Below are 115,343 nucleotides of genomic sequence, written 5' to 3'. Positions count from 1 at the left end.
AAATGGTATCCAAAATATTAGTTTAGGAGGATAACCATTCGTATGAAAAAGTTATCTAATATCAAAATCGCGGGGCTTTCTCTTCCGCTTTATACGGCTCTGGTTATTATTTTAGCTGTTGTTATTGCAATGGGGAAACTACCGCTTAACATGGTTGGAATTACTTTCATGTTGGTCGTTTTAGGACATTTTTTCTACTTCCTTGGTGAACGATTACCATTTTGGAATACTTACCTTGGTGGTGGGTCAGTCTTTACCTTGCTGTTAGCCGCAATCTTAGCTTCAACAGGGTTGATTCCAAAATCAGTTGTCTCAGCCACTTCTAGTTTTATGAGTGATTGGGGCTTTCTAGATTTTTATATTGCAGCGCTTATTTGTGGCTCAATTCTAGGAATGAACCGCAAACTTTTGGTGAAAGCCTCTGCTAAATTCATTCCTGTCGCTCTTTTATCAATGGTTATCGGTTTCTTTGCCACTGGTGCTGTTGGAGCTTGGCTTGGTCAAGGCTTTGGACATTCTGTCATGTACATTTCATTTGCCCAAATGGCAGGAGGGATGGGTGCAGGAATCGTGCCATTATCTAAAATCTATGCGGCTGGATTGCACACAGATGCCTCATCAATCTTGTCACAATTAGCCCCAGCAACCACGCTAGGAAATATCTTTGCCATTATCGGTGCCATTGTGTTGGCGCGTGGATTTGCTAACACCAAATTCAATGGGAATGGTGTGCTCATTCCTGTTGATAAAGACGATTTGAAAAAATCTGAAGCTCCGCTTGACCCTACAAAAATCGGTGTCGGAATGATGCTTGCCTTTGCCCTTTTCCTTATCGGCGTTATCTTAAATGCCTTTATTCCAAAAGTGCATAGCTATGCCTTTATGATTATTATTGTCTTCGTTCTCAAAGCGCTTGATATTGTACCAAAACCATTAGAAGAAGCAGTGGTCATGTTTAATCGTGTGATTATGACTAACTTGACACACGCTGTTTTGGCAGGTATCGGGCTTTCAATGATCGATTTGAGTTCCTTAGCGCAAGCCATGACATGGCAATTTGTCCTTATCAGTTTAACATCTGTTGTGTCAATGGGACTTGCTAGCTGGATTTTGGGACAAGTTCTCGGTATGTATCCAGTCGAAACAGCTATCGGTGCTGGGATGATTAACAATTCCATGGGCGGTACAGGAAATATCGCTGTGCTTTCTGCGGCGGACCGCATGGAAATGATTGCCTTTGCCCAAATGGCAAATCGTCTAGGTGGTGCAATTGTCCTCATTTTAGGAGGAATCCTCATCCAATTTTTACATTAATTCAACAACTTCTGGAAAAATATTCATCCTTGTTCTTTGGCAAGATTGAATATTTTTTAGATGATATAAGAACCATGTAAGCTATCTGTAGTGAGTTGAAAAATGACTAGAAAGTTCTAGTCATTTTTTTAAGCTCTAAATTTTGATCAACTTATTTTTAAATAATACTTGACACCGTAATTTAATTAAGTTATATTAAATATAAAATTAAGCACACTTAATTTTTGTGAATATAAATATTTTAAGGGGAGTTCTATAATGAAAAAGATAACATCACTCATATGTTTATTACTAATAATATGTATTTTGGGAGCATGTGCTACTACAAAGACATCAGAAAAGAGTAAGTTAAATGTTGTTGTGACTAATTCTATATTAGCTGATATTACTCAAAACATTGGTAAGGATAAAATAAACCTACACAGTATTGTTCCTATCGGTCAGGATCCACATGAATATGAGCCACTTCCTGAAGATGTTAAAAAAACAACAAATTCAGATATTATTTTTTATAACGGTATCAATTTAGAGACTGGTGGAAATGCATGGTTCACCAAATTAGTTAAAAATGCTCATAAAGAGGCTAATAAAGACTATTTTGCGGTAAGCGATGGTATTGATGTCATATATCTTGAGGGAAAGAATGACTTAGGAAAAGAAGATCCACATGCATGGTTAAACTTAGAAAACGGTATTATTTATGCAAAAAATATTGCGAAACAGTTGATAGCTAAAGATCCTAAAAATAAAGAATTTTATACCAAAAATCTTACTAGCTATATTAATAAACTTGATAAATTAGATCAGGAAGCTAAGCAAAAATTTTCAAAAATCCCAGAAAATAAAAAATTAATTGTTACAAGTGAAGGATGTTTTAAATATTTTTCTAAAGCGTATGGCGTGCCATCAGCCTATATTTGGGAAATTAATACTGAGGAAGAAGGAACACCTGAGCAGACTACTAGCTTAGTTAGGAAATTAAAAGAGGGACCAACGCCGTCAGCATTATTTGTGGAGTCAAGTGTTGATGACCGTCCAATGAAAACAATTTCTAAAGAAACAGGAATTAGTATCTATTCAAAAATTTTTACGGATTCTATTGCTAATAAAGGTGAAGAAGGGGACAGCTATTATAGTATGATGAAGTGGAATTTAGATAAAATAGCCGAAGGATTATCTCAGTGATGATATGTATGATAAAGTTGGTGAAACTATGAAAGGAAATAAATGATAGAGATACAAGGATTAAATGTTATTTATAATAATGATTATCAAGCCTTAGCTAATGTGTCAATTACTTTAGAAGAAGGAAATATTATTGGTGTTATTGGACCAAATGGTGCAGGGAAATCAACTTTTATGAAGGCACTATTAGGGTTGGTTTCTTGTACAGGAATGATTACTATTTCACACGAAAGAGTTAATAGTTTACGTGGGAAAGTGGCTTATGTTGAGCAAAAAAGTCATGTTGACTATCATTTTCCTATTACTGTTAAGGAGTGCGTATCCCTTGGTACTTATCAACGAGTTGGACTTTTTCGACATTTAAGCAAAAAAGAGTGGGGAAAGGTTGAGAATGTTTTAAGGCAAGTAAAGTTAGAAGAATTTAGTAATCACCCTATTTCCACTTTATCCGGAGGACAATTTCAACGAATGTTAATTGCTCGATGTTTGATTCAAGAGCAAGATATTCTTTTTCTAGATGAACCATTTGTTGGGATAGACCTAGTGAGTGAACAAATTATTATGAATTTATTGCAATCACTAAGAAGAGAGGGAAAGACAATTGTGATTGTTCATCATGATTTAAGTAAGGTAGTGGATTACTTTGATAAAGTAGTCATTTTGAATAAAAAGTTGGTAGGCTATGGGAACGTAGCTACTACTTTTACTCCTGATGCTTTAAAAAAAGCTTATGGGGATTCGATTGTTATATTATAAGAGGGTATTTATGGAATTTATTAACGATTTAATGACCTATCATTTTTTACAAAATGCTTTGGTAACGGCTGTTGTTATTGGAATTGTTTCAGGAGCTATTGGCTGTTTTATTATTTTACGTTCAATGTCACTGATGGGAGATGCAATCTCACATGCAGTATTACCCGGAGTAGCTATATCTTTTATTTTAGGAATTAACTTTTTTATTGGAGCAGTTATTTTCGGTATGTTAGCTTCTTTCATCATAACTTTTATTAAAGAAAATAGTGTTATTAAAGGGGATACAGCTATTGGTATTACGTTTTCTTCTTTTCTAGCGTTGGGTGTTATTCTGATAGGAGTAGCCAATAGTTCAACAGACCTCTTTCATATTCTATTTGGAAATCTTTTAGCCGTACAAGATAGTGATAAATGGGTTACCATAGTTATTTCAGGAATTGTAATAGGGCTTCTTATTATTTTTTTCAAAGAATTGTTAGTAACCTCTTTTGATCCAATTTTAGCGGAATCAATGGGGATGAATGTCAAATTTTTTCACTATCTTTTGATGGTACTATTAACTTTAGTTTCTGTAACAGCGATGCAGAGCGTAGGGACTATTTTAATTGTAGCAATGCTGATTACCCCCGCAGCAACAGCCTATCTTTATGTGAATAGTCTTAAGGTGATGGTACTCCTATCATCAGGAATTGGAGCGATTACTTCGATTGTAGGGTTATTTTTAGGCTACACGTTTAATATAGCAGTAGGCTCTAGTATCGTTTTAACCTCAGCCTTTATCTTCTTAGTTAGCTTTTTCATATCTCCAAAACAATCTCTTATGAAGTGACATTAGATAAACAATGCATCCTAATAGAAATTAAAACCTATTTTATTGTAAAAGTCTAAACGCTTAAGTATCTGGAATATGAAGAAATACGTTTGTATGTGCTAATAATAAAGATATTAATTACTATCAGTTCAGAAATACCTTATTTTTAGAATTACCAAGTACTGTCAGCTAGTTGATAACCATAGTTGTAGTGCAGAGCGTAGGCAAACTCTCTCAGCAGTATAAATATTGTAAATTTAGAGTGTGTCTACCGATTTGAACAAACTCTTAAAAATGCTGATATAACGGCGTTTCTAAGAGTTTTTATTTTTTAACAAAAAGAAAAAAGATTGAAGAAAAATATCCAAAATGGACTTTTCTTCAATCTGACAGTTACTAATAAGTACCTGTTTTGTACGGTATAAAAGCTGTATTTTCTACTAGCTTTCCTCGTAAAATAGATTCTATATCTCGATAATTTGGTCAAATAGTGCTCTATTTTCGTCATAGAGATGATGAGTAATCATGATAACTGTTAGTTCTTTGGTCTGAAGCAGACGTCGTTCAATATTAATAGCGGTCGTTTTGTCTAGGTTTGAAACACCCTCGTCCATGATGAGTATTGGTTTGTTACCAATTAATTCACGGGCAATAGAGATTCTTGCTCTTTGTCCACCAGACAAGTCATCGTTGTAGATTTGATTCAAACGTCCCTCAATAAAGTTGTCCACATGTGACAGTGATAAAGTTTTTTCAAACTGCTCTTTATCCACAGAACGACCAAGTGTCAGATTATCAAGTAAAGATTCTTTAAAAATATGTGGTTTTTGAGGAATCAAGGCAAAAATAGTTTGTAAACTTTCTAGCAGCGTATCTTTGTAATGATGATTATCAATCACAATGTCACCATCATAGCGGGTCAACTCTCCTGTTAATACTCGGATTAATGTTGATTTTCCACTGCCCGATCCGCCAACAATAGCAACCTTTTCTCCTTTCTTAATCGTAATATTAGGATAGGTGATGCTATTGCCATTTTCAAAAGTGACACACAAATCGTGAATAACCAATTCTTGATTAAAGTTAGTTACAGTATCGAGATTCTCAATACTTACTTTTTTAGGATATTTCTCTAGCAATTTAAAGGTCGCTTTAAAGGTAACAATGTTATAAGCAGCTCCTCTGGTGTAGTTGAATAGGCAACTGGTTAGATTGGCAATTGAGAAAATAACCCCCGTAGTGATTTCCCCCTTAATGACTAGATAACCAGTAACCATAAAAATAATTACTTGTGCCACAACACTTGACATCAATGAAAGAGAATTAGCCGTACTAGAGCTTCTTGCCAACTTAACCTTGGATTTTATCACTGTGGAAAAGTCTGCTAAAATGCGATTTTTAAAGTAAGCAGTTTGATTATTGTGGAAAAAAATGTCAAAACCACTTAAATAATCACTTGTACGATTTAAAGCAACAGTCAAATCAGATGAGACAACCTCCGTTTCTTGTGCAATATTATTTTCAAAAATTTTAGGAAGAAAGTAAACTAAAGCAGTCATTAAAATACTAACCGCAAGTAGTAGCCAATGAAAATAAATGATAGCAAAAGCGTTAAATAGCACAGTTATAATACTTTCAATGGTGTTGTATAACTGATTAAAACCGTTATCTTTTAATAAATTCATGTCATTAATTAACCATGAATTGTATTCGTCCTTGCTATGATGAGAGTTACCTGCATATGAATGACTAATTAAAGAATCTAATAAATCATTACGAATAAGATTGACTTCTTCCTGACACAGCTTTTCTTTCAAGGAATCTTTCAAAATCTGAAAAATACTGTATCCTCCCCAACAAAGAATATCAATCACACTCCAAAAAACAAAGCTATCCCATCTACTTTTTATCAATGAATCCAACATCCATGTCAAGGATAGCGAACTCATGACATTAGTAATAACCCAGAAAATGATGATAGCAAGCAAAAGTAGATTTTCTTTTTTAAATTTCCATAGATATGTCAACATAGGCATCCAGCTCTTCTTTTTTTTAATGTTTTGTTTATATTTATTATACAAAATAAACGCTATCAAGCAAGCGGTTGCATAAAAGGAGGGGAAGAGAGAAAGAGTTAAAGGTAAGAGATAAAGTAACTAAAGAACCATTTTTGAATTTTATTATCATATTTATCTTTGATATTTCACCATTTTCTTCGCACTTGGTTTTGGTCTCTCTTGTGGTCTGTGTTATAATAAAATCATGGAAATATTTGACACACATACGCATTTAAACGCCGATGATTTTGCTGGGCGTGAAGCAGAAGAATTGGCACTTGCTAAAGAAATGGGCGTCACTCGACATAACGTTGTTGGGTTTGACGCACCAACTATTAAACGTGCTATTGAGTTAGCTGAAAAATACCCTGAAATCTACGCCACGATTGGGTGGCACCCAACGGAAGCAGGTTCATATACTCAAGAAATTGAGGATATGATTGTTGCCCATCTATCACACCCCAAAGTGATTGGTCTTGGTGAGATTGGACTAGATTATCATTGGATGGAAGACCCAAAAGACGTCCAAATTGAGGTTTTTAAACGTCAGATTCAGCTTTCAAAAGATCACAACCTCCCTTTTATTGTCCACACTCGTGATGCGCTTGAAGATACTTACGCTGTCATCAAAGAAGCAGGCGTTGGACCTCGCGGCGGGATTATTCATTCATTTTCAGGCTCTTTGGAAATGGCAGAGCGTTTTATCGAGCTTGGCATGATGATTTCATTTTCAGGGGTTGTTACCTTTAAAAAAGCACTTGATGTTCAAGAAGCTGCGCAGAAATTGCCGCTTGATAAGATTTTAGTTGAAACGGATGCGCCTTACCTTGCTCCCGTTCCAAAACGTGGTCGTGAAAACCGCACCGCTTATACTCGCTATGTTGTAGATAAAATTGCAGAGCTCCGTGGTTTGACCAGTGAAGAAGTGGCAAAAGCGACATCAGATAATGCAAAGAGGTTGTTTAACTGTGACTGAAAAAATCAAAATTCAAGAAGTGCTTGTTGTTGAGGGGAAAGACGATACCGAAAATTTGCGCCGTTTTTATGATGTAGATACCTATGAAACCCGCGGGTCAGCTATCAATGATGACGACCTTGAACGTATCGAAAAATTAAATGACCTTCGTGGGGTCATTGTCTTTACGGACCCAGATTATAACGGAGAACGCATTCGCAAAATCATCATGAATGCTATCCCAAATGTTAAACACGCTTTTTTAAATCGTGATGAAGCTGCGCCAAAATCAAAAAGTAAAGGGCGTTCACTCGGCGTTGAGCACGCAAGTTTCGAAGATTTGCAAAAAGCCCTTTCTGGCGTATTAGGAAATTTTGATGATGATAATCAATTCGACATCACAAGAGCTGACCTAATGCGTATGGGGCTTTTAATGGGAAATGATAGCCGCAGGCGCCGTGAATATTTGGGCGAAAAGCTCCGCATTGGTTACAGCAACGGCAAACAACTTCTCAAACGCCTAGAACTCTTTGGTATCACTTTAGCCGAAGTAGAAGAAGCTATGGAGAGATATGAGGGATGAAAAAAGTTGCGCTTTTACGGGGAGTTACGCCAGTTGGGCAGAATTGTATTCCTAAAATGGCTTATCTGGCAGAGATTTTAACAGAAGCAGGTCTTGAAAATGTTAAGACATATATTCAAAGTGGCAATATTGTTTTTGAGACAACCTTGTCTGACGATGACGTTTATGCATTGATTCATGACACGATTCAGGCAAAAATCGGTGCTGATTTATCGGTTATCCTCAAAACGCAAGCCCAGTTTACGACGGCTCTTGCTGAAAGTCCCTTTGATGAAAGCTACGATGCCTCACGTGTTCACTTGGTATTTACCAATGACCAGCTTAACCAAGAGATATTAAATGAACTACTAGAGACGGATTTTGGTGCTGAAATTTTGAAAGCTGGTAGTGAGTGCCTGTACCTCTATTTACCAAGAGAAGCAAAGAAAAAGCGACTGAATACCAATTACCTTGAAAAACAGTTACATATCACAGCAACCATGCGAAAACGTCGCAGTATTTTGCGATTGAGCCAGATGTGATACAATAGTAACTTGCATTGATAGAAATGAAAGGAAAGACATCCCTTAACTAATGACATTATCGGTTGGGATTATTAATTATGAGAATTGCAGATTACAGCGTGACGCGTGCTGTCCTTGAGCGTCATGGATTTACGTTTAAAAAATCATTTGGACAGAACTTTTTGACAGATACAAACATTCTTCAAAAGATTGTGGATACTGCTGAAATTGACAAGAACGTCAATGTTATCGAAATCGGTCCTGGTATCGGTGCTTTGACAGAATTTTTGGCTGAAAATGCTGCCGAAGTCATGGCATTTGAAATTGACGACCGTTTAATTCCGATTTTAGCTGATACGCTCCGCGATTTTGATAATGTAAAAGTTATCAACGAGGATATTTTGAAATCAGACCTACAAAGTCGTATCAAAGAATTTGCTAACCCAGGCCTTCCAATTAAGGTCGTGGCAAATCTTCCTTACTACATCACAACACCAATCTTGATGCACTTGATTGAATCAAAAATCCCATTTGCGGAATTTGTCGTGATGATGCAAAAAGAAGTGGCAGATCGTATTTCGGCAGAACCAAACACCAAAGCTTACGGCTCGTTATCAATTGCGGTGCAATATTACATGACCGCTAAAGTTGCTTTTGTTGTACCGCGTACAGTCTTTGTACCAGCACCAAATGTGGATTCAGCGATTTTAAAAATGACTCGCCGTGAACAACCACTCGTTCAAGTCAAAGACGAAGATTTCTTCTTCCGTGTTTCAAAAATTAGCTTTATTCACCGCCGCAAAACCCTTTGGAACAACCTAACAAGCCATTTTGGAAAAGCAGACGAAACCAAAGCCAAACTCGAACAAGCGCTGGAAATCGCAGAAATCAAACCATCCATTCGTGGAGAAGCCCTCTCAATTTCCAAATTTGCCAAACTAGCAGACGCCTTAAAAGAAGTCGGATTATAAAAATGAACCCCAGTCATTATTATGGCTGGGGTTAAATAATCTACTATTTATTTGATATAAAAATCCATTTTTTATTACTATGAATTTTAAGAGAATTTATTTATAGTAATTATGAGCTATTCTTATCAAAATATCAAAAATCTTTTAATAGCTTGTCTTTGTAATAATTAAAGAAAGTTTTTTTGCCGATAGTGCTGATTGTTTTGCCTTGTAAACCATATTTTAGTTTGGAGCTATCTTGTTTATCAACGGTGGCTAGTGCTGTCACCTCAAAGATATTTCCTTCTTTGGTTTGTGTGGCAGAACTTGCAATTTTACTGATTTTGCCAGTGATAACAATGGCGTGATTGCTAATTTTTTCAAGGGTTAGGCGAACAGTCTGTCCTTTTTTCAATTGACTAACATGAGTGGAGTCAACGTAATAGCGGATAGCGACTTGCTGTGTTTTGGCAATATCTGGGTAAATCTCTGCAATCTGACTGCCTTGCGGCAAGAGCGTTTGCCCTTCAAATTCATCAGAAACATGTAAAATGCCACTTTGACTAGCTTTTAAAACGGTGTCAGCTTTGGAGAGATTTGTCTGGTCAAGCTGCGCTTGCAAATTTTCTTTTTCTTGAGTAATTTGCGTAAGTTGTGTTTCAGCTTGTGTCAATTCCTGCTGACGCAAGCTTTCAAAATTTCTTCTTGCGTGATATTGTCAGGTGCTCCCAAGGTTAAATTTTCTAAAATCGTCCCTGAAAAGACGTAAGACTGTTGTGGTAGGTAATTAATGTATTGGCGAATGGCTTTTTTAGCAATGGTTTTTAAATCGTAGCCACCAAGGGTAATCTGTCCATGGTTAGGTGTGTAAAAATTGACAATCATTTTAGCTAAGGTTGTCTTACCAGAACCGCTGATACCAACTAGGCTAATTTTTTCACCCTTCTTAATGTGTAAATTCACATGACTCAGCGTGTCACGACCAAAACCATATTTATAAGAAACATCATCAAAAACAATATCTCCTTGTAGAAAATGGCTGTCATTTAAGAGTTGTTTGCCATCAAATTCAGATGACACTAAGTAAACTTCGTTGAGACGATTGTTAGCTACTTTGGCAGATTGTAGTTTGGTTTGCAGATTAATAATATTTTCCATTGGCGTTGTAAAGTATGACAGAAGCGTATTGTAAGTAATCAATTGTCCTACTGAAATGTTCCCAGCCATGACTAAATGTGAACCATACCAGAGAATGACGACGTTTAAAATCAGCTGTGCTCCCTGTTTTAACGACGTTTGCACAGCTTCATACTTACTAAGCGTAAAACTTTTATCCAAATAATCCACAAATTCACGGTCAATATTTTGATAACGGACTTCCTCACTAGTCAAAGATTTAATCGTTTCAATACCATTGATATCTTCGATAATCGCAGAGCTAACCATAGAATTGGCTTGCATGACATCGTGATTCATTCGCTCAAAAGGCTTCATAAAAGCCAAAATAATAATAGCATAGATAGGCAATGCTATTAAGGTGATGAAAAAAAGATTGGCATTTTGCAGAATTAAGACACTTCCGACAACAAACAAAATACTCACATCTAAAAATAAAGAGAGAATCGTTGATGCCAGTGCATCAATAATCGAGTTAGCATCGGTGAAACGTGAAATAACTTCACCTGTCCGCCTTGTGGCAAAAAAGGACATGGGCAATTCAAAAATGTGACGAATATAAGACAAAATCACGTCAATCGTTAACCGTTGGCTCAGCACAACAAGTAAATAATTTTGTGAAAAGCTCATAATTTGTTGCATTATATAGGTTACAATCAACCCAACCGAGACAATGCCAAGAGTGGATTGCAAATGATTAGGAATATAATCGTCTAAGATTCCTTGCAAATAGTAAGAACCAACAATATTAATCAAGGTCACAAGCAAACTTGCCAGAATGATATAAGTTAGCAGTACCTTTTGTTTGAAAATAATTGGTAAAAAGCTTGTTAAGCCATTTTTCTTATCTTTATGCGGTTGATAATGCGGAGCAGGCGCTAAAAAGATAGCAACCCCAGTCCATTCTTTGGCAAAATGCGCTTTGGACATTTTAGTGACCCCAACGCTCGAATCAGGGGCACCGATAATAAGATAATCTTTTTTGGCTTTGTAGATAACATAGTAATGCGGGAGTTTGCCTTCTTTATTAACATGAACAATAAAAGGATAGGGAATATCAGCCATATCAAACAGTTCCATATTAGCCTGAATGGCGCGTGTTTCAAAGCCGATTGCTTTAGCTGCCTCAACTATCCCTAATGCTGTTGTCCCTTCCTTAGTTGTTTTGGCTAATTCTCTCAAATGAGCCAACGAGAAATCTGATCCATAATGTTTGGCAACTGATGCCAAAGCTGCCACACCACAGTCTCGCAAATCAATCTGACTAACATATTTATATCTTCTCATAACCTTTCCCTTTTAAAAATGAAACTAGAACTATTGTGCCATAAAACAAGATTAAAAAACGCCCAAGTCGTAAAAAGTCAAAAATGGGTCGCAAACGGTCAAAAAATCATGAAAATACAAAAAATTTTACCATTTACGACCTAAAAATGACAAATTACGACTTGGACGTTTATTTTTTCGAAAAAGTATTATACTAAGATTGTAAAGGTTACAACCCTAAAAAATAATTTAAGGAGGTATTCAAATGAATATAAAAACTTTTGAACAATTTGATGTAATGACAGACGCAGAACTTGCTAAAGTTGAAGGTGGAGGCATGGAATGGATTGGAGATGTATTGGGTGCTATAGGTAATGCTGCGCATCCTGTTAACCCTCGTCAAGTGGTAGATCAATTAAATGGAAAGTATCCACGTCGTGGTTCTGTTCGTTCTTGCCCTCCTGGAGGAACTGGAGGAACACCTAATGCTTGTTGATAATTTGTCTGTAGAAATTTCTAAATAATGTTATTTTAAAGATAATTTAGAAGTTTTTTTAGTAAAAAAGAAATACGGTATGTAAATTATGAAAGCATTATATAATGGTCGTCTGTCTGATGTATGGGAAATAAGTAAGACGAATGTTCAACCAGTATGGGTTCAGCAAGCCTTTAAACAAAATTATCTGAAATGGAACGATAATAAATTAATAATTTCTATGAGCGGAATAAATCCGTCTATGAAATTTAATTTGAAAATTAGCTTATTGAGTTATCCTGGTTACGCCTCTTATCCTGTGGGGTATATCGGAGATTTTTTAGATATTACTAACCATCGTGTTGTTTCAAAAAAACAATTTCATAAACATTATCAAATTATTGAGGAGGATCCTCTATAATTCTCATTTATATCTAAAACTACAGTTTAAAGCAGCATAATAGAGATGCCATTCATATTACCCCATTCCCTTATATTTGCAGAGAAAATCGCGGTAAAAAATAATAATTTATTCTGGAAGAAGTTAAGCTACCTTACTTGGCTTCTTTCTTTTTTTAAAAGGAGTATCTATGATAGAAAAACTAAAAACCAAGCTCGTGCCAAAATTGTTAGCTTTATTTTTTATCGTTTTCGAACTATTTGGTGTTGCTGAAATAATGAGTATTATTTTTTGGCAATTTGATTTATCAACAACAGATTATTTTTATCTTGTTCTTAATAGTTTAACCATTCTTTTTGTTGTAGTATAGTCATTTACCTAAAACGAATAAGACCAGAAATGTTTCAAATAACGTCGCTAAAACCTTTGGATTATTTACTAACTCTGCTTGCTTTTTGGTTGATATACGCCTACTATGGCAAACTTTTATTTGTTGGGGCTAATCCTGATTTTGATTTGGTGTTTTTCCGTCACTCACCTCAGGAGTTTTTGGTGGCTTTACAACCCTTGGTTGTTGATCCAATCTTAGAAGAATTACTTTACCGTGGCGTTTTAATGACTAGCTTTTTTGAAAAATCAAAGTATTTCCTCGATTGCTTGTTATCTGCTATTTTATTTTCATTTGCACATTTGCTTTCCTATGGTTTTAGACTGGATTTATTTGAGAAATATGTTGTTTCGGCTTGATTTTAGCCCTTCTTTTCAGAAAAACACGGTCAATTTCCCCATCAATTCTTGTTCATATGGCATGGAATATTTATCTGAGCTGGCACCTTATTACCTTTGTTTTCTTTGGTCAATAAAAATAGTCACATAGTATGAATATAAAACGTTAAAAATAGGTCGCAAACGGTCAAAAAATCATGAAAATATGAAAAAATTACCATTTACGACATAAAAACAACAAATTACGACTTGGACATGCATTAACCGCACAATCTGTTAAACTAAAATCTGTCAGTTGCGATGACAAAAATTATTGGGAGGTATTCAAATGAATACAAAAACTTTTGACCAATTTGATGTAATGACGGATGCAGAACTTTCTACTGTGGAAGGTGGGAAGACAATTTATTATGGTAATGGATTATACTGTAATGCAAATAAATGTTGGGTGAATTGGTCACAAACAGCTACAACGATTGCAAATAATTCAGTAATGAATGGCCTAACAGGCGGAAATGCTGGATGGCATTCAGGAGGAAGAGCTTAATGGCGGGCTTAAGGTGGTTTTCGGGTGGAAAAGAAAGAAAAAATGAAGCAGTAATTATTATTGATGAATTATTAGTATCTTTGAGTGAGGATTCAAAATATATACCGCTTAAAGAATTTTTCCTTTTTTATCGTAAGGAATTAGAGTCAAGTGGAACTTCTACGCCATTGGTATTAAGTAGGATGAATGTAGAGTTATCTAACATTCTGATAGAAAATAAACTTCAATTATCTGATAAACAGTCAGAACAATTAAAGAGACTAAGAAGTTTATCAAATATTAGATATGGTTATTAGATAAAACATTTATTTTCAAGCTGATAGATTGCCTATCAGCTTTTGTTTTAATCAAATTTTACCGTTTATGACCTAAAAATGACAAATTACGACTTGGACGTTTATTTCCAAGAGAATTTGTTAAACTGAACTGGTCAATCGCGGTGACAATCTTAATTAAAAGGAGATTTTATGAAAAAGAATGTTTTAAAATCAACAATTTTATTATTTGCAACTGTTTTATCAATGGTTACCGTTTCTGTCTTTGCTGATGATGAGCTTGTGCCTACAACTGAAACGACAGAAGTTGTGGATAATGGGGATAATGTTACAGAGAATCTAGCAACAGATATTATTGAGCCATCAAATGATATTTCAGAAAGTCAATCCGAAAAAACTGAGGAGGTATTATCAATTGAAACGGCTGATAATTCATCAGTTATAATGGAATCAACCATAGCATCAGACACATCAGATGAGCCAGAAGAAGCTGAAGTCACCATTCCCCAATATGAAGAAAATGTCGCAGACTTTAATCACGTTCCAATGACAGATGTTTATGCTATGTTTACAGAGGACGGAAAAGAGCACGTGATTTATGTTGGACGTCCGACTTGTTACTATTGTCGTCAGTTTTCCCCAGCTTTAAAAGAGTTCAACACTTATAAGTTACTTACTGACACTAAAGTAGATGGCAATGAAAACACATCGCAGTTTCTGTTGGCTAGTTTATGGAGCGGCGGCCTATCTGGGATTATTCTTTTTGTTCTTGGATTAGGTTTGTTACTCAATGTCTTTTAATCACTTCTCTAATATGGAAAAACAAAAATTATTCACTAGTTGTTAGTGTACTTAATTTTTGTTTTTTTAGTATATCAGAATATTATTTTACTATGTTACAATAAAAAGTGACCGTTCGTGACCTTATTTTGTCTGTTTATGACTTGGAGATTTTTTTATCAATATTTCCTTTATAATGTTATTGGAGGGAATAATGATTTATGAAATATTTTAAATTTACAATTAACAGGAGAGATTATAAATTGGCTATTGACGATATCCTTTTTATTCAAGTCTCTAAAGAAAAAATTCATATGGTCAAGGTGGTAACCACCGATAAGGAATATCACATTTATCATCAATTAAAAGATATTGAAAGAGAATATCATCAGTTCCTTAGGTGTCACCGTGATACTTTGGTAAATAGGGATACAATACGGATAATGGATAGAGAGCAGCGACTTTTATATGTTGGAGATGAAAAACGACCTGTACATTATGCACGAAGTAAAGGAAGTCAACTAAAAGAAATCATTTCAAATGACTGATTTTTAGAGGAGATTTATGTTAGATATTTATGTACTAGAGGATAATATCATACAGCAATTTCGTATGGAACGCGAGATTGCGACCATTATGGCAAAAAATAATTGGGACTATCAGAGAATAGAGGTGTTTAGTTCCGCAAATGAGATTATAGCTAAGGCAACTGAAAAAGGAGAGCATCAAATTTTCTTTCTTGATTTAGAAATCAGAGACGACGAAAAACAAGGAATTGATGTCGCTAAAGCCATTCGTGAACAAGATGCAACGGCTATCATTGTTTTTGTAACAACCCATTCAGAATTTATGCTGCTGACTTACCAAGCGTTAGTAGGGGCGATTGATTTTATTGATAAGAACCTGAATGACCAAGCATTTAGTGAACGCATAGAGTTGTGCCTAAAGGAAGCCATGAAACATCAAAATGATAATTTCGGCGAAAATTCCTTTTTGTTTGAAACTCCTAAAGCACGTGTGCGCGTTCTATATAGTGACATTCTTTATTTCGAAACATCTCCTGCCGTGCACCGTGTGATTTTGCATACGAGAAATGAAAGAGTGGAATTTTATGCGACGATTGCAGAGATTGCTAAATCAGATAAACGTCTTTTCAAGTGTCACCGTTCTTTTATCATTAATGTGGATAATGTGGTCAGATTTGATAAAGCGATACGAAGTGTTTATTTCGAAACTGGGGACTCTTGCTTAGTTTCGAGGGATAAAATAAAACCTCTATTGAATGAGATGAGGTGAGAAGCTAATGAGTGATTATCTAAGTGAACTAGCTTACTATCCTGTGATTATGTTGATTTACTCTAATGTTAGAGGAGAAAAACTGAAATTGTGGGAAATAGTAACGATAGCTGTTGCTTTCTTCGTCATTGATTTTACATGGTTTTATACTATTATCGGTCGTATTTTAATATTGATGTTTCTATCTTATTTGAGAGATAAAACCTTGCCCTTTTCTCTATACGTATTTTATGGGAGTATTCCATGGGTTATAGAGAGTGCTTTTAAAAGAATTATTAGTTTCTTCATTATTCCATTTTTTAATTTTAGTTATACCGATTTAGATAAAAATAATTTATTATTTGTCATTGTAGAATTTTCAATAATTCTGATGTATTTTATGATGGTGCAGTTGTTTAAAATTAACTTTCAAACTTTTATTGCACTAAGTGAGATAAAAAATCTACGAAAGAAACTAATATTTACAGATTTAACAATGATGTTTTACTATGTCATGATTGAATTTTTAACAGGTATGGAAGTTTATGGTGGTGTCCCAAACTTGGTTTATCGCCAATGGTTGGTGGTTCTCTATTTCACTTTCTTCACTTTAATGTTGTTTTATATGAATCGCTCTTATCAAAATTGGCTGGAGAAAGAAGTATCGTTAGCGCGGGAGCAAGAACTGCATTCTTTGTCGGTATATAGCAAGCAAATCGAAGGCTTATATGAGGAACTAAGAGCTTTTCGTCATGATTATGCTAATATCTTAGCGAGTTTAAAAGAGGGAATCGACCAAAATGATATGAGTATGGTGAGGAATATTTATAATGCCGTTTTAGAGGATTCTGGAAAGTTTATTCAGCATAGTCGCTTCAATATTGGACGATTGACTAATATTGATAATGATGCGATAAAAAGCCTTTTATCAGCTGAATTTTTAGAAGCGGAATCTCATCATATTGAGGTAGAATTAGAAGTTAAAGATAAAATTGGAACTCCAGATATTCCTTTGTTAGATTATGTGCGGCTCGTCTCCATTTTATGTGACAATGCGATTGAAGCGGCTATTGAAGCTGAAAAGCCTGCCATGATTATTGCTTGTTTCTATCAAGGGGATGACTATTTACTAATTATAGATAACACCACAAAAGAAGAGCGAGTTCCTGTGGAATTGATTTACCAGAAGAATTATTCAAGTAAGGGCTTTGGACGAGGTGTTGGTCTTAAAACGGTTAACCAGATGTTGAAAAAGTATCCAAATATGTCGGTACAAACATCAAGCAAGAATTATCATTTCAGACAAACAATACGAATCAAAAAATCATTCGACTGAAATAGTCGAATGATTTTTGGTTTAAGCGTGTTTAGTAGGCTTATGATTTTTCTTTAACCAATCAAAAGGTCCAACAATTAAGAAATCCTTATTCTTTCCACCAATCGTTTTCTCTAATTCAGATTGATCTAACTCTTTAAACATTTTTTCTGTCATCATTTTTATAAACCTCCTTAGTAATTAATTGTAGCAGAAAAGTTCTTAAAAGCTTTTTCTAAGTCATAAAACGTCGTTTTTAGGTCGTAAACGGTATTAAAAAAGTCCAAATCATCATTTTTATGTCATTTTAAAATCACAAGATGTCAAAGTCAGTCGTGAACGGCAAGTATTAAAAAATAACCATTCGCGACTGAAAAACAACGTTTTGCGACTTGAGTGTTCGTTATGAATTGAAAAGGAGTATAATGTAGGCGTATTATAGGAAATATAAGTGAAAGTAGGTGATTGTCATGTCAGTGGCATCAGTAAAATAATGAATTAAAAAGATTATTTTTTCAATCTATACACATGAAAAAATCTATGTTATCGACCAGACAAATCTGACAGAAGAGTTGCAGTTTTCGACGACGTTGAAATTTTTGGGGAAATGGTACATCACAACTGGAAATCATTAGCTTTGTCATTCTGAGTTGGCGTTGGATGACTTTCAAAAAAATTCATTCAACAAGCTCAAGTCTCTACTGACGAAGCTCAAAAGTTAGAATTTACGACGGATTACCTGCCATTTTCTGAAATATTGGGGTTATAGGGAGTATTTATGATAAAAACATTATTTTCACAGTATAAAACAGCGGTTTTGGTTATTGGCATCATTTGTTATTAACCGTTTATTCGCAGATTTAAAAATGATTTACATGTTTGGACGCGATTTTGGTCGTAGTCTTGTCAATGCTTTATTGCCTTAGAAGGAGACATTATGACAAAATTAGTAAAAGAAAAGTTGTTAAATGAGATTTATGACCTTGTCTTGTCTGTTGACATCAAAGATGAAGAACGTCAAGCATTACTAACTTTCAAAAATGCGGTAGAAGCAGGTCAGGATTTTGATAGAGCTGTGATGTCTTTGGCATCTGATTTACGTCGAATCGGTGTTGCAAATATTGCCAAGAAAACAAAAATGAGCGCATCGGTGAACACTTTTTATCAAAAAATCGCGACATATGGAGAATTTGAAAAAAATCTCGGACGTGGTCTTATGGCTATGGGTGTCGTGGGCGGTGGTCATTGATAACTTTAGTATAAAAAAATAATAGAAAACATCGTCACGACACTTGGGAAAACTTGTCAATACAGCAATTATCAAATGATGATTGTAAGTATTTATTTTCAAAATTGTTACTGCTGTGCCAAAAAGACAGGCAAGTCATAAGAAAACTCTTAATTGATAATTTTGACCTTTCACGACTATTTTTGGTCATTTCATGACATTAAATGAAATTATCACTCAAAAAGGATTATAGTAATTAGTGGTTATTAAATAACTTTCTGATGTGAGGGAATCGTGGAGAGATGTGAAAAATTTTTCTTGGACAGTTTGCCAAGTGTTCTTGATGATTTAGACTTTCAGGGAGAAAAGATGAAAAAAATAGTTAAAAATCCAATATTAAATAGCTTGATAATAGGAATGGGAGCTGGTGTTGTAGCGGCTTTGCTCGGTACTCGCTTTCTGCCATATTACGTAGTCGCTTTACTCATTGTCACCTTTATTCGTAGCGTTTCTTTTGACTAACTAATATTGCCTAACAACGAGCTAATAAGCAGGTATTTGGAGGGAGATTTATGCCGAATTTAAAGTGGTTTTCTGAGGAAAAAGAAAGAAGAGACGAAGCATTAATCATCATTGATGAGTTGCTAGCAACTCTTGATAATAATGTGAAAATCAACCCGTTACGACAATTATTGCAATCTTATCATGAAGAATTAAAAAATAGAGGGACGTCAACGCCCTATATTTTAAGTCGTTTAAATGTTGATTTATCAACTGTTTTGGTGGAAAATGCTATTCACCCAACAAGGGAACAATCGGCGAAACTAAAAGAGTTAAGAGCACTTCAAAACATCAGAATACCGTTTGAAGATATTCTTTATTTTGAAACGGTGCAAGCACTATTTCATGTTGGTGACATGGACAGGACAGCGTAATTTTTACGGAACAATCAGAGAAGTTAAAAATGCAAATCATAAGCTATTTCAATGCCAAAAATCCTATCTGATTAATCCTGATAATGGCGTCAGTTTGGATAAAAAAGAAGGGATTGTTTATTGTGTAGGTGGAAAATCTTGTTACGTTTCCAAAAAATCCATGAAAGAATTGAAAATTAAACTAGAAAGTTAGAGTGGAGAAGTTTTGGACTTAAGGAGTTTAATTGCGTTTTTAGAAACCTTTGTCACGTTTTTAGGGTATGCTATCCTGTCTAAGAGCATCACCAAGCACCGACCTTGCCGTTTGGGAATGGCTAGTATCTGTTTTGGTGTTGCCAATTCTTGCATTAGGCTTTACGGTTGTCATGCTTTTGTGCTTTTCGGATATGGACAGTTTCAAAATTGTCATGATTAAAAATATTGTGGTGTTGTTGTGGTTTATCACTTTATCTTACCGTCATGATAGGTTCTTGCTACCAAGGTATCATATTTTTATGGTTTTTTTCCAGTTGCAGTAGGGGATATTTTGCTTAGGACGGTGTCTTATTCATTAGTAGCGCTATTTTCCACAAAAATCAATGCTATCGGACAGTTATGGATTGTTTCGAAATTCCACGTATTACCTACATTCATAACCTTGCTATTCTGTTTGATAATAGGATTGAAGCCGCAGTATTATCAGATGTTCCTAAAATATCCGTAGCGAATTTTTATCAAGATGATAACTTTGTTTTTATGATTGAAAATTCAACCAAAGAAGATAGTATTCCGATTGATACCGTTTATCAAAAAGGCTATTCAAGCAAAGGTGATAATCGTAGTATTGGCTTAGCAACAGTTATTGAATTTCATCAAGAATATGGCAAGCTACCCATTGAAACAAGCAGCTCAAATCACCTCTTTAGATAAATTTTGAAAATTGATGCATTAGAAACACTATGTTTTTTCTGATAATTTAACAAAAAACTTGCATCATCTTTTAAGGTATATACTTTATTTGAATACACGATAAACAAATTCCGAATGAAAAGAGGTATTTTATGTTGGAAGTTTTAGCTGGTATTGCTTGTTTATTGTTAGCTGGTTATCAATTATTTACAGCTTACAAATTGTTTGACAACAGAAAAAAACATGGTAACAAAAATACGTCACCATTTCTTTTGGATAGTTTATGGAGTGGAGCTCTTATAAGTATTATCCTATCATCAGTAGCTGCTGATCTTATTGTGAATATTTTTAAAAAACTTGTGTTATTCAATGCTCAATAGGGCATTTTTAAAACCTTAACGTTTAAAAACGTACTCTTTAAAAATGAGAAAGTCAACTTCTGTTGAAGTTGGCTTTATTTGTTATTGTAAGGAAAGGACGGGATTTGAACCCGCGTGTGAATAACATCCACTTGCCAGATTTCGAGTCTGGTGCCGTACCAAGCTGAGCCACCTTTCCAAATGTCGTATTTAAGCGTTGTTTGATGTCAAATGATAATGTTGCTCAAAATACCATGCGGAAAAAGGGAGTTGAATCCTCACGCCCATACTGGGCACATGCGCCTGAAGCATGCGTGTCTGCCGTTCCACCATTTCCGCAAAAGACAAAGTCATTATACGACTTTTAATCAAAAAAGACAAACATAAGAAATCTTTTGAGCTAGGTACTGAATAAAAGGGCATTTTTTGCTATAATGAGACTATCAATTATAAAAAGGAAGTACATTTGCAAGGTAGAATTATCAAGTCTCTAGCAGGTTTTTACTATGTTGAATCTGACGGAGTCATTTATCAGACACGTGCGCGTGGCAATTTTAGAAAAAAAGGTCAAACACCTTATGTTGGCGATTTTGTTGAATTTTCAGCAGATGACCATTCAGAGGGCTACATTTTAGCGATTCATGACCGAAAGAATAGTTTGGTTCGACCACCGATTGTCAACATTGACCAAGCGGTTGTCATCATGTCAGCCAAAGAACCAGACTTTAATGCCAATTTGTTGGATCGTTTTTTGGTCTTATTAGAGCATAAGGCGATAGAACCGATTGTTTATATTTCAAAAATGGATTTAGTGACAACTCCTGATGAGATAAGGACAATTCAAAGACAATATCAAGAAATCGGTTATCAATTTTGCACGTCTTTGGAAGAATTGTTTCCGCTATTGACCGACAAAGTGACTGTTTTCATGGGGCAAACAGGTGTTGGTAAATCAACATTGTTAAATAAAATTGCTCCAGAACTCAAGTTAGAAACAGGTGAAATTTCGGATAGTCTTGGACGTGGTCGCCATACCACTCGTGCAGTTAGTTTTTACAATGTTAATGGTGGGAAAATAGCAGATACGCCAGGATTTTCATCGCTTGATTATGAAATTACGAATGCCGAAGATCTCAACGAATCTTTTCCAGAGCTAAGGCACTTTAGTCATTACTGCAAATTCCGTTCCTGTACGCATACGCATGAGCCATCATGTGCGGTTAAGGAAGCCTTGGAATCAGGCGACCTTTGGCAGTCACGGTATGATAATTATCTCCAATTTCTCAGTGAAATTGAAAACCGTCGTGAAACGTATAAGAAAGTTATAAAAAGAAAGTAGGTACTTATGTCAAACAATAAAATCGCACCATCAATTTTAGCAGCTGATTATGCAAATTTCGCTTCAGAATTAAAACGTATCGAAGAAACAAGTGCAGAATATGTTCATATCGACATTATGGATGGGCAGTTTGTACCAAATATCAGTTTTGGTGCAGATGTCGTGGCTAGCATGCGTAAACACAGCAAACTCGTTTTTGATTGTCACCTTATGGTGGTTAATCCAGAACGTTATGTTGACGCATTTGCGCAAGCTGGTGCAGATATTATGACAATTCATGCGGAGTCAACTCTTCATATTCATGGTGCTTTGCAAAAAATTAAAGCTGCAGGCATGAAAGCAGGTGTTGTTATCAACCCAGGAACACCAGTTTCAGCTATTGAATCTGTCTTGAGTTTGGTTGACCAAGTGCTTATCATGACAGTCAACCCAGGATTTGGTGGACAAGCCTTCATTCCTGAAACGCTTGAAAAAGTGGCAAAAGTTGCTCAACTCCGCGATGAAAAAGGCTATGATTTTGACATCGAAGTTGACGGTGGCGTTGATAATAAGACTATCAAAGCTTGTTATGATGCTGGAGCGAATGTCTTTGTTGCTGGTTCATATCTCTTCAAAGCAAGTGATTTAGCTGCACAAGTAGAAACATTGCGTGTGGCGTTAGATGACTAAGATAGCTGTCTTTACTGGCGGTCGTTTGTCAGGTTTTTCGACTGATTTTGAGCTTTTTGTAGGTGTTGACCGTGGTAGTCTTTTCCTATTAAAAAATCAATTACCTTTAGATTTGGCAGTGGGAGATTTTGATTCTGTCAGCAAAGAAGAATTACAAATGATTCAAGAAAAAGCTGGCGATTTCATCAAGGCTGCTCCAGAAAAAAACGACACGGATACAGAGTTAGCCCTAAAGGCGATTTTCTCAAAATACCCACAAGCACAAGTGACGATTTTCGGCGCTTTTGGCGGTCGTATTGACCACATGATGTCTAATCTTTTTCTACCAAGCGACCCAGAATTAGCACCCTTCATGCGTCAGATAACCCTACGCGATGAGCAAAATACCGTGCAGTTTTATCCTGCAGGTTCTAATCAAGTTTTGCCAGAAAAAGAAATGATTTACGTTTCCTTTATGGCTGATGGTGACGCTGATTTGACCATTAAAGGTGCCAAATACGAGCTTGACGCCAGTAATTTTTTCAAGAAAAAAATCTATTCAAGCAATGAATTTCTTGACCAACCAATTACAGTTAACTTAAAATCAGACTATCTTATCGTTATTCAAAGTAAGGATAGGTAAAATGTTAATTATTACATTATTATTAGGACTTCTTAGTGTCGTTTTGTTAATTTATCTTTTGCTGAAAATGGCAAAGCTGACAGAAGATGTTTCACAAAAAATGGACGACAACGCTGATAATTTATCTGACCAAGTCTCATATCAGCTTGATTTAGCGCAAAAAGACCAAGTTTTAGCGTTGAATAATCAGATAAATCGTTTGCAAAATGATTTATACACACAATTAAATGATCTTCGCGATGTTCTTCATCAAAGTTTGAATGAAAATCGTGACCGTTCTGACCAGCGTTTAGAAATCATCAACCGCAATTTAACAAATTCTGTCAAAGAAATGCAAGAATCAAACGAAAAACGTTTGGAAGAAATGCGTCAAACAGTTGAAGAAAAACTCGAACAAACCTTGCAAAATCGTTTGAAAGCCTCATTTGAGACAGTTTCTAAGCAACTAGAGTCTGTCAATCAAGGCTTGGGTGAGATGAAAAATGTCGCACAAGATGTTGGCACCTTAAACAAAGTGCTTTCAAATACTAAGACACGTGGCATTCTTGGTGAGTTACAACTGGGGCAAATTATCGAAGATATTATGACGCCTAACCAATACGAACGAGAATTTCCGACCATTTCAGGCTCTAGTGAGCGTGTTGAATACGCCATAAAGCTTCCAGGAACAGATGATGATGGCTATGTTTATTTGCCAATTGATTCGAAATTCCCATTGGAAGATTACTATCGCTTGGAAGATGCTTACGAAAGTGGTGACAAAGAACAAGTTGAGCTTTACCGCAAGTCGCTTCTTAACAGCATCAAACGCTTTGCTAAAGATATTAATAAAAAATACCTCAATCCACCTGAGACAACTAATTTTGGAATTATGTTTTTACCAACAGAAGGTTTGTATTCAGAAGTGGTTCGTAATGCTAGTTTCTTTGATAGCTTGCGACGTGATGAAAATATTGTCGTAGCAGGACCGTCAACCTTATCAGCTCTATTAAATTCGCTTGCTGTCGGCTTTAAAACTCTCAATATTCAGAAAAATGCAAACGATATTAGCAAAGTTTTAGGAAATGTTAAGGTAGAATTTGAAAAATTTGGCAATATGTTGGTTAAAGCTCAAAAACAAATCAATACCGCTAATAATACTTTGGATAGTCTCATTTACACAAGGACAAATGCGATTATCCGAGCTTTAAATACTGTTGAATCTTATCAAGACCAAGCAACGGCAAGTTTACTTAACCTCCCACCATTAGAAGATGAGGAAAATCATGAAAATTAATCAAATGAAAAAAGATGAACTCTTTGAAGGGTTCTACTTAATAAAATCCGCAGAGATTCGTAAGACGAGAGCGGGCAAGGATTATATTGCCTTTACTTTCCAAGATGATACTGGTGAAATTTCTGGTAATCTTTGGGATGCTCAACCCTATAATGTTGAAGAATTTGTCGCTGGCAAAGTAGTATACATGAAAGGTCGTCGTGAGGTCTATAATGGAACACCTCAAGTCAATCAAATTACCCTTCGTAATCCACGTGAGGGTGAGCCAAACGACCCAAGTGACTTCCGAGAAAAATCACCAGTCGACGTTGTTGATGTCAAAGATTATCTTGAGCAAATGATGTTCAAAATTGAAAATGCTGTTTGGCAACGTGTTGTTCGTGCGCTTTATCGCAAATACGACAAGGAATTTTTCACTTATCCTGCAGCTAAGACAAATCACCATGCTTTTAAATCTGGATTAGCCTATCATACAGCAACCATGGTGCGTTTAGCGGATGCAATTGGTGATATCTATCCACAACTCAACAAAAGTTTGCTTTACGCTGGTATCATGCTTCATGACTTGGCGAAAGTTATTGAGTTAACTGGTCCAGACAATACCGAATACACTGTACGTGGCAATTTAATCGGTCACATTGCTTTGATTGATGAAGAAATCACAAAAGTTCTCACAGAATTAAACATTGATGACACCAAAGAAGATGTTATCATTTTACGCCATGTTATCCTAAGTCATCATGGCTTGCTTGAATACGGCAGCCCAGTTCGTCCACGTGTGATGGAAGCAGAGATTATTCATATTATTGATAATATCGACGCCGAAATGATGATGATGACAACGGCATTGAGTCGTATTGACGAGGGCGAAATGACAAATCGTATTTTTGCAATGGATAATCGTTCATTCTATAAACCAAAATTATAAGAGGCAATAAGAAGTAGAATATTTTAACATTACTCACTCGAAGACCTCTTTACATTAGGGAAAAGCACAAAAAAATGGACATTTTTTATTAAAATGTTCGTTTTTTTCACCTTCTTATGATATAATGACAAAAAACAGATATGAAAATGGAGAAATTATGAAATTACGACGTAGTGAACGCATGGTTGTCATCTCCAACTATTTGATTAACAACCCCTATAAATTGACAAGTTTAAACACATTTGCTGAAAAATATGAAGCAGCAAAATCTTCAATCTCTGAAGATATCGCCATTATCAAAAAAGCTTTTGAAGAATCAGGAATCGGCGAAATTGAAACAGTTACAGGGGCGAGCGGAGGTGTCATTTTTACACCAGGAATCTCTGATGAAGAAGCTAAAGCAGTCATCGAAGAATTACGTGACCGCCTTTCAGAAAGCAATCGTATTCTTCCTGGAGGTTATATCTACTTATCAGATTTATTAAGTACCCCTAAAATTTTACAAAGTGTTGGACGTATCATTGCTAATGCTTTCAAGGGAAATAAAATTGATGCGGTTATGACAGTAGCAACCAAAGGTGTGCCTTTGGCAAATGCCGTTGCAAATATCTTGAATGTTCCATTTGTCATCGTTCGACGTGACCTTAAAATTACGGAAGGTTCAACCGTTTCTGTCAATTATGCAAGTGGCTCAAGTGACCGTATTGAAAAGATGTTCTTGTCTAAACGCAGCTTGAAACCGAATAGTCGTGTCTTGATTGTTGACGACTTCCTTAAAGGTGGGGGAACGATTTCTGGTATGGTCAGTCTCTTGAAGGAATTCGATAGTACTCTTGTAGGTGTCGCAGTCTTTGCTGAAAATGCCCAAGAAAAACGTGACCGAATGACTTACAAATCACTTCTAAAAGTTTCAGAAATTGATGTTAAAAACAACCATGTCAAAGTAGAAATTGGTAATATTTTCGATTAAGAGAGGGAGTTCCCCTTTTTCTTTAAAAGTTATATTGTTCAAGAACGTTTAATCTTTTTTGGGACTATAACGAATTTAGTAGCTACCAAAAATTTTATAAAAGCTATAAAATACGACTAAATCATTTGACAGACGGTGAAAGTTATGTTATCATAATGAACGGTACTTTTTACTTTTGGTCTCTCCAGAGTGTACAGAGACGTGCTGACAAATGTTGCAAAGTACACATTTTAGATAAGGACTGTCACCAAGTACCTTATCAACCAAAATAAAAAATCTTACAGGAGAAAAGTAGATGCCTACAATCAACCAGTTGGTACGTAAACCACGTAAATCTAAAGTTGAAAAATCTAAATCACCAGCACTTAACGTTGGTTACAACAGCCACAAAAAAGTTCAAACTAACGTATCTTCACCACAAAAACGTGGTGTTGCAACTCGTGTTGGAACAATGACACCTAAAAAACCTAACTCAGCCCTTCGTAAATTTGCTCGTGTACGTTTGAGCAACCTTATTGAAGTTACTGCATACATCCCAGGTATCGGACACAACCTTCAAGAACACAGTGTTGTTCTTATCCGTGGTGGACGTGTAAAAGACCTTCCAGGGGTACGTTACCACATCGTTCGTGGTGCACTTGATACTGCAGGTGTTGCTGATCGTAAACAAAGCCGTTCTAAATACGGTGCTAAACGTCCTAAAGGATAATAGAAGGGGGATAAGAAAAAATGAGTCGTAAAAATAGAGCGCCTAAACGCGAAGTATTGCCAGATCCATTGTACAATTCACAACTTGTAACACGTCTTATCAACCGTGTTATGCTTGATGGTAAACGTGGTACAGCTGCATCAATCGTTTATGATGCATTTGAACAAATCAAAGAAGCTACTGGAAACGATGCACTTGAAGTATTCGAAACAGCTATGGAAAATATCATGCCTGTTCTTGAAGTACGTGCTCGTCGTGTTGGTGGTTCTAACTACCAAGTCCCAGTTGAAGTTCGTCCAGAACGTCGTACAACTCTTGGACTTCGTTGGTTGGTAACTGCATCACGTGCTCGTGGTGAACACACTATGAAAGATCGTCTTGCAAAAGAAATCTTGGATGCTGCTAACAACACTGGTGCTTCAGTTAAAAAACGCGAAGACACACACCGTATGGCAGAAGCAAACCGTGCATTCGCACACTTCCGCTGGTAATCTGCGATATACAGATACAAAGCTTCGAATACAATTAAAGCTTTTTACTACGGGTGTTCAGGCTGTGTTTAGTAAGTGTTTTGCTTACTGACATGTATCAAATTTAATAAAGCATGTTTAGAACGGGTAGGTCCTGCCTATCCGTTCTAAAAATATGCTATAATAGAGTAGTAAATTAAATTTATAATAGGAGAAAAAAATGGCTCGCGAATTTTCACTTGAAAAAACTCGTAACATTGGTATCATGGCTCACGTCGATGCTGGTAAAACAACAACAACTGAGCGTATTCTTTACTATACTGGTAAAATCCATAAAATCGGTGAAACACACGAAGGTGCTTCACAAATGGACTGGATGGAACAAGAGCAAGAACGTGGTATCACAATCACATCTGCCGCTACAACTGCACAATGGAAAGACTACCGTGTAAACATTATCGACACACCAGGGCACGTGGACTTCACAATTGAAGTACAACGTTCTCTTCGTGTTCTTGATGGTGCGGTAACAGTTCTTGACTCACAATCAGGTGTAGAACCTCAAACTGAAACAGTTTGGCGCCAAGCTACTGAATACGGTGTTCCTCGTATCGTATTCTCAAACAAAATGGACAAAATCGGTGCTGATTTCCTTTACTCAGTAAGCACACTTCACGATCGTCTTCAAGCTAACGCTCACCCAATTCAATTGCCAATCGGTTCTGAAGATAGCTTCAACGGCATCATTGACTTGGTTAAAATGAAAGCTGAAATCTATACTAATGACCTTGGTACAGATATTCTTGAAGAAGATATTCCAGCTGAATACGTAGATCAAGCTAACGAATATCGTGAAAAATTGATCGAAGCAGTTGCTGAAACTGATGAAGAATTGATGATGAAATATCTTGAAGGTGAAGAAATCACTGAAGCTGAATTGAAAGCTGCTATCCGTAAAGCAACTATCAACGTTGAATTCTTCCCAGTTCTTTGTGGTTCTGCTTTCAAAAACAAAGGTGTTCAAATGATGCTTGATGCAGTTATTGACTACCTTCCAAGTCCACTTGACATCCCTGCAATCAAGGGTGTTAACCCAGATACAGACGAAGAAGAAGAACGTCCAGCATCAGATGAAGAGCCATTTGCAGCTCTTGCATTCAAGATCATGACTGACCCATTCGTAGGTCGTTTGACATTCTTCCGTGTTTACTCAGGTGTATTGGACAGTGGTTCTTACGTTCTTAATACATCTAAAGGTAAACGTGAACGTATCGGACGTATTCTTCAAATGCACGCCAACCACCGTAACGAAATCGAAACAGTTTACGCTGGTGATATCGCTGCTGCCGTTGGTTTGAAAGACACTACAACTGGGGACTCATTGACAGATGAAAAAGCTAAAGTCATCCTTGAATCAATTGAAGTTCCAGAACCAGTTATCCAATTGATGGTTGAACCTAAATCTAAAGCTGACCAAGATAAAATGGGTATCGCTCTTCAAAAACTTGCTGAAGAAGACCCAACGTTCCGTGTTGAAACTAACGTTGAAACTGGTGAAACAGTTATCTCTGGTATGGGTGAACTTCACCTTGACGTCCTTGTTGACCGTATGAAACGTGAATTCAAAGTTGAAGCAAACGTAGGTGCTCCACAAGTATCGTACCGTGAAACATTCCGTCAAGCTACTCAAGCACGTGGATTCTTCAAACGCCAATCTGGTGGTAAAGGTCAGTTTGGTGATGTTTGGATTGAATTTACGCCAAATGAAGAAGGTAAAGGATTCGAATTTGAAAATGCTATCGTCGGCGGTGTCGTTCCTCGTGAATTTATCCCTGCAGTAGAAAAAGGTCTTCAAGAATCTATGGCTAACGGTGTTCTTGCTGGTTATCCAATGGTTGACGTTAAAGCTAAACTTTACGATGGTTCATACCACGATGTCGATTCATCTGAAACAGCCTTCAAGATTGCTGCATCACTTGCACTTAAAGAAGCTGCTAAAACTGCACATCCAGTTATTCTTGAACCAATGATGCTTGTTACAATCACAGCTCCAGAAGAAAACCTTGGTGACGTTATGGGGCACGTTACAGCTCGTCGTGGACGTGTTGATGGAATGGAAGCTCATGGTAACAGCCAAATCGTTCGTGCCTTTGTTCCACTTGCTGAAATGTTCGGTTATGCAACAATTCTTCGTTCTGCAACTCAAGGACGCGGTACATTTATGATGGTATTTGACCACTATGAAGACGTTCCTAAATCAGTACAAGAAGAAATCATCAAGAAGAATTCTGGTGAATAATTCCTGATAGAAAGGATGCTCAAAAGAGCATCCTTTTTTATTATGAAAACGGTAATAATATTTGCAATTTTGGTGAAATAGTTATATAATACTAACGTTGAAAGGTTGATTTGTGCCTACGTAAGTTAATCTTTTCACAATTGTCTAAAAGGGAAACCTTTTAAAATAAAAATTTTTTTGATTTTCATAAGGAGGAAATCACTAATGGTAGTTAAAGTTGGTATTAACGGTTTCGGTCGTATCGGTCGTCTTGCATTCCGTCGTATCCAAAACGTTGAAGGTGTTGAAGTAGCTCGTATTAACGACCTTACTGACCCAGCTATGCTTGCACACTTGTTGAAATACGATACAACTCAAGGTCGTTTCGACGGTGACGTTGTTGTTAAAGATGGTGGTTTTGAAGTTAACGGTCAATTCGTTAAAGTTTCTGCAGAACGTGACCCAGAACAAATCGACTGGGCTAACGATGGTGTAGAAATCGTTCTTGAAGCAACTGGTTTCTTTGCAACTAAAGCTGCTGCTGAAAAACACTTGCACGAAGGTGGAGCTAAAAAAGTTGTTATCACAGCTCCTGGTGGATCAGATGTTAAAACAATCGTATTTAACACTAACCACGAAATTCTTGATGGTACTGAAACAGTTATCTCAGCTGGTTCATGTACAACAAACTGTCTTGCGCCAATGGCTGATGCTTTGAACAAATCATTCGGTCTTAAAGTTGGTACAATGACTACAGTTCACGGTTACACTGGTGACCAAATGACTCTTGACGCACCACACCGTAAAGGTGACTTCCGCCGCGCACGTGCTGCTGCTGAAAACATCGTTCCTAACTCAACTGGTGCTGCTAAAGCTATCGGTCTTGTTATCCCAGAATTGAACGGTAAACTTCAAGGTCATGCTCAACGTGTACCAGTTCCAACTGGATCACTTACTGAACTTGTTTCAGTTCTTGACAAAAAAGTAACTGCTGAAGAAGTTAACGCTGCTATGCAAGCTGCTGCAACTGAATCATTCGGTTACAATACTGACCCAATCGTTTCACGCGATATCGTAGGTATCTCATTCGGTTCATTGTTTGACGCAACTCAAACAGAAGTAACCGAAGCAACTGACGGTACTCAATTGGTTAAAACTGTTGCATGGTACGACAACGAAATGTCTTACACTTCACAACTTGTTCGTACTCTTGAATACTTCGCAAAAATTGCTAAATAATCAATGAGTTAGCTGAAGAAGAGAGGATTCATTCCTCTCTTTTTTATATATTGTAAAATGATACAGAAATTCACACATTTCCTCGTTTAGTAGTGGCTGGCGTACAAAATGTACTGATTTTGCTATCTCTTTTACAGGTTTTGTGATATAATTAGCATGTATAAAAAATAATAAGGAGTCCTATCAAATGGCTAAATTGACTGTTAAAGACGTTGATTTGAAAGGCAAAAAAGTTCTTGTCCGTGTTGACTTTAACGTGCCTTTGAAAGATGGCGTTATCACTAACGACAACCGTATTTCTGCGGCTCTTCCAACAATCAAGTACATCATCGAACAAGGTGGTCGTGCAATTCTTTTCTCTCACCTTGGACGTGTTAAAGAAGAAGCTGATAAAGAAGGTAAATCTCTTGCTCCAGTAGCAGCTGATTTGGCAGCTAAACTTGGTCAAGAAGTTGTCTTCCCAGGTGTTACACGTGGTGCTGAACTTGAAGAAGCTATCAACAACCTTAAAGACGGTGAAGTTCTTCTTGTTGAAAACACTCGTTTTGAAGATGTTGACGGTAAAAAAGAATCTAAAAACGATCCAGAACTTGGTAAATACTGGGCTTCACTTGGTGACGGAATCTTCGTTAACGATGCATTTGGTACTGCACACCGTGCACACGCATCTAACGTAGGTATCTCTGCAAACGTTGAAAAAGCTGTTGCAGGTTTCCTTCTTGAAAACGAAATTGCATACATCCAAGAAGCTGTTGAAAAACCAGTTCGTCCATTTATCGCAATCCTTGGTGGTTCAAAAGTTTCAGATAAAATCGGTGTTATCGAAAACTTGTTGAAAAAAGCTGATAAAGTCCTTATCGGTGGTGGTATGACTTACACATTCCTTAAAGCACAAGGTATCGAAATTGGTAATTCACTTGTCGAAGAAGACAAACTTGATGTTGCTAAAGAACTTTTGGCTAAAGCTGACGGTAAATTAATCTTGCCAGTTGACTCAAAAGAAGCTAACGCTTTTGCTGACTATACTGAAGTTAAAGATACTGAAGGTGCAGCAGTAGATGCTGGATTCCTTGGTCTTGATATCGGTCCAAAATCTATCACTAAATTTGACGAAGAATTGACTGGTGCTAAAACAGTTGTTTGGAATGGGCCTATGGGTGTATTCGAAAATCCTGATTTCCAAGCTGGTACAATTGGTGTAATGGATGCTATCGTTAAACAACCAGGCGTTAAATCAATCATTGGTGGTGGTGACTCAGCTGCCGCAGCTATCAACCTTGGTCGTGCTGACAAATTCTCATGGATTTCTACTGGTGGTGGAGCTTCTATGGAACTTCTTGAAGGTAAAGTACTTCCAGGTCTTGCAGCACTTACTGATAAATAATAATTTCTTCGTTGAGAAGATTTAAAGAGGACGGTGTTACCGTCCTTTTTTGTGTATAAAATCCGTAAATGGGAAGAAAATATTTTATTGCATGAAAGTGGTACTATTATTTTGGTTTTTGGAATGCAAGTGAGAGATATTTTGTGGTAAACGCATTCATATCAGTAGAACGTTCGCAAATCAATTTGAAAATATGTTAAAATAAAGAAAATGCAAATTGGTTGTGAGTTATGAATTATTTAAAAAATCTTTTATCGAATTATAAGTTTGACCCGAGTAAATTTAAATTGGGCATGCGCACCTTTAAGACTGGTTTAGCTGTTTTTTTGGTTTTATTAATTTTCCATTTATTTGGATGGGAAGGGCTGCAGATAGGAACGCTGACAGCTGTTTTCAGTTTACGTGAAAGTTTGGACAAGAGCGTTCATTTTGGCTTCTCACGTGTGGTTGGAAATAGTGTTGGTGGTTTGCTATCTCTGCTCTTCTTTTTTATCAATCAGTTTTTCCATAATCAGTTTTGGGTAACGTTGATTTTTGTTCCAATTTTTACCATGTTAGGAATTATGATTAATGTTTCAATTAATAACAAAGCAGGAATCATTGGTGGAACATCGGCACTTTTGATTATTACTCTATCAATTCCTGCTGGTGATACCATTTTATATGTATTTGCTAGGGTGTTTGAAACATTTTGCGGGGTCTTTGTAGCTATTCTTGTTAATTCTGATGTTGATAAGATTAAGGGACTTTTACGCCAAAAAAACTAAAAATTTTTCATTTATGTTATATTTTCTTACATAAGGGGTTGACGGTTTAGAATTTTCAGACTATAATAAGTGTCGGAAGGAGGTCATCATGAAAGAAAAAGAACTCAGACGTTCAATGGCGGTATTTCCTATTGGAACAGTAATGAAATTGACGGATTTAACAGCACGCCAGATTCGTTATTATGAAGATCAGGGTTTAATTACCCCAGAAAGGACGTCGGGAAATCGTCGTATGTATTCGTTAAATGATATGGATCGATTGCTCGAAATTAAAGATTTTCTTGATGAGGGGCTTAATATTGCGGCTATTAAGCGTGAATATGCGGAGCGACAAGATAAAGCACATCAGAAACAAAAATCTTTAACTGATGCTGATGTTCGTCGTATCTTACAAGATGAACTCCGTAACCAAGGTCGTTTTTCGGCCCCATCACAGTACATTGGCAACTGGCGCATCTAAAAACACGCGCCGCTCGGTTATTTCGGTTTTAAAAAGGAGACCTTAATTCATGACTATTACAGCAGCTGACATTCGTCGCGAAGTCAAAGAAAAAAATGTAACTTTTTTGCGTTTAATGTTCTCAGATATCGCTGGGACATTGAAAAATGTGGAAATTCCAGCAACTGATGAACAACTTAACAAAGTATTGGCAAACAAAGCAATGTTTGACGGTTCTTCAATCGAAGGTTTTGTTCGTATCAACGAATCTGATATGTTCTTACATCCAGACCTTGATACTTGGACAGTGTTCCCTTGGGGGAGTGAAAATGGTGCTGTTGCAGGTTTGATCTGTGACATCTATACTGCTGAAGGAGAACCATTTGCAGGTGACCCACGTGGAAACTTGAAACGTGCTCTTCGTCATATGGAAAAAGTTGGTTTCAAATCATTTAATCTTGGTCCAGAGCCAGAATTCTTCTTATTCAAATTGGATGAAAAAGGTGAAGCAACTCTTGAAGTAAACGACCGTGGTGGTTACTTCGACCTTGCACCAACTGACCTTGCAGATAACACTCGTCGTGAAATTGTTAATGTTTTGACTGAAATGGGGTTTGAAGTTGAAGCTAGTCACCACGAAGTGGCTGTTGGCCAACATGAAATTGACTTTAAATACGCTGATGTTTTGAAAGCTTGTGATAACATTCAAATTTTCAAACTTGTTGTTAAAACAATTGCTCGTAAACATGGTCTTTACGCTACATTCATGGCTAAGCCTAAATTTGGTATCAACGGTTCAGGTATGCACTGTAACATGTCATTGTTCGATTACGATGGCAATAATGCCTTCTACGATACTGAAGATCCAAAAGGTATGCAATTGTCAGAAACAGCATATTATTTCCTTGGCGGTTTGATGAAGCATGCTTATAACTACACTGCAATCATGAACCCAACTGTAAACTCATACAAACGTTTGGTTCCTGGTTATGAAGCACCAGTTTACATTGCATGGGCTGGACGCAACCGTTCACCACTTATCCGCGTTCCTGCATCACGTGGTATGGGAACCCGTTTGGAACTTCGTTCTGTTGACCCAACTGCTAACCCATATCTTGCACTTGCTGTCCTGCTTGAAGCAGGTCTTGACGGTATTGAAAACAAAATTGAAGCTCCAGCTCCAGTTGAATCAAATATCTATGTCATGACTGAAGGAGAACGTAAAGAAGCAGGTATCCGTGACCTTCCTTCTACTTTGCACAATGCTGTTAAAGCTTTACAAGAAGATGAAGTTGTCAAAGCAGCGCTTGGTGAACATATCTTTGTAAACTTTGTGGAAGCTAAGAAAATTGAATGGTCAAGCTATGCGGCCTTTGTTTCGCAATGGGAAGTTGATAACTATCTAGACTTATACTAAGAAGTAGTGAAGGAGACAGCTTCTGGCTGTCTTTTTTTTACCCCAAATTACCACATTTGTAATTAGAAAGTTCAAATAAGAACTATTCTAATCTAACATAAAGTGGTATAATTTAAAGTAAATATTCTGAATAATTAGACCGTTTTTGACTATTTGTACTAATGATAGGAGTAGAAGCTATGAATGAAAGTGCTTTGAGAGCGCAACAGACAACGCTTTGGGATCCATCTTTTGAATCGGATGCTTGTGGTATGGGGTTTGTTGCACAGCTTGATGGTAAAGCCAGCCATACTTTGATTGATTATGCCTTAACCATGTTAACTCGTATGAATCACCGTGGAGGTACAGGTGCAGAACCTGATACAGGAGACGGTGCAGGAATGTTGCTTACTTTGCCTGATGAATTTTTCCAATTAAAAGCTAAAGAAGCAGGTTATGTTTTGCCTAAAAAAGGCGATTACGCCGTTGCACAATTATTTTTACCTCAGGATACTGAAGCTAAGGTAAGTCTTTTGGAAGCTGTTAATGCTGAAATTAAATTAGCAGGTTTTCATGTTTTGATGACACGTGATGTGCCATTTAATTACGATAATTGTGGTCCAGCAGCCCAAGAAATTATGCCAAGTTTTGTACAAGTTTTTGTTAAGAAGCCTGATGACACAAAAGCTGGCCGTGATTTTGAGGATAAATTGTTCCGCTTACGTCGCCAACTTGAAAAGAGTTTTTCAGCTGATGAATTTTTCATTTGCTCACTTTCAAGTAAGACAATTGTGTACAAAGGAATGCTGCATGCTTTCCAAGTTGGGCTTTTTTATCCTGATTTGCAAGATGAACATTTCAAGTCTCATATTGCGTTGACACACTCACGCTTTTCTACAAATACTTTCCCATCTTGGGATCGTGCACAGCCATTCCGCTTTTTGGCTCACAATGGTGAAATTAATACTCTCCGTGGTGCTGAAAATTGGATGCACAGTCACCAGATTGAAGTTTATAACGAAGAAAATTCGGACTCTGCCAAGTTGGAAAACTGTCTAGAATATCTTTACCGTAATGGTCGTGATATTCCACAAAGTCTTTTAATGATGGTACCTGAAGCTTGGGGTGATGAATCAGGGCTTTCAGATGATTTGAAGGCATTTTATGAATATGCGTCAAGTTTTGTGGCTCCATGGGATGGTCCAGCAGCGCTTGTTTTCACTGATGGTGATATGGTTGGTGCGCGTTTGGACCGTAATGGATTGCGTCCTAGCCGTTATTCATTGACAAAAGATAATTTCCTTATTTGCTCAAGTGAATCTGGTGTTGTCGATCTTGAACCAAGTCGCGTTATTGAAAAAGGTGTGCTTGGACCTGGTAATATGATGTTGATTGACACGACTTCAGGAAAATTAATGCGCAATGAAGAAGTGAAAGCATACTATGCTGCACAACATCCATACAAAGAGTGGGTTGACGAAAACATTGCTCATCTTAACGACTTTGAGGCTGCTGAATTGACTCAAGAAACAAATGACATTGAAACAATGTGGAAGGCTTATGGCTACAATGAAGAAGTTATTCGTACGGTCATTCTACCAATGTCTGAAAAAGGTGAAGAACCTGTCATTTCAATGGGATTTGATAGCCCACTAGCGGTTCTCTCTAATAAGAACCAATCGCTTTTCACTTTCTTCAAGCAACAATTTGCGCAGGTTACTAATCCGCCAATTGATGCCATTCGTGAACAAATCGTTGTGTCAACTAGTGTTTACCTTGGTGGTGATGGGAATTTCAAAGCTGATGGTGCTGATAACTGTGTCAAAGTAAAAATTGACAGCCCAGTTCTTTCAAGTCAAGATTTTGCGAAAATTGCTAACTTGAAAGATGACCGTTATTGTGCAACAACCCTATCTACGGTTTATGACGTGGTTGAGCCGTCACATAATCGTTTGCAACGTGCGCTAGAAAATCTTTTCAAAGCTGCTGAAAAAGCCGTTGATAATGGTAGTAAGATTATTATTCTTTCAGACCGTAATGTTAAAGAAAATCAGACAACTATTCCAATGTTGTTAGCTGTTTCTGGTTTAAATAACTACATGGTTGTCAAAGGAAAAGCTAGCCAATTTTCAATTGTTGTCGATACAGCGGAAGCTATTGAAGTTCATCATTTTGCAACCTTGGTTGGTTATGGTGCGGCTGCGGTTCACCCTTATGGCGCTTATGCGACATTGAAAGAATATGGCAAAGACGAGCTTGCTTTTGAAAAATATCGTAAAGCTGCTGAAAAAGGTATTGTCAAAGTTATGAGTCGTATGGGGATTTCAACAATCCTTGGTTACAAAGGGGCTCAATTATTTGAAGCCGTTGGTTTATCTGACTCTGTTGTTAACAAATACTTTACAGGTACAGTAACTCGTATTGGTGGTTTGTCACTTGACCAAATTGAAAAAGAATACCTTCAACGTATGGAAGATGCTTTTGGTTCTCGTCGTGGAGATTATCTCCAAAGTGGTGGTATTTATCAATTTAAAGCAGATGGCGAGTATCACCTTTTCAATCCACATACCATTTATAATTTCCAACAAGCTGTTCGTAAAGGGGACTACAAACTCTTTAAAGAATACACAGCTGAATTGGACAAAGAAGCATTGTCAACGCCGACAACACTTCGTTCTATTTGGGAATTTAAATCTGACCGTCCAAAAGTTGACCTTTCTGAGGTAGAACCAGTAGAAACTATTGTTAAACGTTTCAAAGTTGGTGCCATGAGTTTTGGTTCACTTTCTAAAGAAGCACATGAAACAATTGCTGAAGCCATGAACTCAATCGGAGCGAAATCAAACTCTGGTGAAGGTGGCGAAAATCGTAATCGTTTCAAAGTGCAACCAGACGGACGTAATTTGAACTCTAAAATCAAACAAGTTGCTTCTGGACGTTTTGGTGTCAATGCAGAATACCTCATGTTTGCTGAAGAACTTCAAATTAAATTAGCACAAGGTGCGAAACCTGGTGAAGGTGGTCAATTGCCTGGTCAAAAAGTCTTCCCTTGGGTTGCAGAAATTCGTGGTGCAACGCCTGGTGTACGCTTGATTTCACCACCACCTCACCATGACATCTACTCAATTGAAGATTTGGCGCAATTGATTTATGACCTTAAAGCCATTAATCCTTATGCTAAAATCAATGTTAAATTGGTTTCAAGTACTGGTGTTGGTACAATTGCTACGGGTTGTGTAAAAGCTGGTGCTGATAAGGTTGTTATTTCTGGTTATGATGGTGGTACAGGAGCTTCTCCACGTAACTCTGTCCGTGATGCTGGGCTTCCATGGGAAATGGGCTTGGCTGAAGCACACCAAACATTGTCACTTAACCGTCTCCGTCAACGTATGACTCTTGAAACTGATGGTAAATTAATGACTGGTCGCGATGTTGCCATTGCCACTCTTCTTGGAGCGGAAGAATATTCATTTGCAAGTCTAGCATTGATTTCTATTGGTTGTGTGATGATGCGTGTTTGCTCATTGAATACTTGTCCTGTTGGTGTAGCAACTCAAAATCCAGAACTTCGTAAACATTTTGCAGGTAAACCTGAACATGTGATTAACATGATGATGTTTATGGCAGAAGAATTGCGTGAATATATGGCTGAACTTGGTTTCCGTTCTGTTGACGAAATGGTTGGTCATTCAGAAATCTTGAAAGCGAAATTCATTCCAAAAGGTAAAGTAAAATCGCTTGATTTTTCACGTATGCTTGGTATAGCTTATCCAATTGACCGCAAGACAGAAGATCCATTTGCTGAAGCACGTCAATGGAAAGAATTGGACGGATTTGCCAAAGCTGCTGTTGATAATGGTGCAAGCGTGACGATTAAAGAATCAATTAACAATGTTCAACGTGCAGTCGGTGCTCGAATGGCAGGCTGGATGGCTGAACGTTATGGAAATGATACCGTTGAACTAGGTTTGATTAAATATGAATATACTGGTATTGCTGGTCAATCATTTGCAAGCTTTATCACACAAGGTATGGAATTAACGCTAGTTGGTGAAGCAAATGACTACATTGCCAAATCAATGTCAGGTGGACGTTTGATTGTGAAGCCGCCGCATGATGCCGCTTATGATGTTGAAAATTCACCGATCGTTGGTAACGTTGCTCTCTTTGGTGCGGTTAAGGGCGAAGCTTATTTCGCTGGTCGCGCAGGTGAACGTTTCTGTGTTCGTAATTCAGGTGCTAAAGTTGTTGTTGAAGGTGTCGGAGCACACGGTTGTGAATACATGACAGGTGGTGTTGCTGTTATCCTTGGAACAACAGGACGTAACTTCGCTGCTGGTATGAGTGGTGGTGTTGCCTATGTTTATGATGTGGACGGTGATTTTGCCGAAAAAGTTAACCAAGAAATGGTTGACCTTTACAAAGTCGGTGAAACTCGTGGGGATGATGTCTTGGTTGATATGATTCAAAAACACTATGAATACACAGGTAGCGCTAAAGCAAAACGCTTGCTTGACAACTGGGCACAAGAAGTTGATAAATTCATTAAAGTTTATCCAACTGAATTCCATGAAATTAATAATATTGAATACGCACTTGCTAATACTGGTTTAGAAGGTGATGAACTTGAATTGCGTACCTTCGAAATTGCCACAGGTGGTGCAGAAACTGCTGCCGAGAAAGAAGAACTTCTTGCACAAGTAACAGGAGGTAAATAAAATGGCTAATCCATTTGGATTTTTGAAATATGAACGTAAAGATAATCCGTTTCGTCCTGTTGCTGAACGCATCTTGGACTTTGAAGAATTACAAGTTCCATTGTTCGAAGAGGACCGTCAAAAACAAGCTGCACGTTGTATGGCTTGTGGGATTCCTTTCTGTCATTCTGGACAATTCTACGGTGGCGGACGCGCGGTTTCAGGTTGTCCAAATGACAACTTGATTCCTGAATGGAATGATTTGCTTTATAAAGGCGATTACAAACGTGCTTTTGAGCGTCTCTCACGTACAAATCCTCTCCCAGAAATGACTGGACGTGTTTGTCCAGCGCCGTGTGAAAAAGGTTGTACAGAAGGCCTTAATGGCTCTGGTGTCACTATCCATGATAATGAACGCTTTATCATCGATACAGCCTTTGAAAATGGTTGGGTAGAGGAGTCAGGTCGTCCAGCCTATCGTACAGGATTTAAAGTTGCTGTTATTGGTTCTGGACCTGCAGGGCTTTCAACTGCTTGGCGCCTTAATAAACTAGGTCATACAGTAACTGTCTATGAACGTAGTGATCGTTTTGGTGGACTATTGATGTACGGTATTCCAAATATGAAATTGGATAAGGAAATTGTTCAACGTCGTATTGATTTGATGGAAAAACTTGGTATCAATTTTGTTGCTAATACGGAAGTGGGACGTGATGTAACAGCGGATGAATTGTTGAAACAATATGACCGTGTTGTTCTTGCAACTGGTGCAAGTGTTCCGCGTGATTTGGATGTCCCAGGTCGTCATCTATCTGGTGTGCGTTTTGCGGTTGATTTCTTAACTGAAACGACTAAAAATGTCCTTGCTTCTGATAATAAAAAACTTGGTCCAACGCTTGAAGGCAAACATGTTCTTGTCATTGGTGGCGGTGATACAGGTAATGATTGTATCGGTACGGCTGTTCGTTTGGGTGCAGCAAGTGTTAAACAACTTGAGATCACTCCAGAACCGCCAGAAAAACGCTTACCAACAAATCCATGGCCACAATATCCAATGATTAAACGTGTCGGTTATGGGCAAGAAGAAGCCAATTTCGTACAAGATACAGAATTGACAACTTATGCTACATCAACAACTGAGTTTATCGGTGCTGATAGTGGTCAAGTCATTGCTGCTAAGACTATCAAAGTTGGTCCTGGTTTCAAACCAATTGAGGGAACTGAAGAAATCATCAAAGCAGACCTTGTTTTACTAGCAATGGGATTCACAGGTGCTGAAAAATCATTATTTGAACAATTTGGTGTTCAAAGTGTCTATGATGATTATTCAACAAATAATGACCATGTCTTTGTTGCTGGTGACGCGCGTCGTGGTCCAAGTCTTGTGATTTGGGGAATCCGCGAAGGACGCAAAGCCGCAGAGAAAATCGACCAAGGTCTTCGTGTCATGGTTGCACAATAAAACTAAGAAAGCTCGCTGTTATGGCGAGTTTTTTGGTTGGATTCAAGATAGTCTTTAGGTTTGTGGAAAAGGAGAACATACGACTTTATTCATGGGCCTAAAAATTCAAAAGCAAATCGGTAACTTTAAAGAGATTTGATTTTTTAGCTAGTCTTCGTTTTTAGTTGCTAACCTAAAATGATTTACGTTTACTCCTGCACTTTGTCATTTCGTAAACAAAGAAGCTGAGCACTTTTGTCTCAGCTTCGTTAATTCTATTTTTCATCTGGTGTGAGAATCATTGGGATAATGATTGGTTCACGTTCTGTTTTTTCGTATAAGAATGGACGAAGGGCGTTCACAATAGCACCGTTAACAGATTGAATGCTTGCGTCCTGGTTTTTCAAGGCTATGCGAATCGCGTTGAAAAGAACACGTTGACTTTCACGGATGAGGTCGCCTGATTCGCGCATGTAGATAAATCCACGGCTGAGAATGTCAGGACCTGCTAAAATCATTTGTGTGTCAAAATCGACAGTTGCGACAGCAAGAACGACACCGTCTTCTGATAAATCATGACGGTCACGCAGTACAGCAGCACCAATGTCACCAATACCATTACCATCAACATAAATGTCTTGAGCATTGAAGTGTCCAGCACGGCGAGCTGAACTAGCTGTGAGAGCTAGGACATCACCATTTTCCATGATAAAGATATTATCTTTTGGCACACCTGTGTCCATTGCTAAACCAGCATGAATTTTTAGCATACGGTATTCACCGTGAACCGGCATGAAGTATTTTGGTTTCATCAAGCGGAGCATGAGTTTTTGCTCTTGTTGACCACCATGACCAGATGTGTGGATATTGTTGACTTTACCGTGGATAACTTCGACACCAGCTTCTTGGATAGTATTAATTAGTTTATTAACGCTTGTTGTGTTACCAGGAATTGGGCTAGATGAGAAGATAACGGTGTCACCAGGTTGTAGTGTGACTTGGCGGTGTGTACCATTGGCAATACGTGCTAGCGCAGCCATTGATTCCCCCTGACTACCTGTACACATGATTAAAATTTCACTAGCATGATAGTCTTTGAGTTCGCTTGGTTCGATAAATGTTCCTTTTGGAACCTTGATATAACCAAGTTCGATACCATTGACAATGGCTTTTTCCATAGAACGTCCGAAAACAACAATTTTACGTCCTGTTTTAACGGCAGCTTCGGCAGCTTGTTGGAGACGGAAAATATTTGAAGCAAATGATGCAAAAATAATACGTCCATGAATACCTTCAATAATCTTCATGATAGATTGTCCAACGACTTTTTCTGAATTTGTAAAGGTTGGAATTTCAGCGTTGGTTGAGTCTGATAATAAACAGAGAACGCCATCTTCACCAAGGGCAGCCATGCGGTGGATATCTGCTGGCTCACCAACTGGTGTCCAGTCAAATTTGAAGTCCCCTGTGCAGACAATTTTACCTTGTGGTGTGTGGATAACGATTCCAAGAGGTTCTGGAATTGAGTGGGTTGTGCGGAAGAAAGTAACGCTAAGGTTTTTAAATGTTAATTCTGTGTTAGCGTTGATTTCATAGAGTTTAGCATCACGGAGAAGTCCGTGTTCTTCCAATTTTCCTTTGATAAGTGCAAGAGCTAATGGTCCAGCGTAGATTGGGATATTAGCTTGTTTTAAGAGAAATGGGATTCCACCAATGTGGTCCTCGTGACCGTGGGTAATAACGAGCCCTTTGATACGGTCAATATTTTCAACGATATAAGAATAATCTGGAATGACATAATCGATTCCGAGAAGGTCATCTTCAGGGAATTTGATACCAGCATCAACGATGATAATTTCATCTTTGTACTCAATACCGTAAGTATTTTTTCCGATTTCTCCAAGACCACCAATTGCGTAAACCCCAACTTCTTCGGGTTTTAAATTGATTTGTGACATGTTATAACTCCGTTAATTTAAAGACACCTGTTTCTTTTTCGTAAGCTAGGTGTTTATCTGATAGAAGCTCAATAAATTCAACGTTGTAAGGTGTCTTTTCTTCAACGAGTTTGCGTGTTTTGATGCGTCCTTCGAGTTCAGTTGTGGCATCAACGTCTAAGTAGAGCACTTTAGTTTGCTCACGGTGTGGGTTACGTTCTTTTGTTTCTTGGTAAAAAACTTTATAAATCATAGTTTTCCTTTCTTTATACCTGTGGCTAATCAAACTACAAAAAACCTGCCAAATAGCTTTATATCTACTTGACAAACATCTATGAAATTTTTACGAGTAATTGATTTAACCTTGATTCGTTGCAATTATTAAAATTATATCATAAAATAAGAGGTAGAATCAAGTGAGGGAATTTAAATGATGAAAGTTTTAGCCTTTGATACTTCAAGTAAGGCTTTGTCTGTTGCTATTTTAGATGGCAAGAATTTGTTAGCCGATGTAACGGTCAATATTAAAAAAAATCACAGTATAACATTAATGCCTGCGATTGATTTTTTGATGACATCTGTGGATTTGCAACCAAGTGATTTAGATAGAATTGTTGTAGCGCAAGGTCCAGGGTCTTATACTGGTTTGCGCGTGGCGGTTGCGACAGCTAAAACATTGGCATATACGTTAAATATTGAGCTAGTAGGGGTGTCAAGTCTGTATGCACTTGCTGCGGCAGCTGATTTTGATGGCTTGGTTGTTCCTATCATGGATGCCCGTCGTAATAATGTTTATGCTGGGTTTTATAAAAATGGTCAGTCTGTTAAAGCAGACCAACACATGAGTTTTACAGCTGTTTTAGAAGCCGTTAAGGCTGAAGCTAAGGTTATGTTTGTTGGTGAAGTGGATAATTTCCGCGACCAGATTGAAGAAGCTCTACCACAAGCTGTTATTTTACCTGTTTTGCCATCAGCTTATGCTATTGGAAAATATGGTCAAAGTCTTGAACCAGCTGATGTTGACAGTTTTGTACCAAATTATCTCAAACGTGTGGAAGCAGAGGAAAACTGGCTTAAAACGCATAAAGAAGATTCAACTGCAGATTATGTCAAACGTATCTAACATGAAAGATTTATCAGAAAAAGTGACTGCTGTTTATGCTATCTTGTCTGATGTCTATGAAGTGTCACCATGGACAAAAAAGCAAATTTTAGCAGATATGCAGCAGGATAGTGTGGATTATTTTTTTGTGGAAAAAGACAAGGAAATGGTTGGTTTTCTGGCAATTCAGCAACTTGTTGGCGAATTAGAAATCACAAATATTGCGGTTAAGAAAGCTTATCAAGGTTGTGGTTTAGGCAGTCAGTTATTAACCAATTTAGACCAGATTGACTTTTCAATTTTCTTGGAAGTGAGAGCATCAAATACTTCTGCGCAAGCTTTGTACCAAAAATTTGGATTTAAGGTGATTGGTGAGCGTAAGCAATATTACCATAATCCAATTGAGGATGCGATTATCATGAAGCGTGAAGGTAATGAGAGGTAAAAAAGATAAATGAAAGATAGATATATTTTAGCTGTGGAGAGCTCTTGTGATGAAACAAGTGTTGCCGTTTTAAAAAATGAAAGCGAGATTTTGAGCAATATTATTGCTAGTCAAATTGAAAGTCACAAGCGTTTTGGTGGCGTGGTGCCAGAGGTTGCTAGTCGTCACCATGTCGAAGTGATTACAACGTGTTTCAAAGATGCTTTGGATGCGGCAGGAATTGAAGTGAGTGACCTTGATGCGGTTGCTGTAACTTACGGTCCTGGCTTGGTTGGAGCGATTTTAGTGGGGATGGCTGCTGCTAAAGCTTTTGCTTGGGCGAACCATTTGCCATTGATTCCTGTTAATCATATGTCTGGGCACTTGATGGCAGCTCGTCAAGTCAAAGAATTAGCCTATCCATTAATGGCATTATTGGTTTCTGGCGGACACACAGAACTGGTTTATGTGTCTGAACCTGGCGATTATAAAATTGTCGGTGAAACGCGTGATGACGCTGTTGGTGAAGCATATGACAAGGTTGGTCGTGTCATGGGCTTGACTTATCCTGCTGGACGTGAAATTGACCAATTGGCACATCAAGGAAAGAATATTTATGATTTTCCGCGTGCCATGATTAAAGAAGATAACCTCGAATTTTCATTTTCAGGTTTGAAATCAGCTTTTATTAATTTACACCATAATGCTGCGCAAAAAGGTGAAACACTCTCAAAAGAAGATTTATCAGCATCATTTCAAGCTGCCGTTTTGGATGTTTTGATGGCGAAAACAAAAAAAGCTTTGGAAAAATATCCTGTCAAAACACTCGTTGTAGCTGGTGGTGTGGCTGCTAATCAAGGCTTGCGTGAACGTTTGGCAGATGAAATTACAGAAGCAGAAGTTGTTATTCCGCCATTACGTCTTTGCGGCGATAATGCTGGCATGATTTCGCTAGCAGCAGCGATTGAATACGATAAAGGGCACTTTGCTGACTTAGACTTAAACGCTAAACCAAGTTTAGCTTTTGATAGTTTGGATTAGGGGATAAAGGTAATAGAAGAACTCTTGAAAATTTATTTTCAGGAGTCTTTTTATGTGCTATAATGGAAAAAATTGTTTGAACAATGAGTAGCTGCAGAGACTTCATATGGGTTCTCTGCTTATTGAATATTTAGGGAGTTTGTATGCAGGAAAAAGGGTTTAAAGAGGGGCTTCAAGCTGCACTTCCAACGGCTTTGGGTTATATTTCGATTGGTTTAGCTTTTGGAATTGTGGCATCTGCTTCAGGATTATCAGCTTTAGAAGTTGGCTTGATGAGTCTTTTGGTCTATGGTGGTTCAGCTCAATTTGCCATGTGTGCCATGTTGCTTGCTCATGCTGATTTGGCTTCAGTAACGTTGACCGTTTTTTTAGTTAATTTGCGTAATATGTTGATGAGTTTGCATGCAACAACTATTTTTACCAAAACAAGCTTTCTCAATAACATTGGGATAGCTAGCTTAATTACAGATGAAAGTTATGGTGTTTTGCTGGGAGAAAATGTTCACAATAAATCAATTGCAGCTAGCTGGATGCATGGTAATAATCTACTGAGTTATGCAGCATGGGTTTTATCTACAATTGTAGGGACACTCCTAGGAGGTATTATCCCTAATCCAGAAAGTTTTGGGCTTGATTTTGCTCTGATTGGTATGTTTATTGGTTTACTTGTCTTTCAATTTGATGCGATATTGAGTGAAGGCATTAAAAAACTATTGCTTGTACTAGCAGCTGTGGCTATTAGTTTTTTAGTCTGTGCTGTTTTTCTATCAAGTGCCTTAGCGGTTTTAGTGTCAACGTTAATTGGTTGTAGTGTGGGGGTAATGTTGGATGAGCGTTAGTAGTTATGTTTTGGTAGCCATTCTTTTAGGATTTGTTGTGTCTTGGGTTCCGCGAGTTGCCCCTTTTATCTTGGTAAAATATAAAGGCTTGCCCGAAATTGTCATTCGTTTTTTGAAATATTTACCCGTTTCCATTTTATTTGCTTTGACGTTTTCAAGCCTTTTTGACGTTGAAATTGGGCATTTGCCACAAGTAAAGGACTTGGAAGTTCTAGTCAGTCTTCCCACTTTTTATGTCGCCTTAAAATCTAAAAATTTATTATATGCCGTCATTACAGGAATTGTTAGCATGGCGATTTTACGGTTAATATTTTAATTTTGCCATTAATTGTTTGAGTTGAGCAATTTCTTCTGTGGATAAGTTTGATAAAAGAAAATCAGATTGCTTTTGTTCATATTCGTGAAGCTGTGGATAAATGTCCATGGCTTTTTCTGTTGGATAAACACGTTTGATTTTCTGGTTAACAGCATCTTTCTTTAGTTCAAAATAGCCGAGCGTAGCTAATTTTTTTATCGTTCTAAAGGCAGTTGTACGGTCAATTTGGACATTGTCTGCCAACTCGCCCAAAAACATTCCAGGTTTTTCACAGACACGAATAATATAGATGAATAGATTGTTATTTAGTCCAAGTTCTTTAAAATGATTATTAGAGTCAATTTGAATGGTGCGCGTGATAGCGCCAATAGTACGAATAATATCAAACATAATAGTTTCTCCTTGCTAAAAATTTTAACAAAAAAATATTGCATTTACAATAAAAAGTGATATAATAATCTCGATATTATTGTAAATGCAATCAAAAGAGGTGCTAATATGTTACATTTTGAAAATGATTATAATAAAGGAATTCATCCACAGCTACTCCAAGCGCTTGTGGATAGTAATCAAGAAAGTTTTGCTGGTTATGGCATGGATAGTTATTGTGCACAGGCTGCAGAAAAGATGAAAGCAGCTTGCCATTGCCCTGAAGCTGAAATCTTCTTTTTATCAGGTGGCACACAGACTAATCAAGTGGTTATCGATAGCTTGTTAACCTCTTACGAAGGTGTTATCGCTGCTGAAACGGGGCATGTTAGCACTCATGAAGCTGGTGCTATTGAATTTACAGGACACAAGGTACTAACACTTCCTTCTCATCAAGGAAAAATTCAGGCGGCTGAGCTTGCTGCTTATGTGGATAACTTTTATCGTGATGGCAACCATGACCATATGGTTTTTCCAGGGATGGTTTACATTTCTCACCCAACTGAATATGGCACGCTCTACACCAAAGAAGAATTAACCGCCATTTCAGATGTTTGTCGTCAATATCAATTGCCACTCTTTATTGATGGCGCACGTTTAGGATATGGTTTGGCAGCTAAGGAGACAGATGTTGATTTACCAACTATTGCTGAATTATCAGACGTCTTTTATATTGGTGGTACCAAAATGGGAGCCTTTATTGGTGAAGCCGTCGTGTTTACAAAACAAAATACACCAAAACATTTTGTGACAACAGTCAAGCAGCATGGAGCACTTTTGGCAAAAGGTTGGCTGATTGGTGTGCAATTTGACCGTTTCTTTACGGATAATCTTTATTTTGAAATTGGTGAGCACGCTATTAAAATGGCAGAGCAGTCAAAAGCCATTTTACGTGAAAAAGGCTATCGTTTCTATCTGGAATCACCAACAAATCAACAATTTATCATTATTGAAAATGCTAAATTAGCCACTTTAGGTGAAGTCCTTGCTTATAGCTTCTGGGAAAAATATGACGATACTCATACGGTTATTCGTTTAGCAACAAGTTGGTCAACAACGCAAGAAGATATTGATAAATTACGAGAGGTTTTATAGAGGTAAGGTATGCAGATATCTATTTTTGAACCAAAGTTTAATCAGGCGGTGATAGACTTGATACTAACTATCCAGCAAGAAGAATTTTTGCTTCCTATTTCCTTAACGGAACAACCTGATTTATTGGACATTGAAAATTCTTATCAAAAACAAGGTGGTCAATTCTGGGTAGCTATAAATGAGAGGAAAGAAGTGCTAGGGTGTATTGGCTTAGTGGCTCTTGAACAAGACAATGTCGCTTTAAAGAAAATGTTTGTAAGTAAAAATTACAGAAAAGCAGGTTTAGGAAAAGAATTATTGAAGGCTTTTGTAGCTTATTGCCAAAAAGAGCAGAAGAAGGCTATTTTTCTTGGAACAACAACAGATTTTGAGGCTGCTCAGCACTTTTACCGAAAATTTGGTTTTCAAGCAATTGAATCGTCAAATTTACCTGCTGATTTTCCACGTTTAGCTGTGGATAATCGTTTCTATACTTATGTTATTAACTAAAAAAGCTGGGGATATCCCAGCTTTTTGTGTGATAAAAACTTTTGTCTTTCTATTTTTTTGAGGATTACCAGCTGGCTTTTTTGACGCCAGGAAGTTGTCCTTTGTGAGCAAGGTCACGGAAGTTGATTCGGCTAACGCCGAATTTACGCATGTATGCGTGTGGGCGTCCGTCAATGCGGTCACGATTTTTCAAACGATTTGGATTTGAGTCGCGTGGTAATTTACGAAGCGCTTCGTAATCGCCTTTTGCCTTCAATTCACGACGTAAGTCGGCATATTGTTCAATGAGTTTTAGTTGTCGGTTGTATCTAGCAATTTTTGATTTTTTAGCCATAATGTCTCCTTTTACTTAACTGGTTAACGATATTTATTATAACACCTTTGAGGAAATAATCAAGAGAAAAACTTAACTAGTTAAATATTTTTTTCAAAAAAAGAAACCCACAAAAGGATTTCTCAACAATTGTTAGTAATGTAAACTTCCAGCGACCCAGCCTGTACATAACGCCACAGTGATGTTAAAACCACCTGTGTGGGCATTAATATCAAGCACTTCACCAGCAAAGTAAAGTCCAGGGACTTGCTTACTTTCAAGGGTTTTGGGATTAATTTCTTTCAAATCAATGCCACCTTTAGTCACAAAAGATTTTGCCAGTGACATTTTTCCGGTTACTTTAATTGGCAGCTCTTTGATGTTATCCACAAGTTCTTTTTCTTGTTGTGGCGTTAGTTGTTTGACTTTTTCGGGAAATGGCTGTGCTAAAAAGCTTGCTAATCGTTCTGGAAGAAGCACTTTAAGAGCATTTTTGAGGGATTTCTCACGCTGCTCCGCTAAAAATGCGTGTATCTTTTCTGTGGATAGTTTGGGGACAAGGTCAAGTGTAATGGTTTCGCCACCCTTGATAAAACTTGATAGGCGTAGTGCGGCAGGTCCAGACAAACCAAAATGCGTAAAGAGCAAATCATGCGTAATATAGTGTTTTTGATAGCTCAAACAAACATCATCAAGAGAGATTCCTTGAAGTTCCTTGTGTGGAAAATCTGTTAATAATGGACTTTCAGCCGCTTCAAGTTCTGTAAGATTGAGTTTAAAATGCCTGGCAATCTCATAACCAAAACCTGTTGACCCTGTGGAAGGATAGGCTTTACCACCTGTTGTGACAATGAGTTTTCCACAGATGAACTCATCTGTCGCAGATTTGACGTGGAAAAGGTTGTCGATTTTCTTGACAGAAACAACTTCAGTATTGGTTAAAACGGTGCCACCGAGTTCATTGATTTTATGGGCAAGAGCATCAATAATCGTTTTTGATTTATCAGTTTTTGGGAACACACGCCCATGGTCCTCAACTTTTAAAGCAACGCCATTTTCTTCAAAAAATCGGATAATGTCGTGGTTGTCAAATTGTGAAAAGACACTGTAAAGAAAGCGTCCATTTCCAGGAATGCCTTCCATGAGGTCATCAATGGTACCATTATTAGTGACGTTACAACGTCCACCCCCCGTTCCAGCTAGTTTTTTGCCGAGTCGTTTATTTTTGTCGATAAGTAATGTTTGGTTACCATAATAACTGCTTGAAATGGCAGCCATCATACCAGCGGGACCGCCGCCAATGATAATTGTATCGTATGTATTCATATAGCTATTGTAGCATAAAATATTGCTATCTTGATAAGCAAGTAATGGGATTTGTGAAAAGAAAGTTAGGATGTTTACAGAAAATAACAAAAACGTGACAGCAGTTCTAAAAAAAGTTGATATCAAGTAAAAAGCACACCAGAAACTTGGTGAAAATTGACAATCATAGACTGTTATGTTATCCTTTTCATAAGAAATTTCAACGTAAAAGAGGATATTATGGCAATTGAGAAAACAGTTAGCGAGCTGGCTGAGATTCTAGGAGTTAGCCGCCAAGCGGTTAACAATCGTGTCAAGAGTCTGCCAGAAGAAGATGTCGATAAAAATGAAAAGGGAGTTACCGTTGTCAACCGAAGTGGCTTGATTAAATTGGAAGAAATCTACAAAACAACCATTTTTGAAGATGAGCCAATTGATGAAGAAACAAAACAACGCGAACTTTTAGAAATTTTAGTGGACGAAAAAAATACTGAAATTACACGTTTGTATGAGCAGCTCAAAGCTAAGGATAAACAGCTTGCTTCAAAAGATGAACAGCTTCGTGTTAAAGATGTGCAAATTAGTGAAAAAGACAAGCAGCTTGATCAGCAACAACAATTGACGCTTGCTGCCATGGAAGACACAAAACGCCTTCAGCTTGAACTTAATGAAGCTAAGGCTGAAGTCGAAGAAATTCAAACGAAGTCAGAAGAAAAAATTCAAGAAGAAGCAGCTCCGAAGGGATTCCTAGCGCGTCTTTTTGGTGGAAAATAAGAACTCGAAATTTATCGGAAGCTGGGACAAAAGTTCCAGCTTTATTTTATAAACTCATTTTTAGGAGGTATCATGGAAAAATTAGCGGAGTACATTGCATTTGATTTGGAATTTAATACGGTTGCTGAGAAAAGTCATATTATTCAGGTTTCAGCAGTAAAATTCAAAGAAGGTCACGAAGTTGATAGCTTTGACACTTATGTTTACACCGATGTGCCATTGCAGTCATTCATTAATGGATTGACGGGTATTACATCAGAAAAAATTGCTAACGCTCCAAAGCTTGATGAAGTGCTGGCTGACTTTAAAACATTCGTTGGAGAGACTGCTTTGGTTGGTTACAATGCGCTAAAATCAGACCTGCCCTTACTTGCTGAAAATGAATTAGACTTGACAGAGCTTTACAAGGTTGATTTATATGATGAGGCTTTTGAACGTCGTAGCACAGACTTGAATGGAATTGCCAGTCTCAAGTTGACAAGTGTTGCTGAATTTTTAGGTATTTCAGGACATGGTCATAATTCACTTGAAGATGCTCGCATGACTGCGCTTGTTTATGAAAAGTTCATGGAATTTGATGAGAATAAATCTTATTTGAATCAGCAAGAAGAAGAGCATGGTGACAATCCTTTTGCAGCTTTAGGTGGCTTTTTTAGCTAAAAGCTCTGCTATTTTTCAAAAAATAAAAAATCATCTAGGGTAACCCCTTGCTTGTGACGTTGGGGCATGTCCTATAATAAGGACAGAAAGGAGGTGAAAGGAATGTCTCGCTCTTATACAACTGGCGATTTGGCGAAGTTGGCAGGTGTTTCAGTTCGCACGGTCCAATATTATGATAAACGTGGTATTTTGTCGCCATCTGATTTGACAGAAGGTGGACGGCGGATTTATGTGGATAGTGATTTGGAACAGTTGCGCATGATTTGTTTTTTGAGAGAGTTAGATTTTTCTATTGAACAGATAAAGCGGTTGTTTGCTGAGGAAAATGCAAGGCAAGTTTTAGAGTTACTGCTTGTTGAGCATATCAAGGAAACAAAGCGTGAGCTTGCTGAGAAGAAAGCCAAACTTGACACTACTGTCAACTTGCTTGACAGGGTAAAAAATCAAACAGGTCAGTCGCTAGAATTTTTATCAGACATTTCTCTTACCATGAAAAATCAATTAGCTTGGCGTCGTTTGCAAAAACGGATGTGGATTAGTAATCTAGCAACGATTCTTATTTTTGTTCTTTGTGTTGCTTGGCTTGCAAGTCGTCCACAATCTGTTGTTTGGCAAGGTGTTGGTATCGGTATTGGTTTGGTGTATGTTGGCACATTATTAACATTGTCTTATCGTTTTTCACGTAAAATAGCTTATATCTGTCCCAATTGCCACCAACTTTTCCAACCAACGTATAGGGAATTCGTATTTGCTCGTCATACTCCTAAAACGCGAAAATTAACTTGCCCACATTGTCATGAAAAATCTTATTGTTTAGAAACAGCAAAAGAAGCTTAAAAAGCTCGAACCTTAAAAGGTTCGAGCTTTTTTGATTATGTCATTAAAATGGTAATTTTCCTGCAAATGCGCCTAGTGTTTTTTGTGTGGCATCATCGATTTGAGAAAGTGCATCGTTGATTGCTTGTGTTGTCATGTCTTGAAGTGTTTCAACATCATCTGGGTCAACAACAGCATCTTTAAAAGTGATGTTCACCAATTTTTTATCACCTGTAAACTCAACAACAACTAAATCTTGAGCTGATTTTCCAGTGAAAGTTGTACTAGCAAGTTCAGATTGTTTTTTCTCCATTTGTTTTTGGAGTTTTTGAGCCTGACGCATCATATTTTGCATATTCATCATAAGATTTTTAAGATTCCTTTCGTACAAAGGGTTTAGACCCTCTGGTTAAATTTTCGTTGCCTTATTTTGCCTTATTGTTAAAAATTTTCAAAGGCAGAGGCAATTTCTTTTTGTTGGGTTGGAAATAAATGCGAGTATACATTTATTGTAGTGTTGATTGAGGAATGACCTAATCGTTTCATCAAAGTAAAGAAAATATAGTCTTTACCTTCTCCATTACGTAAGCCTTGGGAGACTAAGAAGGCAGCATGAGAATGCCTGAAATCATGGTTACGAATAAGTTTTAAATTTTTGGGCATTCTTTTTTTTAGAAGAACCCGAAAATTTGAAACATTAGGACTAGTCAATACCTCTGGAGTTGATTGAAAGAGTTGCAGGCTATTTGGATTATCAGTAAATTCATTTAGTAGCTTGTGTTGTTTCTCTTTCCAGTGTTTCAATTCTTCCACGAAGGCACGATGGATATAAATCCGACGATTGGATTGTGTGGTTTTAACTGTACCGATATGGACTTGACCTTTGCGATAATAAGCAGAGTATTTAACATCAATATAACTTTCTTCAAGGTTGACATGTTGCCAAGTTAAAGCCAATGCTTCGCCAATACGCATGCCAGTATACATTAGTACACGATACAAGAGTTGAAAAGGGTATTCATGCTCTTCAAAAAGTGAATCAAACTGTTTGAACTGGTCAGGTGTATAGTATGCCATTTCTTTATGTTGATGTGGCAATCGTCTCAATCCATTACAAGGATTATCTTGTCGAATACGATTGGCAATTGCAACATCAAACATTTTATGGACAAAAATCATTTGCTGATTAACATGAGAATTGGTTAAAGTCCCACCTTTTACACTAGGTTGGTTTTTTAGCCAATTTCTGTATTCTTTGATGTCCGTAACAGAGACAGCTCGCATATCCGCATTTTTGAAGTATTTGGACATGTATACTCGATAGTAAGATTCTTGACTATCTATTGTCCCTCGTTTATTGCCTCGAAGTTCATCTTCTTCTTGAACGAGCGAGTAGAGATAGGAAACCGAAACTTTATCTTTATGTCTGACTTGATGCAGCTTATTGATACGATAGTCTGCCTCATATCGTTCAGCTTCTTTGCGTGTTTTAAAATCTGTTTTTCTGTGACGTTTTTGTTCGCCAGTTACGGCATCATAACCGTCACTAATATCCACCTTCCATTTTTTATTTTGTTGTCTAGTTACTGCCATTTGAAACTCCTTTTTCAAGAGCAGTATCTTCTCGTACGTTAGTAATTATATCATGTTTTGGGGATAACTCAAAACCTAGAATGTCTTCAATAGTCTTGATTGGGACTCGTCCGATACGTTTGTTCTTGTACCAAGAAAAACCTTCAGAAACTAGTCTTGCTTTCGCTTCCCTAATGAGTTTTTTTGCTTGGGAATCAGAAAATCCAGTTAGTTTCATGACATCATCTTTATTTACAATGCTAATCATTTTTTGCCTCTCATACTTTCTTTCAAATAAAATATGTGAGATAATAGGCAAGGGATAAGCTTACCTTATCTTCACAATTATACAGCGTTCTTTCTTCCTGGTTTCTTGGCGGATTCTGGGGAAGAAGGAGCGTTTTTTATATAAAAAATTTCGATTACACTGTCAAGGTAAGTTTCAAATTCTAGTACTTGTAATTCAAGAGCATTTTTCTTTAACCAATTAGCAACATCATCATTGGGTTTATAATTGTACTCATATTCGAACAATAACCTTTTTAGAAGTATTGTTACAGCTGGGATACCCCAAATTTGCTTGACCTTTTCTAACATAGGGAAGAAGCCACTACCTTTTAAAATATAGTGTATGCTTTGCATTAGCTGATTATTTCTTGGACTAACTACTACCAGAGGGGGAGCACAGGTTGAAAAGTTAATCAATGCTTCGCTATATTCTGTTAGTTGTCCCGTCTCTGCATCAATCAAACAATATTTTTCCAAAATTTTATTGGCGATAAATTGTTGAAACATATCGCGTGAAGGTAGAGAAAGAATTAGCTTGGTCAGTTGTTTGGCGTATTGCCCTCTAAAAGTCACTTCAAATCGTACCCAAGACTGAAATTGTTGAGCAATTTGGGCATACCTTCCGTTATTCTCTAATTGTTCGGTGAGTTTGTCGTAAATTTTGAGAAAACTATTTGAGCCTTTCTTACGTGAGCCAATCGTCACTGTCTTAGCTTCAGCATCTATCTCGATAGCAGACATTTTCTTATGGTTACGATTTCCTTTGTAATTAATAATCTCAAATTTTTTACTTTTTAAATTATTATAAATGTCATTAACCGATAAAGGAAAGTTAAGGTAGTCTGCACAAAAGTCAATCCTACTTAGATGCATATTCCAATATGGTTCGTCCAACTTTTTTAGTATTTCATAGACTCCGATGGGCTCTTTAAAGGAATTTTCATAGGCTTGTTTGTATAGGCTTAGAGCCGATGCTGAAAATTTAATAATGATTCCCATTTTTAAATAGCCTTCATGAAAGGCAATTCTTAAAAAATAAGGCATATTTTCAAAACTGTAAGAAGTGGTATAACCTTGAGGAGAAATCTGTTCTCGAACCATTTCTCCAAATAATGAAGGGAGGGAAAGTTTTTCTGCAATGATTTCAGAAAGTTCCGTAGTAATTTGATTCCAATGGTTTGGCCATTCACCAATTGTCTCTTCATTTGGCTGAATTACTATGGTTAACTCATCTACGCCGACATGAAGATATTTGCTGGTAAAATCTATGTTTTGAAGTATATCGTTTGTCATTGGTTTATTCTCCTGTAATACAGTATTTGTACTGGAATCTGGGTTATTACATTACCCAGATGAGCGCTGGTTGCCTACCGCAGGTGGACTTCTAACCAGCCCAACCTATTGTCCAACACATGGTTGTTTTCTAGCTTGTACTGGTTAGAAGTAATAACTTATTTGTAAGCCTTAAGTATTTCGTCAAATGATACGATTAGCCTAGCTTCGGTGATTTCGTATCTAGGGCGACTTCCGAAAGCCGATGACAGATTCTTTAGCTCGACCTCATACACACCTAGCTTACTAAAGACAGAGGTAAAAATCTCTTTGTTAAACGGTAGTAGCAAGGTTTTCCATGATGGGGTGTTGGCCTTAACACAGGCTAACCAGCCGTCTCTCTTTTCTTCCTTCACACTAATAGCAACGACATTAATAATTTCTTTTTGTGTCATAATGATATTCTTCTTTCTTTATTTATTTGTTATTTTTTAATTAGATAAATTGAAAAGACATTTTCTCTTGATGAGAGTACGAGTGTAATTTCAAGCGTGAATAATATCTAGACTTTCTTGACGATAAAAAATCAACAGAAACATCTAAATACAAAGTTGTAAAATTAGTTGCTGAACAGTTAAAATTTTAGCTGTATTTCAGCAGGTTTTTAAATCTTGTATGCTAAGAAAACGTCATAAGTTGAATACTTCGTTTAATCGTAATTATAAAATTGAAGGTGTCACTGAATGATAATGCGAGTTCTAGAAAGCACAGCTTATTACACTCATTCTAACGCGTTATTTTCTGCGTCTTCACGATTGTTCAGACTTGATGCATAACGCTATCTGCGCAGCAGATTCATTCGCTTCACAATCTATACTTTCTTCAAACGGCGCATTAGTTTCAGCTTTTTTCAATTTTATAAAATTAACTGATTAAATCTGAAGCAGACTCAACTTATGATAAGTTTTCATAAAGCGAATACAAGATTCTAAGAAACCAATGACTGTCAATCCAGCTATAAAAATTTTTTCTGAGTTCAGCATCAACTAATTTTTTACGCTTTTTGTATCTTTGCTGTAGTTCTTTAAGTTGATTGTTTAGTTCGTCAATTTCAACATCTAAATCGTTAATTGCACGTTCTTTCAAATCAACTTCTCGTTCAAGCTCAGTTTCAAGAGAAGCAATCTCTGTTATGAGTTTATTCTTTTTTGAAACAAACTCACTCAAGAATGAATCGAGTCTTGTGTTTGTGCTAGCGACATGTAAGGTGTTTTTGTCCCTACCGACCACAAGGCCTAAAAAGATAGGTGCGTGATTCTCGTTAGAGTAACCAACAATTTGATAATCTTCATCTGGTTTGATTTCAATACCATAACGAGTTTTACGAGTCTCATCCAAGTCGAACAGAACGATTTTTTCATGAATACCATCCAACTCTGTGAAAATAAGCATAAGATGTCTCCTTTCTTTTTTTCTTTTAAAAAGCATCATCTTTTTTTAATTTGAAATGATGTTATTATAGAGTTATACAATTTTACTTTTCATATTCAAACCTCTCTTTCGCTTATTGAAGTACTTCTTGAGTCTTAGTATAAGACATTTAAAAAACAAAAGATATGAGTTTTTGAACGAGTTTTGAGTATAGCCACAAGTCCTTTTTTGAAAAGGGTTTGAGCGTGATTTGAAGAAAAGTGGATAAAAATTTTTCACAGAAATAAAGGAGTTAAGTGAACTATGTTATTTGAAATTTTTGATAAAAAAATTGAGCTATCCACAAAAAATATTATGAATAGCTGTTCGAATAGAGATGAATTTTATAAAATCTTAGCTGAGAGAGAAGAAAGCAGATTGTTTTATGAGTGTCATGTAGTCAATAGAAAAATCTGGTCTGATAATCATCCTTGGAAAATATTCACAGATGAATTGTATGAAGGATTAGAGATTTCAGAAATAGTTGAGCGCTTAGAATACCATATTAATTCTTCAAATTCAGTTACGGAATTAAAAATGATTTATGAACTTTTACAAGAATGTTTTGCAAAATTCAAGGTGAACAAGAAAAATAGGCGCTTATTAGAAAATACCGTTTTAAGTTTATATGATAGGCTAAATGGATTCTTACAATCTTCTCAACCTATCAATGATGACTTTTCAAAAGATGGCTATACACAGAGTCAGTATAAAGTATATATTGAGAATGCGATGATATTAACACTAGAATTAGTTAATCCTAAAAAATATTATTCAGTTGATGATATTTTATATTTTTTCAATCATGGCTTTCTACCAATAGGATATTATATAAAAAACAATGATTTTCCGAATAAAAATATTAGTCGTCAAAGCATTGACCGTATTATTCGGCAGATTTATGATGAGATGGATACCCTTTTGCTTGAGAAAGCGGTTCAAAATGGAAAAACTTTTTATGATGAAAAGATAATTAAATTAATAGCGGAAAAAAGTCGCAAGTTGCGAAGGTTATCTATTCTTTCGATAGAAACAGTTATCTCAGAAGATATTGTCAATACCATTTCAAAGGCTACTAAAGTACTTACAGATTTTAAATCTGATAAAAATGAGGTGGAAAAAAAGGTTTACAGTCTGTTTTCCGATTTATACCTGCCTGTTATTTATGCTGAAATCCAACAGTTTATTTTTCAAAACTTATTAGAAGAAATGAGTAATAATCCAACTCTAGTAATTAGTGAGAGATATTGTGACTTAATCTTGAATAATATTAAACAGCAATCTAATGAAGTCTATATGCTGATTGATAGAGAGAAAGTGCTTTTAGATATTGAGCGTATTTACACTTTTATTCAGTGTATGGCTTTAGCAAAAACAGAATCTTTTCGAAAAGAGTTCACAAGTGCCAAGGCTAGTTTGAGAGAATTTGGAGTGTTATCATCAAGTGAGCTAACTAATGTTTTTGAACTTTTTAGAGGAAGTAAAAATCAACTGAAGTTTTCCAATATCATTAATTCTTTTACAGAAGAATATCTGTATATTGAAGTTAAAAATGATAGAAGGAAAATTAATAGTGTATTTCGTTCAGTGAATCTGTTCTTTTTGGATGACGATGAAAAATATAGTCGTGTTCAATATTGGAATAGAAAAATGTTACATGAGCCAACTAAGATTCAGGTAAGGCAAAATATGGTGTATAGTGAAATAGCAAAGCTGTGTCAACAATACAATAGAGATGGCAATCTCACATCTATAAAATTACCAACTAATGCAAATAGGGAGGGTTGTATGCCAAAGGAATACATTCCGGAAGGATTATGGGATATGTATGGTATATCAGAAGTTGATTCAAATTAATATTAAAAAGGCGAGCTATTTAAAGCTCGTCTTTCATTTATCATTCTCTCTCCAATTTAACAGTTCCGAAGCCATCTCCACTTACGGTTAATGTGTTTCCCGAAAGAGAATATTCAAGCTCTTCTCCTTCTACGTTAAATGTTTTGCTTTCTTTGTCCACTGTAAAATCTGTGCTAATATTGTCTACGAATAGTGAGCCTGAGCCATCACCTGCTTCAATGCTAAGTGAACCACCTTGACCATCAATAATAATCGTCATGCTACTTCCGCCTTCTTCATAAGTATATGTTCCATCCAAGCTTTGGTTACTAGCAGAACATGCAGTAAGGAACAATACGGCTATAAGTGTCAATAAAAGTGCTTTAAATTTTTTCATTATTTTCTCCTAAAAATTATTCTTCATCGTCAACGCTATCTGAAGTTACTTGAACATTGTCAGGTCTCAAATCGTAGGTATCATAAACTAGAGTCACATTTTCGCCGTCTTTTTGCTTTGTGACAAACGATGGGAAGCCAATATATTTCACATCATCTACTGATTTTGAAGCAAATTGAGAATAGGCTAAATGTGCAGAGAAAGATTCGTCCTTAATAACATAGGTATAATCAATAACATTATCATAGCTAAGTTTTTTGATAGGAATTGTTAGGGTTTCTTCTAGTGTTTCTGCCAAGTCCTCATCAGGTAAAATTTTCAATTGATAATCTGATGCTACCTTTTGGTTATATTGGTTTTCAATTTCTGTCAACTTGTCTATTGCTGAAGTAGTATCTTTTCCATCAACCAATTGTCTAAGCGCAAGTGATACTTTTTCAAAAATAATTTGTTTATGGGTACTAGCCTTTTCAAATGCTTTAGCTTGTTCAATAATTTCATCATCTGATAAAGTTGAAATGCTTTCAAGAGTAAGAGCATCTGGAATTGTAACATCAATTATTCCATCAGCATTACCATCTTCAGTATCGTATTTCTTGATAATATCAGTTAGCATTTCTTCAGAAATTTTTTCTGCCGTATCTTTTCCATCAAAGCTATCAAAGAAGCTTTGAACATTTCCACCAGCCGAGTAAACATTTTTTCCAACATAGTCAGCTTTAAATTGTGCAGAAGAAATGGTTGTTTCAGTATTTGTAGTAGCTTCATAAGAAGTATCATAATAAGTTACTTGATTATCTTCAAAGGCGTATACTCCCTTGATAACTTTTTCTCCGTCGATTTCATACCAGAGCTGGGGAGCTTTTTTGGATTGATTTATATAGTTTCCGATACTGACTTCTTTTGTTTTTTCAGAAGAAGTTTTCTCTTGAGAGTGAGAAGTATTTGTGGAGGGTTTGCTGGTATTTGAACAGGCTAAGAGAATTGTTGTCGAGGCTAAAAAGGTTACACCTATTAATAGATATTTGTTTCGCTTTTTCATTTTGAAAAGTCTCCTTTAGTATTTTAAGTATTATTATTTTCAAAAATAATACTTAGTTATCTTTTATTTTACCACAAAAACATATCTTGAGTATTGTTTTTTTGATAAAAAATACACTAAAAACCTACAAATAATTTCTGATAAGTCATAGTCTTAGTGTATAGAATTAGAAAAGGGAGCAGTGCTATGTCATTAGGAAAAAGTGTATCTAACCGAATCTATGAATTGAGGATAAAAAAGCAACTAACTCAAGAGATGTTGGCTGATAAGGCGGGGATGGATGTCAATGCTCTTGGTCGAATTGAAAGAGGACAAAATTCTAATATTAAATTGGAAACTCTAAATAAGCTAATTGAAGCCTTAGAGTTAGATTATCAAACGTTCTTTGCCTTTACTGATAGTGACAATGAGGTAGCTAAATTAATTGCTAAATTGTCATTAGTGGATGACGAAGAAAAGTATCTTGAAATTTTTAACAAGATATTGGATATAGAGTTGAAGTAGATGTTGGAAACTTTTCTTTATTTTTTTGTTGGTTATTTATTAGAGGAATTGGCAGGAGAGCGATATGGAATATGATTTCAGATATTTAGTTGGTAAATATGGGGAAGCAGGAGCAAGGGAGAAATTTGAAAAAATATGTATCGAAGCATTTCAAGAAAAATTTGGTCCGAAGGCTAAAGAAGTTGCGGTTTCGCAAGGAGATGATGGGATTGATATCTTAGTTGGTGAATTAACTGACAGGCCGTCGGTTTATCAATGTAAATTTTTTATTAATGGGATAGGAGAATCGCAGAAACAACAAATCAGGAATTCGTTTAGTACAGTGATTACCAGTCATCCTAATATTTCTTCATGGTTCTTATGTGTACCAGTAGGATTAAATATACAAGAATTACAATGGTGGTCAACATGGAAAAGTAAAACGAAAGCTCAGCATAAAATAAAGATAGAATTGTGTGATGGGGCATTTCTATTGAAAGAATTCAAAAAATGTAGTAGTTATAACTCAACATTTGATGATGATATCAGAAATGATTTGGAGCAGGTTAGAATTTCCCTTGAAGATGCAAATAGAAGGGCCTATGAAGAAGTTTTATATGGTGAAGATGATATAGATGGTATTTCAGCTATGTACAATGATACGGTATTCATTTCGATGTTGAAAAGTGCACAAATTATAGAAGTGGAGGACTTTAAGATTGATTTTTATAATGCAGAAATTGCTAGACACGAGGCACGCAGTAAAGATAATATTAACGGAGAAAGACAATATGCAAATTTAAGAAAGAAAATATACTCAATTTGGCAGACCCAATACAGACAGTATAAACACTCTAGTGACGGAAACACTCTGATAGATCAGACTTATCTTAGAGTTGAGGACTTAGATTCTAGCACATTGGAAAGTCAAATAAGTAGCTTTAATTTGTTAGCTAAAAAAGGTATCTTACATCAGCTTGCTGATGATAAGAAGCTAGGATGGGTTGATAATTATTTAGAGGTTTTGGATAGGTATATGGAGGCAAATAATGATAGAGATAATTGAAGGTATAAGTTTTCAAGAATATTGTTTGACTCGAAATAGGGTTACAATATTGTTAAATTTTTTGGGAAAAGAGCACAAGAAGGATACAATTAAGGATAAGTTGATTATCAGTGACTTCTTTCTAAAATTTCCAGAGTTAGTATTGGATGAAACAGAGTTAAGTAAATTTGATACAAAATTTTCATATTTCCATTGGAAACCTAATTATAAGTTATATAATGCAGTTTTAGCTGATTTGTCAGCTAGGGGGCTTATCACTCTCAATCCTGTAAATAATAGATATTTAGTTACGGATAGAGGAAATGCATTCGTTATGGATTTATTTAGTGAAGAAGAGGTAAATTGGGGTGAAATACAGAATTCTTGCGAGTTTATAGTTACTAAAGTTTTAAATAAATCTTTATCGGCTGGTCAGGCTATGATACAGGATAGATTGGATAGAATACGGAGGAATTAGATGAAATTGTTACTAAAAACACTTAGATTAATCGGTGTAAGAAAAAACTATGAAGTACACTTTCATAAAGGGTTGAATTATATATCAGGTCCAACTTCGACTGGTAAGACAGCAATCCTAGAATTGATAGATTATGCTTTGGGAAAAGCTAAGCACAAAGCATATATTGAGATTGGGGAAAGTTGTACTGATGTGGAGCTAGAGTTTTATATATTGGAGAATTTATATAAAATTAAGAGACCGCTATCAGCATTTAATGAGCCGGTTCTTTTACAGACTTATGATAATATCAAAAAACAATTTTCTCAAAATCGTATTTTGACGATTGATAATCCCTCAAAAGAGAATTCTTTATCATACTTCTTGTTATCAAAGCTTAATTTAAACAATTTAACCGTTATGGGTGATAGTTTTAGTTTTAGAGACCTATTTAAATTTTCATATTTAAAACAAACAAAAATTGATAGTGAGAATATTCTAGATACCCAGAATTGGGCTGGTAATCGAAAAGAAAAAGCGACTTTTGAAATCATTTTAGATATATATGATAATTTGTTGAGTGATTTACAAAAAAGTCTTAAAATTGAACAAGAAGTATTAAAGGAAAAAAATATTAGATATGATGCTGTACATGGATTTCTAGAGAGAGCAGAGATTGAAAATTATGAGACTGTACAAAAGAAATCTTTTGAAATTGATTTTGAGATAGATAGTATTAACTCTAAACTTGAAAAATATAAACTTGATATTATAAGTGCAGAATTAGGAAATGATATTAACGATTTAGTGCTTCATATTGATGGACAAAAGGAAGAACTACGTACGTTGAGAAATAAATTTTCAGACCAGGAACAGTATATACAAAAATTACAATTATTGGAGAACCAATATTTTGCTGATATAGAAAAGATTTCTGAACAACTGGTAGGTATTAAGGCTATTAATAAGTATGAGTATATTAATTGTCCAAATTGTTTGCAACCTTTATCTCTTCATGATGAATCGAATTGCTTGTTGTGTAACCAAAATATGAATAGTGTTATTGTTGAGGTAGGAGAGTTAAGGAAAGAGAGAACAAAACTTACAAAAAAGAAAAACGAACTTCATAAGTATATTGAATCGGAAGTGGAAAAAAGAGCGAGGTTGGAATCAGAAATTAGTAATATACAGGATAATATTGATTGGAATGAAGAAAAATTGGATGGGCTAACTAGACAGTATATTAGTCCACTTTCAACCGAAATTAGTTCATTGTCAATAAAAGTAGGGGAACTTTATGAATCAAAAAAAAATTTAAAAGAAAGTTTAAAGTTTATCGAAGAGCTTACTATTTTAGAAAAGTTGCTTTCTGAAAAAAGGATTGAAGTTGAAGGAATTAAGGATAAAATTGAAAAGCAGAAAAGTAAAGTTGCTAAAGACAATAAATTAAAAAAATTAACACAAATATTTTCAATTATTCTATCGTCTTTTGATTTTCCGAATCTGCATTCTGCATATATAGAAGACAGGAGTTACTTACCTTATGTTAGGGGTGTGAAGTATAGTGATTTAGGTAGTTTGGGTGCAGTAACACTGATAACGATGGCTTACTATCTATCAGTCATGATTTGTTCAGAAGAACAGTCTGGCAACCATATAGGATTATTAATGATTGATACACCTAGGAAAAATTTAGGTTCATCTTCAAAAAGTGCAGAATTTAGAGATGAGCGAATATATGAATCTATCATTAAATATTTTATAAAATTGGGACGAGAGCGTGAAAATGATTTTCAACTAATTGTTGTTAACAATGGCTATCCATCAATACTGCCTCAAGACTGCTTAGTTAAAGAGTTTTCTTCGGATGGTTTAGATGGATTGATTGATGATTATGCTGTCCGAATCATATAGAGAGTGAGCTAAAGTATATCGGACTTAATTTTTAGGTGAACTATTATTAATGTAAAACCAATAATCACAATATTAGTATTTATTTTTCAAGTTTTGTATTCAGATATATAAATATGAGGAATAAATTAACAAAACAAAAACCGTTTTACTTCATCAAGTAAAGCGGTTTTTAGATTACAAAGAAGATACTGCCATTGTCTATTTTTGGTCTTATTGAGATAATTTTATTCGTTTTTGCTGTTTTTTAAAGAATCATAAAAGGCTTTAAATCAACGTTTTGAACGATTACAAGACTTTAAAAATTGTGGAACAAGTCTTGCATATTCATCATAAGATTTTTAAGATTCCTTTCGTAGCAAGGGTTTAGACCCTCTTGTTAAATTTTCGTTGCCTTATGTTTCTTTTTGAGTATTTCTTAAAGCTTTATTTATTATAGCATTTTTTGAAGTAACTGCCTATTTTAACTGTGTGATAAGAGTGAGCGTTTGGTAATGATTTTACAAAAACTTTACAAAAGTATGGTAATAGATTTGATGTTGGCTTTCTATAATGGTCATTGTAAAGAATTTAAAGGAGAACATCATGAAAAAATGTAAATTGTTTTCGGTACTGGCCCTAGCTGGCTTAACAGCTCTAGTGGGACTTTCAGCTTGTAGCAAATCAAACGGGGACTCTTCATCTGCATCTGGTAACATCAGCGTTGTTTCCCGTGAAGATGGGTCTGGGACACGCGGTGCTTTTGTTGAACTTTTCGGAGTTCAACAAGAGCAAAATGGTGAAAAAGTTGATTTGACAACGGACAAAGCCATTGTTACTAACTCGACCTCTGTTATGCTAACGACAGTAGCTGGAGATAAGTCAGCTATCGGCTATACTTCGCTAGGTTCTTTGGATGATACCGTCAAGGTTCTGAAAATTGATGGTACCGAGGCAAGTGTTGCCAATATTAAAGCCGGAAGCTACAAGATTTCTCGACCATTTAACATTGTGACTAAAGATAAGATAAGTGAGGCTGCTCAAGATTTCATCAACTTTATTTTAAGTTCTGATGGTCAAGCTGTCGTAGAAGAAAATGGTTACATTCCACTTGACGATACCAAAGCCTATAAATCTTCAGTTGATTCTGGCAAGGTTGTTGTTTCAGGATCAAGCTCTGTCACACCAGTTATGGAAAAATTAAAAGAAGCTTATAGCAAAGTCAACTCTAAGGTTGAAGTAGAGATTCAACAAAGCGACTCCTCAACAGGTATCACAAATGCAATCGAGGGAACAGCTGATATTGGAATGGCGTCACGTGATTTGAAAGATGAAGAAACATCTAAAGGAGTCAGCTCAACAGTTATTGCGATAGATGGTATTGCTGTTATTGTTAATAAAGATAACAAAGTTGATGGCTTAACAAGCGAACAAGTCAAGACTATTTTTACAGGTAAGACAACAAGTTGGGACGGTCTTTCAGACTAAGGGGTCATGAATGAATCATACAAAAGAAAAAATGATGCAAGCGGTATTTTTTCTTACCGCCTGCATTTCTGTTCTATCCGTGCTACTAATTTGCATCTTTTTGTTTTCGAGTGGGATTCCTGCTATTCATCAAATTGGTTTAGGTAACTTTCTTTTCGGAACTGTATGGAGACCGGCTAACAACCTTTTTGGTATTTTTCCAATGATTGTCGGTTCACTTTATGTGACAGCAGGGGCGCTTATTATTGGGGTACCTGTTGGAGTTTTGACAGCGGTTTTTATGTCTTCTTTTTGTCCAGAAGCCATCTATAGACCGCTCAAGGCGGCTATTAACCTCATGGCAGGGATACCATCGGTTGTTTATGGTTTCTTTGGTTTGGTTGTTTTAGTTCCCTTTGTTCGTGATAACATCGGTGGCTTTGGAATGGGAGTACTTACCGCTTCAATTTTGCTTGGTTTGATGATTTTACCAACTATTATCAGTGTCTCTGAGGCTGCTATTCGTGCTGTTCCTAGATCCTATTATGAAGGTGGTTTAGCTCTGGGGGCTTCCCATGAGCGTAGCATCTTTTTTGCAGTACTGCCAGCAGCTAAGCGGGGAATTTTGGCATCTGTCATTTTAGGGATTGGACGCGCAATCGGGGAAACTATGGCAGTTATCATGGTTGCAGGTAACCAAGCTGTCTTGCCAGATTCCTTGACATCAGGGGTCAGAACTATGACAACCAATATTGTTATGGAGATGGGGTACTCTAGTGGTCTTCACAGAGAGGCTCTTATAGGGACAGCTGTTGTTCTTTTTATATTTGTCCTAATCATTAACATCAGCTTTTCGTTGTTACATAAAGAGGAGTAGACATGGAAAATATCAATCACCGTAGCTTCAAGCAAGATTGGCAGTCACGCCGACGGGACCTGGTATCATTAATGTTGTATTTGTTAGTTTATGGTGCTGCCTTGATAACATTTGTCGGAATTGCTTTCACGGTCGGATATATTCTGGTCAAAGGCTTGCCCAACTTAAACATGAGTTTGTTTGCTTGGACTTACAATAGTGAGAATGTATCGTTGTTACCGGCCTTAATCAATACGATTTTTATGACCATTTTAGCATTAAGTGTTGCCGTACCTATTGGTATAGGGGCTTCTATTTACTTGGTAGAATATGCGCGTCGTGATAACCCTTTTGTTAGTGTTATTCGGATTGCAACTGAAACGCTCTCTGGGATTCCCTCCATTATCTATGGACTGTTTGGCGCTCTTTTCTTTGTTAAGTTCGCTCACATGGGACTTTCCTTGCTGTCAGGAGCTGTTACACTTAGTATCATGATTTTGCCACTGATTATGCGAACAACAGAAGAAGCTTTGCTTTCAGTACCAGACTCCTATCGTGAAGGGGCTTTTGCACTTGGGGCGGGTAAACTTAGGACAATTTTTAAAATTGTCCTTCCTAGCGCCATGCCAGGAATTTTTTCAGGAATTATTTTAGCGATTGGGCGAATTGTGGGAGAATCAGCCGCCTTGATTTTTACAGCAGGTACGGTTGCTGAAGTGGCGAAAAGTATTTTCAGTTCGTCACGGACTTTGGCTGTACATATGTATGCTATCTCAGGAGAGGGACTTTATGTCAATCAAACCTACGCTACAGCAGTGGTTCTCTTAGTATTAGTTATTATCATTAATCTAGTGTCAGGTTTGATTGCTAGACGATTAGGAAGTAAAACAAGCGATGAATAAAATAGAAATTAAAAATTTGGATCTCTACTACGGAGACTTCAAAGCTTTAAAAAACATTAATCTGGAAATTGCCAGCAATGAAATTACAGCTTTCATTGGTCCATCAGGATGTGGAAAATCGACCTTGCTGAAAAGTCTTAACCGAATGAATGACTTGGTGAAAAATTGCCGTATTACCGGAGAGGTCACATTAGATAAAGAAAATGTTTACCGCGATTTAGATATCAATGTCCTTCGTAAAAAAGTAGGTATGGTTTTCCAAAAACCCAATCCATTTCCGATGAGCATCTATGACAACATTGCCTTCGGGCCTAGAACTCACGGTATTCACAATAAAGTTCAATTGGATGAAATTGTGGAGCGTTCCTTAAAACAAGCCGCTATATGGGATGAAGTCAAAGATCGCCTCAATAAATCTGCTCTTGGTATGTCTGGTGGTCAACAGCAACGGCTTTGCATTGCTAGAGCTTTGGCCATTGAACCTGAAGTTCTCCTCATGGATGAACCAACAAGTGCCTTAGATCCGATTTCAACAGCAAAAATTGAAGATTTGGTTATTGAACTCAAGAAAAAATATACTATCGTCATGGTGACCCACAACATGCAACAAGCTGTGCGGATTTCCGACAAGACAGCCTTCTTCTTATTGGGCGAAATTGTTGAGTACAATAAAACAAGCCAACTATTTTCAATGCCACAAGACGAACGCACAGAAAATTATATAACAGGGAGATTCGGATGATACGCTCAGCCTTTGAAAATCAACTGCATGCACTCAATACCAATTTAATTTTGATGGGGTCGTTATGTGAGGAAATTATTTCAAAATCATTAATGCCCATCAGTGAAAATAATCAGCATCTGGTTAATGATGTTGGCAAAACTTATCAAAAAATTGAGCAGATGGAAAGAGATATTGAATCACAATGTCTTAAGTTACTGCTTCGTCAACAGCCAGTTGCCAAGGATTTGCGACGTATTTCAGCTGCTTTGAAAATGGTTTATGATATGAAGCGTATTGGTGCTCAATCTGCTGAAATTGTTGATATTATTGGTGATGGTCATGTTCATGAAGGAGCTGATTTTCGTCATCTCAAGCAAATGGTCAAACACGTTGTCCATATGGTAACAGATAGTGTGGATGCCTTTGTCCATGATGATGAGACTTTAGCTTTAAAAGTTATCCAAAAAGATGTCACAGTGGATAAAGAATTTGATACAATAAAGGCAAGTTTAATTGCCCATATTGCTGAACTTGGAAACGATGGTGAATATACTATTGATGTTTTGATGATTGCCAAATATTTGGAAAGAATTGGTGACCATACCGTCAATGTCGCTAAGTGGGTAATTTTTTCAATCACTGGTGAACTGAATGGAGAAGAAACATGATTTACTGCGTTGAAGATGATGATGATATTCGAGAACTGATGCTTTATACTTTACGAACAGCAGGGTTTGAGGCTCAGGGGTTTCCTGACTCCGTTCTATTTTGGAAAGCCATGGAAGAAGAGCAACCTAAGCTTATACTGTTAGATATCATGTTGCCTGTAGATGATGGATTGACCATTTTAAAATCCCTACGATCAAATGGCATGACAAAAGATATTCCAGTAATCATGACAACTGCTAAAGGAACAGAATTTGATAAAGTCAAAGGATTAGATTTGGGTGCCGATGATTATTTGGTTAAGCCGTTTGGTATGATGGAAATGATTTCTCGCATCAAAGCAGTTCTCAGACGTACATCAAATCAGGAACAGGAAACTCATTTGACAATAAAAAACCTCTCTCTGGATGCAAAGAATTACACGGTTAGAAATAATGGACAAAAAATCGAATTAACTTTGAAAGAATTTGATCTGCTATCTTTATTGATGTTAAATCCTGGCCGTGTTTTTACGCGGCAAGAACTTTTGGATAAAGTTTGGGGAGAACACTTTATCGGAGAAACACGGACAGTTGATGTTCATATTGGAACCCTTCGCATGAAGCTTGGAGATGCTAGTCATCTGATTAAGACAGTTCGTGGTGTTGGTTATCGTTTGGAGGTAACAGATGATTAAGAAAATCTTTCGTTCAACTTTTTTTGCCACGCTAGGCGTTCTTCTTGTAACTCTATTTATGGTTGTTGGCTTGCTTTATGGCTACTTTACTCAAGTACAAAAGGAACAGTTGCAGACAGAGACAGCCTTAGCTGCTCAAGGGGTTTCTCTGGAAGGCCAAGATTATTTTAATGAGCTCAAGATGTCAAATGTCAGAATCACTTGGGTTGATAATCAAGGAAAAGTTCTCTATGATAATGAGTCTGATGCACAGATCATGGACAATCATGCTAATAGAGAAGAAATCAAAGAAGCTTTGAAAGATGGTTATGGTGAGAGTGTTCGATACTCTAAAACCTTAACCACTCAGTCACTTTATTCTGCTCAGCGCTTGGATAATGGAACCGTTATTCGCTTATCTGTTACTAGACACAGTATTTTAGTGCTTTTGTTTCGGATGTTCCAGCCTTTGTTCCTTATTCTTGTATTGGCCTTCTTACTCTCTCTGTGGCTTTCACACTCTATTGCTAAGAGTATTGTGTTACCATTGAATCGACTGGATCTTGACCATCCGCTTGAAAATGATGCCTATGAAGAAATTTCACCCCTTCTAAGACGGATTGCCAGACATCAAAAGGAAGTTACTGAGCGAGAAGTTTTGATAGAACAACGTCAATCAGAATTTGATACCATTATTTCTAAAATTAAAGAAGGCATGATTTTGTTAGACAATAACTGTCGTATCATCAGTATCAACCAAGCAGCACAGGATATTTTGCAGACTGATCAAACTTGTTTGGGTAAAGATATGTTGCAAATTCTCCGTAACCTGTCACTAAATAATTGGCTAGAAAAAGGTCTTCAGGGTCGCAAACAAGAAGGGATTTTGCAATTAGATGATGCGCATTACAAAGTTATGGTACGTCCTATTCACTCTGAGGATAAGGTGACTGGTTTAGCAATTCTTTTCTTTGATGTTACAGAGCAACTTCAGGCAGAGCAGCTGCGCCGCGAATTTACGGCAAACGTTTCTCATGAACTGAAAACACCGTTACATTTGATTTCTGGATATTCTGAAATGCTGGCTAGTGATGTTGTTGCGCAAAAAGATGTTCCACAATTCGCTGAGAAAATCCACAGTGAGTCTCAACGTATGATCCAGTTGGTAGAAGATATTATTAAACTGTCACATCTTGATGAGTCAGAAGAGTTAGCTATGGAACCCGTCAATCTCTATCAGATATCAGAGGAAGTTTTAGATAGTTTATCTGCTAAGGCAAATGAACGTCATATCAACTTGCATTTATTAGGGGAACCAGCTTATATTACTGGTAACCATGCCCTTATTCATTCTTTGATTTATAATCTTTGTGATAATGCTATTATCTATAACCGTGATAAGGGGGATGTGACTGTCAATGTCACCTCGAATGAGGACGATGTTGTTCTGACAGTACAGGATACTGGAGTTGGTATCGCCAAAGATGAGCAGGAACGCATTTTTGAGCGTTTCTATCGAGTTGATAAGAGTCGCTCGAAGAAGTTGGGTGGCACTGGTTTGGGGCTCTCCATTGTTAAGCACGCAGTCAATCAACATCATGCTGATATTAAGGTGGAAAGTCAGCTAGGATTAGGAACTAAAATGACTGTGACCTTTTATAAGTAACCCTCTTTGAAAATTAAACTCAGACGTTTGTGACTTGATTTGAGGTGTGAAAATCTTCAACGGAAGTTTTTAGCTTATTATTCCAAATTATAAAATAACGGAGTTCTATCTGAATCTACGTCACCTAGTCTAATTTTGATTTTCGTTGAGTATAAAAACACAAAAACCTCCTCTTGTTCATAAGACATAGAGGAGGTTTTTGTATGAGATGATATTCTTTGATTTTTCAAAGTAAGCAGGGTTCTTATTAAAATTTGTAAACTTATGTGATAGATTAGAAAGGATTTTTTCTTCTGAGAATGATAGGAGGATGCTTATGTGTCAAAGACCCACGTTATTCTCTATAGGAATCTCCAAATTTGATTTGTCTAAATCAACTGTCAAAATGTAATTGCTATTGTCACGGATAGTGTGCTCAAAGTCTGTTGTGTAGAGAAGTACGCGGAGAGTGTCGCCTTTTTCCAATTTGTAGATGCTTGGTTGAAGGGTGAAATCAATGGTCATCCATTCATTGGCAGGGATATCTTCAATTGTTAACAAATCTGTACGATTTTGAAGATTTAGAACACCTTTTGTGATGACACGTTCTCTGGTTTTGGTAAATGGCAATTCTTTGAGAGCTTCACGTGAGAAATTGCGTCCATTATCAATAGCGTATAAATCAAGTACATAAGGAACATCTTTAAAACGTTTCTTTTCGCCATAGTCTAAGACTTGGGCAGACAGAATTCCTTTATTTTCACTAGATTTGACGGTTAGGTGTAGAGTGATTTGCCCATTGATATGGTAATCGTGTTCAATCGGTAAATCGAGGCAAATGGCATTTGCTTTTCCAGTAAATAACTCACTCTTGAAAGTTCTGAAATTCTTGCTATAACGTTCAAATTCAGCTTTGGCGTAATGATTGTCAATGATTTTTTGGTCTGTACCAAGGGCTAAAGTTGATTGATTGTTACTGCCAAATTCAGCTAAGCTTGTCCAAGCTTGTTCTTGGCTATTATCTTGCCAGATAAGTGTTGGCAAAACGAAATGATTATCTTGTCCAAGCATTTTTTCAGAAAGTAAAGTGTTCATGCTTTCACGGAAATCAATGGATTGCCAGTTGTGCATGTAAACATGCTCACCGTGGTGAAGAAAAGCGTGTTTTTCGACAGTATCTGGAAGGGCATTGAAAATATTGAAGATGTGACGTGGCTTGACATTCCAGTCTTGGAGCCCGTGAGTGAATACGCAGGTTGCTTTAACCTTGTCAGCGTGTGGCAGATAATTACGGTCATGCCAAAATTGATTGTAATCACCAGAAGCACGGTCGAGCTGTGCAGATTGCTCGTCAAGGAGTTCTTGGTAATGTGTATTATTGCGTAAATAATCGCCAGCCAGCAAATTACGTGAGTAAGTCAATTCGGTCAGCACATCAAGGTCCTCACCAGGATAGCCACCAGGGCTGCAAACCAACCCATTTTCACGATAATAATCATACCAAGATGAAATAGCTGATTCAGCGATGATAACTTTCAGCCCCTCAACACCTGTCGTTGCTAGAGCGGTTGACATGGTTCCAAGATAAGATTTTCCAGTGGTACAAACCAGTCCACTCGCCCAATCAGCAACAACTTTTTGGTCACGACGGTGGCTAGAAAAGGCGATTGCTTTGCCATTTAACCAATCAATGACTGCTTTAAAACTTTCCACTTGCGCATAATCTCCGCTGGTCATAAAACCGTCAGAGCCTGCAGTTCCAACCCCAGAAACGTAGATACTTGCGAAACCACGTGCAAGGAAATAATCATTGAGCGTGTAGGGGTCAATAAAATTGAAACGTTCTTCACTTTCTCCGATAGGAAGGTCAACATCAGGAGCAGCTAACGGTTCAAAGTCACGTGTTTCAACGTTGATTGTTCGTGCTGGTTTTACAGCTAAATCACCTTCCATTTTGTAAAGTTTTTTATCGTTAGCAACGACATTTGTTCCTTGGTGATAAGGACTAGCTGTCATCATGGTTGGCAATTGGTGGCTTGTTTTAGGGCGAATAATATTGACCTTAATCAAATCGAGTTGTCCGTCTTGGTCAGTATCAAGCGGTGATTGCACATAAACAACTTCACGAATCAAATCAGTTGTATCAAACGTTGCTAGTGATTTGCCATTGAAAAAATGATAATCATTATCTACTGGAATAAGCCCCTTACTAATTAAATCATCAAGCAAGGTCATACCTGATTTTTGGCGACTAGCTAGCAAATGATAAAGCGCCTCAAGGATGTGTCCTTTTTGATAATTAATCGGAAAGGCAATTTTTTCTAAAAAGTCAGTTGTATTTGTAAAGTCAACATGCGGAATAAATCCGAGAAGTTGTAGTGAAATAGTGTAAAAAATATCCGCTGTTAATGGACGTTCAGAATTAAAAAATGTTAATAAATCTGTCTCAAAATCAGCGATTAAATGACGAAGTGGGTAGTCCGTATCTTTGTAATTAAAGAAAATCTTACGGCAGAAATTTTCCAGAGCTTTTTTATCAGCTTGTTGGTGGGTAATATCAAATCCTAAGGCTTGCAACTCTTGCTCTGCAATAGCGATAGGTCTTGGAATGAAAGAGAATTGATTATATTTCATGAAACTTTCCCTTCTAAAAAGTAAACGTTTTAATTTTACGGATAACCTTTACATTATTTATTATACTTGATAGAATGTTAAATGTCTAAACTATATTTTCTCGGAGGAAACAAAAAAACATGGATGTTACATGGACTGTGAAATATATCACAGAATTTATCGGGACAGCTTTACTCATCATTCTTGGTAATGGTGCAGTTGCTAATGTGGAACTTAAGGGGACAAAAGGGAATAACTCTGGGTGGGTTATCATCGCACTTGGGTATGGTTTTGGTGTTATGATTCCTGCACTCATGTTTGGTAACGTTTCAGGTAACCACATTAATCCAGCCTTCACACTTGCACTTGCAGTTTCAGGTTTGTTTGACTGGTCACACGTTCCACAGTACATCACTGCTCAATTACTTGGTGCAATGTTTGGTCAATTGCTTGTCGTTATGACACACAAGCCATACTACCTTAAAACTGAAAATCCAAATGCTATCCTTGGTTCATTCTCAACTATTTCAGCTGTTGACGACGGCACAAAAGAAAGTCACAAAGCCGCTTGGATTAACGGTTTCTTGAATGAGTTCTTAGGTTCATTCGTACTTTTCTTCGGTGCTATGGCACTTACTAAAAACTACTTCGGTGCAGAATTAGTTGCAAAATTGACTAACTACGGTTATGATGCTACTACAGCAGCAAGCCAAGTTGCACCTTACACAACAGGTTCACTTGCTGTTGCTCACTTAGGACTTGGTTTCCTTGTAATGACACTTGTTGCATCACTTGGTGGTCCTACTGGTCCTGGTCTTAACCCTGCACGTGATCTTGGTCCACGTATCGTTCATGCTTTGCTTCCTAAATCAGTTCTTGGTGAACACAAAGGCGATTCTAAATGGTGGTATTCATGGGTACCAGTTATCGCTCCAATTCTTGCAGGTATTGCAGCAGTAGCCTTATTCAAACTCTTGTACCTATAATAATGAGACATATAGGAAACCTTCGGGTTTCCTTTTTTATTTTTGATTGACACTAATAAAATATCTCATCACTATTCTTATGTTTTTGAGGTAATCCTCAACAATTTTCCCCTGAATCTATTGAACTTCAAATCACTGTATCTTGTTAATTATCACTGTATAAATAAAGCAGTTGGGTACTTTTTATACAAAAATTTCTAAAAAACGCATAATTTCTTGTCAAACTAAATAATTTTTTCTAAAATAGAAAAGACCTAGTCCTTATTTTGTAGGAACTGTATTGAAAATTTAATAAATGAAACATTGTGAGGAGACAGTTATGACTTTATTTGACGAAGTTACGTTTAGGCATCCCGTTTTGCGAATCAATAATCGTGATCACAACATTGAGTTTTATAAAAAATTAGGTTTTAAACTAGTTAACGAAGAAAATGCGATTGCTGAGTTTTCAACCAAACAAAAAAAAGCTAGTTTTGTTATTGAGGAATCACCATCGCCCTATACACATGCTGTTGAGGGAACAAAAAAACTTAATAAGATTGTTGTTAAAATTCCGAATGCCGATGAAGTGACAGCTATCTTAGGAAATAGTGTTGCTGTTGAGCGTCTCTTTAAAGGTAAAAATGGATATGCCTTTGAAACGTTATCACCAGAAGGTGACCTTTTTCTTTTACATTCTGAAGATGATATTCAACAATTAACTGAAATCGATAGTGTCAATTTCCCTAAAAATGATGAGTTAAAAGAAGTTTCTGATTTTAGCTTCGAAAGTATGACACTTAACGTGGCTGATGAAGCAGCTGCGCGTGCCTTTTACGATGATGTTTTTGAAGGACAATTTCCGCTTGATATCCAATTTGTGCAAGCGCAAGGTGCAGATTTAGCCGTTGACCCGCTTGAAACTTGGGATGTGGAAATTTTAGAATGTCAAGTTCCTGACAATTATGATTTGAAAGCCTTGGCTAGCTTTTTAGAAGATAAAGGGCAAACTGTTTATTTGGATAAAAAAGCGAGTGTCTTAGTACTTTCTGACCCTAGTAATATTGAAATTTGGTTTATCAAATGATAGATTTGCTAGAAATTATTAATAATCAAATCAATCGTAATATTTATCATGGAGCTAGTTTAGCTCTTTTTAAAGATGGTCAATGGTCAGAACATTATATTGGTACGATTGACGGTGTCACTCCTATAAAATCTGGTTTGATTTACGATTTGGCATCCGTTTCCAAGGTAGTTGGCGTTGGAACAGTTATCACTTCTCTTTTATATCAAGGAAGATTAGAGTTGGATGCGCCTTTGGTGCGGTATTATCCTGATTTTCACGAGTCATCTGTAACCTTACGACAACTTTTAACACATAGTAGTGGGATAAATCCTTTTATCCCTAATCGTGATAATCTGAATGCAGCTGAGTTGAAAGAAGCCATTAATCACATTGCTGTGGAGGGAAGGAAAGTTTTTCTTTACACAGACATCAATTTTCTTTTGCTTGGCTTTATGCTGGAAGAGATTTATGGCAAGTCACTTGATGTGATTTTTAAAGATGAAGTCTTTCAGCCTTTTGGCATGACAAATACTGGTTTTGGTCCAGTAAAAAAGGCGGTGCCTACGGTTGCTGGCATCGGTGATGGAGTTGTTCATGATCCAAAAGCCAAAGTTCTTGGCATTCATTCTGGTTCAGCAGGGTTATTTTCAAACCTGCAGGATTTAGAAAAGTTTTGTCAGCATTATCTAACAGATGATTTTGCGAGTGATATTTGGCAAAATTTCAGTCAAGCGAATAAAGAACGTTCGCTGGCATGGAATAAAGAGGGCGATTGGCTTGACCATACTGGTTACACAGGCACTTATGTGGCAATCAATCGTAAGGAGCAAAAGGCTGCTATTTTTCTGACTAATCGTACATATGCTTATGATGATAGACCTCTGTGGATTGAGGAACGTCAGAGAATTTCACGATGGATTCAACGAAATGATTAAAGGATGTTAAGAATAGAAAACCAAAAACTGCATTTGTTATATAACAATGCAGTTTTTTCATGAATTGCTATTTTTATGGGAAATAGTAGACTATGCTGACATTTTGATACTATGAGGTTATATTGCTAGATATTTATTTAAACGGCTTAATTGATTTATAGAACCATATTAATCTAAGACGTTGTATTTATGCATTAATAAATATTTCAACGAATTCATCATACGTTTTAGATTTTTTTATTTTAGCTAAGTTGTCTTTTGAATTGATAGTATCAGTAATATGTTCAAATATTTCTCTAAATCTAGTTCTATCATCATTTGAAATAGATAGAAGGAATACAACATTCACATATTGCTCATCCCATTTAATAGGTTTTTCTTGAATATGTACATAAATTGTGGTATTTAAACAATTATTGTGCAACGAATGAGGAATTGCAAAATTACCAAATGCAGTCGATGATAATTTTTCTCGTTCTTTCACTTCGCTGGTATATGTTGCTGTTGTATATTCGTGTTTATATAAGATATCACATATATCTTCTATTGCTTCGATAGGATTAGAATAAATCTTATCAGTAGAAAAGAATTCTTTTTTAAAAATGTTCTTGATATAGCTAGTTTTCTTTTTCTTTTCTTTAACAAAATTGATGATATTTCTTATTTCATTAGTATCATTTTGAGTTAAAAATGGTGTGATATATAAGCTAGGAACATCAATATAATGTTCAATTGAATATGATGATAATAATAAATCATGATGAGGTGCATAAGATAAATAATCATCAATTGATGTATAAATTTCTAAAATAACGAGATCACCCTGGAATTGGTTTTGTATTTTAGTGCTTAGGGAGTTCTTTAGGTTATAATATTCAGGAATTAATAAGATGGTTGATAGCTTAGATTGTAGTGACTTTTGTAATTCTAAAATGCCACCAATGTGAAAAGTAATATATGTAATTTCATCATCGTTTAAATCAATATCATAATGTTTTTTTAATTTGTTAGTTATATATACAGCCACTTCATAAATAAATGGACATTGAACTTTAATTTTATGTTTTAAAGGATTACTATTTAATAAATTATTATCATTTCTAATTAATAAATTATGTAAATGAATAGCGAATCGATCAATGAATTCTGGTGTATCTAAATCAATAGCGAATAATCTTTTAATATTGAGACTTAGTTGAGTTACAAAGTTAATTAAATCATCACCTACAAAGGATGCAACCTCACTTTTTGTTGATTTAGTGCTATTAATAGAAATTCCTCGACATATGATTAACAATGCTAATTCACCTATTTCAGTATTTGTGAAGGTGATATTAAAATATTTTTCAAATTTAGCAGATAAATCTTGAGCGATAATATATTCATGTGAACTATTGCTAATTTGTTGATCACTATGTTTTTCAACGCAACCATTTTGAATACGTTTAATGGTGATTGCAACATGACGTACAAGATTGGAAAGTGAAAAATCATTGATAAAATATTGATGTTCTTCAAATGTAGATTGAATTGTTTGTTGAATGAGTGTGAAATCAAGATCTGGGAATATAGTATTTAGAAACGATCCACAACCAAAGTAATTTTGTGATTCTTTAATGATATATGAGTTTAAAAATTTCCTTTTATTTTTCTCGCTCCCCTCGATCCATACAATCTCCTTAGCAATTTGCAATGAGCAATGATATTGTTTACAGATTGTATTAATTTTTTGACAATCAGCTTTAAAAGTTGATTCGCTTATATATAGTTTGTCCATGAAATCATATATATTAGTTTGGTTTTGTGAACGTTTCTCGATTAATAGTGACGTCAAAATATAGTTAAAACGTTCTTCTGGTGTTTGTGGAATGGTATTATTTTGGGTTAAATTTTCTTTCACTAATTCTAAAGTTTGAATATTGATTCGATAACCTTGCCGTGAAGAATCTATTAAATAATTGGCTTCGTCATTAATTTCTGATATATATTTTTTAATTGTACGGGTGGATAATTGAAATTCATTAGATAAATCTTTGCTAGTAGTCCAATCATTTCTTTGTTTTAAAAACGCAATGATTTTACGGTTAATTTCTTTCATCGCATTATCCTCCTAACTGCTAAATTTTATTAACATAAGTATAACATATCACTTGATAGAATAGAGGATATAGAATTTCACTTATATGGTGAAAGATGCTGTATTTATTTTGCTTCACCACTATGGTGAAAACAATAATTTGAAGATATTTTTATTATATGGGATAGTATAGATGTCATCGGTAAACGTGCACAAAAAATCCGAGATTATAATAATTTTACGAGGAGAAACAGTATGAAAGAATTAAAGGTTTTGCTTGCTTGTGGGTCTGGAGCTAGTTCGGGATTCATGGCAAGTAGTATGAGAAAAGCTGCCATAGAAAACAACGTAAACGCTGATATTCATGCGGTTAGCGATTCGGAAATTCCTGCGTATATGGACAAAGTTGATGTTATCATGTTAGGTCCACATATCAGATATTTAGAAGAGGAATTAAAAGCTAAAGCAGCAGTTTATGGGATACCGGTTGCTTGTATTTCACAAAAAGCATATGGCGTATTGGATGGTAAAAGAGCATTAGCGGAAACCATTCAATTATATAAAGCATCTAGAGGGAAGTGAAAACTATGATGAATAAGTTTATATCTTGGCTAAACAGTAGCTTAACGCCAAGGGTTAATAAGGTTAGCAAAAATATTTGGATTCAATCAATTCAAAATGCAATTATGTTATCACTTCCAATGATTTTTGTTGGTTCCTTGATTTCAGTAGTATCTTTATTTAGAAACTTCATTCCTGCATTACCTGATTTAAATCCAATTAATCAATTTTCATTTGGGCTGTTTTCACTATTCGTAGCATTCTTATTACCATACCAAATTATGGAGAAGAAAAAGCTCGACAAAAAGAAGATCTTAGCTGGTTTTAGTTCACTTTGTTTATTCATGATGTTAATTCGTCCCGAGTTCACAGATACTGGCGCATTATTTGATTTTTCCAGATTTGGTGCAGCAGGTATGTTAGTTGCATTATTCTCTGGTGTTGTTTCTTCAGTTATCATGAGTATTTCTGTTAAATTCTCATTGTTTGGTAAAAATAGCCCGATTCCTGATTTTGTACAGCAATGGTTTGATAATATGATTCCTATTTCAATCATTCTAATTGTTGGTTATATTTTAGTTTATGCATTAAACTTCGATTTTTTTGCGATAATTCTTACGTTGTTCAACCCAATTGTTGAAATAGCTCAAACATTACCTGGATTTGTATTGGTTTGTTTCTTACCAGTACTACTATATTCATTTGGTATTTCAAGTTGGATTATCACTCCGATTACATTTACTATTTGTTTAGGGGCTATCGCAGCAAATGCAGAAGCTGTTGCTGCTGGCTTGCCTGCTACCAATATTACGACATTTGAAGTCATTTATTGTGGGTGGGTATTTATTGGAGGGCAAGGTGGTACATTACCATTGGTGCTCATGATGTTAAAATCTAAATCAAAAAGACTAAGTTCTGTGGGTAAAGCGACAATTGTTCCATCAATTTTTAATATTAATGAACCAGTCATTTTTGGTGCTCCAATTGCTTGGAACTTCACCTTAATTATCCCATTTTTACTAAATGCGTTAATCATCCCTATTATCGTGTACTGTGTATTAAGGGCTGGTTTAGTGTCAATCCCATCTCAATTATTCACTTTATATCAAATGCCCCTACCAATTGCTACTTGGTTAGTATGCCCTGAAATTCAAAGTTTAGTCTTATTTGTATTGGTTGTAGTAATTAACTCATTAATTTGGTTTCCGTTCTTTAAAGCTTACGAAAACCAATGTTTAAAAGAAGAATCTGAAGAAATTGAAGATTTAGATTTATCTTTAGAACTATAGTTAGATTTTAAAAAAGGAGAAGTTTGAAAAAAATAAAAGTTAATTGATTTATTATTTACCCCAATTTTGGGCACACTAAAAAGAGGTTTTAAACCTTAATTTTTAAAAACCTAACTAACATTGAATCCATGTTGTTGTGCAAATCGAATAGCATCTTGAACAGACATTGTCTTGTCAGGGTTTCTAATTTCGGTTAAGCCTTGCAAGATTGGGTTATAGTTTTCTTTCTTAAGAAGCACTTGGTAGATAGCTACTAGAAGTTTACGGCAGATGGCGATAATCGCTTTTCGGTGTCCACGACGCTTCTTGAGCTTGAGATATTTGTTCCGAAACTCGGGATGTTTATCTGACTTGACAACAGCGTTAGCGATTTGTACAAGAAATGGTTTGAGGTATCTGCCACCTTTGGAAATGCGAGTAGAGTATTTCTTGCCAGCGCTCTCATTGTTGGTAGGGACTAGTCCCGCCCAAGAACAGAGTTTCCCGGCAGATTCAAAAACAGACATATCTGCTCCAATTTCAGAAATGATTCTGAGAGCAGAGAGTTCATCCTTGAAACCAGGTACATTTTGAATGAGCTTGACTTGTTCTTGGTATTCACGCCCCAGTTCACGAATCATCTGTTCTAAATCCTCTTTACAGATAGCGAGAGCATCGTAGTGGGCTTTGATAACTCTGATTTTCTCAGCTTGTTCAGAGGTTAAGTCTCCTTGTGTAGCGATTTCTAAGTCCTGAACTTTATCCATCATTCTCTTGTGAACCAACTGTTCAATGTTTGGTTTCTCGTCTGGATTGTCAAGGATGCTTCTAATAATCTTTTGAGCACTCTTTCCAAAAACATCGGAAACGACACTTGCAATCTGGAGGTTAGACCAAGTGAGGCAGTTCTGGTAACGATTTTTCTCGCTACCGCATGAAGCTCACACAGCTTCATGCGGTAGCGGAAGAGGTCACGAAGTTGCCTGATTTTGAGAGGAGGGATAAAAGAAGAAGCAACGAGGTCATGCTTGAAGAGGTCGGCAATCCATTGCGCATCTTTTTTGTCGGTTTTCTTGCCTCGAATAGCTTTGACATACTTAGGATGAGCCAAATAGATATTGGTGTGTTCTTCGAGGATATTGAAAACAGGAATCCAGTATTTACCAGTAGATTCCATACAGACATCAAAGCATGAATAGTATTCTAACCAATCTCGTAGCTGAAGAAGTCCGTTCGTAAAGGTAGAGAAACGTTTACGGTGGTAGCTAGTGATTCCGTGATTGTCGGTGATGGCAATAACCGCTACGATAAAAGTTTTATGCACATCAATGCCACAACAATTTGGGTAAACAATTTTTAACATGAGGGGTCTCCCTTCACAAAAATTTGAGAAGAGCCTATCCCTTGACTGCTCTTCCCTTTCACAAACGAGTCGCTTATTCAATTATAAGTTTACGTGCTCACAGTCACAGTTAGTTGTGCTTGATGGGAAGAACTACACCTATAAATATGCGAGGTAGTGGCTATACCACTCACTTACTCTCCTCCCCGTGATTTGTAGTTGTGATAGGCTTTCTCGCTTTAATTATAAACTAAAATAAAGAGCACAACACTTTTTCATTCAGTGTTGTGCCTTGAGTGAAACGAAAGGAATGAATTATAAATATGAATAATGAAATGACTACAGTAGCGATGCAAATGATTTTGCATGCTGGAGACGCAAGAACTTATATAGTAGAGGCTTTACAAAATATCAAAATATTTAATTTTGAAGTAGCTAAAGAAAAAATAGCTCAGGCAGAGAAAGAATTAATAGAAGCTCACCAAACTCAAACAAAAGTTCTTCAAGAAGAAGCTAACGGAATGAAACATGAATTATATGTATTATTTATTCATGCACAAGATACACTTATGACTATAAAAAGTGAATATGAGTTAGCCCGTCAATTGATCGAAATTTTTGAATCAATTGATGAACGTCTTAAAAAGGTTGGTGTTTAATTATGATTAAAGAAGTGAGACATGGTTTTCCAAAAGATTTCATGTGGGGTGGGGCTATTGCCGCTAATCAATGTGAAGGTGCTTGGGATGTAGATGGTAAAGGGATGAGTACGGCCGATATTCATCCATACTTACCAAACTTAAATCGCAAAGAATTGGATTTTAATCACTTGGATAGTCAGATTTTTGAAAAATTTAAAGGTAATGATGATTATTATTATCCTAACCATAAAGGAGTCGAGTTCTTTTATAGGTATAAAGAATACTTTGCTTTGTTACATGAAATGGGGTTCACATGTTTCCGTATGTCAATTGCTTGGACTCGCATTTTTCCTACAGGTGAAGAAGATAAACCTAATGAAGCAGGTTTAAAACATTATCATGATGTTTTTCAAGAGTTAAAGAAATATGGTATTGAACCAATCGTGACAATGAGCCACTATGAAATGCCATTACATTTAGTTGAAAAATACAATGGGTGGAGTTCCAGAGAAGTTATTGATTTATTTGTAAAATATTGTGGAACAGTGTTAAAAGAATATAAAGACGAAGTCAAATACTGGATTATTATTAACCAAATTAATTTAATTCAATATGAATGCTTTGGTTCACTTGGTATTTTAAAAGATAAAACCGATAACTATTTAGAAGCACAATTTCAAGGTATTCATCACCAATTTGTAGCTTCGGCTAAAGTAGTTAAATTAGCTAAAAGGATTAATCCTAATTTTAAAATGGGGACAATGCTAGCAGACTGTATCATTAATCCATATACATGCAATCCTAAGGATATTGAATTAGCATTACGTCGTAATCGTATGCAATACTTCTTTGGAGATGTTCAAATCTTAGGAGAATATCCACAATTTGTTATTCAATATTTTGATAAAAATGATCTCAATATCAAAATTGAAGAAGGGGATTTAGAATTAATTGCAAAATATACAGTAGATTTTCTATGTGTAAGTTACTATTATTCTCGCTGCGTTGATGCAAATAAAAATGGTATGGATGCCGATGATACAGTAGACAATCCATATTTAAAAGCAAATGAGTGGGGCTGGGCTATTAATCCTCAAGGTTTATATTGCACAATGTCAAACTATCATGATCGTTACCATGTACCAATGATGATTGGTGAAAATGGTTTCGGATATGTTGATGTATTAGAAGAGGGGAATAAAGTGCACGATACATATCGTATTGATTACTTAGGTAAGCATATTAAAGCTCTTCAAAATGCTATTGAAGATGGGTGTGATATTTTTGCTTATTGCTCATGGGCGCCATTTGATATTATTAGTGCCGGTACGGCAGAAATTTCTAAACGTTACGGATATATTTATGTGGATTACGATGATTACGGCAACGGTTCTGGTAATTTATATAAAAAAGATAGTTTTTATTGGTATAAAGAGGTTATTGAGACTAATGGTAAGAGTTTAGAAAATATCGAGCTATAAAAAAACAAAACTGCTAAGTTTATTATTCTTAGCAGTTTTTTAGGCAATGTTACAGCAGTGAAAATTTTTATTCTTTTATTCCCATTTGTCAAATTAAATTGTCCATCTTACAGTAGTTCAGAAACACTTGATAGGATGTTTGGTAATCAAGAGATTTTCTAGGGATACAATTGCGTTTACCAGCGATAGCTGATAAAAATTCTTGAGAGAGTTGAGAACCCCATTTGTTGCAGCAGTCCACCTCATCAATAAGCCGTTTGAGTGTTCGTTTAGTTTATATTGCCCAGGACAACCTAGATCCGCAAAGAAAATATCAATGTCATGTGCATTGGAAGAGATTTCCAATTAGAAAATTCCTTACTACAATCAAAGGTGATGGCTTTTGACAAGCATTCAGCCAAAGTAAGCATCACACTTTTACTCTTCTCATCAATGATAATACCCCTTATAAATAAACGAATTCTATATGGAAGTTTGGATAAATCTCACCCCTCTCCAACCTCTATTATAACAAGCTCATTTGTGCTAAGATGGTTTTTTATGTCTAACTTAATTTTACAAATTGGGATTTAAAGACTTATTTCCATGCTAATATGCATGATACCAGCTTCTTCAAATTCTTCGCCGGAGCAAGTAAAGCCAAGCTTGTCGTAGAAACCTTTTGCTGTTAATTGCGCGTGTAATACCATGCGTTTAAAGCCTCGTTTTTGACAGAATTGAATCACATCCTCTAAGAGAAGTTTTCCAAGATTTTGTCCTTGATAGGCTGGGAGTACCGCCATGCGTTGTAGTGTCGCTTCACTATGGTCTTTATTTGGCAAAATACGGCAGGTAGCGGCTGCTTGACCTTGCTCATCATAAAGGACAAAATGAAGGCAATAAGCCTCGTTCTCATCGATTTCAAGTGACATTGGCACGCCTTGCCCCTTAACAAAGACTACTTGTCGGATTCTGACAGCATCTAAATAAGTATCTGATAATGTATTTCGTGTCTGTTTGATTTTCATAGCTATATTTTAAAAACAAAAAAAGACCTTGTCAACTGACAAAGTCTTTTCTTCTACTCTTATTTTCCAGCAATGGCTTCAGCAGCATCGTCCATTGAAAGAACTTCGTGGAAGACACGTTGTGTCAATTCAGTTTTTTGTTCTTTTGTAAGATATTTAGTGTTGACACAGTAACCAGAGATACGAACGATAACATCTTCACCACTCATAATCTTGTCATAGACATCTTTAAGGTCCATAACGTTCAAGTTAACGTGTTGTCCACCGTTTTCGAAGTAACCATCAAGGATAGTTACCAAGTTATCAACTTGTTCATCGAATGTCTTACCAAGGGCACGTGGAGAAACTTGAGTTGTAAGTGAGATACCATCTGCAGCGTATGAGAAGTCAAGGCTTGCAAGTGAGTTAAGGTTTTGCAACCAACCACCACGAGCTTTGTTAGATGGATTAGCACCTGGAGAGAAGAATTCAAGTTTAGAAAGGTTCACAGTGCCATCTTCGTTAAGGTAAACACCTTTGTGGACTGGAGAGTTACCAGTTTGTTTTGAATAAGCAACGTTTGAAGTGATTGTAAGAAGTGATACAGTAGCTTCTGCATCCTTGTAGAGTTTGTGGCTACGAAGACGAGTAGTGTATGCTTCTACCAACCATTCTGCCAATTCGTTTGAACGAGGGTCATCTTCACCCCAACGTGGGTAATCACCAGTTGTTTCGTAATCGTAGATGTAACCATTTTCATCACGGATTGGTTTAACAGTAGCGTATTTGATTGCTGACAAGGTATCAACAGTATTTGCAAAACCACAGATACCGAATCCCATGTTAGCACGTTGTTTTGTTGGTAAAAATGCCATTTGGACAGCTTCGTAGTTGTACTTATCAGTCATGTAGTGAATGATGTTAAGGGCATCTACGTAAGTTGAAGTCAACCAATCAAGTGATTTTTCAAAGTTAGCTTTGACAGTTTCAAAGTCAAGAACTTCGTCACGGACAGGGTCAATATCAAAGACTTTGTAGTCTTTGTGAACATCGTCGTAACCACCGTTCAAACCAGTAAGAAGAGCTTTAAGGACGTTTACACGAGCACCAAAGTATTGGATGTTGTGACGTTGTTCTTCATTTTCTGGGTCAAGTGGTGATACACAACATGAGATACATGACATTTCACCATAACCGTCTTTAGCCATTGTTGTCACACCTTCGTATTGGATTGAAGAGTGTTTGTGTGACATTTTCATACAGTAGCGACGGAATGAATATGGCAATTTGTCAGTCCAGAGAACTGTCAAGTTTGGTTCTGGAGCATTACCAATATTATCAAGTGTGTTCAAGAAACGGTAGTCCATTTTAGTAACACGGTGACGTCCGTCAGCACCCATACCAGCCATAGAAGTTGTGATGAATGTTGGGTCACCTGAGTAAAGTTCGTCGTAAGCTTTTGTACGTGCGAATTTTACAGTACGAAGTTTCAAGACAAAATCATCAACGAATTCTTGGATTTCTGATTCTGTAAATGTACCACGAGCAAGGTCACGTTCTGCAAAGATATCAAGAACAATTGGCACACGTCCAAGAGAAGTTGCAGCACCGTTGATAACACGACAAACAGCCATAAATGCGATATTTACCCATTGGATAGCTTCTTTAACGTTCATCGCTGGTTTGCGGACATCAACACCGTAAAGGTCACCAAGTTTGACAACTTCACCAAGTGCTTGGTATTGCAAGTTAACTTCTTCACGAAGACGAATTGATTCTTCATCAATTTCAGTAATTGCATTCCAGTCGTTGGCTTTTTCTTTCATCAAGTAGTCAGCACCGTAAAGAGCAAGACGAGCATAAACACCGATAATACGCCCACGAGAGTAAGCATCTGGAAGTCCAGTTACAGTGTGTGCGTGACGTGCACGACGGATATTTGATGTATAAGCACGGAAGATACCGTCATTTACTGTAGTTACGTGTTTTGTAAAAATTTCGTGAACAGCTGGGTCAGGTTCATAGCCATGTTCCTTGAGAGCTGTTTCTGCCATACGAATTCCGCCTTTTGGCATGAAATTCAGTTTGAATAACTCATCATTTTGAATACCGTAGATTAGTTCGTCGTCTTTTGAAATATAGCCGGCAGGAATATCTGCGATTGATGTTGGACGAGTATCCATTGGGAAGCGTGTTTCTTCGTAGTGAGCTTTAGTTTCTTCAATGATTTTTTTCACTTTAAGTGAACGTTCTGTAGCAGGAGCTAAGAAGCTTTCATCACCATCATAAGGTGTGTAGTTAGCTTGTACGAAACGAGAAACGCTGGCTTTTTCTTTCCAGTCAGTACCTTTAAAGCCTTCCCAGGCTTTTTCAAAAACATCTGTATTAGTTTTAACAGTCGCCATAATGAGATTTCTCCTTAAATTCTAGTAACAGACCATCTGTTACATTTACAAGTATAGTTTATCACAAAGGAAGCGTTTTCCAAAGCAGAAAACTCGCAAAAAACGATAATCTTTTCTAGTACAGTTCCATAAAAAACACTTAACTGTACTAGAAATTTGTAAGTTTGGTTGAAAACCATGAAAATTGTTATAATAGATTCAGAAACAATCAGAAAGGACAGGCTTATGTTGATTTTTCCTTTAATTAATGACACTTCTCGAAAAATTATTCATATTGATATGGATGCCTTTTTTGCGTCGGTAGAAGAGCGGGATAATCCAGACTTGAAAGGTAAGCCTGTCATTATCGGTTCTGACCCACGAAAGACAGGTGGACGTGGTGTTGTTTCAACTTGCAATTATGAAGCCAGAAAATTTGGTGTTCATTCAGCCATGTCCTCAAAAGAAGCTTATGAGCGTTGTCCGCAAGCCGTTTTTATCTCAGGTAATTATCAAAAATATCGAAAAGTCGGTATGCAGATTCGTGAGATTTTCAAGCGTTATACGGATTTGGTTGAGCCCATGTCCATTGATGAAGCTTATTTAGATGTCACTGAAAATAAACTCGGCATCAAATCAGCTCTTAAAATTGCCAAAATGATTCAATATGATATTTGGCAAGAAGTCCATTTAACCTGCTCGGCAGGTGTCTCTTATAACAAATTTTTAGCTAAACTCGCTTCGGATTTTGAAAAACCGAAAGGATTAACTTTAATTTTACCAGAAGATGCCCAAGATTTTCTAGAAAAACTTCCTATTGAAAAATTTTACGGTGTCGGAAAACGGTCTGTTGAAAAATTGCATCAACTGGGTGTTTTTACGGGAGCAGATTTGTTGGAAATTCCTGAAATGACCTTGATCGATCTTTTTGGTCGCTTTGGCTATGATTTGTATCGTAAGGCGCGTGGCATTTCAAATTCGCCAGTCAAGTCTAACCGCATTCGCAAATCAATTGGAAGTGAGCGAACTTATGGTAAATTATTATATGAAGAAGATGATGTCAAATCGGAAATTTCAAAGAATGCCCAGCGAGTGGTTGACACGCTTCAACGTAATCATAAAGTTGGTCGGACAATTGTCTTAAAAGTGCGTTATTCGGATTTTTCAACCTTAACCAAACGAATAACCCTTGATGATGTCACCAATGATTTTGAAGTGATTGACCAAGTTGCTAAAACGATTTACGATAGCTTAGACGAGTCAAAATTGGGTGTTCGCTTGTTGGGGGTGACCGTCACAGGTTTAGAGGATAATATCCAACCCTTGAATTTATTTGACAATTAAAATACCGCCTTAGTAAGTTGCTGAGACGGTATTGATTTTTATAGATTATAATACTTATTCAGCTTTAGTGACGGCCTCGTCATTTTCCTCTTCGTCTTTATCTAATAATTGCCCTGCTTTTGCATAGACATAGCCATAAAGAGCTAGGAAAATAACTGGGAGAAGGAAGGTTGTAACTGATAATGTGCTACCTAAAACAACTGCAAGAATAATGCCTGTTACATTATAGACAACTGTGTAAACCAAACCAAGGCGGTAAGGTGTCAAGCTTGGAGCATCTTCTTTGATTTTAGGTAAATTTTTGAACGCTAAGAAGGCAATGGCAATATTTGCAATCAAAGCAACAATCATGATAATAACGTTCCAGACATTTGTAGCTGCCACGATTGTTTGGTAAGTATCGGCATCATAAGTACTTTTAATGGTGTCAAGATTATTAAGTAACGTGAAGTAGCTGATAATAGTAAAGATTTTTGCAAGGACTGCAAGAACATTTACCCATGCAATAAAGAGCGTCCAAGAACACAATGATTGACGAATTTTTTCATAAGAAACCATATCAAACCTCCTAAAACAATGATTATACTAATGTGATAGTACAAATATTATAACACAAAATTTCTCTCTGTAAATAGCTTTTTATCAATACTTAGTATTTTGATAAAGCTTGTCGTTTCAAGGGATTGGACTGTTTTAAACATCAAAATATTTTAAGTGTAGAAGCTTTGAAACATTTGTATTACACTCTGAGTTATAAATAACCCCATGATTGTGAGTATCATGGGGTGGCTGTTATTTCTTAAAAAATTGTTCAATGTCGGCTTGGGTAATGCCAATCATTGGGTTGATAAATGCCAAGTTTTCTTCTGTCAAGCGATAGATTTTTGGTTCTTGCTCTGTTTGTGTTTGCTCATTTTCGGCAATATCTAGTGTCAGTTGAATGTTTTCTTCTTTAGAAATATTTGTTTTGGGAGAAGTTGGAGAGGTGATTTTCTCAGCTTCATTATCTGTTTTAGGTGATGTTTGTTGAGAAATTTCAGTTTGTAAATCAATACTTTCTTCTTCTTGAGCGGAGCTTGTAAAGCGTTGAACAAGATAGGTGTTGCGCTTAGCGCCTTCGTTTTTTATGGCGTAATCAAAGGCGGCAATTTCCCCTAACATCACTAATTTACTCTTAGAGCGGGTGATAGCTGTGTAAATGAGGTTACGTTGTAAGAGTCGGTGACTTTGGCGAGTGATCGGCAAAATGACAACCTGAAATTCGCTCCCTTGTGATTTGTGGATTGACATGGCGTAAGCAAGGGTGATTTTATGCCATTCATTACGAGGGTAGGTAACTTCAGTGCCGTCAAAAGACATGTAAAGCTCGTCTTGTTTGGATTCGGTATATTTAGCAGGAATAAGGTCTGTAATATAGCCGATATCACCATTGAAAACATTGAGTTCAGCATCGTTGATGAGGTGGAGAACTTTGTCACCCTTACGGAAATTCATCTCACCCAAGGCAAACGAGAGTTGATCTTTAAGCGGGTTAAGTAAATCCTGAATAATGGTATTAAGTCGATTAATCCCAGCTGCGCCACGGTACATTGGGGCAAGAATTTGTATTTCTTGTGGGTCGATTCCACTCTTAACAGCTGCGCTGACAATTTTAGGAATCATTTCTGGGATATATTGTGCACTTGCTTCAAAATAAGAACGGTCAGCTTTCTTTTGTGTGAAGTCAGCTGGTAATTTTCCAAGTCTCATCTGATTAGCAAGTGTAACAATGGTTGAATCTTCTGATTGTCTAAAGATTTTAGTCAATGCTAGTTGAGGAAGAGCTTCAATTTTTAATAAATCAGCTAATACTTGCCCAGGACCGACAGACGGCAATTGGTCACTATCTCCAACGATGATGACTTGAGTATTGGACGAAATGGAACTAAAGAGTTGATTGGCAAGCCAAGTATCAACCATCGAAAATTCATCAATGATAATCAAGTCACAGTCGAGATAATCATCAATAGCTTGGTAGTCGTTATCACCATTTAACCCCAAATGGCGGTGAATAGTCGCACTTGGCAAGCCTGTTAATTCATTCATACGGCGGGCAGCACGTCCTGTTGGCGCTGCTAAGATGATAGGAATCTCTTTTTTCTCAAGGTCAATTTGATGAAGGTCTGCGTAGGCAGCAATCAAACCGTTGATAACAGTCGTTTTTCCCGTCCCAGGACCACCAGTCAAAATAAACACCTTGCTCTTGAGCGCTTCTTTGATAGCATTTTTTTGTACATCGTCGTAAGAAATGCCGAAAGCTTCCTCAACGTCAGCGATTTCTTCTTGCAAGTCATCATCTGAAAACTTTTGGTCGAGTGGTGTATCAAGAATACGTGTCAAGTGTTTTTTGATACCTGATTCAGCATAGAAAAGAGTATTGTCAAAAATTTTGGTACCGACATTTTGCACCTTATCTTCAGCAATAAGTGTTGATAATTCTTTGGCAACGGCTGCGGGGTCTAACTCAACTTGTCTAGCTTCTTCAAGGGTAGTAATGGCATTTTCAAGCAAATCACGCGCTTCGACGTAAGTATCTCCTCGCTCAATAGAAGTTTCAAAAAGACTGTGTACGAGAGCGGCACGAAAACGTTGAGGAGCGTCCGCTTCGATTCCTAATTGTTCAGCGAGTTGGTCAGCGATTTTAAAACCAATCCCTTGAATGTCTTCGACTAATTGATAAGGATTTTCTTGGATAATATCAAGACTGTCTTCCTTGTATTGATTAAAAATGTCAAAGGCAACACGATTAGTCAAGCCATACTCTGCCAACTTGGCTAAAATGAGCTCTGTACCATAATTAAGCTTGAGTTTGGTTAAAAAGTTGTCTTTATTTTCCTTAGAAAGCCCAGAAATACTGTCTAATTTACTAGAGTCTTCTAGGATTTTATCAATGGTATTGTCACCGTAAAGCTGCACAATTTTTTCAGCAGTTTTTTTACCAATTCCTTTGAAATGGTCGCTTGAAAAATATTTAATTAGACCAGAAGAAGTTGGTTTGCTGCGCTCGTAACGTGTGACTCTGAGCTGTTCGCCATATTTTGGGTGTTGCGTTAATTCACCCCAAAACGTATAATTTTCTCCCTCGATAATATCAGCAATTGTTCCAGTAACAATGACTTCAAAATCATCAAAGTCTGAATCAGTATCCTCAATTTCGAGTAATACAATTTTAAAGAAATTACTGGCATCTTCAAAAATAATACGGTCAATTGTGCCAGAAAAGAAGTATTCCATAACGTGTCCTTACTTGATTACTATAATGATTTTATTATATCATTGCTAATCAGATAAACAAACTTTTAATCTATTTAGGTAGTGAGAGTTAAGAAAAGTCTGGACCAAAGAGTCCAGACTTATTTTATTAATTAATAACGCCGATTTTTGAGAGTGGCCATAAGCGGAATTTGACTTCACCGACGATATCTGATTTAGAGAAAGTTCCCACTTCACGACTATCTTTTGAAACGATACGGTCGTCTCCAAGAAGGTAATATTGTCCTTTTGGAACTTTGACTGTAAACTCGGTATTGCCATCCCTATCAGTTGTGAAAGCATCTGAGTCTTCAGCTAACTCTTGGAATAAGGTATTGTACGAATAAGTATCTTGCAGTTGGTCGTCCTCAAAGGCTTTTTTGTATTCATCTAAGTAGTCCTCGTCAACTTTCTTGCCATTAACGTAGAGGACATCATTTTTATAAGTAATGGTATCGCCTGGCATCCCAATCACGCGTTTAACAATTTCTTTTGTCTTACCGTTTTCGGTTTCTTTAGCAACAACGATATCAAAACGGTCAATAGATGTGGTTGATAGGACAATAAGACGCTCACCGTCAGCTAACGTTGGATCCATTGAATGACCGTCAACTTTTACAGGTTGCCAAATAAAGGCACGACTAAGTATAAGAATAAGAAAGAAAAGGATTAGTGGTCCCCATTCTTTAATAAAGTGTTTCATAAATCTTCCTCTACTTTTATTTTTTTAATAATGCTTGCGCTTTTTGGGTATTTGCAAAATGAAGCTTGGCAGTATGTTCTAAGCCAGACATGCCATAGGCTGTTAAAATTTGACTCGCAACTTTATCTGACTGGCTACCAGCACCGCTTGGGAGTTTGTACTGAACTTCTTGGCTAAGTTTATCGAGATTTTCTAAGAAAAGGTTGCGAGCGATGATTGAGCTGACGGCAACTGCCAAATATTTTCCTTCAGCTTTTTCTTCGAGTGTCAGCGGATTAGCAAATTGGTTGGCTTCATTTTTAAGGTATTTTTGATAATTTTGCCGACTGGTAAAAGCATCGATAACAATTTTTTCGGGCTTGACACCGTCTTGGAGAAGCAGATAAATAGCTTGATTGTGAAGAGCTACTTTGACAGAGACAGCGTTGTGCATTTTTCCTTTACCGACGACTTGGTTGTATTTTTGTGGGGACAATAGCAGAGCTTTATGCTTGATATTGTTTTCTAAGATTGGGGCGATTTGACGGATTTTGCTGTCTGTTAAGTTCTTGGAATCATCTACTCCAAGCTTTTTAAGCAAGGCATGGTCATCAGGGGTCACAAAACTAGCAACAACAGCCAGTCCACCAAAATAAGACCCATTACCAACCTCATCTGAGCCGATAAGGGGTATATTCTGACCACTAACGGTGTCACTTGTTGACTGGCTAGCTGATTGATAGCCAAATTGTTCAGCGATAGTTTCCGCATTTGCACCCTGAAAGACGACTTTGCCAGATGTGTAAACAAGAACCGTAACCCCTTTTACTTTTGCCGCAAAAGTGACATAGGGATTGTTATTGTTGACTTGCTGGCTAGTTAGTGCCTTTATCAGATTTTGCAAATCATCTTTACCCATTTTCATAACAATGGTATTCATGATTTTATTTTATCATAAAAACGCTCTAAGAGGGCAAAACAGTTGGCAGAAAGTGAGATTTTTCCGTGCTTACATTTTACGAAATGCTTATTTTAAGGTATAATGTCAAAGAGGTGACTATATGAAAAGTAAAAATCGTTATAGATTCGTCTTTGGTGATAAACCACTCACATTGACAACGGATAAGGATAATCTCTTCATGGAAGAGGTTGAGCGTGTAGCCAAAGAAAAATATAATACTATCAAGGAAAAATTACCACAAGCTGATAATGAAACGATTGCTATTTTGATGGCTATCAATTCGCTTTCTACTCAGCTTAGTCGTGAGATTGAAGTTGAAAAGATGGAAAAAGAATTGACGGCTCTTCGCGCTGAAGCGATTGTAGATATTAAGGAGAAAGCCAGCAAGTCTGATTCCGATGAGGATTAATTATGTTATCAATTCTTCTTGTATTGATTTTAATCTGGCATTTTTATATCGGTTATTCACGTGGGATTATTTTGCAAACCTACTATTTCATAGCAAGTATTGTCTCACTTGTGATTGCTAGCCAGTTTTATCAAACATTAGCTGAAAAAATAACGCTGTGGATTCCCTATTCTAATGCTAGTCAGGGAGCAACGGTGAATTTTTTTACGGACGTTAATATTTTTGATTTAGATCAAGTTTATTATGCGGGAGTAGCTTTTACAGCCATTTATGTGGTGGTTTATTTGCTTTTTCGTTTCATCGGTATTTTGGTGCATTTGGCGCCAATCAATCACTTTGATAATGTTAAAATGAATTGTGTCAGTGGTGTTTTAGCGATTTTAGTCACATTGATATTTTTCAATCTTGTATTTACAATATTAGCGACTGTTCCTATGACGACGGTGCAAAATATTCTATCAGGCAGCTTTCTTGGGCGCGTGATTGTCAATGATTTGCCACCTTTATCGAATATTATAAAAGCGTTATGGGTAACAGCGATTCTAGGATAATAAAGGAGTCTGGGGTAAATCACCTCAGACTTGTTCAATATATAATAAAAGCATCAGCGTGCCTAGGAAGCACGAGAAAAGTTAGGTTTTTGGTATAATAAAGATATGAACAACAGAATTTTAGAACAGTTAGAATTTGATAAAGTCAAGCAACTTTTTGCTGGCTATTTACAGACTGAGCAAGGCCAAGACGAGTTACGTAAACTTGAGCCAATGACTGAGCCTGACCGCATTTCACGTTCCTTTGATGAAATGTCGGACATGGAACAGATTTTCATTGAACACCATTCTTTTGGAATGGGGAGTTTGCGTGACATTTCTGAAAGTATGCGTCGCTTGGAATTGGATGCTGACGTTAATATTTCAGAAATTATCGACATCAAGAAAGTCTTGCAAGTCTCAGCTGAAATCAAGCATTTTTATAATGATTTGGAAAATGTAGAGTTGTCTGCATTAAATACTCTTTTTGAGAAGATTGAATTGTTGCCAAGTCTGCAAGGTAGCTTACAAGCGATTAATGACGGTGGTTTCATTGAAAATTTTGCAAGTTCAGAATTAGACCGTATTCGTCGCCAAATCAATCATGACGAAGGTAGAGTTCGTCAAATTTTGCAGGATATTTTGAAAAAACAAGCTGATCATTTGACAGAGACTTTGATTGCTAGTCGTAATGGTCGTGCGGTTTTGCCTGTGAAAAATAGCTACCGCAACCGTATTTCAGGGGTTGTGCATGATATTTCGGCATCAGGAAGTACGGTTTATATTGAACCGCGCGCAGTAGTGCAACTTAATGAAGAAATCACGCAATTGCGAGCAGATGAACGTCACGAAATGGCACGTATTTTACGTGAATTGTCAAATATGCTTCGCCCACATACTAATATTATTCGTAACAATGCGTGGGTTTTAGGGCATTTGGATTTTGTTCGTGCTAAGTTCCTCTTCATGCAGGAAAACAACGCAATCGTGCCACAATTATCAGCAGATAAAACCGTGCAACTATTACAAGCTCGCCACCCGCTTTTGACCGATCCAGTCGCCAATGACCTTCATTTTCTTAACGAATTGACCGTTATTGTTATTACAGGCCCAAATACTGGTGGTAAGACAGTCATGTTGAAAACATTAGGCTTAGCGCAGCTTATGGCGCAATCAGGCTTGCCAATCTTGGCTGACAAAGGTAGTAAAATCGCCGTATTTAATGAGATTTTTGCAGATATTGGCGACGAGCAATCTATCGAACAAAGTTTGTCAACATTCTCAAGCCATATGACAAATATTGTTGAGATTTTGGCAGCAGCAGATAAAGATAGTCTTGTCTTGGTCGATGAATTGGGAGCAGGAACTGACCCACAAGAAGGTGCCAGTCTTGCGATTGCCATTCTTGAACACCTTCGTCTCATGGAAATTAAAACCATGGCAACGACACATTATCCAGAATTGAAAGCTTACGGTATTGAGACAGAATTTGTGGAAAATGCCAGTATGGAATTTGATACAGAGACATTAAGTCCAACTTATCATTTTATGCAAGGTGTACCAGGGCGCTCAAATGCCTTTGAAATTGCTCGTCGTCTTGGTTTAGCAGAGATTATTGTCAATGAAGCAGAGCGTTTGACAGACTCTGATACGGATGTTAACCATATCATCGAGCGTTTGGAAGAACAAAACCATGAAAGTCGTAAACGACTTGACCATATCAAAGAAGTGGAACAAGATAACCTCAAATTCAATCGTGCGGTCAAGAAACTTTATAACGAATTTTCACATGCCAAGGACAAAGAACTTGAAAAAGCTCGCGCCAAAGCGCAAGAAATTGTGGATAAAGCCATGACAGAGAGTGAAGAAATTCTCAAAAATCTTCATGATAGAGCAAGCCTTAAACCGCATGAAGTTATTGAAGCCAAAAGTCAGCTGAAAAAATTGGCGCCTGAAGTTGATTTGTCGAAAAATAAAGTCCTCAAGAAAGCTAAAAAATTGCGCGCACCGCGCGTGGGTGATGACATTGTCGTCACAGCTTACGGACAACGCGGAACATTGGTTAACCAAGGGAAAAACGGGAAATGGGAAGTGCAAGTTGGTCTTATTAAAATGACACTTAAAGAGGACGAATTTACCCTTGTTAAAGTTCAAGAGGAAGCCCAAAAACCGAAGAAAAAACAAGTCAATGTGGTCAAGAAAAGCAAAAAATCAGCTGGTCCACGTGCCCGCCTTGATCTTCGTGGTAAACGCTATGAAGAAGCCATGCAAGAATTGGATGAATTTATCGACCAAGCCTTGCTAAATAACATGGCACAAGTCGATATTATTCACGGTATCGGAACAGGTGTTATCCGTGAAGGTGTCACAAAATACCTTCGCCGCAACAAACACGTCAAATCATTTGGTTATGCCCCACAAAATGCAGGTGGCAGCGGCTGCACCATTGCAAATCTAGGGTGAAGATAGAAAAAGTCTTTTTTCACAATTCAGAACAACTACCAAAAAACTCTTCCTGAAAAATGGAAGAGCTTTTTGTTTGTAGAAAATGCACATAAAATTTATTTTTGTCCGAGTAGAATCATTTGGTCGATAGAGCGGCGTGCACCATTGATTGTTTCTTCATCTAGGGTGATTTCTTCGCCTGCTTGACCGAGTAAGCAATTATAAATATCGGCTAGTGTTGTCATTTTCATATTGTGGCAAACGCACTCGGTTGATAACAGATAGAAACGTTTGTCTGGACATTCGAATTGCAAATGTTGGACAATACTGCTTTCGGTACCGATGATAAATTCTTTTTCAGAACTGTTTTTGGCGTAAGCCATGATTTCTGTGGTACTTCCTGCAAAATCAGCTAATTCGGTTACCTCTGCTAGACATTCTGGGTGAACAAGAACTTTGGCATTTGGATGTTCTTCACGCGCACGAATGACATCACGTTTACGCATGCGCATATGCGTTGGACAGCCACCTTTGAAAAATTCAAATTGCTTATTAGGACATTGTTCAGCGACCCATTGTCCAAGATTGCGGTCTGGAACAAAAAGGATTTTGTCATTGTCAATGTTACTGATGATTTTGACAGCAGAAGAAGATGTCACACAAACGTCAACAAGTGTTTTTACTTCTGATGTTGTGTTGATATAAGCAACAACGGTGTAATCTGGGTGAGCTTCCTTTAACCAGCTGACTAACTTTTTATCAATTTGCGCAGCCATTGGACAGCCAGCCATTGGATTTGCTAGGATAGATGTTTTTTCAGGAGATAGAACCTTGACAGTTTCTGCCATGAAACGAACGCCACACATGATAATTGTGTCTTGTGGTGCTTTGGCAGCGTATTTACTCAAGGCAAAAGAGTCACCGACAAAATCAGCCACTTCCCAAATATCCTGACTTTGGTAGGCATGGGCTAAAATGCAGACCCCTTTTTCCTTTTTGAGACGTAAAATCTCATCTTGCATCTCTCTTGTATTCATTGTAGATTGTGGTATCCTTCCTTGAATTGTCTTAGTTATATATTATAGTCCTGTAATCTATTAGTGTCAAGACACTTGTAAAGAATTTTGCTTAGATGTCTTGTCAGGTGTAAAGTTTAGTGGTAAAATGTTTCCTAAGTCGTATGATTTAATAACTAACCTATTTTAAATAGTGTTAATAAAAGTGACGGTTACAGTTTTAGTTCACTTGTAATTGTCAAAAAAAGAAGGTTTGTATGAAAACAAATGTACTTATTGTAGGGAGTGGTTGTTCAGGGCTTTATACGGCGCTGAATTTGCCACAAGAACTTCAAATTACTATTATTACTAAAGATACATTAGAAAATAGCGATTCCTTTTTAGCTCAAGGTGGCATTTGTATGTTAAAAGATGATTCGGATTATGAATCGTTTTTTGAGGACACTTTGCGAGCTGGTCATTATAAGAATGACAAGGTTTCTGTTGATTTGATGATTAAGTCATCACCTGATGTTATCAAAGATTTGCTTGATTTTGGTGTGGATTTTCAACGTGATGAAAATGGCAATCTAGTCTTTACACGTGAGGGTGCGCATTCGGATAAACGCATTCTCTTTTATCAAGACACAACAGGAAAAGAAATCACAAGTAGATTGCTTGCTGCGGTTAAAAAGCGTCCAAACATTACGTTGATGGAACACACCTGTTTGCTTGATATTTTAGAAGAAGATAATCGTTGTTACGGTGGCGTGGTGCGTCTTGAAAATGGTGATTTGGAAAAAATCACAGCTGACGTGACTGTTCTTGCCAGCGGTGGTGTTGGTGGTTTGTATAAAAACAGCACCAATTTCAAACATTTGACAGGTGATGCGCTAGCTATTTCTCTAAAACATGACATTGAACTCAAGGATATGTCTTATGTGCAAATTCACCCAACCACTCTTTATCAAGAAAATCCAAAAGAACGCTTATTTTTGATTTCTGAATCCGTTCGTGGGGAAGGGGCACTGCTTTACGATAAAAATATGAATCGTTTTGTGGATGAATTGCAGCCTCGTGACGTTGTAGCACAAGCTATTTTAAAACAAATGGAAAAAGACGGCACAGACCATGTTTGGGAAGATTTACGCACCATTTCCAAAAAAGAATTGGAAGAGCATTTTCCAAATATCTTGGCACATTGTCGTGAGGCTGGCTATGACCCATTCACAGAATGTATTCCTGTCGTGCCAGCGCAGCATTATTTCATGGGTGGAATTAAGGTTAATCACCACAGCAAAACAACCATGGATGCTCTGTATGCGGTTGGTGAAACAGCTTGTAATGGTGTGCATGGGCAAAACCGTCTGGCAAGTAATTCGCTGCTTGAAAGTCTCGTTTTTGCGAAACGTGCGGCTAAAGATTTGGTGGCTCACTATGAAACAGTTGCTAAATTGCCAGAAAGCTTGTCAGAGCTAGATTTGGAAGATTATCAAGACCAAGAAAGTCTCGAAGAGGACTACAAGAAAATGGTGCTTGAAAAGTTAACCGAGCAAAATCAACTGGCTAGTTGTATTGTATAGTCAGAATTGAGAAAAGAAAGGATAATGATGTTAGACCCAATTACCCTAAAATTAAACGTTGACCCGCTCATTTTGAGTGCTTTGTCTGAAGATATTAACAATGAAGATGTCTCAACGAATAGTGTTATGCCTGAAAATGTGGCTGGTCAAGTTGATTTGATTTGTAAAGAAGATGGGATTATCTGTGGCTTACCTGTTTTTGAACGCGTTTTTTACTTGCTTGACCCAACGACAACCTTTGACGTTTGGGTGAAAGACGGTGAAGCTGTCAAGGCAGGACAACATTTGGGAACCGTTCATGGTGATATTCGTGTCTTACTGTCAGGCGAACGTACGGCTCTTAACTATTTGCAACGTATGAGTGGCATTGCGACTTACACGCATGAAATGGCAGAGCTGTTGAAAGACAGTCCGATTACACTTCTTGATTCACGTAAGACCACGCCAAATAATCGTATTTTTGAAAAATACGCTGTTAAAGTTGGCGGCGGTAAAAATCACCGTTACAATTTATCAGACGGTGTCCTGTTGAAAGATAATCACATTGGCGCAGCAGGTGGTGTCAAGGAGGCTGTTCTTGCTGCTAAAAATTATGCTCCGTCTGTTCGTAAAATTGAAATCGAAGTTGAAACGCTTGAAATGGTCAAAGAAGCTGTGGAAGCAGGTGCTGACATTATCATGCTTGATAATATGGACCATGACACAATGAAAGAAGCAGTTGCTGTGGTTAATGGCAAGGCAGAAATCGAAATTTCTGGAAATGTGACTAAGGAAAATCTGGCTTCTTATGTTGATTTGAATGTCCAATATGTCTCAAGTGGAGCAATTACTCATTCTGCTAAAATTTTGGATTTATCCCTTAAAAATCTACATCCTGTTGATAACTGAGTTGATGAATTTCCAAAAGCAAAAATTATGGTTTGAAAAATCCCCAGCTCTTTAAAAGTTGGGGATTATAGGTTGACAACTAAAAAAGGAAAAGCAGTAATCCACAGACGATTCCAACGAGAAAACCCACCATGACATCGCGAGGATAATGTACACCGCCTAAAACGCGGCAAAGTGCAATCACTAGGGATAATATCAGAAAGAAAATGCCCAAAATAAGGTTCAACCGTAAAATAGCCATGCTGATAATGGTTGCCGAAAAGACATGACGACTTGGCATAGATTGTCCCTTGGTATTTTTTAAAATAAGTGGTGTGATGTTCCAAGTCTCGTAAGGACGAGGGGCATTGAGTAGCTTGCGCACAACTGATACTAACACAAATGAAATAGCTGGGATAAGAATGAAAGCAATCAACCTATTTGGCTGTTTACAAAACAGGTAAATTAGCATTAGCGGATAAACCAAATACATGATTTTTGTTAATAAACTATTGACAATTTGCAGGCAACGAATGGCGGTCGGTTTATTCTGAAAACTTCGTGTCAGCTTGTTATAAAATATATCGTAATTTTTCATAGCAGTCCTTTATGTGAGAATAGCTTTATTATAGCATATAAGTCAGACAGATATGGAAAATGAGAAGTTTTCAAAAAATTGTTTTCCGTAGCAATTAATTGTCAAATCAACAATTTTCTCGTAAAATAGGCTCATAAACTAATAGAAAAGGAAATGAACTTTAGGATTGTTTAGCTGGTCGTAGTTTACTTTTTAATAAGGTATTTTCCAGTAACCTCTAGAGTTCTAGGTAATTTATTATGGCACATAATATTACAGATGCGACATTCGAAGCAGAAACAAGTGAAGGGCTTGTCCTTATTGACTTTTGGGCAACTTGGTGTGGTCCATGTTTGATGCAAGCGCCAATTTTGGAACAATTGTCAGAAGAAATCGATGAAGACGAACTTAAAATCGTCAAAATCGATGTTGATGAAAATCCAGATACCGCACAAAAATTTGGTATCATGTCAATTCCAACATTGCTGTTCAAAAAAGACGGCGAAGTTGTGAAACAAGTGGCTGGTGTGCACACAAAAGAACAAATCAAAGAAATCGTTGCTGAATTAAGCTAATGATAGGGAGTGAGACAAATAAAGTCTCCAGTGGAGATTTTATTCATGAGCCTAAAAATTAAAAAGCGAATCAGTAGTTTCAAAGAAACTTGATTTTCAGCAAGTCTTAATTTCTTGTTGCTGATCTAAAACGGTCTATCCCCAGACCGTTTTTGACACTTACTTCGTAAGTTGTATTTCCCAATTATAAAGGTTCCCCGAACCTTTATAACTCACCCCTGCATGGCTCGAAAGATTTGGGAATCTTTCGAGGTGGGAGATAGAGTCAAGTGAAGATTGACATCGAAAAAGGGTTGTAAAAGCTGATTTATCAGCGTATTAGAACGCAGTCAACAGAAATCAGTTCTTATTTACCACAAGACCATATCGTTTTTACCATTGAAAAAGTGGTTAATGAGTTAGATGAGGATTATTTTACTACTTTTTATCATGAATTCGATCGTCCATCTTATCATCCTAAACTGCTACTGTTAGCTCTTTTATTGGCTTATTCTCAAGGAATTTTTTCTGGACGAAAAATAGAGAAACTCATGATTAAAAATCTAGTCATGCATTATTTGACCGGCCAACTTGTTATCAGTTATCGAACCATCAATCGTTTTTGTGTTGCTAATGGGATGATAGAGGCGATAAGAAACTTATTTATCGACCTTAATCTTCGACTTAAAATGGAAGAATTAGTCTCTCTAGAGTGTCTTTACATTGATGCACTAAGATTGAAGTTAATACCAATAAATATGGCTTTGTTTAGAAGAAAGCTGTTGCTAGCCTCTCTCTTAAACTTCAAGAAACGTTTGCAGGACGCAGTAGTTTTTCCAAGACCGATACAAAATCCACCTAAAAGAATTAAATCCTCATTGAGAGTTTAATTTGAAGATATCTACTCATAGTACAAGAGGATTGATAAAAAGATGTTTCAATTGGTCTATTAAAGAACCTCAACTTTACTGATAAATCTCCACTTGTCATCTTATTTTACGGAAATTTAGGTGTTGGTAAAAGATTTATTGTCAAGAGAAACAAACATTGTCTTAATTGATGAATTTGACAAAGTAAATATTGGTTTATACAACGTTTTTTATCAAATGTTTGATGAAGGGGAGTTGGAAGATATAAATTACTCTGTAGATGTTTCTAACGTATATTTGTTTTAACAACAAATTTTTGTAATGATAATGAAATAGTAGAAAAACTTGGATTACCTATATTCTCTAGGATTGATTTGAAAATATAAGAATGCTAAGGAGTTTTATAGATAAGTATATATGTAAAATTATTTTTGAAGAACTAGTTAATCGAAATAATAGTTTGACCTAAATATAGTATTGAGAGCTCAGGCTCTCTTTTTTCTTACCTTCTTTTCCAAATCTTCCCTGCTATTCTTATATCATCTCTGAGCTCGCGAAGACCCCAAAATATGATAATATTGTGGCGCCGAGTCTGTTACGAGGGCGGGTATGAACCGATAATAACGGTTACGGAGGACATCAGATGGGAGAATAAGTTAGTAAGGAAGTAAATTTTTCTGTAGAAGAGTATAGACAGGTACAGAAATTGATGGCATAGGAGGGTTATGAGCAATTCTCTCCCTTTGTCAGAGAGTTGAATTTTAATTGATTTGGTCTAGTACGTTTTTCTATTAAGAAAATCTTTATATTGGGGGTCTTAGGTTTCTCCCTAAAAAGTAAAATGTAACGAAAAAAGCAGATACCAAAGGTTCTGCTTTTTTCGTTACATTTTATCATAAGTGGGTACCCACTTACTGAGCTCGTCACAACAGTTTAATATTGTAGAGCGGTAAGCTAAGATATTATCTGTTGGCAATCCATTCAACTTCATATTTTTCTGCAGAAGTTAATAGTGATTCATCAGGAAATTTGTCTGAGATAATAGTTTTATACTGCTTTAAATTATTAATTTTGAAAAATCCAGATATACGAAATTTTGAACTATCAATAAGTAATATAGTCTCTTTAGCTTTATCAATGATAGTTTTTTTAGCACTTGCTTGACTGAAAGAAGCTTCATAAACATATTCTCCATCAATTCCTCTTGCGGAGCAAAATGCAAGGTCAATACTAAAATGTTCAAGAAGACTATTTTCCATACTATGATTTACAACGGAGGCAGAGTGGTGTTTAACCTCACCCCCAGTAATGAAAATTTTCATTGTTGGATTAGAAAGTTCAGAAAGCAACTGAGCAGTATTAAGTCCATTCGTAAAAATAATTAAGTTGTCTATAGTAGATAGGAAAGGACATAATTCATAAACTGTTGTACTTGAATCCAAGTAAATACACATCCCTGGACCAATAAAATCTTTTGCAAGGTCAGCAATTATTTTTTTCTCAGATCTATTTTCAGTTTCCCTGATACTATGTGCAAGCTCAACAGTATTAAAGGAGTTTAATATAACCTCCCCATGTTTTCGTTTTATGAGTCCTTGTTCTTCAAGAAAAATTAGGTCTCTACGAAGTGTAGAAGTACTTGAAAAAGTTAATTTTTCAAGTTGTTTTACATCGATTCTCTTTCTATTTTGAAGAATATCTGTTATTTCCTGTAATCGTTTATCTCTACTCATGCTAACACCTCTTAAGTACATAATAACATATTTTGAACAAAAATGGCGATTTTGTATCAATATTTTGAATAGTTTTCAATCTATCGTTCAAGTATTGTAATGGAATTGTAGATATATTAAAATAAAATCATGAAAGCGGTAACAGAAAAGGAGTCTAATGAAAACTATATTGGCAATCGATCTTGGTGCTACGTCAGGTAGAGGAATCCTGTATTCTATTGAAAAGGGAAAATTGATTTCGAAAGAAGTTAGTAGATTTAAAAATTCAATTCATAAAGTTAAGGGAAGATTATGTTGGAACATAGATAACCTAGAAAAAAATATAAAAAAATGTATTAAAGTTTCTCAACAGCAGTCAAAATTATCTTCTATAGGAATTGATACATGGGGAGTAGATTTTGTATTCTTGGATACTAATGGTGAAATCATTACTCAACCTGTTAGTTATCGAGATAGTCGAACAGAATCAATATTAGATGAGATTGCTAGATACTCTTCTTTAAATGATTTGTATTTTAAGACTGGTAATCAGTTAATGGAGATTAACACACTATTTCAATTAATTGCATGTAAATCTCAGACTCCTGAAGAATATTTCAAAGCAAATAAACTATTAATGATTTCTGATTATTTGAATTATTCATTGACTGGTGAGGTTGCGATTGAAAGAAGTATAGCCTCTACAATGCAAATGGTTAACCCCTTGACAAAAGACTGGAACCAAGAGGTTTTAAAAACATTTGAAATTTCTGAATTACTTTTACCGAAATTAGTATCCGAAGGAAATATTCTAGGTAAAACATCTAAAGAAATTTCAAAGAATGAAATAGTAGTAGTCAATGTCTGTCAACATGATACAGCAAGTGCGGTAGCAGCGATACCACATGAAGAAGAAAATTTACTATATATTTCTTGTGGAACGTGGTCATTAATCGGAACAGAGTTGAAATCTCCTATACTTACAGATAGTGCGCTGAAGTATAATTTTACAAATGAAGCGGGCTATGATGGGACCACTAGATTTTTGAAAAATTGTACTGGACTCTGGATTCTTGAAGAATTAAAAAAATCATTCTTTAAATTAGGCAATGACTTTTCTTATGACGAAATTACTGAAATGGTGAGTAATACGAGAAGTTGTGTCCCAACATTTGATACGGATGCTTCGACATTTTCAAGTCCAGGGAACATGATTGAAAAGATTGTCGATTATTTTGCAGATGAAGATATAACAATATCACCAGATCCAGCAATTCTATTTAAAATAGTTTATCAAAGTTTGGCCGAAAAATATCAAGAAGTCATTCTACAATTGGAAAAAATAACTGGAAATGTCTATAAGAGGATTGACTTGATAGGCGGTGGTTCTAAGTCGAACTATTTCTCACAATTAGTAGCAGATGTAACAGGAAAGACTGTGGTTACTGGTCTGTATGAAGCAACTTCAATTGGTAATGCACTCGTTCAATTTAAGGCTCTTGGCTGTGTTAAAGATATGAAAGAAGCCAAGAAACTTGTCAAAGAGTCTATAACATTTAACTATTTCTACCCAAAAGAGGAGGAAGAAAATGACACTATATCCTAAAATTGGAATCCGTCCAACCATTGACGGTCGACAGGGCGGTGTAAGGGAATCCTTAGAAGAAAAAACCATGCAGATGGCCCTAGCTGCTAAGGATTTGATTGAGTCCAATTTGCGTTATGCAGATGGAACACCTGTTCAGTGTTTACTGGCCAGTCGAACCATTGGTGGTCAGGGCGATGCAGGTATTGTCTACGATGAGTTTGCTCGTGACAATATAGTTGCTACCTTATCTGTCACACCAAGTTGGTGCTATGGGACAGAAACCATGGATATGGATCCGCACACGATTAAAGCTATTTGGGGCTTTAATGGGACAGAGCGGCCTGGTGCAGTTTATCTAGCCGCAGCCATGAGTGGCTATGCTCAAAAGGGTTACCCAGCATTCAAGATTTATGGCCATGATGTTCAGGACTTGGATGACAATAGCATTCCTGCTGATGTGGCTGAAAAAATCTTGCTATTTGCCAAAGGGGCGATTGCTGCTGGTCAGATGAAAGGCAAGTCCTATGTCAACATTGGAGCTTCTTCAATGGGGATTGCGGGTTCTCAGGTTACCACTTCCTTCTTTGAAGACTATCTGGGAATGTTGGTCGAATTTGTGGATATGACAGAAATCCTTCGCCGTATGGAGTTGGAAATCTACGATAAAGAAGAATATGAAAAAGCTCTTGCTTGGATCAAGGAATATTGTAAAGAGGGTGTTGACATCAATGCAGGAAAAGAATTTCCAGACGTGATTACCAAGTCTAAGGTGATTCCAGCTGATAAGGATTGGGAATTTATTGCCAAGCAAACCTTGATTATTCGAGATATTCTCTTTGGAAATCCTCGCTTGGCAGAGATTGGTTGGGAAGAGGAAGCTCGTGGAAGAAATGCTATTTCAGGTGGTTTCCAAGGTCAACGTCAATGGACAGACTGGTTGCCTAATGGAGATTTCGCTGAAGCGATTCTGGCTTCTACCTTTGACTGGAATGGTCCAAGACCTGTTACTGCCTTTGCAACAGAAAATGATACCTTGAATGCGATTGCCATGCTATTTGGAACCCTTCTAACCAACAAGGCTCCAATTTTCTCTGATGTTCGGACTTATTGGAGCCCAGAGGCGGTCAAACGAGTAACTGGTCAAAAACTAACAGGTCGGGCAAAAGATGGTATTCTTCACCTTATCAACTCAGGTGCTTCAGCCCTTGATGGAAGTGCAGCAGCACGCGATGAAGCTGGTCAGCCAACCATGAAAGAATTTTGGAATATGACGGAGGAGGACATCAAAGCTTGTCTGGAAGCTACAGACTGGTGTCGAGCTAATTACGAATATTTCCGTGGCGGCGGTTATTCTTCTCACTTCAAAACTCAAGGTGAGTTACCTGTAACCTTAATTCGTGTCAATTTAGTCAAGGGTGTTGGTCCAAGTCTACAGATTGCCGAAGGCTACACCTGCCCATTGGATGATGAAGTACACTATACCTTGGATGAGCGAACAGATAAAACATGGCCAACAACCTGGTTTGCTCCGAATCTTGGAGAATCTGGTTTTGAAACGGTTTATGATGTTATGAATCATTGGGGTTCTAACCACGGTGCCTTTGTTCATGGACACATTGGTGCGGAAGTTATCACTCTGGCTAGTATGTTGCGAATCCCAGTAGCCCTCCACAATATTCCAAGAGAACGAATTTTCCGTCCAAGCATTTTTGACGGTGTTGGTACTAAAGATTTAGAAGCAGCGGATTTCAAGATGTGTGAGGTTTTAGGACCGCTATATAGTAAATAAAAGGAGAATACTTTATGTTTATGGGAAAAGAAAGAAAGGAACTTATAAAGTACGGTAAAAAGTTAGTTACTGAAGGCTTAACCAAAGGTACTGGTGGGAACTTGAGCGTATTTAACCGTGAAAAAGGTCTAATAGCAATTACTCCATCTGGAATTGATTTCTTTGAAATCAAGGAAGAGGATATCGTTATCATGGACTTGGAAGGGAGAGTAGTCGAAGGTGAAAAACTTCCTTCTAGCGAGTGGTATATGCACCTGATTCAATACCAGCAACGAGAGGACCTTGATGCAGTCATTCACGCCCATACCACTTACGGAACCGTTCTGTCAGTGCTAAGAGAACCATTGCTAGCTAGCCACTATATGATTGCTGTAGCAGGAAAGGATGTCCGAGTAGCAGATTATGCCACATATGGGACTAAGGAATTAGCTGAAAACGCTGCTGAGGCTATGAAAGATAGACGTGCAGTCTTTCTTGCTAACCACGGTATCTTGGCAGGTGCTCAGGATTTACTGAATGCCTTCAATATCATTGAGGAGGTTGAGTACTGTTCAAAAATTTATTGTGTTGCCAAAAGTATAGGAGAACCAGTGATCCTTCCAGATGAAGAAATGGAATTGATGGCTGAAAAATTTAAAACATACGGACAAAGGAAATAATTTCGGAGGAAAATAAAATGAAAAAAAGTTTGTTGAAATGCGGTGCATTATGTTTGTTTGCTTCAGTCATTCTTGCTGCTTGCGGGTCGTCATCAGGAACTAGTTCAAGTACTGAAAAAGCTGCAAGTGGTGACGATACTGTTCTAGAGTTCTATCATGGCTATCACCATAGTGAAGAAGAATGGCCAGCAGCCAAAGTCATGCGTGATCTTTATGATGAATTTGCTAAAAGACACGCAACTGGTGACGTTGAATTTAAACCGATTCCTGTGAACGGAAGTTTGACAGACATCATGAACAACAAGGTTGCAAGTGGTGAGTTTCCAGATATGATTGACTTGGCTGGTAGTGATGTTTCCCTGGCGGCGATTGAACAAAGCTTAGTTCTAGATTTGAAACCATATATTGATGAAAATGGCTTAGAAAAAAATGTTGGTCTAAACTATACACAAAATGATGTAAATGGAAAAATCTACACAGTACATGACCAATTGTTGACCTTGGGTCTATGGTATAATGCGGATATTTTCTCAAAAGCTGGAGCTAAAACTCCTGACCAATGGACCAAGTGGAGTGACTTTACTGAAGCTATGGCTTTGGTTCGGAAACAAGGAGTCTATGCCTTTGGTGCAGGGGAACCAGCAATTCGTCTTTTTAACACAGTACTTGGCTCATCTGAAGCAGGTCGTAAACTGTTAGAAGGACCTCTAACTATTGAAGGAATAGATTCAAAAGAATTTGCTGAAGCGCTTAAATTGGTTACGACAGAAGTTCAAGCAAATGGCTCAGCCAATGCAGGCGGTGATGCCAATGTCTATTCTACTGATTTTACAGAAAATAAATCAGCTGTATTCTTTAATGGTGTTTGGGCAGCAGGTGGATTGAAAGATAATACTGCTTTAAAACCAGGTTTGTATGCTGGTAATGTTGCGATTAGTTCAGCTGGTGGTGGTATTACAATTTCAAGCAACCTTTCTGCAGAAGAAGAAAAACTTGCTTTGGAGTTTGTAAAATATATGACTAGTGATGAAGTTCAGACAACCATTTTCGAAAAAGTTGGTGCCAACCCAGCTAGCCAGGCGATTGATGCTGCACAAATTGCAAGTGGCTCTGATGACGCTACTGTAAAACTCTTAGGTGAAGCAACTTCAATGGCAAACAATGCAAATGTAACTGTCCCTACTGTTGCATCAGTTTGGGGTGATGATGTTCGTACTGCCATTATCAACGCATTGACTGAAAGTGCTTCTGACGGTGTAGATATTGATCAGAAAGTAAAAGAAACACAAGACATCTTGAAAGCCCTTATCGGCTAATGTAACAGGGCTAAGGATGGATTCCTTAGCCCTGTTTTAGGAAGTGAGTATTTTATGGCAAAGAAAACCATGACATTACAAAATAGGAAGGCACAGAAACAACGATTTATTTTTCTATTTTTACTACCAACATTAGTTTGTTTCTTTCTCTTCTACTTTTATTCGGTGGTAACTATTTTTGCAACCTCCTTTACTAAGTGGGATTACACGAATTTAACCAGCCCAGAATTTCTAGGTTTTGGCAATCTCTTTGCCAATTATAAGTACATTTTTAGTGAGTATCCTTTCTTTTTGGAAGCACTGAAAAATTCAATTACATGGGCAATTATTGGTGTAGTCATTCAAGTTCCATTAGCATTATCAGTAGCTATCGCCTTATCTAAAAAATTAGCTGGGTGGAAACTATCACGGAATCTTTACATTATTCCAAGTATTATTTCTAGTGCAGCCATGGGCTTAATTTTTCTCCAAATTTACAATCCAAATTATGGAGTCGTTAACCAAGTTATTCGTTTCTTTAACCCTGAATTTTCGGATGCCATTTTATTGACACCTGGTTGGAATATTATTGCGATGACCTGTGCCTATGTTTTCTTTGCAGGAACATCAACCATTATGATTTTAGGTCAAATTTTTGCCATTCCACAAGAAATTCATGAAGCAGCGATTTTAGATAATATAACAGGTTGGAGAAGGGAGTGGTATATCACCATTCCAATGATAAAAGATACATTAAAAACGGTAGCGATTATGGCCGCAACCTCAGGTTTCCTACTGTATAACGAAGTATTTTTCCTAACAAATGGTGCAGCAGGAACAAAAAGTATCAGTTTTATCATCAGGGAGTTGGCAGTATCCAGCTCTCGGACACAATACGCCAGAGCTAACACCATAGGTGTGGTTCAGATTCTAGGCGGGATGTTAATCATTTTGTCTATCAATCTGATATTCAAAGAAAGTAAACGTAGAAAGTGAGAGAGCGTATGGACAGTCGTTTGAATAGTCTTTCCAAAACAGGAAAATTGATTATATATACTTATATGGTTATTACTTGCTTGATTTCAGTGTTTCCAATTTTATGGATTTTCCTCTCTTCCTTAAAAGCAGATCCAATGAAAAATCCTGGTATTAGCTTGCCAACTGATTTAAGTTTTGATGGTTATATCAAGGTGTTTACAGAACTGCATGTATTGGATTACTTTTGGAACAGTTTTAAAGTGGTTTCAATTTCCGTTATTATCAGCATCATCATGATTTCCATGTCTTCTTATGTCATAGCTCGAATGGATTTCCGTGGCAAAAAGTTGATAACTGCCATGTTGTACTCAACTCTTTTTATCCCTGCTACAGCTATGACATTTCCAGTCTATCGCTTGGTAAATGTTCTGGGGATTTATAATACACCAGTAGCTCTGATTTTTGTCTACTCTTGTAGCGGTATTGCTATGAGTTTCTTTATCATAAAAAACTATTTTGCAATCATCCCTAAAGAATTGGAAGAAGCTGCTGAGATTGATGGAGCAAGCTATGCTCAGACATTTTGGAAAGTCATGCTTCCCATTGCTAGACCGGGTATTTTAACGGCAGCGATTCTAGCCTTTATTAACAACTGGAATGAGTATTACTGGGCTTCTATGCTGATTATCAATAAAGATGAGTTGACGGTTCCAGCCTTACTTGGACAGTTCACTACTAGCTTTAATACCAATTATAATGGTCTTTTCTCAGCTATCGTTGTGATTATCTTACCACCAATTTTACTCTTTGCTTTTGCAAGTAAATACTTTATTGAAGCTTTAGGAGGAGGAGCAGTTAAAGGATGACAAAAAATAATTTACAAGAAATAAATAAACGGACCGAATGGTTCCGAAGAGATCGATTTGGTATGTTCATTCATTGGGGACTTTATTCTATCCCTGGAAAAGGGGAATGGATTCGTAGCCACCAGCAATTATCTATTGAGGACTATCAACCATTTTTTGAGGCATTTAATCCTGTCAAATACAATCCGAGAGAGTGGGCAAAAGTGGCAAAGGCGGCAGGTATGAAATACATGGTCTTGACCGCCAAGCACCATGATGGATTTTGCTTGTTTGACTCAGCCTATACTGACTACAAGGCTACAAACACACCAATTGGAAAGGACTTGGTGGCTGAGTTTGTTGAAGCGGTACGAGAAGAAGGATTAAAAGTAGGTCTATACTTCAGTCTGATTGACTGGTATCATCCAGATTATCCGAAATATGGCGATATGATTCACCCCATGCGCGAGAATGAAGCCTTCAAAGGTGAGAAGATTGACTTTGATAACTACTTGGCTTTCTTACACAATCAAGTAGAAGAAATTGTCACTAAGTATGGCAAACTGGACATTCTATGGTTTGACTACTCTTATGGAGAAATGTTCGGTGAGAAGTGGCGTGCAACAGATTTGATTACGCTTGTACGTAAGCATCAACCAGATGTAGTTGTTGACAATCGTTTAGAAACATCAGGAGAAGGATTTGGAAGTATTGTAACGGATAATATCAATCTTTATTCTGGAGACTTTGTCAGTCCAGAGCAGATTGTTCCGCATGAAGGAATTCGAAATATCCATGGTGAGCCGATTCCTTGGGAACTTTGCTTAACCATGAATAATAACTGGGCCTACAATCCTACGGATCATCTCTACAAATCGTCCAAGACACTTATTCGTAAGTTGGTTGAGTGTGTAAGTAAAAATGGGAATATGATTCTGAATGTAGGTCCAGATGCACTAGGTATTATCAATCAAGAGAGTCAGGAAATTCTAAATGATTTTGGAAAATGGCTGGATAAGAATGGTGAATCTATCTATGGTTGTGGCGTTAGTTCATTACCTAAGCCAGAATGGGGCTACTATACTCAAAAAGGGAATACGGTTTATGCCCATGTCTTCGAACAGCCAATTGGTCCACTTGCCTTGATTGGTATCGATGAAAGCAAAGTAAAAAGGATGAGTTTCCTTCATGATGGTAGTGAAGTGAAGATTTCTAAGAGCTGGACAACTAATGCTTACGAAGGGATTTGTTTTGCCCAGTACGGTGATATTCCTCACTTTACTTATCCTTTGCCAGACAGCGTAGATAGTGTGATTAAGATTGAATTAGTAGGTGATGATAGTGAAGATTGAAAATAAACATATGGCACGCTATTTTAAATTAGAAGATGGGAAGTTTTATACTTCCCATCTCTTGAATAAAAAGCTTGATGAACCCATTGGAAACGAAAAAAATACGGAATTCGTTGTTTCTTTCTGTGATGGAAGCCAGCTCAGCTCTGAGGATTTTACAGCTCATGTTGTCGAACAAACCAATGAAACTCTTTTGGTGAGTTTCTATCATTCAGAAATCCAGTTAACCATTCTATATTCAGGACGAGAAGATGTACTTGCTAAAGAGGTTACTATTCTGTCATCTTCTAAAACAATCAATTATATGGATGCGGAGCAGTTTGGTTTTGCAAATTTAGAGCAGGTATATATTCCGAAACAGCAAGAAGATATTAAAGAAATGGCTGGATTTTCTGGCTATTATGTAGAGTTGGGGCAACCGATTTATGCAAAGTCTTTCTTCTTTGGTATGGAGTTTCCAATGGGAGAAAACAGACTGGTAGATCAGATCTATTTTTCTCGCTACTATGTCGGATATGAGATTAAAGAGCCGAAAAAAATCTGGCCAGTTGTTATTGGTGCGGCTTCTGGATTTGAGAAGTCAAGCATTCAACAGGATTTCTTTACCTACATTAGTGGAATTGCTCAGCCAAGTTACTTCAGAAAACAATACAATTCTTGGTATGACCATATGACTGCCATTGATGAAGGGATTATTGTAAAGAGTTTTGAGGAAATTTCACACGGATTTGAAGATAATGGTGTGAAGTTGGATGCCTATGTCGTTGATGATGGCTGGTGTGATTACCAAAGTGTTTGGGAATTTAATGAAAAGTTTCCTAACGGTCTAACAAAGGTAAAAGTTCTCGTAAATAATCTGGGTGCTAGTCTTGGCCTTTGGATTGGGCCACGTGGAGGCTATAACGGAACAGAAGTTATCATGAGTGACTGGTTGGAGGTTCATCCAGAATTCGGTAGTAAGAATTCTTTGTCAAATGATGTTAATATTGGTGATTTTAATTATTTGGAGCGAATGAAGCAAAAAATGTTGGATTACCAAAAAAAATATGATATCAGCTATTGGAAAATTGATGGTTGGTTGCTGAAGCCAGAAAAAACAGATTCTAGTGGTAAATTTTCCATGCACACCATGACGCCTGTTTATGAATTCTTGATTGGCTTGTTAAAAGATTTGAGGGCAGAGCGTGGAGATAGAGATTGCTGGCTAAACTTGACTTCTTATGTCAATCCAAGCCCATGGTTCTTACAATGGGTTAACAGCCTTTGGATACAAATTTCGCAGGATGTTGGCTTTACAGAAAATGCTGGGAATGATATTCAACGGATGATTACCTACCGTGATTGCCAATATGAAGAATTCTTAACCAAACGGGATATTCAATTGCCACTTTGGAGTCTTTATAACCATGAACCTGTCTATGCAAGTACGGCTCATACCTGGTACATGGACCATCAAATGTATGCCAGTGTAGAAGAGTTTGAAGACTATCTCCTGTTTATTTCCACTCGTGGAAATGCTTTTTGGGAGTTCCATTATTCCTATACAATGTTTGATCAGGAACGTTGGGAGGCCAATGCTCGTGCTGTCAAGTGGATAGAGAACAATTACTCAACTCTAAAACACAGTCAAATGATTGGTGGCAAACCGTCAGCGTTTGAAATTTATGGTTACAGATGTATTGATGAAGAAGCAGGGAAAGAAATCCTTTCGCTTCGGAACCCAGCTAGTCATTCAGCCACTATCCAGTTAGATAAGATCAATCTTTCTGAGTATCAGTTGGTTAAAGGTGACTATAAAGTCCTGTCAGAAACAGAGTATGAACTAGCTCCATATACAATTCTGATTGCGCAGAGAAACTAGGAGGGTCATATGGCAGTCAAATATGCTTTAGGTGTAGATATTGGTGGTACAAAAGTTGCTGTGGGACTGGTAGATGATACAGGTCATGTGGCTTATAGTTTAAAAGTACCAAGCAATAAAGAGTCGTCAGAAACCTTATTTCAATGCGTGTGTACAGCTATTCGAGAACTACTAAACAGTCAGCAACTGAATATTGAGGATATTGCAGGTATTGGAGTTGGCTTGCCAGGAAAAGTTGATGTTGA

114 protein-coding genes, 2 tRNA genes and 5 pseudogenes (2 of these 121 cut by a window edge) are annotated in these 115,343 nt (G+C 36.8%); 89 read left to right on the top strand and 32 right to left on the bottom strand.

The window, feature by feature from the left end; all coding sequences use genetic code 11:
* From E8M05_RS10255 to E8M05_RS10235, 5 genes are all read left to right on the top strand, one after another.
* Nucleotides 1-21 carry the 3' end of a malolactic enzyme gene (locus E8M05_RS10255; protein WP_003066668.1) on the top strand. Its footprint begins 1,602 nt before the window's first position, so the window shows 21 of its 1,623 coding nt (coding positions 1,603-1,623); the start codon falls outside the window, past its left edge; its stop codon occupies nucleotides 19-21.
* 21 nt (nucleotides 22-42) lie between these two features.
* On the top strand, nucleotides 43-1,314 hold the full coding sequence (locus E8M05_RS10250; RefSeq protein WP_136596477.1) for a 2-hydroxycarboxylate transporter family protein: 1,272 nt from the start codon (nucleotides 43-45) through the stop codon (nucleotides 1,312-1,314).
* A gap of 258 nt (nucleotides 1,315-1,572) precedes the next feature.
* Nucleotides 1,573-2,499, top strand: a complete 927-nt coding sequence (locus E8M05_RS10245; RefSeq protein ID WP_003066664.1) for a metal ABC transporter substrate-binding protein — start codon at nucleotides 1,573-1,575, stop codon at nucleotides 2,497-2,499.
* A gap of 42 nt (nucleotides 2,500-2,541) precedes the next feature.
* Nucleotides 2,542-3,255, top strand: coding sequence for a metal ABC transporter ATP-binding protein (locus E8M05_RS10240; protein ID WP_061100347.1), 714 nt, complete (start codon nucleotides 2,542-2,544; stop codon nucleotides 3,253-3,255).
* Between the two features lie 10 nt (nucleotides 3,256-3,265).
* Nucleotides 3,266-4,084 (top strand): metal ABC transporter permease, encoded by an 819-nt coding sequence (locus tag E8M05_RS10235; RefSeq protein WP_231729920.1) that lies wholly within the window; start codon nucleotides 3,266-3,268, stop codon nucleotides 4,082-4,084.
* Nucleotides 4,085-4,530: 446 nt separating this feature from the next.
* Here the strand turns inward: E8M05_RS10235 and E8M05_RS10230 are convergent, their stop codons facing one another.
* Nucleotides 4,531-6,096 (bottom strand): ATP-binding cassette domain-containing protein, encoded by a 1,566-nt coding sequence (locus E8M05_RS10230; RefSeq protein ID WP_233437507.1) that lies wholly within the window; start codon nucleotides 6,094-6,096, stop codon nucleotides 4,531-4,533.
* A 232-nt stretch (nucleotides 6,097-6,328) separates the two neighbouring features.
* On the opposite strand from E8M05_RS10230, the gene E8M05_RS10225 reads away from it, so the two are divergent.
* The 4 genes from E8M05_RS10225 (at nucleotide 6,329) to rsmA (ending at nucleotide 9,135) form a co-directional block, all read left to right on the top strand.
* A complete protein-coding gene (locus E8M05_RS10225) occupies nucleotides 6,329-7,099 on the top strand; it encodes a TatD family hydrolase (RefSeq protein ID WP_061100344.1) in 771 nt (256 codons plus the stop codon).
* A complete protein-coding gene (gene rnmV, locus E8M05_RS10220; protein WP_048791091.1) occupies nucleotides 7,092-7,661 on the top strand; it encodes a ribonuclease M5 in 570 nt (189 codons plus the stop codon). The genes E8M05_RS10225 and rnmV overlap by 8 nt, the downstream gene beginning before the upstream one ends.
* Nucleotides 7,658-8,182, top strand: a complete 525-nt coding sequence (locus tag E8M05_RS10215; RefSeq protein WP_061100343.1) for a DUF1697 domain-containing protein — start codon at nucleotides 7,658-7,660, stop codon at nucleotides 8,180-8,182. The genes rnmV and E8M05_RS10215 overlap by 4 nt, the downstream gene beginning before the upstream one ends.
* Before the next feature lie 80 nt (nucleotides 8,183-8,262).
* A complete protein-coding gene (gene rsmA, locus E8M05_RS10210) occupies nucleotides 8,263-9,135 on the top strand; it encodes a 16S rRNA (adenine(1518)-N(6)/adenine(1519)-N(6))-dimethyltransferase RsmA (RefSeq protein WP_061100342.1) in 873 nt (290 codons plus the stop codon).
* A 133-nt stretch (nucleotides 9,136-9,268) separates the two neighbouring features.
* Here the strand turns inward: rsmA and E8M05_RS10205 are convergent, their stop codons facing one another.
* On the bottom strand, nucleotides 9,269-9,736 hold the full coding sequence (locus E8M05_RS10205) for an HlyD family efflux transporter periplasmic adaptor subunit (RefSeq protein ID WP_231557406.1): 468 nt from the start codon (nucleotides 9,734-9,736) through the stop codon (nucleotides 9,269-9,271).
* Between the two features lie 62 nt (nucleotides 9,737-9,798).
* Nucleotides 9,799-11,577, bottom strand: a pseudogene (locus E8M05_RS10200) (peptide cleavage/export ABC transporter); the annotation flags it as partial.
* Nucleotides 11,578-11,821: 244 nt separating this feature from the next.
* Between E8M05_RS10200 and E8M05_RS10195 the strand changes: the two are divergent.
* The 11 genes from E8M05_RS10195 (at nucleotide 11,822) to E8M05_RS10155 (ending at nucleotide 17,370) form a co-directional block, all read left to right on the top strand.
* Nucleotides 11,822-12,052, top strand: coding sequence for a bacteriocin (locus E8M05_RS10195; protein ID WP_061100340.1), 231 nt, complete (start codon nucleotides 11,822-11,824; stop codon nucleotides 12,050-12,052).
* Nucleotides 12,053-12,140: 88 nt separating this feature from the next.
* The gene (locus E8M05_RS10190; protein WP_003066586.1) at nucleotides 12,141-12,452 is read left to right on the top strand and encodes a hypothetical protein; all 312 of its coding nucleotides are present in this window, start codon (nucleotides 12,141-12,143) and stop codon (nucleotides 12,450-12,452) included.
* A gap of 169 nt (nucleotides 12,453-12,621) precedes the next feature.
* The gene (locus E8M05_RS11675) at nucleotides 12,622-12,801 is read left to right on the top strand and encodes a hypothetical protein (RefSeq protein ID WP_003066584.1); all 180 of its coding nucleotides are present in this window, start codon (nucleotides 12,622-12,624) and stop codon (nucleotides 12,799-12,801) included.
* Nucleotides 12,802-12,857: 56 nt separating this feature from the next.
* Nucleotides 12,858-13,178, top strand: a complete 321-nt coding sequence (locus E8M05_RS11670) for a CPBP family intramembrane glutamic endopeptidase (RefSeq protein ID WP_230321658.1) — start codon at nucleotides 12,858-12,860, stop codon at nucleotides 13,176-13,178.
* Nucleotides 13,175-13,294: a CPBP family glutamic-type intramembrane protease gene (locus E8M05_RS11900; RefSeq protein ID WP_253066439.1), complete on the top strand. Its 120-nt coding sequence runs from the start codon at nucleotides 13,175-13,177 to the stop codon at nucleotides 13,292-13,294. Before E8M05_RS11670 ends, E8M05_RS11900 begins: the two co-directional genes overlap by 4 nt.
* Nucleotides 13,295-13,485: 191 nt before the next feature.
* Nucleotides 13,486-13,704: a Blp family class II bacteriocin gene (locus E8M05_RS10180; protein WP_003066580.1), complete on the top strand. Its 219-nt coding sequence runs from the start codon at nucleotides 13,486-13,488 to the stop codon at nucleotides 13,702-13,704.
* Nucleotides 13,704-14,000, top strand: coding sequence for a bacteriocin immunity family protein (locus E8M05_RS10175; RefSeq protein ID WP_003066579.1), 297 nt, complete (start codon nucleotides 13,704-13,706; stop codon nucleotides 13,998-14,000). The genes E8M05_RS10180 and E8M05_RS10175 overlap by 1 nt, the downstream gene beginning before the upstream one ends.
* A gap of 171 nt (nucleotides 14,001-14,171) precedes the next feature.
* Nucleotides 14,172-14,780, top strand: a complete 609-nt coding sequence (locus tag E8M05_RS11665; RefSeq protein WP_136596476.1) for a DUF6568 family protein — start codon at nucleotides 14,172-14,174, stop codon at nucleotides 14,778-14,780.
* A gap of 242 nt (nucleotides 14,781-15,022) precedes the next feature.
* Nucleotides 15,023-15,307, top strand: coding sequence for a LytTR family DNA-binding domain-containing protein (locus tag E8M05_RS10165; protein WP_231729918.1), 285 nt, complete (start codon nucleotides 15,023-15,025; stop codon nucleotides 15,305-15,307).
* Nucleotides 15,308-15,323: 16 nt separating this feature from the next.
* The gene (locus tag E8M05_RS10160) at nucleotides 15,324-16,055 is read left to right on the top strand and encodes a response regulator transcription factor (RefSeq protein WP_058692509.1); all 732 of its coding nucleotides are present in this window, start codon (nucleotides 15,324-15,326) and stop codon (nucleotides 16,053-16,055) included.
* A 7-nt stretch (nucleotides 16,056-16,062) separates the two neighbouring features.
* Complete coding sequence (locus tag E8M05_RS10155) at nucleotides 16,063-17,370, top strand: sensor histidine kinase (protein WP_003066569.1); 1,308 nt, start codon at nucleotides 16,063-16,065, stop codon at nucleotides 17,368-17,370.
* Nucleotides 17,371-17,391: 21 nt separating this feature from the next.
* On the opposite strand, the gene E8M05_RS10150 is transcribed toward E8M05_RS10155, so the two are convergent.
* Entirely contained in the window at nucleotides 17,392-17,529 is a 138-nt protein-coding gene (locus E8M05_RS10150; protein WP_003066566.1) for a hypothetical protein, read from the bottom strand.
* A gap of 757 nt (nucleotides 17,530-18,286) precedes the next feature.
* Between E8M05_RS10150 and E8M05_RS10135 the strand changes: the two genes are divergently transcribed.
* The 6 genes from E8M05_RS10135 (at nucleotide 18,287) to E8M05_RS10115 (ending at nucleotide 20,780) form a co-directional block, all read left to right on the top strand.
* Entirely contained in the window at nucleotides 18,287-18,598 is a 312-nt protein-coding gene (locus E8M05_RS10135; RefSeq protein ID WP_048791097.1) for a bacteriocin immunity family protein, read from the top strand.
* Between the two features lie 348 nt (nucleotides 18,599-18,946).
* Entirely contained in the window at nucleotides 18,947-19,099 is a 153-nt protein-coding gene (locus tag E8M05_RS10130) for a hypothetical protein (RefSeq protein ID WP_231729917.1), read from the top strand.
* A gap of 50 nt (nucleotides 19,100-19,149) precedes the next feature.
* Nucleotides 19,150-19,512 (top strand): bacteriocin immunity protein, encoded by a 363-nt coding sequence (locus E8M05_RS10125; RefSeq protein WP_061100337.1) that lies wholly within the window; start codon nucleotides 19,150-19,152, stop codon nucleotides 19,510-19,512.
* A complete protein-coding gene (locus E8M05_RS11335) occupies nucleotides 19,484-19,705 on the top strand; it encodes a LytTR family transcriptional regulator DNA-binding domain-containing protein (RefSeq protein ID WP_003066558.1) in 222 nt (73 codons plus the stop codon). The genes E8M05_RS10125 and E8M05_RS11335 overlap by 29 nt, the downstream gene beginning before the upstream one ends.
* Nucleotides 19,706-20,106: 401 nt before the next feature.
* Entirely contained in the window at nucleotides 20,107-20,421 is a 315-nt protein-coding gene (locus E8M05_RS11660; RefSeq protein ID WP_003066552.1) for a GHKL domain-containing protein, read from the top strand.
* A gap of 131 nt (nucleotides 20,422-20,552) precedes the next feature.
* On the top strand, nucleotides 20,553-20,780 hold the full coding sequence (locus tag E8M05_RS10115; RefSeq protein ID WP_003066551.1) for a hypothetical protein: 228 nt from the start codon (nucleotides 20,553-20,555) through the stop codon (nucleotides 20,778-20,780).
* An 89-nt stretch (nucleotides 20,781-20,869) separates the two neighbouring features.
* Here E8M05_RS10115 and E8M05_RS10110 read toward each other — a convergent pair.
* Together E8M05_RS10110 and E8M05_RS10105 are read right to left on the bottom strand one after the other, a co-directional pair.
* Nucleotides 20,870-20,958: transfer RNA gene (locus tag E8M05_RS10110), tRNA-Ser, on the bottom strand.
* 56 nt (nucleotides 20,959-21,014) lie between these two features.
* A tRNA-Leu gene (locus E8M05_RS10105) sits at nucleotides 21,015-21,098 on the bottom strand.
* Between the two features lie 127 nt (nucleotides 21,099-21,225).
* On the opposite strand from E8M05_RS10105, the gene rsgA reads away from it, so the two are divergent.
* From rsgA to E8M05_RS10020, 16 genes are all read left to right on the top strand, one after another.
* Nucleotides 21,226-22,098: a ribosome small subunit-dependent GTPase A gene (rsgA, locus tag E8M05_RS10100; protein WP_013852268.1), complete on the top strand. Its 873-nt coding sequence runs from the start codon at nucleotides 21,226-21,228 to the stop codon at nucleotides 22,096-22,098.
* A gap of 6 nt (nucleotides 22,099-22,104) precedes the next feature.
* Nucleotides 22,105-22,767 carry a ribulose-phosphate 3-epimerase gene (gene rpe, locus E8M05_RS10095; RefSeq protein WP_003066548.1) on the top strand — a complete coding sequence of 221 codons (663 nt, stop codon included), beginning with the start codon at nucleotides 22,105-22,107 and terminating at the stop codon, nucleotides 22,765-22,767.
* Nucleotides 22,760-23,389 (top strand): thiamine diphosphokinase, encoded by a 630-nt coding sequence (locus E8M05_RS10090; protein ID WP_003066545.1) that lies wholly within the window; start codon nucleotides 22,760-22,762, stop codon nucleotides 23,387-23,389. Before rpe ends, E8M05_RS10090 begins: the two co-directional genes overlap by 8 nt.
* 1 nt (nucleotide 23,390) lies before the next feature.
* The gene (rmuC, locus tag E8M05_RS10085; RefSeq protein WP_136596475.1) at nucleotides 23,391-24,665 is read left to right on the top strand and encodes a DNA recombination protein RmuC; all 1,275 of its coding nucleotides are present in this window, start codon (nucleotides 23,391-23,393) and stop codon (nucleotides 24,663-24,665) included.
* A complete protein-coding gene (locus E8M05_RS10080) occupies nucleotides 24,655-25,593 on the top strand; it encodes a 3'-5' exoribonuclease YhaM family protein (RefSeq protein ID WP_058692504.1) in 939 nt (312 codons plus the stop codon). The genes rmuC and E8M05_RS10080 overlap by 11 nt, the downstream gene beginning before the upstream one ends.
* A gap of 157 nt (nucleotides 25,594-25,750) precedes the next feature.
* Nucleotides 25,751-26,563, top strand: coding sequence for a pur operon repressor (gene purR / locus E8M05_RS10075; protein ID WP_012962508.1), 813 nt, complete (start codon nucleotides 25,751-25,753; stop codon nucleotides 26,561-26,563).
* A 295-nt stretch (nucleotides 26,564-26,858) separates the two neighbouring features.
* Nucleotides 26,859-27,272, top strand: a complete 414-nt coding sequence (gene rpsL / locus E8M05_RS10065; protein ID WP_003066537.1) for a 30S ribosomal protein S12 — start codon at nucleotides 26,859-26,861, stop codon at nucleotides 27,270-27,272.
* A 20-nt stretch (nucleotides 27,273-27,292) separates the two neighbouring features.
* On the top strand, nucleotides 27,293-27,763 hold the full coding sequence (rpsG, locus tag E8M05_RS10060; protein ID WP_003066535.1) for a 30S ribosomal protein S7: 471 nt from the start codon (nucleotides 27,293-27,295) through the stop codon (nucleotides 27,761-27,763).
* A gap of 199 nt (nucleotides 27,764-27,962) precedes the next feature.
* The gene (fusA, locus tag E8M05_RS10055; RefSeq protein ID WP_003066533.1) at nucleotides 27,963-30,041 is read left to right on the top strand and encodes an elongation factor G; all 2,079 of its coding nucleotides are present in this window, start codon (nucleotides 27,963-27,965) and stop codon (nucleotides 30,039-30,041) included.
* Between the two features lie 204 nt (nucleotides 30,042-30,245).
* Nucleotides 30,246-31,259, top strand: a complete 1,014-nt coding sequence (gap, locus tag E8M05_RS10050) for a type I glyceraldehyde-3-phosphate dehydrogenase (RefSeq protein ID WP_003066531.1) — start codon at nucleotides 30,246-30,248, stop codon at nucleotides 31,257-31,259.
* 187 nt (nucleotides 31,260-31,446) lie between these two features.
* Nucleotides 31,447-32,643 (top strand): phosphoglycerate kinase, encoded by a 1,197-nt coding sequence (locus E8M05_RS10045; RefSeq protein ID WP_003066528.1) that lies wholly within the window; start codon nucleotides 31,447-31,449, stop codon nucleotides 32,641-32,643.
* A 230-nt stretch (nucleotides 32,644-32,873) separates the two neighbouring features.
* Nucleotides 32,874-33,410 (top strand): FUSC family protein, encoded by a 537-nt coding sequence (locus E8M05_RS10040; RefSeq protein ID WP_003066525.1) that lies wholly within the window; start codon nucleotides 32,874-32,876, stop codon nucleotides 33,408-33,410.
* A gap of 88 nt (nucleotides 33,411-33,498) precedes the next feature.
* Nucleotides 33,499-33,870 (top strand): MerR family transcriptional regulator, encoded by a 372-nt coding sequence (locus E8M05_RS10035; protein ID WP_003066523.1) that lies wholly within the window; start codon nucleotides 33,499-33,501, stop codon nucleotides 33,868-33,870.
* Between the two features lie 49 nt (nucleotides 33,871-33,919).
* Nucleotides 33,920-35,266, top strand: coding sequence for a type I glutamate--ammonia ligase (gene glnA, locus E8M05_RS10030; protein WP_003066522.1), 1,347 nt, complete (start codon nucleotides 33,920-33,922; stop codon nucleotides 35,264-35,266).
* Between the two features lie 179 nt (nucleotides 35,267-35,445).
* Entirely contained in the window at nucleotides 35,446-39,963 is a 4,518-nt protein-coding gene (gltB, locus tag E8M05_RS10025) for a glutamate synthase large subunit (protein ID WP_061100336.1), read from the top strand.
* A 1-nt stretch (nucleotide 39,964) separates the two neighbouring features.
* The gene (locus E8M05_RS10020) at nucleotides 39,965-41,404 is read left to right on the top strand and encodes a glutamate synthase subunit beta (protein ID WP_003066518.1); all 1,440 of its coding nucleotides are present in this window, start codon (nucleotides 39,965-39,967) and stop codon (nucleotides 41,402-41,404) included.
* Nucleotides 41,405-41,658: 254 nt separating this feature from the next.
* Here the strand turns inward: E8M05_RS10020 and rnjA are convergent, their stop codons facing one another.
* Nucleotides 41,659-43,341, bottom strand: coding sequence for a ribonuclease J1 (gene rnjA, locus E8M05_RS10015; RefSeq protein WP_003066516.1), 1,683 nt, complete (start codon nucleotides 43,339-43,341; stop codon nucleotides 41,659-41,661).
* A 1-nt stretch (nucleotide 43,342) separates the two neighbouring features.
* The gene (locus tag E8M05_RS10010; RefSeq protein ID WP_003066514.1) at nucleotides 43,343-43,573 is read right to left on the bottom strand and encodes a DNA-dependent RNA polymerase subunit epsilon; all 231 of its coding nucleotides are present in this window, start codon (nucleotides 43,571-43,573) and stop codon (nucleotides 43,343-43,345) included.
* A 180-nt stretch (nucleotides 43,574-43,753) separates the two neighbouring features.
* Between E8M05_RS10010 and tsaB the strand changes: the two genes are divergently transcribed.
* From tsaB to E8M05_RS09985, 5 genes are all read left to right on the top strand, one after another.
* On the top strand, nucleotides 43,754-44,443 hold the full coding sequence (gene tsaB / locus E8M05_RS10005) for a tRNA (adenosine(37)-N6)-threonylcarbamoyltransferase complex dimerization subunit type 1 TsaB (protein ID WP_041973791.1): 690 nt from the start codon (nucleotides 43,754-43,756) through the stop codon (nucleotides 44,441-44,443).
* 1 nt (nucleotide 44,444) lies between these two features.
* Nucleotides 44,445-44,867 carry a ribosomal protein S18-alanine N-acetyltransferase gene (rimI, locus tag E8M05_RS10000; protein ID WP_288630568.1) on the top strand — a complete coding sequence of 141 codons (423 nt, stop codon included), beginning with the start codon at nucleotides 44,445-44,447 and terminating at the stop codon, nucleotides 44,865-44,867.
* Between the two features lie 9 nt (nucleotides 44,868-44,876).
* Nucleotides 44,877-45,887 (top strand): tRNA (adenosine(37)-N6)-threonylcarbamoyltransferase complex transferase subunit TsaD, encoded by a 1,011-nt coding sequence (tsaD, locus tag E8M05_RS09995; protein ID WP_003066509.1) that lies wholly within the window; start codon nucleotides 44,877-44,879, stop codon nucleotides 45,885-45,887.
* A 143-nt stretch (nucleotides 45,888-46,030) separates the two neighbouring features.
* Nucleotides 46,031-46,726, top strand: a complete 696-nt coding sequence (locus tag E8M05_RS09990; protein WP_061100335.1) for an AzlC family ABC transporter permease — start codon at nucleotides 46,031-46,033, stop codon at nucleotides 46,724-46,726.
* Nucleotides 46,716-47,042, top strand: coding sequence for an AzlD domain-containing protein (locus E8M05_RS09985; RefSeq protein ID WP_003066507.1), 327 nt, complete (start codon nucleotides 46,716-46,718; stop codon nucleotides 47,040-47,042). Before E8M05_RS09990 ends, E8M05_RS09985 begins: the two co-directional genes overlap by 11 nt.
* Here the strand turns inward: E8M05_RS09985 and E8M05_RS09980 are convergent.
* Nucleotides 47,031-47,432, bottom strand: coding sequence for a MarR family winged helix-turn-helix transcriptional regulator (locus E8M05_RS09980; protein WP_003066505.1), 402 nt, complete (start codon nucleotides 47,430-47,432; stop codon nucleotides 47,031-47,033). The genes E8M05_RS09985 and E8M05_RS09980 overlap by 12 nt on opposite strands.
* Before the next feature lie 108 nt (nucleotides 47,433-47,540).
* Between E8M05_RS09980 and E8M05_RS09975 the strand changes: the two genes are divergently transcribed.
* Nucleotides 47,541-48,566 carry a threonine aldolase family protein gene (locus E8M05_RS09975; protein ID WP_058692500.1) on the top strand — a complete coding sequence of 342 codons (1,026 nt, stop codon included), beginning with the start codon at nucleotides 47,541-47,543 and terminating at the stop codon, nucleotides 48,564-48,566.
* 9 nt (nucleotides 48,567-48,575) lie between these two features.
* Complete coding sequence (locus tag E8M05_RS09970) at nucleotides 48,576-49,055, top strand: GNAT family N-acetyltransferase (RefSeq protein WP_003066501.1); 480 nt, start codon at nucleotides 48,576-48,578, stop codon at nucleotides 49,053-49,055.
* 64 nt (nucleotides 49,056-49,119) lie between these two features.
* Here the strand turns inward: E8M05_RS09970 and rpsN are convergent, their stop codons facing one another.
* Complete coding sequence (gene rpsN / locus E8M05_RS09965) at nucleotides 49,120-49,389, bottom strand: 30S ribosomal protein S14 (protein WP_003066499.1); 270 nt, start codon at nucleotides 49,387-49,389, stop codon at nucleotides 49,120-49,122.
* Nucleotides 49,390-49,521: 132 nt separating this feature from the next.
* Nucleotides 49,522-50,694 carry an aminoacetone oxidase gene (locus E8M05_RS09960; protein ID WP_041973744.1) on the bottom strand — a complete coding sequence of 391 codons (1,173 nt, stop codon included), beginning with the start codon at nucleotides 50,692-50,694 and terminating at the stop codon, nucleotides 49,522-49,524.
* Between the two features lie 219 nt (nucleotides 50,695-50,913).
* Here E8M05_RS09960 and E8M05_RS09955 point away from each other — a divergent pair, with 219 nt between their 5' ends.
* The 3 genes from E8M05_RS09955 to E8M05_RS09945 all read left to right on the top strand — a co-directional run bounded on the left by E8M05_RS09955 (nucleotide 50,914) and on the right by E8M05_RS09945 (nucleotide 52,944).
* Nucleotides 50,914-51,447 (top strand): DUF536 domain-containing protein, encoded by a 534-nt coding sequence (locus E8M05_RS09955; protein WP_003066496.1) that lies wholly within the window; start codon nucleotides 50,914-50,916, stop codon nucleotides 51,445-51,447.
* A 72-nt stretch (nucleotides 51,448-51,519) separates the two neighbouring features.
* Nucleotides 51,520-52,107 (top strand): 3'-5' exonuclease, encoded by a 588-nt coding sequence (locus E8M05_RS09950; RefSeq protein WP_003066494.1) that lies wholly within the window; start codon nucleotides 51,520-51,522, stop codon nucleotides 52,105-52,107.
* Nucleotides 52,108-52,209: 102 nt separating this feature from the next.
* Nucleotides 52,210-52,944: a MerR family transcriptional regulator gene (locus tag E8M05_RS09945; protein WP_013852257.1), complete on the top strand. Its 735-nt coding sequence runs from the start codon at nucleotides 52,210-52,212 to the stop codon at nucleotides 52,942-52,944.
* Between the two features lie 43 nt (nucleotides 52,945-52,987).
* Here the strand turns inward: E8M05_RS09945 and E8M05_RS09940 are convergent, their stop codons facing one another.
* The 6 genes from E8M05_RS09940 to E8M05_RS09915 all read right to left on the bottom strand — a co-directional run bounded on the left by E8M05_RS09940 (nucleotide 52,988) and on the right by E8M05_RS09915 (nucleotide 57,507).
* Nucleotides 52,988-53,287: a YbaB/EbfC family nucleoid-associated protein gene (locus E8M05_RS09940; protein WP_003066489.1), complete on the bottom strand. Its 300-nt coding sequence runs from the start codon at nucleotides 53,285-53,287 to the stop codon at nucleotides 52,988-52,990.
* A 77-nt stretch (nucleotides 53,288-53,364) separates the two neighbouring features.
* Nucleotides 53,365-54,516 (bottom strand): site-specific integrase, encoded by a 1,152-nt coding sequence (locus tag E8M05_RS09935; RefSeq protein ID WP_136596474.1) that lies wholly within the window; start codon nucleotides 54,514-54,516, stop codon nucleotides 53,365-53,367.
* The gene (locus tag E8M05_RS09930) at nucleotides 54,503-54,763 is read right to left on the bottom strand and encodes a DUF3173 family protein (RefSeq protein ID WP_024416832.1); all 261 of its coding nucleotides are present in this window, start codon (nucleotides 54,761-54,763) and stop codon (nucleotides 54,503-54,505) included. Before E8M05_RS09930 ends, E8M05_RS09935 begins: the two co-directional genes overlap by 14 nt.
* 77 nt (nucleotides 54,764-54,840) lie before the next feature.
* Nucleotides 54,841-56,076 (bottom strand): replication initiation factor domain-containing protein, encoded by a 1,236-nt coding sequence (locus E8M05_RS09925; protein WP_136596473.1) that lies wholly within the window; start codon nucleotides 56,074-56,076, stop codon nucleotides 54,841-54,843.
* 158 nt (nucleotides 56,077-56,234) lie between these two features.
* On the bottom strand, nucleotides 56,235-56,510 hold the full coding sequence (locus E8M05_RS09920) for a hypothetical protein (protein WP_136596472.1): 276 nt from the start codon (nucleotides 56,508-56,510) through the stop codon (nucleotides 56,235-56,237).
* Nucleotides 56,511-57,009: 499 nt separating this feature from the next.
* Entirely contained in the window at nucleotides 57,010-57,507 is a 498-nt protein-coding gene (locus E8M05_RS09915; RefSeq protein ID WP_168800105.1) for a coiled-coil domain-containing protein, read from the bottom strand.
* Nucleotides 57,508-57,789: 282 nt separating this feature from the next.
* Here E8M05_RS09915 and E8M05_RS09910 point away from each other — a divergent pair, with 282 nt between their 5' ends.
* Entirely contained in the window at nucleotides 57,790-59,382 is a 1,593-nt protein-coding gene (locus E8M05_RS09910; protein ID WP_136596471.1) for a hypothetical protein, read from the top strand.
* Nucleotides 59,383-59,422: 40 nt separating this feature from the next.
* Here E8M05_RS09910 and E8M05_RS09905 read toward each other — a convergent pair whose 3' ends face one another.
* A complete protein-coding gene (locus E8M05_RS09905; protein ID WP_136596470.1) occupies nucleotides 59,423-59,758 on the bottom strand; it encodes a hypothetical protein in 336 nt (111 codons plus the stop codon).
* A gap of 16 nt (nucleotides 59,759-59,774) precedes the next feature.
* Nucleotides 59,775-60,800, bottom strand: coding sequence for a hypothetical protein (locus tag E8M05_RS11330; RefSeq protein WP_211116049.1), 1,026 nt, complete (start codon nucleotides 60,798-60,800; stop codon nucleotides 59,775-59,777).
* Nucleotides 60,801-60,986: 186 nt separating this feature from the next.
* On the opposite strand from E8M05_RS11330, the gene E8M05_RS09890 reads away from it, so the two are divergent.
* The 11 genes from E8M05_RS09890 to E8M05_RS09835 all read left to right on the top strand — a co-directional run bounded on the left by E8M05_RS09890 (nucleotide 60,987) and on the right by E8M05_RS09835 (nucleotide 71,611).
* Complete coding sequence (locus tag E8M05_RS09890; RefSeq protein ID WP_003032102.1) at nucleotides 60,987-61,304, top strand: helix-turn-helix domain-containing protein; 318 nt, start codon at nucleotides 60,987-60,989, stop codon at nucleotides 61,302-61,304.
* Nucleotides 61,305-61,368: 64 nt separating this feature from the next.
* Nucleotides 61,369-62,349: an ABC-three component system protein gene (locus tag E8M05_RS11325; RefSeq protein WP_136596468.1), complete on the top strand. Its 981-nt coding sequence runs from the start codon at nucleotides 61,369-61,371 to the stop codon at nucleotides 62,347-62,349.
* The gene (locus tag E8M05_RS09880; RefSeq protein ID WP_136596467.1) at nucleotides 62,333-62,806 is read left to right on the top strand and encodes a hypothetical protein; all 474 of its coding nucleotides are present in this window, start codon (nucleotides 62,333-62,335) and stop codon (nucleotides 62,804-62,806) included. Before E8M05_RS11325 ends, E8M05_RS09880 begins: the two co-directional genes overlap by 17 nt.
* Nucleotides 62,807-64,699 carry an SMC family protein gene (locus tag E8M05_RS11655; RefSeq protein WP_233437506.1) on the top strand — a complete coding sequence of 631 codons (1,893 nt, stop codon included), beginning with the start codon at nucleotides 62,807-62,809 and terminating at the stop codon, nucleotides 64,697-64,699.
* A gap of 582 nt (nucleotides 64,700-65,281) precedes the next feature.
* Nucleotides 65,282-66,163, top strand: a complete 882-nt coding sequence (locus E8M05_RS09865; protein WP_013852256.1) for a substrate-binding domain-containing protein — start codon at nucleotides 65,282-65,284, stop codon at nucleotides 66,161-66,163.
* 10 nt (nucleotides 66,164-66,173) lie between these two features.
* Nucleotides 66,174-67,019, top strand: coding sequence for a phosphate ABC transporter permease subunit PstC (gene pstC, locus E8M05_RS09860; RefSeq protein WP_003066486.1), 846 nt, complete (start codon nucleotides 66,174-66,176; stop codon nucleotides 67,017-67,019).
* A gap of 2 nt (nucleotides 67,020-67,021) precedes the next feature.
* Entirely contained in the window at nucleotides 67,022-67,900 is an 879-nt protein-coding gene (pstA, locus tag E8M05_RS09855; protein ID WP_003066485.1) for a phosphate ABC transporter permease PstA, read from the top strand.
* Nucleotides 67,893-68,642, top strand: coding sequence for a phosphate ABC transporter ATP-binding protein PstB (gene pstB / locus E8M05_RS09850; RefSeq protein ID WP_003066483.1), 750 nt, complete (start codon nucleotides 67,893-67,895; stop codon nucleotides 68,640-68,642). Before pstA ends, pstB begins: the two co-directional genes overlap by 8 nt.
* On the top strand, nucleotides 68,639-69,292 hold the full coding sequence (gene phoU / locus E8M05_RS09845; protein WP_013852255.1) for a phosphate signaling complex protein PhoU: 654 nt from the start codon (nucleotides 68,639-68,641) through the stop codon (nucleotides 69,290-69,292). The genes pstB and phoU overlap by 4 nt, the downstream gene beginning before the upstream one ends.
* Entirely contained in the window at nucleotides 69,289-69,966 is a 678-nt protein-coding gene (locus tag E8M05_RS09840) for a winged helix-turn-helix domain-containing protein (RefSeq protein ID WP_003066479.1), read from the top strand. The genes phoU and E8M05_RS09840 overlap by 4 nt, the downstream gene beginning before the upstream one ends.
* The gene (locus E8M05_RS09835; RefSeq protein WP_013852254.1) at nucleotides 69,959-71,611 is read left to right on the top strand and encodes a sensor histidine kinase; all 1,653 of its coding nucleotides are present in this window, start codon (nucleotides 69,959-69,961) and stop codon (nucleotides 71,609-71,611) included. The genes E8M05_RS09840 and E8M05_RS09835 overlap by 8 nt, the downstream gene beginning before the upstream one ends.
* 321 nt (nucleotides 71,612-71,932) lie before the next feature.
* On the opposite strand, the gene E8M05_RS09830 is transcribed toward E8M05_RS09835, so the two are convergent.
* Nucleotides 71,933-74,224, bottom strand: a complete 2,292-nt coding sequence (locus tag E8M05_RS09830; protein ID WP_013852253.1) for a Xaa-Pro dipeptidyl-peptidase — start codon at nucleotides 74,222-74,224, stop codon at nucleotides 71,933-71,935.
* Nucleotides 74,225-74,343: 119 nt separating this feature from the next.
* On the opposite strand from E8M05_RS09830, the gene gla reads away from it, so the two are divergent.
* From gla to E8M05_RS09815, 3 genes are all read left to right on the top strand, one after another.
* Entirely contained in the window at nucleotides 74,344-75,189 is an 846-nt protein-coding gene (gene gla / locus E8M05_RS09825; protein ID WP_013852252.1) for an aquaglyceroporin Gla, read from the top strand.
* A 319-nt stretch (nucleotides 75,190-75,508) separates the two neighbouring features.
* Complete coding sequence (locus tag E8M05_RS09820) at nucleotides 75,509-76,255, top strand: CppA family protein (protein WP_013852251.1); 747 nt, start codon at nucleotides 75,509-75,511, stop codon at nucleotides 76,253-76,255.
* Nucleotides 76,252-77,172 carry a serine hydrolase domain-containing protein gene (locus tag E8M05_RS09815; RefSeq protein WP_003066469.1) on the top strand — a complete coding sequence of 307 codons (921 nt, stop codon included), beginning with the start codon at nucleotides 76,252-76,254 and terminating at the stop codon, nucleotides 77,170-77,172. Before E8M05_RS09820 ends, E8M05_RS09815 begins: the two co-directional genes overlap by 4 nt.
* Nucleotides 77,173-77,359: 187 nt before the next feature.
* On the opposite strand, the gene E8M05_RS09810 is transcribed toward E8M05_RS09815, so the two are convergent.
* Nucleotides 77,360-79,270: a BglG family transcription antiterminator gene (locus E8M05_RS09810; protein WP_003066467.1), complete on the bottom strand. Its 1,911-nt coding sequence runs from the start codon at nucleotides 79,268-79,270 to the stop codon at nucleotides 77,360-77,362.
* 234 nt (nucleotides 79,271-79,504) lie between these two features.
* Between E8M05_RS09810 and E8M05_RS09805 the strand changes: the two genes are divergently transcribed.
* Nucleotides 79,505-79,831 (top strand): PTS sugar transporter subunit IIB, encoded by a 327-nt coding sequence (locus E8M05_RS09805; protein ID WP_003066466.1) that lies wholly within the window; start codon nucleotides 79,505-79,507, stop codon nucleotides 79,829-79,831.
* Between the two features lie 5 nt (nucleotides 79,832-79,836).
* On the top strand, nucleotides 79,837-81,099 hold the full coding sequence (locus E8M05_RS09800; protein ID WP_013852250.1) for a PTS sugar transporter subunit IIC: 1,263 nt from the start codon (nucleotides 79,837-79,839) through the stop codon (nucleotides 81,097-81,099).
* 110 nt (nucleotides 81,100-81,209) lie between these two features.
* On the opposite strand, the pseudogene E8M05_RS11750 reads toward E8M05_RS09800, so the two are convergent.
* Nucleotides 81,210-82,441 (bottom strand): annotated as a pseudogene (locus E8M05_RS11750) (IS110 family RNA-guided transposase).
* Between the two features lie 314 nt (nucleotides 82,442-82,755).
* Between E8M05_RS11750 and E8M05_RS09790 the strand changes: the two are divergent.
* Together E8M05_RS09790 and E8M05_RS09785 are read left to right on the top strand one after the other, a co-directional pair.
* A complete protein-coding gene (locus tag E8M05_RS09790) occupies nucleotides 82,756-83,079 on the top strand; it encodes a PTS lactose/cellobiose transporter subunit IIA (RefSeq protein WP_231557404.1) in 324 nt (107 codons plus the stop codon).
* 2 nt (nucleotides 83,080-83,081) lie between these two features.
* Nucleotides 83,082-84,542 carry a glycoside hydrolase family 1 protein gene (locus tag E8M05_RS09785; protein ID WP_003066457.1) on the top strand — a complete coding sequence of 487 codons (1,461 nt, stop codon included), beginning with the start codon at nucleotides 83,082-83,084 and terminating at the stop codon, nucleotides 84,540-84,542.
* An 88-nt stretch (nucleotides 84,543-84,630) separates the two neighbouring features.
* On the opposite strand, the pseudogene E8M05_RS11640 reads toward E8M05_RS09785, so the two are convergent.
* The 3 genes and pseudogenes from E8M05_RS11640 to pflB all read right to left on the bottom strand — a co-directional run.
* Nucleotides 84,631-84,931: pseudogene (locus E8M05_RS11640) on the bottom strand (transposase); the annotation flags it as partial.
* A 180-nt stretch (nucleotides 84,932-85,111) separates the two neighbouring features.
* Complete coding sequence (locus E8M05_RS09775) at nucleotides 85,112-85,549, bottom strand: GNAT family N-acetyltransferase (RefSeq protein WP_003066456.1); 438 nt, start codon at nucleotides 85,547-85,549, stop codon at nucleotides 85,112-85,114.
* Nucleotides 85,550-85,608: 59 nt separating this feature from the next.
* Nucleotides 85,609-87,933 (bottom strand): formate C-acetyltransferase, encoded by a 2,325-nt coding sequence (pflB, locus tag E8M05_RS09770; protein ID WP_003066455.1) that lies wholly within the window; start codon nucleotides 87,931-87,933, stop codon nucleotides 85,609-85,611.
* Between the two features lie 225 nt (nucleotides 87,934-88,158).
* On the opposite strand from pflB, the gene dinB reads away from it, so the two are divergent.
* The gene (dinB, locus tag E8M05_RS09765) at nucleotides 88,159-89,256 is read left to right on the top strand and encodes a DNA polymerase IV (RefSeq protein ID WP_041973777.1); all 1,098 of its coding nucleotides are present in this window, start codon (nucleotides 88,159-88,161) and stop codon (nucleotides 89,254-89,256) included.
* 54 nt (nucleotides 89,257-89,310) lie between these two features.
* On the opposite strand, the gene E8M05_RS09760 is transcribed toward dinB, so the two are convergent.
* The 4 genes and pseudogenes from E8M05_RS09760 to rnhC form a co-directional block, all read right to left on the bottom strand.
* Complete coding sequence (locus E8M05_RS09760) at nucleotides 89,311-89,814, bottom strand: hypothetical protein (RefSeq protein ID WP_003066453.1); 504 nt, start codon at nucleotides 89,812-89,814, stop codon at nucleotides 89,311-89,313.
* A 522-nt stretch (nucleotides 89,815-90,336) separates the two neighbouring features.
* Nucleotides 90,337-92,529 (bottom strand): annotated as a pseudogene (gene recD2 / locus E8M05_RS09755) (SF1B family DNA helicase RecD2); the annotation flags it as partial.
* Nucleotides 92,530-92,656: 127 nt separating this feature from the next.
* Nucleotides 92,657-93,250 (bottom strand): signal peptidase I, encoded by a 594-nt coding sequence (gene lepB, locus E8M05_RS09750; RefSeq protein WP_003066451.1) that lies wholly within the window; start codon nucleotides 93,248-93,250, stop codon nucleotides 92,657-92,659.
* Nucleotides 93,251-93,266: 16 nt separating this feature from the next.
* Entirely contained in the window at nucleotides 93,267-94,169 is a 903-nt protein-coding gene (rnhC, locus tag E8M05_RS09745; RefSeq protein ID WP_013852248.1) for a ribonuclease HIII, read from the bottom strand.
* Between the two features lie 121 nt (nucleotides 94,170-94,290).
* Here rnhC and zapA point away from each other — a divergent pair, with 121 nt between their 5' ends.
* The 3 genes from zapA (at nucleotide 94,291) to E8M05_RS09730 (ending at nucleotide 97,592) form a co-directional block, all read left to right on the top strand.
* Nucleotides 94,291-94,599 carry a cell division protein ZapA gene (gene zapA, locus E8M05_RS09740; protein WP_003066449.1) on the top strand — a complete coding sequence of 103 codons (309 nt, stop codon included), beginning with the start codon at nucleotides 94,291-94,293 and terminating at the stop codon, nucleotides 94,597-94,599.
* A gap of 2 nt (nucleotides 94,600-94,601) precedes the next feature.
* Nucleotides 94,602-95,150 (top strand): CvpA family protein, encoded by a 549-nt coding sequence (locus E8M05_RS09735; RefSeq protein WP_003066448.1) that lies wholly within the window; start codon nucleotides 94,602-94,604, stop codon nucleotides 95,148-95,150.
* Between the two features lie 105 nt (nucleotides 95,151-95,255).
* Entirely contained in the window at nucleotides 95,256-97,592 is a 2,337-nt protein-coding gene (locus E8M05_RS09730; protein ID WP_061100333.1) for an endonuclease MutS2, read from the top strand.
* A 98-nt stretch (nucleotides 97,593-97,690) separates the two neighbouring features.
* Here the strand turns inward: E8M05_RS09730 and nadA are convergent, their stop codons facing one another.
* Nucleotides 97,691-98,611: a quinolinate synthase NadA gene (gene nadA / locus E8M05_RS09725; protein WP_003066446.1), complete on the bottom strand. Its 921-nt coding sequence runs from the start codon at nucleotides 98,609-98,611 to the stop codon at nucleotides 97,691-97,693.
* Between the two features lie 236 nt (nucleotides 98,612-98,847).
* Between nadA and E8M05_RS09720 the strand changes: the two genes are divergently transcribed.
* Together E8M05_RS09720 and nadC are read left to right on the top strand one after the other, a co-directional pair.
* Nucleotides 98,848-100,152 carry an L-aspartate oxidase gene (locus E8M05_RS09720; protein ID WP_048791123.1) on the top strand — a complete coding sequence of 435 codons (1,305 nt, stop codon included), beginning with the start codon at nucleotides 98,848-98,850 and terminating at the stop codon, nucleotides 100,150-100,152.
* A 27-nt stretch (nucleotides 100,153-100,179) separates the two neighbouring features.
* Nucleotides 100,180-101,040 (top strand): carboxylating nicotinate-nucleotide diphosphorylase, encoded by an 861-nt coding sequence (gene nadC / locus E8M05_RS09715; protein WP_048791132.1) that lies wholly within the window; start codon nucleotides 100,180-100,182, stop codon nucleotides 101,038-101,040.
* 79 nt (nucleotides 101,041-101,119) lie between these two features.
* Here nadC and E8M05_RS09710 read toward each other — a convergent pair whose 3' ends face one another.
* Entirely contained in the window at nucleotides 101,120-101,617 is a 498-nt protein-coding gene (locus tag E8M05_RS09710; RefSeq protein ID WP_003066443.1) for a phosphatase PAP2 family protein, read from the bottom strand.
* 239 nt (nucleotides 101,618-101,856) lie between these two features.
* On the opposite strand from E8M05_RS09710, the gene trxA reads away from it, so the two are divergent.
* The 3 genes and pseudogenes from trxA (at nucleotide 101,857) to E8M05_RS11635 (ending at nucleotide 103,325) form a co-directional block, all read left to right on the top strand.
* Nucleotides 101,857-102,171, top strand: a complete 315-nt coding sequence (gene trxA, locus E8M05_RS09705) for a thioredoxin (RefSeq protein WP_003066440.1) — start codon at nucleotides 101,857-101,859, stop codon at nucleotides 102,169-102,171.
* Between the two features lie 302 nt (nucleotides 102,172-102,473).
* A pseudogene (locus E8M05_RS09700) lies at nucleotides 102,474-102,919 on the top strand (transposase); the annotation flags it as partial.
* Between the two features lie 241 nt (nucleotides 102,920-103,160).
* The gene (locus tag E8M05_RS11635) at nucleotides 103,161-103,325 is read left to right on the top strand and encodes an AAA family ATPase (protein WP_003066435.1); all 165 of its coding nucleotides are present in this window, start codon (nucleotides 103,161-103,163) and stop codon (nucleotides 103,323-103,325) included.
* 656 nt (nucleotides 103,326-103,981) lie between these two features.
* Here E8M05_RS11635 and E8M05_RS09690 read toward each other — a convergent pair.
* Nucleotides 103,982-104,752 (bottom strand): DeoR/GlpR family DNA-binding transcription regulator, encoded by a 771-nt coding sequence (locus E8M05_RS09690; RefSeq protein ID WP_041973379.1) that lies wholly within the window; start codon nucleotides 104,750-104,752, stop codon nucleotides 103,982-103,984.
* Between the two features lie 157 nt (nucleotides 104,753-104,909).
* On the opposite strand from E8M05_RS09690, the gene E8M05_RS09685 reads away from it, so the two are divergent.
* The 9 genes in view from E8M05_RS09685 to E8M05_RS09645 are tightly spaced (at most 54 nt apart) and all read left to right on the top strand, a layout consistent with a single transcriptional unit that may run on beyond the window.
* Nucleotides 104,910-106,337: a rhamnulokinase gene (locus tag E8M05_RS09685; RefSeq protein ID WP_003066431.1), complete on the top strand. Its 1,428-nt coding sequence runs from the start codon at nucleotides 104,910-104,912 to the stop codon at nucleotides 106,335-106,337.
* A complete protein-coding gene (locus E8M05_RS09680; protein ID WP_136596466.1) occupies nucleotides 106,321-108,108 on the top strand; it encodes an L-fucose isomerase in 1,788 nt (595 codons plus the stop codon). Before E8M05_RS09685 ends, E8M05_RS09680 begins: the two co-directional genes overlap by 17 nt.
* Before the next feature lie 14 nt (nucleotides 108,109-108,122).
* Nucleotides 108,123-108,767 carry an L-fuculose-phosphate aldolase gene (locus E8M05_RS09675; protein WP_003066427.1) on the top strand — a complete coding sequence of 215 codons (645 nt, stop codon included), beginning with the start codon at nucleotides 108,123-108,125 and terminating at the stop codon, nucleotides 108,765-108,767.
* 17 nt (nucleotides 108,768-108,784) lie between these two features.
* Entirely contained in the window at nucleotides 108,785-110,083 is a 1,299-nt protein-coding gene (locus E8M05_RS09670) for an ABC transporter substrate-binding protein (protein WP_003066425.1), read from the top strand.
* 54 nt (nucleotides 110,084-110,137) lie between these two features.
* Nucleotides 110,138-111,058 carry a carbohydrate ABC transporter permease gene (locus E8M05_RS09665; RefSeq protein ID WP_003066423.1) on the top strand — a complete coding sequence of 307 codons (921 nt, stop codon included), beginning with the start codon at nucleotides 110,138-110,140 and terminating at the stop codon, nucleotides 111,056-111,058.
* An 8-nt stretch (nucleotides 111,059-111,066) separates the two neighbouring features.
* A complete protein-coding gene (locus E8M05_RS09660) occupies nucleotides 111,067-111,906 on the top strand; it encodes a carbohydrate ABC transporter permease (protein ID WP_041973375.1) in 840 nt (279 codons plus the stop codon).
* The gene (locus tag E8M05_RS09655; protein ID WP_003066419.1) at nucleotides 111,903-113,237 is read left to right on the top strand and encodes an alpha-L-fucosidase; all 1,335 of its coding nucleotides are present in this window, start codon (nucleotides 111,903-111,905) and stop codon (nucleotides 113,235-113,237) included. The genes E8M05_RS09660 and E8M05_RS09655 overlap by 4 nt, the downstream gene beginning before the upstream one ends.
* Nucleotides 113,227-115,098 carry an alpha-galactosidase gene (locus E8M05_RS09650; RefSeq protein ID WP_041973372.1) on the top strand — a complete coding sequence of 624 codons (1,872 nt, stop codon included), beginning with the start codon at nucleotides 113,227-113,229 and terminating at the stop codon, nucleotides 115,096-115,098. The genes E8M05_RS09655 and E8M05_RS09650 overlap by 11 nt, the downstream gene beginning before the upstream one ends.
* Before the next feature lie 9 nt (nucleotides 115,099-115,107).
* Nucleotides 115,108-115,343, top strand: partial view of an ROK family protein gene (locus E8M05_RS09645; RefSeq protein ID WP_003066415.1) — the 5' end (the start) only. The gene runs 658 nt beyond the window's last position; 236 of the gene's 894 nt are visible here — the first part of the coding sequence; it begins with the start codon at nucleotides 115,108-115,110; the stop codon falls past the right edge of the window.

The sequence above is a fragment of the Streptococcus pasteurianus genome (assembly GCF_004843545.1).
Lineage (GTDB): Bacteria > Bacillota > Bacilli > Lactobacillales > Streptococcaceae > Streptococcus > Streptococcus pasteurianus.
This window is presented reverse-complemented; position numbering and strand designations above follow the sequence as displayed.

Coding starts and splice junctions, on each gene's coding strand:
- phoU (WP_013852255.1), top strand. CDS start 68,639: ATGATACGCTCAGCCTTTGAAAATCAACTGCATGCACTCAATACCAAT.
- E8M05_RS09920 (WP_136596472.1), bottom strand. CDS start 56,510: ATGACACAAAAAGAAATTATTAATGTCGTTGCTATTAGTGTGAAGGAA.
- rnjA (WP_003066516.1), bottom strand. CDS start 43,341: ATGTCACAAATCAATTTAAAACCCGAAGAAGTTGGGGTTTACGCAATT.
- E8M05_RS10175 (WP_003066579.1), top strand. CDS start 13,704: ATGGCGGGCTTAAGGTGGTTTTCGGGTGGAAAAGAAAGAAAAAATGAA.
- E8M05_RS10115 (WP_003066551.1), top strand. CDS start 20,553: ATGTTGGAAGTTTTAGCTGGTATTGCTTGTTTATTGTTAGCTGGTTAT.
- E8M05_RS09940 (WP_003066489.1), bottom strand. CDS start 53,287: ATGATGAATATGCAAAATATGATGCGTCAGGCTCAAAAACTCCAAAAA.
- E8M05_RS11660 (WP_003066552.1), top strand. CDS start 20,107: ATGGATTGTTTCGAAATTCCACGTATTACCTACATTCATAACCTTGCT.
- E8M05_RS09735 (WP_003066448.1), top strand. CDS start 94,602: ATGTTATCAATTCTTCTTGTATTGATTTTAATCTGGCATTTTTATATC.
- tsaB (WP_041973791.1), top strand. CDS start 43,754: ATGAAAGTTTTAGCCTTTGATACTTCAAGTAAGGCTTTGTCTGTTGCT.
- E8M05_RS09655 (WP_003066419.1), top strand. CDS start 111,903: ATGACAAAAAATAATTTACAAGAAATAAATAAACGGACCGAATGGTTC.
- pstC (WP_003066486.1), top strand. CDS start 66,174: ATGAATCATACAAAAGAAAAAATGATGCAAGCGGTATTTTTTCTTACC.
- E8M05_RS11675 (WP_003066584.1), top strand. CDS start 12,622: ATGATAGAAAAACTAAAAACCAAGCTCGTGCCAAAATTGTTAGCTTTA.
- E8M05_RS09675 (WP_003066427.1), top strand. CDS start 108,123: ATGTTTATGGGAAAAGAAAGAAAGGAACTTATAAAGTACGGTAAAAAG.
- E8M05_RS09915 (WP_168800105.1), bottom strand. CDS start 57,507: ATGCTTATTTTCACAGAGTTGGATGGTATTCATGAAAAAATCGTTCTG.
- pstA (WP_003066485.1), top strand. CDS start 67,022: ATGGAAAATATCAATCACCGTAGCTTCAAGCAAGATTGGCAGTCACGC.
- gltB (WP_061100336.1), top strand. CDS start 35,446: ATGAATGAAAGTGCTTTGAGAGCGCAACAGACAACGCTTTGGGATCCA.
- E8M05_RS10250 (WP_136596477.1), top strand. CDS start 43: ATGAAAAAGTTATCTAATATCAAAATCGCGGGGCTTTCTCTTCCGCTT.
- rpe (WP_003066548.1), top strand. CDS start 22,105: ATGTCAAACAATAAAATCGCACCATCAATTTTAGCAGCTGATTATGCA.
- E8M05_RS09685 (WP_003066431.1), top strand. CDS start 104,910: ATGAAAACTATATTGGCAATCGATCTTGGTGCTACGTCAGGTAGAGGA.
- E8M05_RS09865 (WP_013852256.1), top strand. CDS start 65,282: ATGAAAAAATGTAAATTGTTTTCGGTACTGGCCCTAGCTGGCTTAACA.
- pflB (WP_003066455.1), bottom strand. CDS start 87,933: ATGGCGACTGTTAAAACTAATACAGATGTTTTTGAAAAAGCCTGGGAA.
- nadA (WP_003066446.1), bottom strand. CDS start 98,611: ATGAATACAAGAGAGATGCAAGATGAGATTTTACGTCTCAAAAAGGAA.
- E8M05_RS11655 (WP_233437506.1), top strand. CDS start 62,807: ATGAAATTGTTACTAAAAACACTTAGATTAATCGGTGTAAGAAAAAAC.
- E8M05_RS10195 (WP_061100340.1), top strand. CDS start 11,822: ATGAATATAAAAACTTTTGAACAATTTGATGTAATGACAGACGCAGAA.
- E8M05_RS09925 (WP_136596473.1), bottom strand. CDS start 56,076: ATGACAAACGATATACTTCAAAACATAGATTTTACCAGCAAATATCTT.
- E8M05_RS09990 (WP_061100335.1), top strand. CDS start 46,031: ATGCAGGAAAAAGGGTTTAAAGAGGGGCTTCAAGCTGCACTTCCAACG.
- rpsL (WP_003066537.1), top strand. CDS start 26,859: ATGCCTACAATCAACCAGTTGGTACGTAAACCACGTAAATCTAAAGTT.
- tsaD (WP_003066509.1), top strand. CDS start 44,877: ATGAAAGATAGATATATTTTAGCTGTGGAGAGCTCTTGTGATGAAACA.
- zapA (WP_003066449.1), top strand. CDS start 94,291: ATGAAAAGTAAAAATCGTTATAGATTCGTCTTTGGTGATAAACCACTC.
- E8M05_RS10245 (WP_003066664.1), top strand. CDS start 1,573: ATGAAAAAGATAACATCACTCATATGTTTATTACTAATAATATGTATT.
- trxA (WP_003066440.1), top strand. CDS start 101,857: ATGGCACATAATATTACAGATGCGACATTCGAAGCAGAAACAAGTGAA.
- E8M05_RS09955 (WP_003066496.1), top strand. CDS start 50,914: ATGGCAATTGAGAAAACAGTTAGCGAGCTGGCTGAGATTCTAGGAGTT.
- E8M05_RS11335 (WP_003066558.1), top strand. CDS start 19,484: ATGTTGGTGACATGGACAGGACAGCGTAATTTTTACGGAACAATCAGA.
- E8M05_RS09785 (WP_003066457.1), top strand. CDS start 83,082: ATGATTAAAGAAGTGAGACATGGTTTTCCAAAAGATTTCATGTGGGGT.
- E8M05_RS09670 (WP_003066425.1), top strand. CDS start 108,785: ATGAAAAAAAGTTTGTTGAAATGCGGTGCATTATGTTTGTTTGCTTCA.
- E8M05_RS09930 (WP_024416832.1), bottom strand. CDS start 54,763: ATGATTAGCATTGTAAATAAAGATGATGTCATGAAACTAACTGGATTT.
- E8M05_RS10230 (WP_233437507.1), bottom strand. CDS start 6,096: ATGTTGACATATCTATGGAAATTTAAAAAAGAAAATCTACTTTTGCTT.
- rimI (WP_288630568.1), top strand. CDS start 44,445: ATGAAAGATTTATCAGAAAAAGTGACTGCTGTTTATGCTATCTTGTCT.
- E8M05_RS09820 (WP_013852251.1), top strand. CDS start 75,509: ATGACTTTATTTGACGAAGTTACGTTTAGGCATCCCGTTTTGCGAATC.
- E8M05_RS10130 (WP_231729917.1), top strand. CDS start 18,947: ATGAAAAAAATAGTTAAAAATCCAATATTAAATAGCTTGATAATAGGA.
- E8M05_RS10180 (WP_003066580.1), top strand. CDS start 13,486: ATGAATACAAAAACTTTTGACCAATTTGATGTAATGACGGATGCAGAA.
- E8M05_RS09810 (WP_003066467.1), bottom strand. CDS start 79,270: ATGAAAGAAATTAACCGTAAAATCATTGCGTTTTTAAAACAAAGAAAT.
- E8M05_RS10080 (WP_058692504.1), top strand. CDS start 24,655: ATGAAAATTAATCAAATGAAAAAAGATGAACTCTTTGAAGGGTTCTAC.
- E8M05_RS09935 (WP_136596474.1), bottom strand. CDS start 54,516: ATGGCAGTAACTAGACAACAAAATAAAAAATGGAAGGTGGATATTAGT.
- pstB (WP_003066483.1), top strand. CDS start 67,893: ATGAATAAAATAGAAATTAAAAATTTGGATCTCTACTACGGAGACTTC.
- gla (WP_013852252.1), top strand. CDS start 74,344: ATGGATGTTACATGGACTGTGAAATATATCACAGAATTTATCGGGACA.
- E8M05_RS10235 (WP_231729920.1), top strand. CDS start 3,266: ATGGAATTTATTAACGATTTAATGACCTATCATTTTTTACAAAATGCT.
- E8M05_RS10135 (WP_048791097.1), top strand. CDS start 18,287: ATGACAAAATTAGTAAAAGAAAAGTTGTTAAATGAGATTTATGACCTT.
- E8M05_RS09665 (WP_003066423.1), top strand. CDS start 110,138: ATGGCAAAGAAAACCATGACATTACAAAATAGGAAGGCACAGAAACAA.
- E8M05_RS09970 (WP_003066501.1), top strand. CDS start 48,576: ATGCAGATATCTATTTTTGAACCAAAGTTTAATCAGGCGGTGATAGAC.
- E8M05_RS09730 (WP_061100333.1), top strand. CDS start 95,256: ATGAACAACAGAATTTTAGAACAGTTAGAATTTGATAAAGTCAAGCAA.
- E8M05_RS10035 (WP_003066523.1), top strand. CDS start 33,499: ATGAAAGAAAAAGAACTCAGACGTTCAATGGCGGTATTTCCTATTGGA.
- glnA (WP_003066522.1), top strand. CDS start 33,920: ATGACTATTACAGCAGCTGACATTCGTCGCGAAGTCAAAGAAAAAAAT.
- E8M05_RS09800 (WP_013852250.1), top strand. CDS start 79,837: ATGATGAATAAGTTTATATCTTGGCTAAACAGTAGCTTAACGCCAAGG.
- E8M05_RS10090 (WP_003066545.1), top strand. CDS start 22,760: ATGACTAAGATAGCTGTCTTTACTGGCGGTCGTTTGTCAGGTTTTTCG.
- rnhC (WP_013852248.1), bottom strand. CDS start 94,169: ATGAATACCATTGTTATGAAAATGGGTAAAGATGATTTGCAAAATCTG.
- E8M05_RS10155 (WP_003066569.1), top strand. CDS start 16,063: ATGAGTGATTATCTAAGTGAACTAGCTTACTATCCTGTGATTATGTTG.
- E8M05_RS09710 (WP_003066443.1), bottom strand. CDS start 101,617: ATGAAAAATTACGATATATTTTATAACAAGCTGACACGAAGTTTTCAG.
- E8M05_RS09830 (WP_013852253.1), bottom strand. CDS start 74,224: ATGAAATATAATCAATTCTCTTTCATTCCAAGACCTATCGCTATTGCA.
- E8M05_RS09775 (WP_003066456.1), bottom strand. CDS start 85,549: ATGAAAATCAAACAGACACGAAATACATTATCAGATACTTATTTAGAT.
- E8M05_RS09835 (WP_013852254.1), top strand. CDS start 69,959: ATGATTAAGAAAATCTTTCGTTCAACTTTTTTTGCCACGCTAGGCGTT.
- E8M05_RS11325 (WP_136596468.1), top strand. CDS start 61,369: ATGGAATATGATTTCAGATATTTAGTTGGTAAATATGGGGAAGCAGGA.
- dinB (WP_041973777.1), top strand. CDS start 88,159: ATGTTGATTTTTCCTTTAATTAATGACACTTCTCGAAAAATTATTCAT.
- E8M05_RS10225 (WP_061100344.1), top strand. CDS start 6,329: ATGGAAATATTTGACACACATACGCATTTAAACGCCGATGATTTTGCT.
- E8M05_RS09985 (WP_003066507.1), top strand. CDS start 46,716: ATGAGCGTTAGTAGTTATGTTTTGGTAGCCATTCTTTTAGGATTTGTT.
- E8M05_RS09950 (WP_003066494.1), top strand. CDS start 51,520: ATGGAAAAATTAGCGGAGTACATTGCATTTGATTTGGAATTTAATACG.
- E8M05_RS09910 (WP_136596471.1), top strand. CDS start 57,790: ATGTTATTTGAAATTTTTGATAAAAAAATTGAGCTATCCACAAAAAAT.
- E8M05_RS11330 (WP_211116049.1), bottom strand. CDS start 60,800: ATGAAAAAGCGAAACAAATATCTATTAATAGGTGTAACCTTTTTAGCC.
- E8M05_RS10150 (WP_003066566.1), bottom strand. CDS start 17,529: ATGATGACAGAAAAAATGTTTAAAGAGTTAGATCAATCTGAATTAGAG.
- rsmA (WP_061100342.1), top strand. CDS start 8,263: ATGAGAATTGCAGATTACAGCGTGACGCGTGCTGTCCTTGAGCGTCAT.
- gap (WP_003066531.1), top strand. CDS start 30,246: ATGGTAGTTAAAGTTGGTATTAACGGTTTCGGTCGTATCGGTCGTCTT.
- E8M05_RS09890 (WP_003032102.1), top strand. CDS start 60,987: ATGTCATTAGGAAAAAGTGTATCTAACCGAATCTATGAATTGAGGATA.
- E8M05_RS09905 (WP_136596470.1), bottom strand. CDS start 59,758: ATGAAAAAATTTAAAGCACTTTTATTGACACTTATAGCCGTATTGTTC.
- E8M05_RS10040 (WP_003066525.1), top strand. CDS start 32,874: ATGAATTATTTAAAAAATCTTTTATCGAATTATAAGTTTGACCCGAGT.
- E8M05_RS09660 (WP_041973375.1), top strand. CDS start 111,067: ATGGACAGTCGTTTGAATAGTCTTTCCAAAACAGGAAAATTGATTATA.
- E8M05_RS10215 (WP_061100343.1), top strand. CDS start 7,658: ATGAAAAAAGTTGCGCTTTTACGGGGAGTTACGCCAGTTGGGCAGAAT.
- fusA (WP_003066533.1), top strand. CDS start 27,963: ATGGCTCGCGAATTTTCACTTGAAAAAACTCGTAACATTGGTATCATG.
- E8M05_RS10045 (WP_003066528.1), top strand. CDS start 31,447: ATGGCTAAATTGACTGTTAAAGACGTTGATTTGAAAGGCAAAAAAGTT.
- E8M05_RS09975 (WP_058692500.1), top strand. CDS start 47,541: ATGTTACATTTTGAAAATGATTATAATAAAGGAATTCATCCACAGCTA.
- E8M05_RS09840 (WP_003066479.1), top strand. CDS start 69,289: ATGATTTACTGCGTTGAAGATGATGATGATATTCGAGAACTGATGCTT.
- E8M05_RS10020 (WP_003066518.1), top strand. CDS start 39,965: ATGGCTAATCCATTTGGATTTTTGAAATATGAACGTAAAGATAATCCG.
- purR (WP_012962508.1), top strand. CDS start 25,751: ATGAAATTACGACGTAGTGAACGCATGGTTGTCATCTCCAACTATTTG.
- lepB (WP_003066451.1), bottom strand. CDS start 93,250: ATGAAACACTTTATTAAAGAATGGGGACCACTAATCCTTTTCTTTCTT.
- E8M05_RS10010 (WP_003066514.1), bottom strand. CDS start 43,573: ATGATTTATAAAGTTTTTTACCAAGAAACAAAAGAACGTAACCCACAC.
- E8M05_RS09980 (WP_003066505.1), bottom strand. CDS start 47,432: ATGTTTGATATTATTCGTACTATTGGCGCTATCACGCGCACCATTCAA.
- E8M05_RS10125 (WP_061100337.1), top strand. CDS start 19,150: ATGCCGAATTTAAAGTGGTTTTCTGAGGAAAAAGAAAGAAGAGACGAA.
- rmuC (WP_136596475.1), top strand. CDS start 23,391: ATGTTAATTATTACATTATTATTAGGACTTCTTAGTGTCGTTTTGTTA.
- E8M05_RS09880 (WP_136596467.1), top strand. CDS start 62,333: ATGATAGAGATAATTGAAGGTATAAGTTTTCAAGAATATTGTTTGACT.
- E8M05_RS10240 (WP_061100347.1), top strand. CDS start 2,542: ATGATAGAGATACAAGGATTAAATGTTATTTATAATAATGATTATCAA.
- rpsG (WP_003066535.1), top strand. CDS start 27,293: ATGAGTCGTAAAAATAGAGCGCCTAAACGCGAAGTATTGCCAGATCCA.
- rpsN (WP_003066499.1), bottom strand. CDS start 49,389: ATGGCTAAAAAATCAAAAATTGCTAGATACAACCGACAACTAAAACTC.
- E8M05_RS09960 (WP_041973744.1), bottom strand. CDS start 50,694: ATGAATACATACGATACAATTATCATTGGCGGCGGTCCCGCTGGTATG.
- E8M05_RS10190 (WP_003066586.1), top strand. CDS start 12,141: ATGAAAGCATTATATAATGGTCGTCTGTCTGATGTATGGGAAATAAGT.
- E8M05_RS09760 (WP_003066453.1), bottom strand. CDS start 89,814: ATGGTTTCTTATGAAAAAATTCGTCAATCATTGTGTTCTTGGACGCTC.
- E8M05_RS09805 (WP_003066466.1), top strand. CDS start 79,505: ATGAAAGAATTAAAGGTTTTGCTTGCTTGTGGGTCTGGAGCTAGTTCG.
- E8M05_RS10160 (WP_058692509.1), top strand. CDS start 15,324: ATGTTAGATATTTATGTACTAGAGGATAATATCATACAGCAATTTCGT.
- E8M05_RS09690 (WP_041973379.1), bottom strand. CDS start 104,752: ATGAGTAGAGATAAACGATTACAGGAAATAACAGATATTCTTCAAAAT.
- E8M05_RS09790 (WP_231557404.1), top strand. CDS start 82,756: ATGACTACAGTAGCGATGCAAATGATTTTGCATGCTGGAGACGCAAGA.
- E8M05_RS11665 (WP_136596476.1), top strand. CDS start 14,172: ATGAAAAAGAATGTTTTAAAATCAACAATTTTATTATTTGCAACTGTT.
- E8M05_RS09945 (WP_013852257.1), top strand. CDS start 52,210: ATGTCTCGCTCTTATACAACTGGCGATTTGGCGAAGTTGGCAGGTGTT.
- E8M05_RS09720 (WP_048791123.1), top strand. CDS start 98,848: ATGAAAACAAATGTACTTATTGTAGGGAGTGGTTGTTCAGGGCTTTAT.
- nadC (WP_048791132.1), top strand. CDS start 100,180: ATGTTAGACCCAATTACCCTAAAATTAAACGTTGACCCGCTCATTTTG.
- E8M05_RS09680 (WP_136596466.1), top strand. CDS start 106,321: ATGACACTATATCCTAAAATTGGAATCCGTCCAACCATTGACGGTCGA.
- E8M05_RS09815 (WP_003066469.1), top strand. CDS start 76,252: ATGATAGATTTGCTAGAAATTATTAATAATCAAATCAATCGTAATATT.